The sequence below is a fragment of the Nitrosospira sp. NpAV genome (assembly GCF_000832065.1).
Taxonomy (GTDB): Bacteria; Pseudomonadota; Gammaproteobacteria; order Burkholderiales; family Nitrosomonadaceae; genus Nitrosospira.
The window spans coordinates 115,343-230,685 of sequence record NZ_JXQM01000001.1 but is presented as its reverse complement, the minus strand read 5'-3'; the positions used below and the strand labels follow the sequence as shown (position 1 = coordinate 230,685).

95 protein-coding genes, 1 tRNA gene, 1 other RNA gene, 2 pseudogenes and 1 riboswitch (2 of these 100 running past the window's edge) are annotated in these 115,343 nt (G+C 52.4%); of the genes and pseudogenes, 61 read left to right on the top strand and 38 right to left on the bottom strand.

Annotated features, from left to right (window positions below; translation table 11 throughout):
• The 5 genes from proC to SQ11_RS00940 form a co-directional block, all read right to left on the bottom strand.
• A protein-coding gene (gene proC, locus SQ11_RS00960) for a pyrroline-5-carboxylate reductase (RefSeq protein WP_041512250.1) crosses the window boundary here: on the bottom strand, positions 1 to 182 show its 5' portion. The gene continues 631 nt to the left of window position 1, outside the view; the window shows 182 of its 813 coding nt (coding positions 1–182); the start codon lies at positions 180 to 182; its stop codon lies beyond the left edge, outside the window.
• Between the two features lie 196 nt (positions 183 to 378).
• Positions 379 to 1,194 carry a bifunctional DNA-formamidopyrimidine glycosylase/DNA-(apurinic or apyrimidinic site) lyase gene (gene mutM, locus SQ11_RS00955; protein WP_041512249.1) on the bottom strand — a complete coding sequence of 272 codons (816 nt, stop codon included), beginning with the start codon at positions 1,192 to 1,194 and terminating at the stop codon, positions 379 to 381.
• 27 nt (positions 1,195 to 1,221) lie between these two features.
• Positions 1,222 to 2,577, bottom strand: a complete 1,356-nt coding sequence (locus SQ11_RS00950) for a GldG family protein (protein ID WP_052493903.1) — start codon at positions 2,575 to 2,577, stop codon at positions 1,222 to 1,224.
• Between the two features lie 18 nt (positions 2,578 to 2,595).
• Complete coding sequence (locus tag SQ11_RS00945) at positions 2,596 to 3,342, bottom strand: ABC transporter permease (RefSeq protein WP_041512247.1); 747 nt, start codon at positions 3,340 to 3,342, stop codon at positions 2,596 to 2,598.
• Complete coding sequence (locus SQ11_RS00940) at positions 3,339 to 4,100, bottom strand: ABC transporter ATP-binding protein (protein WP_041512246.1); 762 nt, start codon at positions 4,098 to 4,100, stop codon at positions 3,339 to 3,341. The genes SQ11_RS00945 and SQ11_RS00940 overlap by 4 nt, the downstream gene beginning before the upstream one ends.
• Before the next feature lie 714 nt (positions 4,101 to 4,814).
• On the opposite strand from SQ11_RS00940, the gene SQ11_RS00930 reads away from it, so the two are divergent.
• The 8 genes from SQ11_RS00930 to ychF all read left to right on the top strand — a co-directional run bounded on the left by SQ11_RS00930 (position 4,815) and on the right by ychF (position 12,095).
• Positions 4,815 to 6,536 carry a tetratricopeptide repeat protein gene (locus tag SQ11_RS00930; protein WP_052493902.1) on the top strand — a complete coding sequence of 574 codons (1,722 nt, stop codon included), beginning with the start codon at positions 4,815 to 4,817 and terminating at the stop codon, positions 6,534 to 6,536.
• Positions 6,537 to 6,542: 6 nt separating this feature from the next.
• Positions 6,543 to 7,253 (top strand): lipoprotein insertase outer membrane protein LolB, encoded by a 711-nt coding sequence (gene lolB / locus SQ11_RS00925; protein ID WP_052493901.1) that lies wholly within the window; start codon positions 6,543 to 6,545, stop codon positions 7,251 to 7,253.
• Positions 7,237 to 8,118: a 4-(cytidine 5'-diphospho)-2-C-methyl-D-erythritol kinase gene (gene ispE, locus SQ11_RS00920; RefSeq protein WP_232297844.1), complete on the top strand. Its 882-nt coding sequence runs from the start codon at positions 7,237 to 7,239 to the stop codon at positions 8,116 to 8,118. Before lolB ends, ispE begins: the two co-directional genes overlap by 17 nt.
• 5 nt (positions 8,119 to 8,123) lie before the next feature.
• Positions 8,124 to 8,198, top strand: a tRNA-Gln gene (locus SQ11_RS00915).
• A 100-nt stretch (positions 8,199 to 8,298) separates the two neighbouring features.
• A complete protein-coding gene (locus SQ11_RS00910; protein ID WP_041512244.1) occupies positions 8,299 to 9,249 on the top strand; it encodes a ribose-phosphate pyrophosphokinase in 951 nt (316 codons plus the stop codon).
• A gap of 57 nt (positions 9,250 to 9,306) precedes the next feature.
• Positions 9,307 to 9,993: a 50S ribosomal protein L25/general stress protein Ctc gene (locus SQ11_RS00905; RefSeq protein WP_041512243.1), complete on the top strand. Its 687-nt coding sequence runs from the start codon at positions 9,307 to 9,309 to the stop codon at positions 9,991 to 9,993.
• A 342-nt stretch (positions 9,994 to 10,335) separates the two neighbouring features.
• Entirely contained in the window at positions 10,336 to 10,932 is a 597-nt protein-coding gene (pth, locus tag SQ11_RS00900) for an aminoacyl-tRNA hydrolase (RefSeq protein ID WP_156972386.1), read from the top strand.
• 71 nt (positions 10,933 to 11,003) lie between these two features.
• Positions 11,004 to 12,095 (top strand): redox-regulated ATPase YchF, encoded by a 1,092-nt coding sequence (ychF, locus tag SQ11_RS00895; RefSeq protein ID WP_041512241.1) that lies wholly within the window; start codon positions 11,004 to 11,006, stop codon positions 12,093 to 12,095.
• A 15-nt stretch (positions 12,096 to 12,110) separates the two neighbouring features.
• On the opposite strand, the gene SQ11_RS00890 is transcribed toward ychF, so the two are convergent.
• The 6 genes from SQ11_RS00890 to SQ11_RS00865 all read right to left on the bottom strand — a co-directional run bounded on the left by SQ11_RS00890 (position 12,111) and on the right by SQ11_RS00865 (position 22,296).
• A complete protein-coding gene (locus SQ11_RS00890) occupies positions 12,111 to 12,665 on the bottom strand; it encodes an abortive infection family protein (protein WP_232297843.1) in 555 nt (184 codons plus the stop codon).
• 318 nt (positions 12,666 to 12,983) lie between these two features.
• Positions 12,984 to 15,725, bottom strand: coding sequence for a DEAD/DEAH box helicase family protein (locus SQ11_RS00885; RefSeq protein WP_041512240.1), 2,742 nt, complete (start codon positions 15,723 to 15,725; stop codon positions 12,984 to 12,986).
• On the bottom strand, positions 15,725 to 17,416 hold the full coding sequence (locus tag SQ11_RS00880) for a site-specific DNA-methyltransferase (RefSeq protein ID WP_041512239.1): 1,692 nt from the start codon (positions 17,414 to 17,416) through the stop codon (positions 15,725 to 15,727). Before SQ11_RS00880 ends, SQ11_RS00885 begins: the two co-directional genes overlap by 1 nt.
• An 8-nt stretch (positions 17,417 to 17,424) precedes the next feature.
• Entirely contained in the window at positions 17,425 to 19,185 is a 1,761-nt protein-coding gene (locus SQ11_RS00875) for an AIPR family protein (RefSeq protein WP_232297842.1), read from the bottom strand.
• Positions 19,170 to 22,034 (bottom strand): SNF2-related protein, encoded by a 2,865-nt coding sequence (locus SQ11_RS00870; RefSeq protein ID WP_198140762.1) that lies wholly within the window; start codon positions 22,032 to 22,034, stop codon positions 19,170 to 19,172. Before SQ11_RS00870 ends, SQ11_RS00875 begins: the two co-directional genes overlap by 16 nt.
• A gap of 61 nt (positions 22,035 to 22,095) precedes the next feature.
• Positions 22,096 to 22,296, bottom strand: a complete 201-nt coding sequence (locus tag SQ11_RS00865) for a helix-turn-helix domain-containing protein (protein WP_041512237.1) — start codon at positions 22,294 to 22,296, stop codon at positions 22,096 to 22,098.
• A gap of 494 nt (positions 22,297 to 22,790) precedes the next feature.
• Between SQ11_RS00865 and SQ11_RS00860 the strand changes: the two genes are divergently transcribed.
• The 13 genes from SQ11_RS00860 to SQ11_RS00800 all read left to right on the top strand — a co-directional run bounded on the left by SQ11_RS00860 (position 22,791) and on the right by SQ11_RS00800 (position 33,748).
• Positions 22,791 to 23,210, top strand: coding sequence for a hypothetical protein (locus SQ11_RS00860; protein WP_041512236.1), 420 nt, complete (start codon positions 22,791 to 22,793; stop codon positions 23,208 to 23,210).
• 168 nt (positions 23,211 to 23,378) lie between these two features.
• Positions 23,379 to 23,675, top strand: coding sequence for an FmdB family zinc ribbon protein (locus SQ11_RS00855; protein WP_041512235.1), 297 nt, complete (start codon positions 23,379 to 23,381; stop codon positions 23,673 to 23,675).
• 26 nt (positions 23,676 to 23,701) lie between these two features.
• The gene (locus tag SQ11_RS00850) at positions 23,702 to 24,388 is read left to right on the top strand and encodes a DUF502 domain-containing protein (protein ID WP_041512234.1); all 687 of its coding nucleotides are present in this window, start codon (positions 23,702 to 23,704) and stop codon (positions 24,386 to 24,388) included.
• A 32-nt stretch (positions 24,389 to 24,420) separates the two neighbouring features.
• Complete coding sequence (gene aspS, locus SQ11_RS00845) at positions 24,421 to 26,202, top strand: aspartate--tRNA ligase (RefSeq protein WP_041512233.1); 1,782 nt, start codon at positions 24,421 to 24,423, stop codon at positions 26,200 to 26,202.
• Positions 26,203 to 26,297: 95 nt separating this feature from the next.
• On the top strand, positions 26,298 to 26,747 hold the full coding sequence (gene nudB, locus SQ11_RS00840) for a dihydroneopterin triphosphate diphosphatase (RefSeq protein WP_041512232.1): 450 nt from the start codon (positions 26,298 to 26,300) through the stop codon (positions 26,745 to 26,747).
• A 106-nt stretch (positions 26,748 to 26,853) separates the two neighbouring features.
• Positions 26,854 to 27,951 (top strand): quinolinate synthase NadA, encoded by a 1,098-nt coding sequence (gene nadA / locus SQ11_RS00835; RefSeq protein ID WP_041512231.1) that lies wholly within the window; start codon positions 26,854 to 26,856, stop codon positions 27,949 to 27,951.
• A gap of 109 nt (positions 27,952 to 28,060) precedes the next feature.
• Entirely contained in the window at positions 28,061 to 28,813 is a 753-nt protein-coding gene (locus SQ11_RS00830) for an endonuclease/exonuclease/phosphatase family protein (RefSeq protein ID WP_041512230.1), read from the top strand.
• Positions 28,810 to 29,865 (top strand): L-threonylcarbamoyladenylate synthase, encoded by a 1,056-nt coding sequence (locus tag SQ11_RS00825; protein ID WP_052493900.1) that lies wholly within the window; start codon positions 28,810 to 28,812, stop codon positions 29,863 to 29,865. The genes SQ11_RS00830 and SQ11_RS00825 overlap by 4 nt, the downstream gene beginning before the upstream one ends.
• Entirely contained in the window at positions 29,855 to 30,652 is a 798-nt protein-coding gene (locus SQ11_RS00820) for an HAD family hydrolase (RefSeq protein ID WP_041512229.1), read from the top strand. The genes SQ11_RS00825 and SQ11_RS00820 overlap by 11 nt, the downstream gene beginning before the upstream one ends.
• A 104-nt stretch (positions 30,653 to 30,756) precedes the next feature.
• On the top strand, positions 30,757 to 31,200 hold the full coding sequence (locus tag SQ11_RS00815; RefSeq protein ID WP_041512228.1) for a phosphate-starvation-inducible protein PsiE: 444 nt from the start codon (positions 30,757 to 30,759) through the stop codon (positions 31,198 to 31,200).
• 17 nt (positions 31,201 to 31,217) lie between these two features.
• Positions 31,218 to 31,709, top strand: coding sequence for a 5-(carboxyamino)imidazole ribonucleotide mutase (gene purE / locus SQ11_RS00810; RefSeq protein ID WP_041512227.1), 492 nt, complete (start codon positions 31,218 to 31,220; stop codon positions 31,707 to 31,709).
• Entirely contained in the window at positions 31,706 to 32,851 is a 1,146-nt protein-coding gene (locus SQ11_RS00805; RefSeq protein ID WP_041512226.1) for a 5-(carboxyamino)imidazole ribonucleotide synthase, read from the top strand. The genes purE and SQ11_RS00805 overlap by 4 nt, the downstream gene beginning before the upstream one ends.
• Before the next feature lie 6 nt (positions 32,852 to 32,857).
• On the top strand, positions 32,858 to 33,748 hold the full coding sequence (locus SQ11_RS00800; RefSeq protein ID WP_041512225.1) for a phosphoribosylaminoimidazolesuccinocarboxamide synthase: 891 nt from the start codon (positions 32,858 to 32,860) through the stop codon (positions 33,746 to 33,748).
• 21 nt (positions 33,749 to 33,769) lie between these two features.
• Here SQ11_RS00800 and SQ11_RS00795 read toward each other — a convergent pair whose 3' ends face one another.
• Both SQ11_RS00795 and SQ11_RS00790 read right to left on the bottom strand, forming a co-directional pair.
• Complete coding sequence (locus tag SQ11_RS00795; RefSeq protein WP_041512224.1) at positions 33,770 to 34,570, bottom strand: sulfite exporter TauE/SafE family protein; 801 nt, start codon at positions 34,568 to 34,570, stop codon at positions 33,770 to 33,772.
• A 42-nt stretch (positions 34,571 to 34,612) separates the two neighbouring features.
• On the bottom strand, positions 34,613 to 35,068 hold the full coding sequence (locus SQ11_RS00790; protein ID WP_041512223.1) for an EVE domain-containing protein: 456 nt from the start codon (positions 35,066 to 35,068) through the stop codon (positions 34,613 to 34,615).
• Between the two features lie 191 nt (positions 35,069 to 35,259).
• On the opposite strand from SQ11_RS00790, the pseudogene SQ11_RS18180 reads away from it, so the two are divergent.
• From SQ11_RS18180 to SQ11_RS00770, 5 genes and pseudogenes are all read left to right on the top strand, one after another.
• A pseudogene (locus SQ11_RS18180) lies at positions 35,260 to 35,529 on the top strand (Arm DNA-binding domain-containing protein); the annotation flags it as partial.
• A gap of 24 nt (positions 35,530 to 35,553) precedes the next feature.
• Positions 35,554 to 35,772 (top strand): hypothetical protein, encoded by a 219-nt coding sequence (locus tag SQ11_RS17750; protein ID WP_232297841.1) that lies wholly within the window; start codon positions 35,554 to 35,556, stop codon positions 35,770 to 35,772.
• A gap of 191 nt (positions 35,773 to 35,963) precedes the next feature.
• Entirely contained in the window at positions 35,964 to 37,418 is a 1,455-nt protein-coding gene (locus SQ11_RS00780; protein WP_041512221.1) for a hypothetical protein, read from the top strand.
• Positions 37,419 to 37,512: 94 nt separating this feature from the next.
• Complete coding sequence (locus SQ11_RS00775; RefSeq protein ID WP_041512220.1) at positions 37,513 to 38,694, top strand: hypothetical protein; 1,182 nt, start codon at positions 37,513 to 37,515, stop codon at positions 38,692 to 38,694.
• A gap of 374 nt (positions 38,695 to 39,068) precedes the next feature.
• Positions 39,069 to 39,818, top strand: a pseudogene (locus tag SQ11_RS00770) (IS3 family transposase); the annotation flags it as partial.
• Positions 39,819 to 40,360: 542 nt separating this feature from the next.
• Here SQ11_RS00770 and SQ11_RS00765 read toward each other — a convergent pair.
• The 3 genes from SQ11_RS00765 to SQ11_RS00755 all read right to left on the bottom strand — a co-directional run bounded on the left by SQ11_RS00765 (position 40,361) and on the right by SQ11_RS00755 (position 42,767).
• Entirely contained in the window at positions 40,361 to 40,774 is a 414-nt protein-coding gene (locus SQ11_RS00765) for a hypothetical protein (RefSeq protein ID WP_041512219.1), read from the bottom strand.
• A complete protein-coding gene (locus SQ11_RS00760; protein ID WP_041512218.1) occupies positions 40,758 to 42,215 on the bottom strand; it encodes a hypothetical protein in 1,458 nt (485 codons plus the stop codon). The genes SQ11_RS00765 and SQ11_RS00760 overlap by 17 nt, the downstream gene beginning before the upstream one ends.
• Before the next feature lie 189 nt (positions 42,216 to 42,404).
• The gene (locus SQ11_RS00755; protein ID WP_041512217.1) at positions 42,405 to 42,767 is read right to left on the bottom strand and encodes a hypothetical protein; all 363 of its coding nucleotides are present in this window, start codon (positions 42,765 to 42,767) and stop codon (positions 42,405 to 42,407) included.
• A gap of 282 nt (positions 42,768 to 43,049) precedes the next feature.
• Between SQ11_RS00755 and SQ11_RS00750 the strand changes: the two genes are divergently transcribed.
• Positions 43,050 to 44,237, top strand: a complete 1,188-nt coding sequence (locus SQ11_RS00750) for a helix-turn-helix transcriptional regulator (protein WP_041512216.1) — start codon at positions 43,050 to 43,052, stop codon at positions 44,235 to 44,237.
• Between the two features lie 86 nt (positions 44,238 to 44,323).
• On the opposite strand, the gene SQ11_RS00745 is transcribed toward SQ11_RS00750, so the two are convergent.
• Positions 44,324 to 45,787 carry a catalase gene (locus tag SQ11_RS00745; protein WP_041512215.1) on the bottom strand — a complete coding sequence of 488 codons (1,464 nt, stop codon included), beginning with the start codon at positions 45,785 to 45,787 and terminating at the stop codon, positions 44,324 to 44,326.
• 300 nt (positions 45,788 to 46,087) lie between these two features.
• On the opposite strand from SQ11_RS00745, the gene SQ11_RS00740 reads away from it, so the two are divergent.
• Together SQ11_RS00740 and SQ11_RS00735 are read left to right on the top strand one after the other, a co-directional pair.
• Positions 46,088 to 47,302, top strand: coding sequence for a CapA family protein (locus SQ11_RS00740; RefSeq protein WP_084226671.1), 1,215 nt, complete (start codon positions 46,088 to 46,090; stop codon positions 47,300 to 47,302).
• 140 nt (positions 47,303 to 47,442) lie between these two features.
• Positions 47,443 to 47,733, top strand: coding sequence for a GIY-YIG nuclease family protein (locus SQ11_RS00735; protein ID WP_041512214.1), 291 nt, complete (start codon positions 47,443 to 47,445; stop codon positions 47,731 to 47,733).
• A 99-nt stretch (positions 47,734 to 47,832) separates the two neighbouring features.
• Here SQ11_RS00735 and SQ11_RS00730 read toward each other — a convergent pair whose 3' ends face one another.
• The 4 genes from SQ11_RS00730 to SQ11_RS00720 form a co-directional block, all read right to left on the bottom strand.
• The gene (locus tag SQ11_RS00730; protein ID WP_041512213.1) at positions 47,833 to 49,317 is read right to left on the bottom strand and encodes an amidohydrolase family protein; all 1,485 of its coding nucleotides are present in this window, start codon (positions 49,315 to 49,317) and stop codon (positions 47,833 to 47,835) included.
• 159 nt (positions 49,318 to 49,476) lie between these two features.
• Positions 49,477 to 49,657: non-coding RNA, 6S RNA (gene ssrS / locus SQ11_RS16610), on the bottom strand.
• A gap of 108 nt (positions 49,658 to 49,765) precedes the next feature.
• Positions 49,766 to 50,074 (bottom strand): cell division protein ZapA, encoded by a 309-nt coding sequence (locus SQ11_RS00725; protein ID WP_041512212.1) that lies wholly within the window; start codon positions 50,072 to 50,074, stop codon positions 49,766 to 49,768.
• Positions 50,071 to 50,355 (bottom strand): hypothetical protein, encoded by a 285-nt coding sequence (locus tag SQ11_RS00720; protein WP_306463956.1) that lies wholly within the window; start codon positions 50,353 to 50,355, stop codon positions 50,071 to 50,073. Before SQ11_RS00720 ends, SQ11_RS00725 begins: the two co-directional genes overlap by 4 nt.
• Before the next feature lie 52 nt (positions 50,356 to 50,407).
• A riboswitch (cobalamin riboswitch) is annotated at positions 50,408 to 50,647 on the top strand.
• A gap of 276 nt (positions 50,648 to 50,923) precedes the next feature.
• Between SQ11_RS00720 and SQ11_RS00715 the strand changes: the two genes are divergently transcribed.
• Both SQ11_RS00715 and msbA read left to right on the top strand, forming a co-directional pair.
• Positions 50,924 to 52,717, top strand: a complete 1,794-nt coding sequence (locus SQ11_RS00715) for a TonB-dependent receptor (protein ID WP_041512210.1) — start codon at positions 50,924 to 50,926, stop codon at positions 52,715 to 52,717.
• Between the two features lie 175 nt (positions 52,718 to 52,892).
• The gene (gene msbA, locus SQ11_RS00710) at positions 52,893 to 54,647 is read left to right on the top strand and encodes a lipid A export permease/ATP-binding protein MsbA (RefSeq protein WP_041512467.1); all 1,755 of its coding nucleotides are present in this window, start codon (positions 52,893 to 52,895) and stop codon (positions 54,645 to 54,647) included.
• Between the two features lie 9 nt (positions 54,648 to 54,656).
• Here msbA and SQ11_RS00705 read toward each other — a convergent pair whose 3' ends face one another.
• Positions 54,657 to 56,612 (bottom strand): nucleoside-diphosphate sugar epimerase/dehydratase, encoded by a 1,956-nt coding sequence (locus SQ11_RS00705; protein ID WP_052493898.1) that lies wholly within the window; start codon positions 56,610 to 56,612, stop codon positions 54,657 to 54,659.
• A gap of 4 nt (positions 56,613 to 56,616) precedes the next feature.
• Positions 56,617 to 57,606 (bottom strand): glycosyltransferase family 4 protein, encoded by a 990-nt coding sequence (locus SQ11_RS00700; protein WP_052493897.1) that lies wholly within the window; start codon positions 57,604 to 57,606, stop codon positions 56,617 to 56,619.
• A gap of 534 nt (positions 57,607 to 58,140) precedes the next feature.
• On the opposite strand from SQ11_RS00700, the gene SQ11_RS00695 reads away from it, so the two are divergent.
• From SQ11_RS00695 to SQ11_RS00675, 4 genes are all read left to right on the top strand, one after another.
• Complete coding sequence (locus tag SQ11_RS00695) at positions 58,141 to 59,397, top strand: dicarboxylate/amino acid:cation symporter (protein ID WP_041512209.1); 1,257 nt, start codon at positions 58,141 to 58,143, stop codon at positions 59,395 to 59,397.
• Between the two features lie 709 nt (positions 59,398 to 60,106).
• Positions 60,107 to 60,958: a PA4780 family RIO1-like protein kinase gene (locus tag SQ11_RS00685; RefSeq protein WP_041512207.1), complete on the top strand. Its 852-nt coding sequence runs from the start codon at positions 60,107 to 60,109 to the stop codon at positions 60,956 to 60,958.
• A gap of 161 nt (positions 60,959 to 61,119) precedes the next feature.
• Complete coding sequence (locus SQ11_RS00680) at positions 61,120 to 62,442, top strand: sialidase family protein (protein WP_232297840.1); 1,323 nt, start codon at positions 61,120 to 61,122, stop codon at positions 62,440 to 62,442.
• A gap of 310 nt (positions 62,443 to 62,752) precedes the next feature.
• Positions 62,753 to 65,365 (top strand): TonB-dependent receptor, encoded by a 2,613-nt coding sequence (locus tag SQ11_RS00675; RefSeq protein WP_041512206.1) that lies wholly within the window; start codon positions 62,753 to 62,755, stop codon positions 65,363 to 65,365.
• 98 nt (positions 65,366 to 65,463) lie between these two features.
• On the opposite strand, the gene serB is transcribed toward SQ11_RS00675, so the two are convergent.
• A complete protein-coding gene (gene serB / locus SQ11_RS00670; RefSeq protein WP_041512205.1) occupies positions 65,464 to 66,294 on the bottom strand; it encodes a phosphoserine phosphatase SerB in 831 nt (276 codons plus the stop codon).
• Positions 66,295 to 66,660: 366 nt separating this feature from the next.
• Here serB and purT point away from each other — a divergent pair, with 366 nt between their 5' ends.
• Entirely contained in the window at positions 66,661 to 67,896 is a 1,236-nt protein-coding gene (purT, locus tag SQ11_RS00665; protein WP_041512204.1) for a formate-dependent phosphoribosylglycinamide formyltransferase, read from the top strand.
• A 136-nt stretch (positions 67,897 to 68,032) separates the two neighbouring features.
• Positions 68,033 to 68,884: an SH3 domain-containing protein gene (locus SQ11_RS00660; RefSeq protein ID WP_232297839.1), complete on the top strand. Its 852-nt coding sequence runs from the start codon at positions 68,033 to 68,035 to the stop codon at positions 68,882 to 68,884.
• 52 nt (positions 68,885 to 68,936) lie between these two features.
• Here the strand turns inward: SQ11_RS00660 and SQ11_RS00655 are convergent, their stop codons facing one another.
• From SQ11_RS00655 to SQ11_RS00640, 4 genes are all read right to left on the bottom strand, one after another.
• On the bottom strand, positions 68,937 to 70,559 hold the full coding sequence (locus SQ11_RS00655) for a diguanylate cyclase (protein WP_041512462.1): 1,623 nt from the start codon (positions 70,557 to 70,559) through the stop codon (positions 68,937 to 68,939).
• Positions 70,560 to 70,790: 231 nt separating this feature from the next.
• The gene (mfd, locus tag SQ11_RS00650) at positions 70,791 to 74,252 is read right to left on the bottom strand and encodes a transcription-repair coupling factor (protein ID WP_041512203.1); all 3,462 of its coding nucleotides are present in this window, start codon (positions 74,250 to 74,252) and stop codon (positions 70,791 to 70,793) included.
• Between the two features lie 229 nt (positions 74,253 to 74,481).
• Entirely contained in the window at positions 74,482 to 76,281 is a 1,800-nt protein-coding gene (gene recJ / locus SQ11_RS00645; protein WP_041512202.1) for a single-stranded-DNA-specific exonuclease RecJ, read from the bottom strand.
• 116 nt (positions 76,282 to 76,397) lie between these two features.
• Positions 76,398 to 77,636 carry a DUF1207 domain-containing protein gene (locus SQ11_RS00640; RefSeq protein WP_041512201.1) on the bottom strand — a complete coding sequence of 413 codons (1,239 nt, stop codon included), beginning with the start codon at positions 77,634 to 77,636 and terminating at the stop codon, positions 76,398 to 76,400.
• Between the two features lie 324 nt (positions 77,637 to 77,960).
• Here SQ11_RS00640 and SQ11_RS00635 point away from each other — a divergent pair, with 324 nt between their 5' ends.
• Both SQ11_RS00635 and SQ11_RS16265 read left to right on the top strand, forming a co-directional pair.
• The gene (locus SQ11_RS00635) at positions 77,961 to 78,293 is read left to right on the top strand and encodes a multidrug efflux SMR transporter (RefSeq protein WP_041512461.1); all 333 of its coding nucleotides are present in this window, start codon (positions 77,961 to 77,963) and stop codon (positions 78,291 to 78,293) included.
• Between the two features lie 245 nt (positions 78,294 to 78,538).
• The gene (locus SQ11_RS16265; RefSeq protein WP_052493895.1) at positions 78,539 to 79,534 is read left to right on the top strand and encodes a PEP-CTERM sorting domain-containing protein; all 996 of its coding nucleotides are present in this window, start codon (positions 78,539 to 78,541) and stop codon (positions 79,532 to 79,534) included.
• Positions 79,535 to 79,581: 47 nt separating this feature from the next.
• Here the strand turns inward: SQ11_RS16265 and SQ11_RS00625 are convergent, their stop codons facing one another.
• Both SQ11_RS00625 and queF read right to left on the bottom strand, forming a co-directional pair.
• Positions 79,582 to 81,063 carry a transglycosylase SLT domain-containing protein gene (locus SQ11_RS00625; protein WP_232297838.1) on the bottom strand — a complete coding sequence of 494 codons (1,482 nt, stop codon included), beginning with the start codon at positions 81,061 to 81,063 and terminating at the stop codon, positions 79,582 to 79,584.
• A gap of 128 nt (positions 81,064 to 81,191) precedes the next feature.
• Entirely contained in the window at positions 81,192 to 81,611 is a 420-nt protein-coding gene (queF, locus tag SQ11_RS00620; RefSeq protein ID WP_041512199.1) for a preQ(1) synthase, read from the bottom strand.
• A 114-nt stretch (positions 81,612 to 81,725) separates the two neighbouring features.
• On the opposite strand from queF, the gene smc reads away from it, so the two are divergent.
• From smc to def, 7 genes are all read left to right on the top strand, one after another.
• Complete coding sequence (smc, locus tag SQ11_RS00615; RefSeq protein WP_041512198.1) at positions 81,726 to 85,268, top strand: chromosome segregation protein SMC; 3,543 nt, start codon at positions 81,726 to 81,728, stop codon at positions 85,266 to 85,268.
• A 14-nt stretch (positions 85,269 to 85,282) separates the two neighbouring features.
• Positions 85,283 to 86,539 (top strand): cell division protein ZipA C-terminal FtsZ-binding domain-containing protein, encoded by a 1,257-nt coding sequence (locus tag SQ11_RS00610; protein WP_306463955.1) that lies wholly within the window; start codon positions 85,283 to 85,285, stop codon positions 86,537 to 86,539.
• Positions 86,540 to 88,627, top strand: a complete 2,088-nt coding sequence (gene ligA / locus SQ11_RS00605) for an NAD-dependent DNA ligase LigA (protein WP_041512196.1) — start codon at positions 86,540 to 86,542, stop codon at positions 88,625 to 88,627.
• Positions 88,628 to 88,639: 12 nt separating this feature from the next.
• Positions 88,640 to 89,524, top strand: coding sequence for a UTP--glucose-1-phosphate uridylyltransferase GalU (gene galU, locus SQ11_RS00600; protein WP_041512195.1), 885 nt, complete (start codon positions 88,640 to 88,642; stop codon positions 89,522 to 89,524).
• A gap of 42 nt (positions 89,525 to 89,566) precedes the next feature.
• Entirely contained in the window at positions 89,567 to 90,112 is a 546-nt protein-coding gene (locus SQ11_RS00595; RefSeq protein ID WP_041512194.1) for a hypoxanthine-guanine phosphoribosyltransferase, read from the top strand.
• 146 nt (positions 90,113 to 90,258) lie between these two features.
• Positions 90,259 to 91,005, top strand: coding sequence for an S-methyl-5'-thioinosine phosphorylase (locus SQ11_RS00590; RefSeq protein ID WP_041512193.1), 747 nt, complete (start codon positions 90,259 to 90,261; stop codon positions 91,003 to 91,005).
• Entirely contained in the window at positions 90,995 to 91,528 is a 534-nt protein-coding gene (gene def, locus SQ11_RS00585; protein WP_041512192.1) for a peptide deformylase, read from the top strand. Before SQ11_RS00590 ends, def begins: the two co-directional genes overlap by 11 nt.
• Before the next feature lie 33 nt (positions 91,529 to 91,561).
• Here def and SQ11_RS00580 read toward each other — a convergent pair whose 3' ends face one another.
• The 5 genes from SQ11_RS00580 to SQ11_RS00560 all read right to left on the bottom strand — a co-directional run bounded on the left by SQ11_RS00580 (position 91,562) and on the right by SQ11_RS00560 (position 94,048).
• Positions 91,562 to 92,086 (bottom strand): shikimate kinase, encoded by a 525-nt coding sequence (locus tag SQ11_RS00580; RefSeq protein WP_052493934.1) that lies wholly within the window; start codon positions 92,084 to 92,086, stop codon positions 91,562 to 91,564.
• A 283-nt stretch (positions 92,087 to 92,369) separates the two neighbouring features.
• A complete protein-coding gene (locus SQ11_RS18175) occupies positions 92,370 to 92,654 on the bottom strand; it encodes an EF-hand domain-containing protein (RefSeq protein WP_041512191.1) in 285 nt (94 codons plus the stop codon).
• Positions 92,655 to 92,861: 207 nt separating this feature from the next.
• The gene (locus tag SQ11_RS00570) at positions 92,862 to 93,230 is read right to left on the bottom strand and encodes a hypothetical protein (RefSeq protein ID WP_041512190.1); all 369 of its coding nucleotides are present in this window, start codon (positions 93,228 to 93,230) and stop codon (positions 92,862 to 92,864) included.
• Entirely contained in the window at positions 93,227 to 93,595 is a 369-nt protein-coding gene (locus SQ11_RS00565) for a phage holin family protein (RefSeq protein ID WP_041512189.1), read from the bottom strand. The genes SQ11_RS00570 and SQ11_RS00565 overlap by 4 nt, the downstream gene beginning before the upstream one ends.
• Positions 93,596 to 93,634: 39 nt before the next feature.
• Positions 93,635 to 94,048 (bottom strand): DUF883 family protein, encoded by a 414-nt coding sequence (locus tag SQ11_RS00560; RefSeq protein WP_041512188.1) that lies wholly within the window; start codon positions 94,046 to 94,048, stop codon positions 93,635 to 93,637.
• 601 nt (positions 94,049 to 94,649) lie between these two features.
• Here SQ11_RS00560 and rpsB point away from each other — a divergent pair.
• The 13 genes from rpsB to SQ11_RS00495 all read left to right on the top strand — a co-directional run bounded on the left by rpsB (position 94,650) and on the right by SQ11_RS00495 (position 107,042).
• Positions 94,650 to 95,390: a 30S ribosomal protein S2 gene (gene rpsB / locus SQ11_RS00555; protein WP_041512187.1), complete on the top strand. Its 741-nt coding sequence runs from the start codon at positions 94,650 to 94,652 to the stop codon at positions 95,388 to 95,390.
• Between the two features lie 109 nt (positions 95,391 to 95,499).
• Positions 95,500 to 96,408: a translation elongation factor Ts gene (gene tsf, locus SQ11_RS00550; RefSeq protein WP_041512186.1), complete on the top strand. Its 909-nt coding sequence runs from the start codon at positions 95,500 to 95,502 to the stop codon at positions 96,406 to 96,408.
• A gap of 8 nt (positions 96,409 to 96,416) precedes the next feature.
• Positions 96,417 to 97,133 (top strand): UMP kinase, encoded by a 717-nt coding sequence (pyrH, locus tag SQ11_RS00545; protein WP_041512458.1) that lies wholly within the window; start codon positions 96,417 to 96,419, stop codon positions 97,131 to 97,133.
• Positions 97,134 to 97,188: 55 nt separating this feature from the next.
• Entirely contained in the window at positions 97,189 to 97,746 is a 558-nt protein-coding gene (frr, locus tag SQ11_RS00540; protein ID WP_041512185.1) for a ribosome recycling factor, read from the top strand.
• A gap of 78 nt (positions 97,747 to 97,824) precedes the next feature.
• The gene (gene uppS / locus SQ11_RS00535; protein ID WP_041512184.1) at positions 97,825 to 98,631 is read left to right on the top strand and encodes a polyprenyl diphosphate synthase; all 807 of its coding nucleotides are present in this window, start codon (positions 97,825 to 97,827) and stop codon (positions 98,629 to 98,631) included.
• Between the two features lie 35 nt (positions 98,632 to 98,666).
• The gene (locus tag SQ11_RS00530; protein ID WP_041512183.1) at positions 98,667 to 99,488 is read left to right on the top strand and encodes a phosphatidate cytidylyltransferase; all 822 of its coding nucleotides are present in this window, start codon (positions 98,667 to 98,669) and stop codon (positions 99,486 to 99,488) included.
• Entirely contained in the window at positions 99,485 to 100,672 is a 1,188-nt protein-coding gene (ispC, locus tag SQ11_RS00525) for a 1-deoxy-D-xylulose-5-phosphate reductoisomerase (RefSeq protein ID WP_041512182.1), read from the top strand. Before SQ11_RS00530 ends, ispC begins: the two co-directional genes overlap by 4 nt.
• Before the next feature lie 285 nt (positions 100,673 to 100,957).
• Complete coding sequence (gene rseP / locus SQ11_RS00520) at positions 100,958 to 102,325, top strand: RIP metalloprotease RseP (RefSeq protein WP_041512181.1); 1,368 nt, start codon at positions 100,958 to 100,960, stop codon at positions 102,323 to 102,325.
• Between the two features lie 16 nt (positions 102,326 to 102,341).
• Positions 102,342 to 104,624 carry an outer membrane protein assembly factor BamA gene (gene bamA / locus SQ11_RS00515; RefSeq protein ID WP_041512180.1) on the top strand — a complete coding sequence of 761 codons (2,283 nt, stop codon included), beginning with the start codon at positions 102,342 to 102,344 and terminating at the stop codon, positions 104,622 to 104,624.
• A gap of 25 nt (positions 104,625 to 104,649) precedes the next feature.
• Positions 104,650 to 105,183, top strand: a complete 534-nt coding sequence (locus SQ11_RS00510) for an OmpH family outer membrane protein (protein ID WP_041512179.1) — start codon at positions 104,650 to 104,652, stop codon at positions 105,181 to 105,183.
• A gap of 86 nt (positions 105,184 to 105,269) precedes the next feature.
• Positions 105,270 to 105,710: a 3-hydroxyacyl-ACP dehydratase FabZ gene (gene fabZ, locus SQ11_RS00505; protein WP_041512178.1), complete on the top strand. Its 441-nt coding sequence runs from the start codon at positions 105,270 to 105,272 to the stop codon at positions 105,708 to 105,710.
• A 76-nt stretch (positions 105,711 to 105,786) separates the two neighbouring features.
• Positions 105,787 to 106,389, top strand: coding sequence for a ribonuclease HII (gene rnhB, locus SQ11_RS00500; RefSeq protein WP_041512177.1), 603 nt, complete (start codon positions 105,787 to 105,789; stop codon positions 106,387 to 106,389).
• Between the two features lie 173 nt (positions 106,390 to 106,562).
• Positions 106,563 to 107,042: a peptidylprolyl isomerase gene (locus tag SQ11_RS00495; RefSeq protein WP_041512176.1), complete on the top strand. Its 480-nt coding sequence runs from the start codon at positions 106,563 to 106,565 to the stop codon at positions 107,040 to 107,042.
• A gap of 233 nt (positions 107,043 to 107,275) precedes the next feature.
• Here the strand turns inward: SQ11_RS00495 and mutS are convergent, their stop codons facing one another.
• The 3 genes from mutS to SQ11_RS00480 form a co-directional block, all read right to left on the bottom strand.
• A complete protein-coding gene (gene mutS / locus SQ11_RS00490) occupies positions 107,276 to 109,864 on the bottom strand; it encodes a DNA mismatch repair protein MutS (RefSeq protein ID WP_041512175.1) in 2,589 nt (862 codons plus the stop codon).
• A 123-nt stretch (positions 109,865 to 109,987) separates the two neighbouring features.
• Entirely contained in the window at positions 109,988 to 112,684 is a 2,697-nt protein-coding gene (locus SQ11_RS00485) for a glucosidase (protein ID WP_041512174.1), read from the bottom strand.
• A 72-nt stretch (positions 112,685 to 112,756) separates the two neighbouring features.
• Positions 112,757 to 113,572, bottom strand: a complete 816-nt coding sequence (locus tag SQ11_RS00480) for an inositol monophosphatase family protein (protein WP_041512173.1) — start codon at positions 113,570 to 113,572, stop codon at positions 112,757 to 112,759.
• A gap of 203 nt (positions 113,573 to 113,775) precedes the next feature.
• Here SQ11_RS00480 and SQ11_RS00475 point away from each other — a divergent pair, with 203 nt between their 5' ends.
• Together SQ11_RS00475 and iscR are read left to right on the top strand one after the other, a co-directional pair.
• Entirely contained in the window at positions 113,776 to 114,525 is a 750-nt protein-coding gene (locus SQ11_RS00475) for an RNA methyltransferase (protein ID WP_041512172.1), read from the top strand.
• 612 nt (positions 114,526 to 115,137) lie between these two features.
• On the top strand, positions 115,138 to 115,343 hold the start of the coding sequence (iscR, locus tag SQ11_RS00470) for a Fe-S cluster assembly transcriptional regulator IscR (RefSeq protein ID WP_041512171.1). The gene runs 265 nt beyond the window's last position; the window shows 206 of its 471 coding nt (coding positions 1–206); its start codon is at positions 115,138 to 115,140; its stop codon lies off the right edge, out of view.

Sequence of the window (115,343 nt, the reverse complement as noted above, 5' to 3'; positions counted from 1 at the left end):
CTATCGGATAAGCCTTCGGCGAGTTCCGTCACGGTTTCAACTTCAAATTCGTGCTTTATTTTTTCACGCCTTTCGGCATTGATTTCGACTACACATATTTGCCCAGGCGAATAACCCTGCTGCAATAGTCCGCCGATCAAGGCGAAAGACATATTGCCGCCGCCGATAAATGTAATATTCATGTCGCTCCTATGATCCTAAATCCGGTAGTAGTGACTCTTGCCCGAAGGTGAGAATCAAGAAGAAATATTGTTATTAATCATAACACTGATCTATAAACGAGCCGTTAACCACCAATGTTTAGGATGATTGTGAATCTCGTAAACGCGATAATATCGCGAATTGGAGTTTCGGCTTCGCTGTGCACCTGCTCCTTGCTTATTTTTGACAACGCGGACAATAAAAACTGGAACGCTGTCCCTGTCTGATTTGCATGATGATCGTATCGCACTTCCGGCACGGTTGCCCATTTCGTTGATATACCCAATATTGCTGCTGAAAATAGCCGGGATTGCCGTTGCTGTTGACGAAGTCGCGCAAACTGCTGCCGCCCGCTTCGATCGAGAGATTAAGCGTTTCCTTTATTGCCTGTGCTAATTTCTCGTACCTGCGCACGCCGATCTGCCCTGCGGGAGTCATGGGGCTTATACCCGCGCTAAAGAGCGCTTCGCTGGCGTAAATATTGCCGACGCCGACGACAATCCGGCTGTTCATCAATACTTCCTTGATACTGGCACTGCGGCCTCGGGTTTTCGCATAGAGTAAATTTCCATTGAATGTTGCGGTAAGCGGCTCAGGCCCAAGTCGAGCCAGCAATGCGTGATGGACAACATCGCCTGTTTCCCACAACACCGCACCAAAACGGCGCGGATCTCTGAAACGCAGAATCATGCCGGTATCCAGTATCAGATCGATATGATCGTGCTTCTGTGGCGGCGTGGCGGCCGACAGCAATCTCAGGCTACCCGACATGCCGAGATGCAGGATCAGCGTGCCGGTACCGCAGTCAAGCAGGAGGTATTTGCCTCGCCGCGTCACCGTATTGATTTTCAACCCGCAAATTTTGTGTCCGAGATCGTGAGGTACCGGCCAGCGCAGATTCGGATTTCGCAGCGTCGCACCGGTAAGACGATGCCCCTCGAGATGGGAGACGATGCCACGGCGGATAACTTCGACTTCGGGTAGTTCAGGCAATTAGAATACCTCTGCAAGGTTCGGGGTTCATCTCCTTCCGCGCCGCCACCATGTGATCAATCCGCTTGCCAGGAAAACCAGCGGCAAAACGATGAGAAAACCGCCAGCAATCATGAAAAGCGTTGATTCATTTAACACCAGGTTGCTGTCGAGTGTGGCCCGGGGTTGAATAGTAATGAGATTCTCGTCGCCGGTGAGCCAGTTGACGAGATTAATGCCAAAATCCAGATTGTTGCCGTTGCCAAGATACGTGTTCGCAAGAAAATTCCCGCTGCCGATAATGGCGATACGCTGTTCGCGGTCATGCACGATACGGTTCAGGGCGGCGGCGATGCTTACAGGACCGGATACGTCATACAGTTTGTCAAAGGCGATGCCGGAATCCAGCTTGCCTGTTTCCACCCATCCATGGTCAGCCGCCTCCACCAGTGAAACGCTATGCCAATTGTCATTTTCGTTGACGATTATCTGACGAGCAAAAGGAAACATCGTAATATAGTCGAAGTTGCGAGTGACTGGATGCTGCCCATAATTCGCGCCCAACGCGACAGTGATGGGCAATTTTAGCTGCTGAGCCTGAGGATCAACCACCACGCCTGGTGTGAGCGTCAAATCCAGTTTCTCGGCAAGCGGTTGCAGGCCATGCAAGGGTCCCTCATCTATTAGCCACAACAAATTGCCGCCGCGGCCGATATATGCAAGCAGCTTGTCCACTTCACCTTCCTGCAGGTCAACTTGTGGCGAGGCAATTACGAGTACGCCCGCGTTGGCCGGTACATCGGGAGCGGTAGAAAGATTGAGTGTCCCGGTTTTGAGCCCCTTCGTCATTAATTGTTTGCCGAATTCCCCCAGGTCATGGCTCGCAAACCCGTCCAGTTTGCGCTCGCCGTGTCCGCCAAGCATTATCACCGGTTTTTCCCTGGAACGCGCCAGCCGCATCAGCAGATTGGTGAGCGCCTGTTCGTTGACCGTGATGAGGCGTTCACTTTTGCCATTGAACGTTACCACCATTTCCCCGTTTTCCTGGACACCCGCGTCCTGCGTGAGCTTCGGCTGCGTTGCGGGGTCGATGAATGTAACGACAAGGTCAGGTTTGATACGCTGATAACGCGAGAGGAATTCACGGATGATTTTACGAATATCCCCCGATTGCGCGTCTTGAGCCGTGGCGTAGACAGTGACGCCAAGCGGGCCGTTGATTTTTTTTAATACCTCGACGCTTGCTTGGCTTAGGCTGTTGCGCCCATTTTGGCTGATATCCCACTGAATGCGGGTTTCACGCGCAAGGTAACCTAGCAACCCGGCCAACGATATCAGCAGCACCAAAAATACGCTGTTTTGCATCAACCAGTACAGTCGCCGTTGGTGAGTGACCATAGTCATTATCACATGACGCCACGGTTAACCACGCAGCCGTTCCTTATCCAGCCGGCGGATAGATAGCACCAGAAAGACTAGGACGAACAGCGAGAAGTACGCTAGATCAAAAGTATCGATCATGCCGCGATTGAAATTTTCATAATGTGCGAGCAGAGAGAGATCACGTGTGACACTATCCTTATCGTCCCCCGCCGCGATGTCCAGCACCCACAATATCAGCAGTGCGCCCAGGGCGCCGGCAGCCGCAATCGCCGGATGGGCGCTAAGGCAGGAGAAATAAAGTCCGAGAGAGGCGAAACAAGCGGCTATCAGGAACAAGCCGGCGACATTGCTCAGCAGCAAGCCGAAATCCAACGGGCCGCCTGCCAGTAGAGACATCGACAGCATTACGACCAGCATGATCATTATAGAAAAGAACACCATCAGGCCGAGGAATTTTCCCAGAACGATGTCGATCATCGAAATAGGTGCTGAAATAAGAAAGGTCATGGTGTGGTTGCGGCGCTCCTCGGCGATGAGGCGCGCGGTTAAAAGAGGGGTGATCATCAGCAGCACTATCGCGGCCATAGCGAATACCGGCGCAATAATCGTTTCCGTCGCGCCCGGTGGATTGGCGATTCTCACAAGTTGCGGCTGAATCTGCAGAAAAGTATCGAGATGCGCCAGGAAAATCCAGGCCAGCACGAGCTGCACCAATGCAAGTAATATCCAGGCTAGCGGTGAGCCAAACAGGATTTTTAACTCTTTCCGGGCAATAACCAGAATCATGGCGATGAAGAACTTTTGGGATTTTCCGTATCCATGGTGAATTGCATGAATGTTTCTTCCAGGCTGATTCCCTTCTGTTTCAGGTTGTTGAGGGAGTCACTCAATACCGTGCTTCCCTTATGCATGATCTGTACCCGATCGCATATGCTTTCGACTTCAGGCAGAAGGTGAGTCGAGAGAATGACGCTCCGCTCAGTACCCAGCTCACGGATAAGAGTACGAATTTCCCGTATCTGGTTAGGGTCGAGTCCGACTGTCGGTTCATCAAGTATGATCACACCCGGATCGTGGATAATGGCCTGGGCAATTCCCACACGCTGCTGATAGCCTTTTGACAGCGAACCAATCAGACGTTTACCTGCGTCATCCAGCCCGCAGCGGTGTATAACTCTATCCAGCGCAAACTGGATTTCTGCGTTGCTGAGGCGATGCAACCTGGCGGCGAATTGCAAGTATTCGTTTACTGTTAGCTCCCGGTAGAGTGGGGGTATCTCGGGTAGATAACCGATGCATGCCTTGGCATCGCGAGGTTTGTCCAGCAAATCTATTCCGCAGATCTCGACGCAACCGGCGCTCGGAGCAAGATTGCCGGTGAGCATGCGCATGATGGTGGTTTTACCCGCACCGTTGGGGCCGAGAAGTCCCAAAATTTCACCATGCTTAAGTTCCAGGTTGATTTCGCGCACGGCGACGCGATTGCCGAAATAGCGGGATAAGCTACGTGCGGAAATGGTGGGTGAAGCGATTTGTTCAGTCATCTGAATCCGCCGGCTTTGACTGGGCGGCGTGCGCCGAGGAGTATCACTATAAACCTAAATCCTGTAGTTAACCGTCCGTCCATTTCCAAAGCAGATTACCTGCAAAGCACCGCCGTATATGGTTGTGGTAAAATCACGTTCACCGCGGCTGCTCTCCTGTATGTTCATTTCCGATTTTGCCCGGCATGTGCCCACTCACTTGTCAGGTTAGCGCTTCACAGAACTCAAGCAACATATTCGAAAGTTCATTAATTGTTTTCCCGGTTGGTTCAATCTGAATCCGGTAATTGGACGGGATGAGGTGCGATTTTGGAGCGCAGGGCAAGGTCAACAACGCGGAATGGCTATTCCATTTCAAGGAATCGCTAGGCAGTCCCATGTCGCAAAAACTGTGCAATTCGCCCCGCCACAGCCCTCACCCGAGAATGTGAGAGTCAATAATACGGAAAAATACGAAATATTGTTATTAAATCATGCCACTGATCTATTAAGCGGGCGATCAGCCACCGGATTCAGCTCAATCGGTAAGTGGATTTGTTTGGAACTTTGAATTTATAAGGCTGCCTATAGAAGTTCGTCCAAGTCTCCTTGCTTGGCAACGTCCACTTGTGAGAAGTGTAAAATATACCTAATATGTGGGCTGTACTGAAGGTCAGCGCTGCCCCATATTTTCTTATTAGCCTTATTTTCGGACCTACCCTGTCTTGATTTTCCATGAATCTTAAAATTCCCGGCGCATTGCTGCTGCTGTTCTTCCTCGCTGCCTGTGCACAAATTCCAGGCAAGGCCCCTGTCAATGCACGCAAGCCAGCGGAGCAGGCTGATGCTGGACGGTCAAAATTACCCAGTCAGGACTTGACCCCCCCCATCCTGTTTGATTTTTTACTGGGTGAAACGGCCTTGCAGCGCGGTGACCAGGAAATCGCCACCCGTACTTATCTCAAACTGGCGAAAACCACCCGTGATCCACGCGTCGCCCAGCGAGCCACTGAAATTGCGCTTCATTCACGTCAAGCCGCGCCGGCGCTTGAGGCCGCAAGGATTTGGGTGGAACTTGATCCGAATTCGGTTCCCGCGCGTCAGACCACCGCGGCGCTGCTGGTGAGTGCGGACAGGCTGGACGAGGCGCGGCCGCATCTGGAGAAACTGCTGGCTTTGGAGGGAGGTAGTACCGATGAGGCTTTCATGCAGTTGAACAGTCTGCTGGTCCGCAACTCCAATAAAAATGCAACGTTCGAGCTGGTGAAACAGCTTGCCGAACCGTACCCTAAGCTACCGGAAGCGCATTTCGCGGTGTCTCAGGCCGCATGGTTTGCCAACCATTTCGATATTGCGCTGGCTGAGATGAAGCAGGCTTTGGCGCTCCGCCCGGATTGGGAGATGGCGGCCATTTATCAAGGGCGGATCCTGGCGCGAACTTCCAATGCCAGCGCCATGGAGTTTTACGACGACTATCTAAAGACTTATCCAAAAGCCAATGATACACGCATAACCTATGCCCGCCTGCTATTGGTGGAAAAAAATTATGTCAAGGCGCGTGAGCAATTCGAAAGATTGCTGGCTGAAAATCCGGGTAATGCCGACGTCGCCCTAGCGGTGGGTTTGCTATCCATGGAGTTGCGCGAGTTCGACATTGCCGAATCGAATTTCAAAAAAGCGCTGGAGCTGGACTACAGAGACCCGGGCATGGTGCGCTTTTATCTTGGTGGCATATATGAGAAAACTCAGCGTTTTGATGAGGCGATGGAGTGGTATCGCTCCGTAGCGGGTGGAAGTCAATATATTCCGGCACAGATAAGATATGCCGTTCTGCTGACCAAGAAGGGTAAAACGGATGAGGCTCTCAAATACTTGCGGCAACTGCCGGTCACGAATAATCAGCAGCGTGCCCAGCTGACGATCGCCGAAGCCCAATTGTTAAGAGAGACGGGCGCCTATCAGAAAGCATTTCAGTTGCTGAGCAACGGCTTGGAAAAACAACCCGACCATATCGACCTGCTCTATGATCGGGCTCTGGCAGCGGAGAAAATTGGTAAAACCGATATTATGGAGCAGGATTTACGCAAGCTCATTCAATTGAAGCCTGATCACGCTCACGCTTATAACGCGCTGGGTTACGGCCTCGCGGAGCACAGCAGCCGTTTGCCGGAAGCATTGGAACTTATTGAGAAAGCCATTACGCTTTCCCCTAATGACGCCTACATTATGGACAGTCTCGGCTGGGTGCACTACCGTATGGGCAACCTCAACCAGGGACTCAGTTATCTGAGGCAGGCCTTCGGAATGAATCCGGACCCGGAAATCGCCGCTCATCTGGGCGAAGTTCTTTGGGTGCAGGGAGTAAAGGACGAAGCAAAAGAAATCTGGCAATCCTCACTCAAAAATAATCCCGGTAACGAGACGTTGATCAATACCATGAAGAAATTCATGAAGTAATACCGAATGGATCATGCTGATGTAATGCCGGCACAATCCGGGATTCGGCTGTTTCCGCTTTTTAAAGGGCGGCATGATGTACCGTGGTGGAGTCTGGTTTTATGCGGGCTGTTTCTCCTTCCCGGATGCACCGCCCTTGTTCATAAGGGCACCCCTGTCAATACCATCGTCATTGAACCGGTGGCAGGCGCCGCGGAGGCAAAGCCGGCTGCTTTCCGGCTGATTGGCAGAGCCTCGGTAACGGGCGGTAAAGATAGTTTTTCTGGTGGCGTGCAATGGCATCACACCGATACAGGTGATGAAATCCTCCTCCTTTCCCCGCTGGGGCAGGCTGTGGCGCAAATACAGCGCAATCGTGAAGGCGTTTATCTGACGACTTCCGAGCAGGAAACTTTTTATGCCGATGATGTGGAAACCCTGACTGAACGGGTGTTGGGCTGGCGTTTGCCACTTATGGGTTTGCAATACTGGGTGCGAAGCGTGAATTCACCTGCAACGGTGTCCGAGGTGGATATGGATATCGACGGGACCGTTGTGGCGATTCGTCAGGACGGCTGGGAGATAAGTTATTTGGGCTATTTTCCGATGTTGGCAACACAAACCATGCAGACAAAAACCACGCAGACCCAACCAGCGCATCCGAAATTGTTGATGCTTAAACGCCCCGGCCTTCAAATAAAACTTGTCATAGATAACTGGAATGCGGGTAATCACTGAGGTCAGCGCCGATTCGATGACCAAGCTCATTTGCCTCGCCCCAGCCAAGCTCAATCTGTTCCTGCATGTGGTCGGGCGTAGAGAAGATGGCTATCATCTGTTGCAAACGGTTTTTCGCTTCGTCGATTTTTCGGACCGGTTCAATTTTGCTGTGCGGAAAGACGGCGTGATTAAACTGCATACGCCTACTCCCGGCGTGCCAGAGGATAAGGATCTGTGTGTGCGTGCCGCAAAACTCCTGCGGCGGGAAAGCGGTGTCTCTTTGGGTGTCGATATTTTTCTCGAAAAGCGTATTCCGATGGGAGGTGGATTGGGCGGCGGGAGCTCCGATGCGGCGACGACATTGCTGGCGCTCAACCGCTTATGGGGACTGGATTGGAAAAGGAGCCGGCTATTGACCCTTGGGCTTGAGCTGGGTGCGGATGTGCCTGTATTCATCTTCGGCGAAAATGCTTTTGCCGAAGGGGTGGGTGAAAAGCTTACATCCATCATGCTCCCGCCCGCGTGGTATCTCATCCTGATGCCACCGGTGCATGTCTCAACCCCGGAGGTTTTTGCCAGTAAAGAATTGACACGAAACACGATTCCAATCAAAATACCGCCCTTTTCGGTCGAGCTTGGGCATAACGATCTGGAGCCGGTGGTATGCCGGACATATCCCGAGGTAGCGCGCCATCTGGAGTGGCTCAGGCGGCTCGAAAACACCCGGAAGGTAGCGATGACAGGCTCCGGCGCTTGTGTGTTTGCCGAGTTTTCCACGGAGCGGGCCGCGGAAATCGCCTTGGCGCAGGTTCCAGCCGATATGACAAGTTTTATGGCGCAAGGATTGGATCGCCACCCGATGCATGATTTTGCGGAGCAGTAAATTTTTGGGGAGTCGCCAAGTGGTAAGGCACCGGATTTTGATTCCGGCATTCGTAGGTTCGATCCCTACCTCCCCAGCCACGTTTTGAAGTGCCAGATCAGTCATTCCGGATGTACGAGGAATGGCTTGTATTTCTTTATCCTTTAGTGCCGGTTAAGAATTTCACATAGTCAACTGCCCATGGCCTACGATAGCTTGATGGTTTTCACCGGCAATGCCAATCCCAAGCTGGCGCAGGATGTGGTGCGGCATCTCAATATCCACGTAGGACGCGCATCGGTGGGCCGTTTCAGCGACGGCGAAGTGATGGTGGAGATCCTCGAAAATGTCCGGGGGAAGGATGTGTTTGTTTTGCAATCCACCTGCATGCCCACCAACGATACGTTGATGGAATTGCTGGTATTGGTGGATGCGCTGAAACGGGCGTCGGCGGGGCGCATTACCGCGGCAATGCCCTATTTCGGCTACGCCCGTCAGGATAGGAGGCCGCGTTCGGTACGAGTGCCGATTACCGCTAAAGTGGTGGCGAACATGCTGACCACGGTCGGGATAGATCGGCTGCTGACCATGGATTTGCATTCGGACCAGATTCAGGGGTTTTTCGACATTCCTGTGGATAACATCTACAGCATGCCGATCCTGCTGGGAGATTTGTGGAAAAGCGATTATCAGAATCTGGTGGTGGTTTCGCCCGATGTAGGCGGCGTGGTGCGAGCGCGGCAGATGGCTAAACGCCTGGAATGCGATCTGGCGATCATAGACAAGCGCCGTCCGAAATTCAACGTTGCCAAGGTGATGAACATCATTGGCGAGGTGGATGGGCGCACCTGCGTTATCATGGATGACATGGTGGATACCGCCAACACGTTATGTGAGGCGGCCCGTGCCTTAAAAGAGGAAGGTGCCGAGAGCGTGCTGGCTTATTGTACTCACGCGGTCCTGTCCGGCAAGGCGGTGGAGCGGATTGAGAATTCCTCGCTTGACAAGCTGGTGGTCACCGATACCATTCCGCTGCGCGAGGATGCCAAAGCCTGTGATCGCATTCATCAGTTGAGCGTGGCGAGCCTGCTGGCGGAGACAATGTTGAGGATCAGTAACGAGGATTCGGTGAGTTCATTGTTCATGGAGTAAACGTTTATTAATCGGAGTCATCTGGTCGCGGATGCTCCCCATTCTGGAGAAAGCAAGATGCAAATCGAAATCAGCGCCAACAAGCGCACGTTACAGGGCAAAGGTGCGAGCCGCCGCCTGCGTGGTTCCGGCAAGGTGCCGGGCGTCATTTATGGCGGAGAGAGTCCGGCGCAAGCAATTGAGCTGGATCATAACGGTCTTTATCACAAACTCAAGCAGGAGGCCTTCCATGCTTCCATCCTATCCATGGAACTGGATGGAGAGAAAGAACAGGTGTTGTTGCGTGATATACAAATGCACCCGTTCAAGCTGCAGGTGTTGCACATCGACTTCCAGCGCGTAAACAAGAATAAGAAAATACACATGAAGGTGCCGTTGCACTTCATTAACGCGGAGATTGCGCCGGGGGTGAAATTATCTGGCGGTATCGTCAGTCATGTGCTCACCGAACTGGATGTTTCCTGCCTGCCGAAAAATTTGCCCGAATTCATCACGGTTGATCTGACCGACCTTGCCGCCGGAAATACCTTGCACCTGAGTGATCTGACGCTACCGGAAGGCGTGGAGATTCCCGCGCTTGCCAAAGGCGAGAATTTGCCGGTCGCGACTATCGTCATTCCGCGTGCCGTGGCTGCCGAGGAAGCGGCCGCCCAGGTGGCCGCAGCGGACATCCCGACGACCGTACAGAAGAAAGAAGGTGTTGCAAAAGAGGGTGAGAAGAAAGACGCTGGGAAGAAGAAATAGTAATTTGTAGTTTTTCATGCAGCCCGCTGGGTGGAACCTCTGAATAAGTCCTTCGTGGGCGCGACGGTAGCTTTGTGGGATGAGATGCGCGAAAGGCAACGACGCGAATGGCGATCCCCTTCGCTAGGAGCCTGACAAAGCAGATCGCCCGCAAAGCCGCTGTCCCTTCGGGTTGCGGCAAATCGGCATGCTCACAAGACGCAAGACGCCAGTCATAGCTTGGTCTACATTGCCAGGAGTGAAGCGCGGTGAGCGCCGATTTTGCCGCAACGCGCCCACGGAAGATTTATTCAGAGGTTCCCAAGTTCCGGCGGGCTTTTCTTTTTAGTATGTGACTTCCTTCTGTTACGTTCGATGAAACTCATCGTCGGTCTCGGCAATCCGGGCAGGGAATACGCCGCCACGCGTCATAATGCCGGGGCCTGGTGGATATTCCGCCTGGCGGATGAATTGCGCATTACGCTGAAAGCAGAGGCGAGATTTCATGGCTTGTGCGCGCGTACCGGTCAAGGCGATGCGGAGTTATGGCTGCTCAATCCGCAGACTTACATGAATGCCAGCGGGAAAGCCGTGGCGGCATTATGTCGCTATTATAAAATTCAGCCTGAACAGATACTCGTGGTTCATGACGAACTGGATTTGCCAGCGGGTGTTTCCAGACTGAAACTGGGCGGGGGGCTGGGCGGGCATAATGGCTTGAAGGATATTGCCGCGCACCTTGCCACCAAGGATTTCTGGCGCTTGCGTATCGGCATCGGCCATCCCGGCGACAGAAACGCCGTGGTAAATTATGTATTGCAGCCGCCGCGTAAGGAAGAAGCACCGCTGATAGACGAGGCGATCCACCGCAGCCTGGAAGTCTGGCCGCTTATCGCGCAAGGCAATTGCCAGGCGGCCATGCTGAAACTGCATACAAAAGTAATCAAGGATGAAATGTAGAGAAGTGTTACCTCTCATTTCTCTCTCTTGCCATTCGTGGCTCGAATTTACCACTAGGATTCAATAAATTTATGAGCCTGAAATGCGGTATCGTGGGCCTGCCCAATGTAGGAAAATCCACGCTGTTCAATGCGCTGACCCGGGCGGGCATCTCGGCGGAAAACTATCCCTTCTGCACCATCGAACCGAATATCGGCATCGTCGAAGTGCCCGATCAGCGCTTGTCCAAACTCAGCGCGATCGTCAACCCGCAAAAGGTGCAGCCTGCCATCGTCGAGTTTGTCGATATCGCCGGTCTTGTCGCGGGTGCATCCAAAGGCGAAGGGCTGGGCAACAAATTTCTCGCCACCATCCGTGAAACCGATGGCATCATCAACATGGTGCGCTGCTTCGTCAATGACAATGTCGTGCATGTCAACGGCAACGTGGACCCGGTCTCGGATATCGAAACCATACAGACCGAATTGGCCCTGGCCGATCTGGCGACGGTGGAAAAGGCGCTGCAACGTGAAACCAAGCTGGCCAAGTCCGGCAACAAGGATGCGATCAAGCTGGTGGCGCTGCTGGAAATGACACGGGCTCATCTCGATCAGGGCAACCCCGCCAGAAGCCTGGGATTGGACAAGGAGCAACAGCAATTACTGAAGCCGCTCTGCCTGCTGACCGGCAAACCCGCCATCTACGTCGCCAATGTGGACGAAATGGGGTTCACCGGAAACCCGCTGCTGGCGCGCGTACAGGAATACGCCGCCAAAGAGGGTGCGCCAGTGGTGGCGATCTGCGCAGCCCTGGAAGCGGAAATCGCGGAAATGCCGGATGAGGATAAACAAGTTTTTCTGGCTGATATGAATCTGGAAGAGCCGGGGCTGAATCGGCTGGTTCGCGCTGCCTACCAGCTACTCGGGTTGCAAACCTACTTCACCGCCGGTGTAAAGGAAGTGCGCGCCTGGACCATCTCCAAGGGCGATACTGCTCCGCAGGCCGCCGCGGTGATTCATACCGATTTCGAGAAAGGTTTCATCCGCGCGGAAGTCATCGCTTATGACGACTTCATCGCCTGCAAAGGCGAGCAGGGTGCGAAGGAGGCAGGCAAGATGCGACTGGAAGGCAAGGAGTACGTGGTCAAGGATGGGGATGTGATGCACTTTCGGTTTAACGTCTGAGTCGTCAAGGTGATTTCAGGAGATTTCACAAAGCTTCTGGCAGATGCCAAAGAACCCTGCGTCATAAGGGCAATGTATCAGTATCGTCTGCCCAGCTATGAGCCTTGATGGCGGCTTGTTGGCCTTGATCTTTGTTTCCAGCGACTTGATGAAGTGGATCGACGCGGCGACGTGGGTGAAGATCAGCAGGCTTTCGTCATAGTTCAATATCGGGTTGTCGTGCGCGAGGCTCTTGTTGTTGCGAACATCGTTGAACGCTTCCGACACCGAGATGCTGGATTTCAGGATGTGCTCGGTCATCACTGACTCAAGGTGAGCATCATCGCGCAGCGCTTTCACATATTCCCCGAAGACGCTATGCAGTGGCTTGCCTTGGTTGATCTCGATGCCGTGCGGCTCGCAGGTCACACGGATGAACTTGTTGACGAAGGTATTCAGGCGATCCAAGCCGCCTTCGAGCTGATCGCTGAGCAGGCGTTGTGCGATCTTGCGGCAGTCGTCAATCAGCAATGAATTGCTGTCGCCAAAGCACTGCTCGTCAGCTCCATACCCGATCAGGTCGTCAATCACTCGACCGACCATATGATTGCCGTCGGTTTCCCCAGAAGGTGCGCATCCGGTCAGCCTATGAGGTGCTGCGCACTTTGTAGCACTCTGCGTCGATCTTAACACGGTCCTCTTCGAAGAACTCCCCATAGGTGTGATCCAAGAAGTTCAGAGTGTAGTCGCTGCTCATACCAGCTTTCCGAGCTTGCGGCGTCCGCTTCCCGATAGATCGCTCATTACTCTTTCTCGTGCCCACTATGCCGCTCCCGGTTCAAAGTGGATTCACTCTAACTAAATGAATGCATTCGCCATGTTTCACAGCGAGTCGGCCGCACGTCTATTTCACTTCACCTCAAATCGCAAGTAATACGAGAGTCGCTTCGATTCTGCAATCTCATCGTGGGGCAGCAGCAGGTACTTCCATGGCTTTGTGCCCACCGTCGCGGCATGATCTGATGCGTACTTGCACCAGCGTGCTGCTGCAGCGGCCTTCGCCTGAACCTCTTGGGTATTGATGTCGGTGCGCGCCTTGGTTTCTACCATGAAAACCGTTGTGTCCGTTTCCGCAACGAAATCCGGTATGTACTCGGGCTGCTCAGTACCGAGCTTGTAAAAAATCTGGAACTGCCCTTTGGCTGGCTTAAACCACTTCGAAGTATCACGCTCCAGGATGATCGCGAATCGGCGTTCGGTATCCGAGTCGAATTTCTGTAGCGGATACAGGCACCGGGCAAAGCCACCGAACAGCATCTGCTTGATGCGGCTTATCTCGACGACCGTTTCCCGGAAGTGATGCGCCGTCTGGCCTGCCGTCGCGGTGTAGTTGCAGGGTTTCAATTCTGTGAAGCCACGGCTAACTTGCACCTCGTACTCAGTCGCTTCTTCCCAGAAATGTGCCATCATCTGCGCGCGAATCTCGCGTGCGATCAGGCGGCGATCTCGGTCTAGCACATTGACAGCCTCGTCTTCGGAGAGATAGCTCCGGAGGTGTTGCACCGTCTGCCCGGATAAGTCATACAGTAGATTGGCGTGCGTGAAGTAATCGATGTCGTCGAAGTCCACCAGCGCGTGGACGATATAGTCCTCTGGACGCTGTTCCTTCAGGCCCACTTCCGCCGCTAAGGTAAACTGCTCGTTAGTACGCAACATCTGCCCCACGATTTCCCGTTGGCCGGGTTGGAGGTGAAGTTGGCTCACGTCGATCTTGAACGGATGAAAGCCAGTTGTGACCTCGCCAGTCGGCACTACTGCGATGCGCGGAATGTCGATAGTTTGCTGAATCACTATCTCCGTGGTTTTTGTCACCACTGCCAACAGATCGAGTTCTGGAGCGCTCTTGTCAGCGCCTGCCAGCAAATTCCCTTGCATTGGCTTTAGACGCTCGGCTACCTCGGCCAGAATCTCTTTCTGCACTTCGGGCTTCAGCAACGCTGCGCTGGTCGGAACGAGATCGCGTTTGACCTCGTACTTACCGATCACATCTATCACGACGCGAGCGGCCTGCTTCTCTGCATCCGTTGTGAATACCGGGGCAGGCGGGGTCGCTGACGTTGTACCAGCGGCAGTGCCATTACCAGATGGGGCCAGCGCCACTACCGGCGCGTCCGCTAAACCAAGGTGCGTCATCGCTCCCGATCCCACCTGCACACTGACCTTCTTATCATCAGCGCTCGGCGCATCGAGAATGACTTGCTTCAAGCGAATCGGCGAATCGCCACGGTTGGCCTCGTCGATGATTTCTTGGAATTTGTCGTGCGCGACGATGTTCAAGCGATCTACTGACGCTACGCCTGTACGCTTGCCATAGGGCAGGCGCAAGCCGCGACCGATGGATTGTTCGATCAGTGTGCGCGCATTGGCTGCGCGCAGCGGCACGATGGTGTAGAGGTTAGTCACGTCCCAGCCCTCTTTGAGCATGTTGACGTGAATCACGATCTCGGTTGGCTCATCCACGCTTTCTACCGCGAGCAGGCGCGTGATCATTTCCTCCTCTTCCGCGCCGGTACGGCTGGAGTCGACCTGAATCACTTTGCCTTCATAGCGCCCTTCATAGAAAGCTGCAGATTCGATCAGTGTTTTAAGCTGTGCCGCATGCGTAGTATCGCGTGCAATAACCAACATGAACGGTTTGACTACTTTGACGCTGTTTTCGCGGGCGTAAGTCAGCAACTCGACTTTAGTCGTTTCGTGCAGGCGCACGCCGTCCTCCAGCTTGGTCTTCTCGACCTCTTCCGGCGTGTGCGCCTTAACGTCGAAGTTGCACTGGGTGACAACAGCAGGTTCTTTGACGAAACCATCCTCCATGGCGCGAGCCAGCGGATAGTCCATCACTACATTCTTGAACGGAACAGGTCCGCGTGTGGATTCCACAAAGGGCGTCGCGGTCACTTCAAGGCCGAGAAGTGGCTTGAGTTCGTTAATGGATCGCACGCCCGCGCTTGCTCTGTAGCGGTGCGACTCATCCATCAGCAGCACGAGGTCGGTCAGGTTGGCGAGGTGATCGAAATAGCTCTCACCCAGCACTTCCTTCATCCGCTTAATGCGTGGCTCTCTGCCCCCCCGCACTTCTGAATTGATCTTGGAGATGTTGAAGATGTTGATGCGTACATCATGGGCGAAGCCCATACCCTGATTTTCAACGGCGGCACCGGTCTGATCGTAGTTATCACCGGTAATGATCAAGGGAGACTGTTGTGCAAATTCGGCGATGCCCTTGAAGACATATTTCGGTGTATTGCGCGTGAAGTCATTGATCAGCTTGTTGTAAATCGTCAGGTTGGGTGCCAACACAAAGAAGTTGTTGATGCCGTGTGCCAGGTGCAAGTAAGCAATGAACGCACCCATCAGGCGCGTCTTGCCAACACCAGTAGCGAGCGAAAAACACACCGATGGGAATTCGCGCTCAAAGTCCTCTAGTGTGGTGAACTCGGTCTTCAGTACGGAAAGGATGGCCGAGACATCACGCTCGTGACATAGAAGATCAGGAGCGGCTTGGAGTGCGCGAATCAATTTCGAGAGAGATTCAGCTTGTGGCGGACGAAGAGACAAACGACCGGTAACGGCGTTCTGAACGCGTACATTCATTATTCGCCCTCTCTGAACAGGCCGCCTTGCTCAGGGACTACTTTCTTGTCTATCAATGTCTTAGCAGTACTAGAGGGGTTAGCAGCATATGGCATTTCCACCTGAGCCATTGGTAGGTTCGCCACGTTCAAACTGTAGTCGTCATGGCCCCATTCGCAGCGAGCCAACACCATTTTCGGAATCTTCTTAAGTGTCAGATTCGGCCAGCGCTCAGCCGCCTTGGCTGCGGTTACGCCGTGGAAAGCCGCGCAACACACGAGCAAACTCTGATCGCCGCCGACCTCATCGGAGAGCGACTGCAACTGATCGTGCGACAGGTTCTGCGTCGTGACATAAATGAAATCGAGTTCGCTGGAATGACCGTGTTGCCACCATCGCATTTCAGATGGCGCATAGGCGAACCCTTCGAGCTTGGCCAGAGCCTCCGCCAACTGTGCAGCGTTGTACTCAGGATTAATGACTGGGTTGCCCCAGCGGTCATTGACGATCAGGCTCGGCGCCAATTTGTAGTAGCGAAAACCGCCGCCGCCTTGCCAGTTTACGGCTTCGGTGACTCCTCCTCTGTCTTCACCGTCAACAACTCTTTTCATGCGTGGAATGACGTGGGTATGACAATGTTCACCAAGTTCGACCATGATCCAGCGTCGACCCATCTTGTGAGCGACTGCCCCAGTAGTGCCAGATCCTGCGAAAGAGTCGAGAATCAGATCGCCGGGCTTCGTGGCTATGTGAATGACTCGCCTCAGAAGACGCTCCGGCTTAGGCGTAGCGAACACATCTTCTTTTCCTGAGAGTGCGTACATTTCTTTCTTTGCCTCGTCCGTATGTCCGACTTCCTCATGCGGCCACCAAGTCCACGGAACAAAACCCTCAACTTCATCGAGAAAGCGAATCAAATTCGGTTGTCCGTTTCCGTCCTTTCCAAAGTAAATACGGCCTGCATCACGAAGTTTTTGGAATTCTGGTTCAATCGTCGACCAGCAACGCCCCTCGGGTGGATAGTGTTCTGCACCGCCTGGAGCAGTGATCTTGTACATTTGATTCGAGCGATACCCTTGCGCCGTCATCGGGATACCGCGCCAGCGACCACGAGGATGATTGTTAGGATTTTTGTATATCTTTGCCTGTTCTCCAGTAATCGGAACCCTATTGCGAATTGCTTTAAAACGCTCAGCATTCTTGGCATATAGAATGACGTAATCATGTGCATCGCCGATGGCTTCACGATTTTCACGTGAATATCGCTTCTGCCAGATATTGCTCGCGACAAAATTTCCTCGCCCAAATATCTCATCACATAATACCTTGAGGTAATGTGCCTCTTTGTCGTCAATCGTAATCCACAATGATCCATCCTCAGACAGCAAGCGCTGAATGATCTCCAGTCGATCCCGCATCAGCCCCAACCAGATTGAATGTTCTAGCCCATCGTCATAGTGGGTGAAGGCGCTACCCGTGTTATACGGAGGATCAATGAAGACACATTTCACCTTTCCGGAAAACTCCTGCTCCAGCGCTTTGAGTGCAAGCAGGTTGTCGCCAAAGATCAACCGGTTGTCAAAGATGTCATCTTCGGACACACGATGCTTTGCGTGATACGATTTCTCCGGGTCCTCAAGCAAGATGCGCGGCTCCAGCTTCGGCCGTTTCTCTTTGCCGATCCAAGTGAGTTCTAGTTTTTGTTTTGACATAAGTATTCCTAATTCTGCTGCGCGAGCGCCGCCATCAGGCGACCCTTCACTGCGCGACAATCTGCCCGGTTCTCGAACACGCTGCGCGCTTGTTTGTTCCATTGCATGGCCTGCACAACATCCACCATGCGTTGCGCTACCGTGTCGATCTCTCTTGAGAGGTCGCCACATTCATTCATCGTCAGCATTAACTCGACGCCGTTTTGCAGCTGTGTGCGGATGAACAGGACGTGCAGAAGTAGCCATCCACAATGCTTAAGGATTTCGCGCGCTGGCAGCGTTTCCGCAGGAAGATTTGCCGGGTCGGCCTCAGCACTTGCACGATCCCGAACTTTGGTCTGTACGATCCGGCCGATTTGCACAGAACGCCAAATCTGTCTTGCCGTGAGCGAGTCGGGGAATAGCCGGAAATAGGCATCACGTAAAGAATCACTTTCGCCGACGAGTCCAGCTCTTCCAAACAAACGCCTCTTATCGGTCTTGGCAGCCACGACAAACTCTTGCCAATCGCTCCCAGTCATCGTGCATGCCAGAATCGGTGCGGCATCCCTGATGCTGAAGCAAGTATTGGACGCTGGGGCATCGTCATCGCCGTGCTTGACCTGATACTCCACGCCTGCCATTTCCAGCGTTTGCCGCCAAACCGACTGTCGCTCGTCCAACGCGGCAAAATCTTCCAGATCGACAGCATTCTGCCGATTTCGTGATCTTGTCACCCTGTCGCCGAAATCATCGGGGGCATTTTCAAGGCAGACAAACGTAGCCAGGACTTCGGCAGGATGTGCGTCATAGTAGGCGGCCGGTTCTTGCGCGATGGCTCCAACGGTTTGTGCGCCGTTGATGATTGAAAGCCCTTTGAATTGAAACGTCCCGGATAATCGGTAAGGATCTATGGGGGCCTGCTCCCTGAACCTGTCGCAAAGGAAGGTCACGCCATTGTTGAAATAAAAAAAGTGATCAGCCTCTTGTTGCAGCGTCTCGCTTAGCCCCGCGTTGACGACGGTAGAGCCTTTGAAACGACGAATATTCCGCTCGACGAGATGATCCTTATACTCAGCCCATAATTCAGCCAGACGTTTGGCGTCGATACGCCCATACACTGCTTTGTAGGGAGCGACGGTATGGCCGAAATCGCGTAACACGATATTTTCCTCGATGTCCGGCGCGGATCGACCATCAATGTGCAGCTCGTGCAAAGTCACCAAACCGTAGCTATAACACTTCACGAAGTCGGGTCTCGCACCGTTGAAGGCTCGTTCTATTTCACTGAAGATGTGGCGTCGGTCGTCGGAGATAGCCGTGCCTGAATGAACGAGCACGACGCGCACGCGGGCTTCGTTACTCAATGCACTCATGAGTGCGGCTCCATGCGCTTGTAGCGCTGCGTTAAATCGCTCCCAACGTCCTTGCAGCAGATCGAACACGCCATCGCGGAATTTCGATACTTCACCTAGCTCTGGCTCGCCGACACCAGTATCTTTGTACTTTGATTGGACGAGCCATATTGTTTGGTCGGCAGCAATAAAAACCGAATCAATTCCTTGATCGAAACCGCCGTCAATGCTTGCTGCGATGGCTTCATCCAGGCTTGCACCTGCATCCTCATAGAGCACGAACGCTGCAATGGCCTTCGACAAAAAATTGCTGCGACGAGCTTCATCCGTTTGGCCGGTTCCAATAATGCGCTCTGCGAAAAATTCATCCAGTCGCGCGCATAACAAAGTCAGCTCCAGCGGGCGTATTGGGGCCGCCATCAGAGCAATTCCCATTCGACGGTAAACAGGGTCTTCTCCTCCACCTTTTGTTGCAATTGCTGCTCAAGCTGCGCAATCAAATCGTTGCGTTGCGACTCGACCTCGTCTTGCCGATCAAACAATTCGCGGCGGAGCTTGCTACGTTTACCTTCAAGTTCCCGTTGGCGCTTTTGCCAGTGGAGTTTTTCATCGAGTGTGGGCGAAACAGCAGCAGTGCGACGGACCTCTTTTATCTCTCGGTCCGTTTCCTTGATTTCTTGCTCCAAGCCCAATTTTAGGTCATCTGCCCAAGCGTCGAGCTTTTCGACTTCTTGCTCGAAATAGCCAAGGTTGCGCTGATTGATGCCGTGTAGAATTTCGACCTTGCGTGCCTCCAAGTCTGCCGATAGCGCCGCGTTTTCTATGGCAACAGAGCCTATCGGCTTCGCATGCGCAGGGAGGCGCAGCAACTTTGCCGGATCATCCTCTTCAAGTACGCTACCGTCGGCTGTGGTTGCGGACAGGATCAGGTGCTCCTCCCAGCGGTCCAGTGCTTCAACCTTGACGAGGTTCACGGTAAGCCAGCCAGTCCTTTGGCGGTATGGCAATAAGGTACTTACTTGTGTGCCGTGTGCCTCATAATCAAACACGAGGCGTGTTGAGGTTAGCTGACGATCTTTCGCCTGATTTAGTACCCATTCAGCGAGTGGGTGGCCGAGCCGGTACAGGTGAGCGTCACCGCTTCTCCGTGGAAGCTCATAGCGGCCCAACTCAATGCTAAGCACGTCGCTGGCGGGCAGTTGACTGAGCACAAATCCATGCTCGTCGAATGCCGCGCCGGTCCCAAGCTCGGAAAACGTCAGGTCTAGCAACATCCGCTCGAACCGGCTTCTTGCGGCAAGGCTGTCTTCCTTACGCACCCGCAGCTTGTTTTGTACTTCTTCGTCGAAGTTTTCGATCAATAGCTGCCGTGTTTTGACCATTGCCTCATTGATCTCGCCGGAGAGTTCAAGTTGCAGCTGTTCAAAACCTGTTTTGATGGCATCCGAGTCGCGGCAATTCTGATAAATCTCGGCAATTCGCCGCTCGAAATCGACGCCGGAACCAATCGCTCCCAGCACCTCGTCACTGGCTCCGAACACGCCTTCAAACAGCTTGAATTTCTGGTCAAGCAGGTCATACACCCGAGCGTCTGCCGCGTTGCTCCGATCAACGAAATTGACAACAACAACATCGAATTTCTGCCCATAGCGATGGCACCGACCGATTCGCTGTTCGATACGCTGCGGGTTCCACGGCAGGTCATAGTTGATGACTAGGGAGCAGAACTGAAGATTGATACCTTCGGCCCCGGCCTCGGTCGCGATCATGACCGTGCCGCGCTCTTTGAAATGCTCGACCAAGGCAGCGCGCGTATCGGCGGTTTTCGAGCCGCTAATTCTGTCAGTTCCCTCGTGTCGCTTCAACCAATCCTTGTAAATGGTTTGTGCGCGGGCATCGCTGTTCGTCCCATTGAACAGCACAATGCCTTTGCCATACGACGAGTCTGCTAGCAACGACAGCAGGTATTCCTGCGTGCGCTTTGACTCGGTAAAGATGATTGCTTTTTTTGGAGCCTGTAATCGCTCCAGTTCAGCAAATGCTTTGTCGAGCGCAGTTAGAAGTACACTTCCTTTTGCATCGTTGCGAATATTGGTTGCCAGATTCTTGAAGCGCCGTAGCTCCTCAATCTCCTGTGCAATCAGATCCCGATTCTGCGGCGCTAGTGCCGGGCCGTCGCTACCGTCACCGTCCCACTCATCTGCAGTTTCGTCGAGCGATTCGTAATCTTCGTCGAACTTTTCCGCCAGATCGGGAGCTGATGCTGCATCATCGAGCAAGCCTTGCAAGCGATTCGCCATGGTGTCCAACGCGCCTGCAATCGCATGCGAGGATGACGCCAGCAGTTTCCACAGCACGAGGGAAATCAGTTGCCGTTGACCATCCGGCAGCGCCTTGAGGTTTTGCCGCCGCAAATATTCAGCTACAAGATCGGATAGCTCGCGTTCATCGTTCGACGGTGTGAATTCCTGTACGATGGCTTTGCGAGCGGTATACGACACATAGGGCTGGACGTGTTGTCGCAAGGTGCGCTTACAGATCGGTGCAAGGCGAGTTTTCAAACTATTGAATCCTGCGCCCTTTGCCTGCCCGCCAAACTGCGTGCGGAAGCTATCGAGGTCGCCGAAAACACGGTCATCAATAATGCTGACCAAACCGTACAGCTCCAGTAACGAGTTCTGCAATGGTGTCGCAGTCAACAATACTTTGGAATGCACTTTCGACAGCGCATCTTTCAATGTGCGCGCGATAATGTTGCTCGTCTTATAGGCGTTGCGTAGCCGATGCGCTTCATCAAGCACGACGAGGTCCCAATCTATGGCCCTAACATCGTCGGCCTTGCTCTTCGCAAATTGATACGAGCAGATAATCGGCCCGGCAAGCTGTAGATTATGGCACTCACCGTTCCGGGCAGTGTTGTAGTTCTTGGCTTCCAGAATCGTGCACTGCAATCCGAACTTGTCTTGCAGTTCTTGATGCCACTGCTTACGCAAGTTGGCAGGGACAATGATCAGAATGCGACGACGGCGCTCCGCCCATCGCTGCGAGATGACCAGTCCAGCTTCGATGGTCTTTCCAAGACCAACTTCATCCGCGAGGATCACTCCCTTCGACAGCGGGTTCTTGCAGGCGAACAGCGCAGCCTCAACCTGATGCGGGTTGAGATCGACTTGCGAGTCCACCAACGTGGATGCGAGCGATTCCACGGTATCGCCTGCCGCGCGTCGAGTCAGCAGCCATGCGTAGTACTGACTCTGATGCGGTGTCAGAAGCTGCTGTGTCATCAGTGGCGGCCCTCTCTTTTTCCTTGTCCAGACGTGACTCGGTTGCTGACCTTGCTCACGTTTACTCTGCCTCTGGCTTCATCTTGTTGATGCTTTCGGCGATCCAGCTATCCAGCTCGGAGCGGCGAAAACGCCAAGTTCCTCCAAGCTTAAAGGCCGGAATTTCGCCCTTCTGGGCGAGACGGTAGGCCGTCCGCTTCCCGGTCTTGAGAAATGCAGCAACTTCGTCGAGCGTCAGGATTTCGTCCTCTGTACCAGTCATTGTCTCGTCTTCGGTGTTTGCCGAGATTGAATTTTAGTTGCCAAGTTTGGCCAATTTTACCATGCGTAGCGTAGCCAGCCAAAAATTGGCCGCGAAAGGGCACGCCGCTGCAAAGTCCTCATAGGACCTGGGTTGATGTTCGGGATGGACGCTTGGCCATCCGGCCGGTCGCAGCGGCGAGGTCAATCGGCCGAAAAACCACTGCCCGTATGAACGTGAGTGTTTCAGCGTGCTTTTGCCACATCCATCCTACAGTCGGTATTCACATATTCTTGACACATTGCGGCACATTTATTGCCACTTTGTCGCACATTCTGCCATAGTCTTCATCCACTGCCTGTCACCATTCTTTCGTATCCACCTCCTGTTAATCGACGATGTCGAGAAAGGTCTAGCCGATATAGAAGCTGGCCGTACGCGCAATGCTCGAACGGTCCTGGCCGGCTTGAAGCGCAACGCAAAACACGCCGCTCGCTCCCCCAAGCGCTGAACCCGTGGCTTCACCAAAAGCCACCGTCAAATTTACCGCTAACTTCGAGTTCAATCTTGCATCGATTGATGCATTCTGGTTGGATCAGGAAGCTTCGCACGCCTTCATGCAGTTACTTGAAGACCTGGAACAGACCATCATCGACAACTTGGAACGGCATCCCGGCATAGGGCGACGCTTTTTCGCCCGCTCACCTCAATCACTGGAAGTCCGTGACCGTGTCTCCAAGTTGCAACAGCGCCTGGGCAATATCGACGTACGCGAGTATCTTTCAGGCGACTATTTGATCCTCTATGGCGCGGAGGATGGCCCCGGAACCACGGGACAGCCAATTACGGTATACCTGCTAACGATCCGCCATTACCGCCAGCTTTCGTTTGATTTAGAAGGATTCTGGCAAGCCAATCGTGGGGAGCCGGTTTGATGCAAATTATAAATATCCCCATGCGCCTTGCTCCCATGCCTATATTTTGATACGCCATTGTGGCCATATTTTCCCTTGTAATCTCAATTGCAGCCCATATATCCGGTAAAACCAAGTGGTTGAGGTATAATCCTGTTTCTTTCAAATTCCGCTTTGCTGGAGGTTGTCATGCCGATTTATGAATATCGCTGTGGATCTTGTGGGTTTGAAAAAGAATATCTGCAAAAAGTGAATGATGCGCCGGTTGCGGCTTGCCCCGCGTGCGGCAGCAATGCTTACACGAAACTTATTTCCGCCGCGGGGTTTCAGTTGAAGGGCAGTGGCTGGTACGCGACCGATTTCAAGAATGGCGCGAAGCCGAAACCCAAGGCCGATGCAGAAACCGCTGCGGCTACAAAGAGCGAAACCGCCGGTACAACCGCACCAGCAGCCGATGCCTCGTGCCCGGCCTGCACCACTGACTGAATCCCCGGAGCGGGCATCTCCCAATAATGAAACGTTATTTCGTCACCGGACTCCTTATCTGGGTACCTCTCGGCATCACCGCCTGGGCGTTGAATTTTTTGATTGGCACCATGGACCAGTCGCTGCTGTTATTACCGGCCAAGCTTCATCCCGAGGCCCTGGTGGGGTTTCATATTCCCGGTGTCGGCACGGTGCTGACGCTGCTGGTGGTATTCATCACCGGCTTGCTGACGACCAACATCATCGGCCAGCGGTTGGTGTTGTTCTGGGAAGGCGTTTTATGGCGCATCCCGGTGGTGAAATCGATCTATTATGGCGTCAAGCAAGTCAGTGACACGTTGTTTTCTAGCCAGGGCGAAGCCTTCCGTAAAGCATTGCTGGTGCAATATCCGCGTGAGGGTTCATGGACTATCGCGTTCATGACCGGCTATCCCGGTGGTGATGTGGTTAATCATCTCTCGGGAGAGTATGTGAGCGTGTATGTGCCCACCACGCCCAATCCCACTTCCGGATTCTTTCTGATGATGCCGAAAAGCGACGTGATCGAGCTCGATATGAGCGTGGATGCGGCGCTCAAATATATTATTTCCATGGGTGTCGTAACGCCCGGCAACGGCAAAAAACATCCCGGCCAGTCACAAGCGGTATTGCTGCATGGCAATAATCCTGCCAGTTCCGCCAGCTCTACGGCTGCAGCAAACGACAAATCCTGATTTCCACTTTTCTCCGATTCTCCGACACATCCATGCGCACCAACTACTGCGGCTTTATTGATGCCAAATATTTGAACCAGATGGTCACTCTCTACGGCTGGGTGCATCGTCGCCGCGATCATGGCGGCGTTATTTTTATTGATATGCGTGACCGCGAGGGTCTGGTGCAAGTGGTGTGTGATCCGGACAATGTAGCGGCTTTCCAGAATGCGGAAAAGATCCGCAATGAGTACGTGCTGAAAATTACCGGCACGGTACGGCATCGTCCCGCTGGTACGGTGAATCCCAATCTCGTCAGCGGTGAAGTAGAAGTGCTGGTGCAGTCCATCGAGATCCTCAACGCCTCGCTGACGCCGCCGTTCCTGATGGATGACGAAAACCTGAGCGAGGCCGTGCGTCTGGAACACCGCTATCTCGATCTGCGGCGTCCGCAGATGCAGGCGAACTTGCGTTTGCGCTACAAGGTGGCAATGGCGGTCCGTATATTTCTCGACCAGCACGGCTTTATCGATGTCGAAACGCCGATGCTGACGAAATCGACACCGGAGGGCGCGCGCGATTATCTGGTGCCCTCGCGCGTCAACTTCGGACATTTCTTTGCGTTGCCGCAGTCACCGCAACTGTTCAAGCAATTACTGATGGTCGCGGGGTTCGATCGTTATTATCAGATCACCAAATGTTTTCGTGACGAGGATTTGCGCGCGGATCGCCAGCCTGAATTCACCCAGATTGATATCGAGACTTCTTTTTTGAATGAAACCCAAATCATGGCGTTGATGGAGGAGATGATTTGTGGTTTGTTCAAAAGCGTAATGAATATCGATCTTCCCACCCCTTTTCCGCGCCTGACACACGCCGAAGCCATGTCCCGGTATGGCTCCGATAAACCCGATTTGCGCGTGCCGCTGGTTCTGACCGAGCTTACCGACGTAATGAAGGATGTCGAATTCAAGGTCTTTCGCGAGGCGGCACACAAACCGGGCGGGCGTGTGGCGGCGCTGCGGGTTCCGGCCGGTGGGGAATTATCACGCAAGGAGATAGACGACTACACCAGTTTTGTGGCGATATATGGTGCAAAAGGGCTGGCTTATATTAAAGTCAATGCGCTGGAAAAAGGCCATGAAGGCTTGCAATCGCCGATACTGAAATTCCTGCCGGAGGCAGTGGTGAAAGTTATCCTGGAGCGCACAGGGGCAAAAGATGGCGATATCATATTCTTTGGTGCGGACAAGGCCCATGTGGTGAATGAGGCACTGGGCGCGCTGCGGGCCAAGGCCGGACATGATCGGGGACTTGCGGAACCCGGATGGCAGCCCTTGTGGGTAGTCGATTTTCCCATGTTTGAGCATGATGACGAAGAGAATCGCTGGAAAGCCTTGCACCACCCCTTTACTTCGCCTGCCGATGGTCACGAAGATTTGCTCGAAACCGATCCTGGAAAAGCCTTATCCAAGGCGTACGACATGGTGCTGAATGGATCGGAAATTGGTGGCGGCTCGGTGCGTATTCATCGCCAGGAAGTGCAGTCAAAAGTATTTCGCGCCTTGAATATCGGGGCCGAAGAGGCGCATGAGAAATTCGGTTTTCTGCTGGAGGCGCTGCAATATGGTGCGCCGCCTCATGGTGGCATCGCATTCGGCCTGGACCGGGTCGTTACCATGATGGCGGGTGAAGAATCGATCCGTGATGTGATAGCCTTTCCCAAGACCCAGCGCGCGCAATGTTTGCTGACTCATGCGCCCAGTGGGGTAGATGAAAAGCAATTGCGGGAACTGCATATCAAGTTGCGGCACGTGGAGGCGCTAAAAGGCTAGGAGCCAAGGATGACGGGTTAATGCTTACGCTATGGAACCCCGATAGTAAGCGTTATTCGCCGGCGCACTCTTGAATCTCTGCTTCCGGGGTGAAAATGTATAAAATCCCGATTTCCGTTCTGGTAGTGATCCATACACCCGATATGCAAGTCCTCCTGCTGGAGCGGGCTGATCATCCAGGGTATTGGCAGTCGGTGACGGGTAGTCAGAATCCGGGTGAAACGCTCGTGCAAACGGCAGTGCGGGAAGTGGCGGAAGAAACAGGACTGGATGCAGCCCGCTACCGCCTAACCGGTTGCAACATTCAGAACGAATATGAGATTTATGAGGAGTGGCGCTGGCGCTACGCGCCGGAGGTGACGCGCAATACCGAACATGTTTTCGCTCTGCTTTTGCCGGGACCCGTACCTGTCACAGTGGCTGCACGAGAGCATTTGAACTTTATGTGGCTGCCCTGGCGAGAAGCGGCGGAAAAGACTTTTTCTCCCAGTAACGCCGAGGCGATACGAAAGCTGGCTGCGGATAGATGTGGCGGGAGAGGCTAGGATGGCAGAAAGGGAAAACAGGAATCCGGTAGAACCGATAGCCGGTATGCCGGTCTTATAGGGTTCGATATATTTTCCGATGAGCAAGGAATAAATGGGAGTAGCCATGCAAGCAGAAGCCATAGCATTTGAACGTTATGACACTTTGCAGGACGATGACTGCGAGCAACGCATCATTGAAGCCAAGGCCGCGCTGGGAAAGCGGTCGGTCATACTCGCGCACCATTATCAGCGCGCGGATGTTTACAAGCATGCCGATCTCACCGGTGACTCCCTGAAGCTTTCACGCCTTGCCGCCGCAACGGATGCGGACTATCTGGTATTTTGCGGCGTGCATTTCATGGCTGAGGTAGCCGACATTCTGTCGAAGCCGGAGCAGATTGCCATCCTGCCCGACCTGGCGGCCGGTTGTTCAATGGCCGACATGGCCAATCTTTCCAAGGTGGAACGGGCATGGCGCGAGCTGGCGGAAGTGCTTGAGCCTGACGAGGCCATCACCCCGGTAACGTACATCAATTCCGCCGCCGACCTGAAAGCCTTCTGTGGCGAGCATGGCGGTATCGTTTGTACTTCCAGCAACGCCGTGAAGATTTTGCAGTGGTCTTTTTCGCGGCGCGAGAAGGTGCTATTTTTTCCGGACCAGCATCTGGGGCGCTGGAGTGGTCACAAGATGGGGATTCCACTGGAAGAAATGCCGGTATGGGATTTTGATGAGCCGATGGGCGGGTTGACTCCCGAACAAATCAAGAAAGCCAAGATTTTGTTATGGAAGGGACATTGCTCCGTACACCAGATGTTCCAGCCGCAGCACATACTGCGTTTCCGCAACCAATACCCGGATGGAAAGGTGATTTCGCACCCGGAATGCAGTTTTGAGGTATGCAAGAATTCCGATTACGTCGGTTCCACCGAGTACATCATTAATACCATCCGCGAAGCGGAAAAAGGAACTCGCTGGCTGGTCGGTACGGAGTTGAATCTGGTTGGCCGCATTGCCGAGGAGTTCAAACCCGAAGGAAAGATAGTGCAGTTCATGGCGCCGACGATATGCATGTGCTCCACCATGGCCCGCATTGATCCGCAGCATCTGGCCTGGACGCTGGAAAATCTGGTGGCGGGAAAGGTGGTGAATCAGATCAAAGTGCCTCTGGCCGAGGCGACACTTGCAAAGCTTGCATTGGAACGGATGCTGGAGGCCTCATAGAAATGACGACACCATTTCTCCATGGTTGACCGGAAGCAGATGTGTTGTCGCGCGATAAGAATATCAAATTTCCGCGAAATCTCCCGAGCTAAAGCTCGCTGTTCATCATATGCCCAATAAGCTGCATATCGCCACCTATAATATTCATAAAGGTTTTTCGCATTTCAAGCGGCATATGATGGTGCATCAGCTGCGCGATAACTTGCGTGCTCTTGATGCCGATATCATCTTTCTGCAGGAAGTGGTCGGCCTGCATACCGGGCATGCGGCCCGTTTCGAGAATTGGCCGCGCGGCCCGCAGCATGAGTTTCTGGCGGATTCGGTCTGGTCTGATTTTGCCTATGGAAAGAATGCGGTATACGATGAGGGGCACCACGGCAATGCGATTCTGAGCCGTTATCCTATTTTGCATTGGGACAACATGGATGTTTCCGCGCATCGTTTCGAAAGCCGTGGTTTGCTTCATTGCGAAATGGGTATTCCCGGCTGGCCGGAGAATCTGCACTGCATCTGCGTCCACCTGGGACTGTTCAAACGCGGGCAATCAAAACAATTGCAGGCATTGGAACAGCACATTGAGGAGGTGGTGCCTCAGCAGGCGCCACTCGTTATCGCCGGGGATTTCAACGATTGGCGTGAAATGGCAAGCCGCATTCTGGTTAAACGGCTGCACCTGGCCGAAGTATTCGAATTGATGGGCGGGAGAGCCGCGCGCAGCTTTCCCGCCGCTTTGCCGTTGTTCCGCCTCGATCGCATCTACGTGCGCGGTTTCCACGTCCAAAACGCGCAGGTGCACCAGGGCCGTCCCTGGTCCAAAATTTCCGATCACGCCGTCCTGTCGGCACATATGATCCGAAGATGATGCCTGATAACCATGACGAGATCATTGCCGCTGCCGCTCTGCTAAAAGCCGGCGGCATCGTGGCCTTTCCCACAGAAACGGTTTATGGACTTGGGGCGGATGTCTCTAATTCTTCCGCTGTGCGGCGGGTATTCGAAATCAAGAAACGGCCTGCGGACCATCCGCTGATCGTTCATTTTGCCGATGCATCCCGATTGCACCATTGGGCGCGGGAGATACCGGAGCAGGCCAGCCAACTGGCTGAGCACTTCTGGCCCGGACCTTTGACGTTGATACTGCCGCGCAGCCGCCACGTGCCTGAAAATGTAACAGGGGGCCAGGACACGGTTGGACTCCGGGTGCCGGATCACCCCATTGCGCTTGCCCTGTTGAACGCGTTGGGACCGGAAGGAGCCCTTGCCGCACCTTCAGCCAACCGGTTTGGACGGTTGAGCCCCACCACGGCAGTTCATGTGCGCGAGGAATTTGGCGATGCTGTAGACTTGGTGCTGGATGGCGGGGCGTGCAGGGTTGGCCTGGAAAGCACCATTGTTGGTTTTAACGATCACACCGCCATCATCCTGCGGCCGGGCGGTATTCCGCTGGAAGCACTGGCGGAGGTGTTGGGCGGCAAAGTTATCGTGCCCGAGAAGACGCATCGCGCTGGGCGCGTGCCGGGTTCCCTTGCTTCTCACTACGCCCCGGCAACGCCAATGGAGCTCTTGCCGACCGAGTCTTTGTGGCGGCGTGCGCTCGAATTGGAGGCGCGAGGATTGCGCACGGTAATCATGACGTGGTCGGATCAGAACCCTGAACGATCGGGCACGAGAAATTTGACCCATTTCCCCATGCCCTTGGAACCCAAAGTCTACGGCAGCCGGTTGTATGCAACCTTGCGCCAGCTTGATCGCGAGTGCTTCGACCGCTTGTTGATCGAGACGCCTCCCGATGGCCCTGCCTGGATGGCAATTATGGATCGTTTGCAGCGTGCGAGCCGCCTTCCGGACCCTGCGATTAAAGTTAATGATTACACCTCGCCACAAGAGGATAGGAATATTACAAATGTCATATAAAGATAGAGATAACCCCGTTCGCGCGGTATTGTTTGACGTTGACGGCACGCTGGCAGATACTGAGCGGGATGGCCATCGGCTCGCTTTCAACGCCGCCTTTAAGGAACTCGGTCTTGACTGGGAATGGGATGTCGAACTCTATGGAGAGTTGCTGGCCATCACCGGCGGCAAAGAGCGTATTCGCCATTACATGGAGAAATATGTGCCTGCCGAACTGAACAGAGCTGAGCTGGATAACTGGATCGCCGGCTTGCACAAGGCCAAGACGAGGCACTATGTGGCTCTGCTTGAACGCGGGGAGACGCCATTGCGCCCGGGTGTTGCCCGTTTGATACGCCAGCTGCGCGAAGCCAAAATAAAAATTGCCATTGCCACCACTACTACGCCGGAAAACGTAACTTCCTTATTAAAATCCACTCTGGGAGAAGATTCTCCCGGCTGGTTTGACGTCATCGGTGCGGGTGATATCGTTCCGGGAAAAAAACCCGAACCGGATATTTATCATTGGGTATTGGAACAGCTGGGTTTGCCGGCGGAGCAATGCATCGCAGTGGAAGACTCGGAGAACGGACTGAGAGCATCGCTTGCCGCAGGGCTCGACACCGTCGTTACCGTCAACGAGTACACTCGCCCGCAGGATTTCACGGGTGCAGCGGTCGTGTTGTCGGATCTGGGCGAGCCAACGCGGCCATTTATAGTATTCGAAGGAGATACTGGTGGCGGCGGATGGGTGGATATCGAACTGCTGGCAAGACTGAAAGCTCAGCGTGGAATATTCACGGACTAAATAAACTCAAACAATTCATCAGTTTCAGGCCGAAATTGGAATTGTCATATGGAAAAGGTAGTATTGTCATTTACTTATAACTGACAAATCTCCGCCAAGAAAATATGCTGCATCCCCGCACCGCTATCTATTCCCGCCGGACCCTGTACTTCTTTGAAAGCGCCGGGCTGGTCGTTATCGCGCTGGCCACGATATATGCGGGCTACCAGGAAACCATGTTGATGATCAACAATGGCAGGGTTACCTTGGCGGATTTGTTGCTGATGTTTCTCTATCTGGAAATCCTGACCATGGTGGGTTTATATTTCGAGTCAGGCAAGCTGCCGGTACGATTTCCTCTTTATATCGCAATGGTGGCCATGGCGCGCTATGTGATTGTGGATATCAAGGAGATGGACAACATCCGATTATTGGGCGTATCCGCCTCGATAGTGCTTATCGCGGTGGCGGTGCTGGTTATTCGCTATGGGCATGTGCGTTATCCCTACCTTGAGGATCTGGAGGACTTGGCGGATGCTACCCCCAAAAAAAACAATCTGCGCGACTGATACCTGAAAGGCACTTAATGGAAAAACCCCTGGTTGGCGTCATCATGGGCAGCAATAGCGACTGGGAAGTGATGAAGCATGCGGCAAGTATATTAAAGGACTTTAATGTGCCTTATGAAGCCGAGGTGGTTTCCGCCCATCGCACACCGGACCGCATGTTCGAGTATGCAGAAACCGCGGCCGAGCGCGGGCTGAAATGCATTATTGCCGGCGCGGGCGGCGCGGCGCATCTTCCTGGTATGGTTGCCGCCAAAACTATTCTGCCGGTGTTGGGTGTGCCCATTCCATCCAAACAGCTTCTGGGAATGGATTCGCTTCTTTCCATCGTGCAAATGCCCAGAGGCATCCCCGTTGCCACCTTCGCTATAGGCGAGCCGGGCGCATTTAACGCGGGCCTGTTCGCGGCGGCACTGTTAGCGGTGGAAGACACGGGGCTCGCCACGCTGCTTGCGGACTTTCGCAAAACCCAGGCAGCGCGGGTTGCGGCCATGACCTTGCCCAAGTTATGAGCATCATGCCGGGCGCGATGCTGGGGCTCCTGGGTGGCGGCCAGCTCGGGCGTATGTTCATCATGGCGGCGCACAGCATGGGTTACCGCGTCACGGTATTGGATCCCGCCAAGGACAGCCCGTCGAGCAGCATCGCTGACCGGCATTTGCGTGCCGATTACCTCGACGCCGATACCTTGTATAAATTGGGATCGACCTGCGCGGGTGTCACCACGGAATTCGAAAACGTGCCGGCCGAATCCATCAGGACCCTGGCTGAACACGGTGTGGTAAGCCCCGCCGCAAGCAGCATCGCTGTCGCCCAGAATCGCATTCTGGAAAAGAAATTTATTGTGACCAATGGTTTTGAGGCCGCCCCGTATGCGGTGATTCAGAATTCGCACAATTCGAATGAAGCGTTGCCGCAAACGCACCCGGAATTGTTTCCCGGGCTACTCAAAGTAAGCCGCTTCGGTTATGACGGCAAGGGTCAAATACGGGTCAATAACGCGACGGAGCTTGACGCCGCATTTACCAGATTCGGCCGCGAACCATGTGTACTGGAACAATTGCTGCCATTGGAGAGCGAAGTGTCGGTAATCGTGGCACGCGGATTCGATGGCGAGGTGGTTACGTTTCCCGCATCCGAGAATCAGCATCGCAATGGCATCCTGGACGTCAGTATTGTTCCCGCCAGAATATCCCCGGAAATTATTCAGCGCGCGCGCGAGATTGCAGTCGACATAGCGGAGAAGCTTGATCATCGCGGCGTACTGTGCGTCGAGTTTTTTGTATTCGCCGATGGCTCGTGTCATAAATTGCTGGTCAATGAAATCGCGCCGCGCCCCCATAACAGCGGCCACTACACCATCGATGCTTGTGTCACTTCCCAATTCGAGCAACAGCTGCGAATCCTTTGCGGCATACCGCTTGGGAGTACCGCCATGCACGGTGCGGCGGTGATGGTAAATCTATTGGGCGATCTATGGCAACGAGGCGAGCCGAAATGGGAAAAAGTGCTGCGGCATCCCTCCGTCAAGCTCCACTTATACGGTAAGCTTGCCGCCCTGCCTGGGCGAAAAATGGGACACTATACCGTGCTTGCCGATACCACCGAAGCCGCGTTGCAGCTTGCGCTGGAAATCAAGCAGGCGCTGGTGTAGATCATCATGGCTGGCCAACCCGCACTGTTTGAAACCAGCATACAAAGCCTGCCTCTCCTGCATCGGGGCAAGGTACGCGACATTTATGCGGTGGGTGATGACAAGTTATTGATTGTCCAGACCGATCGGCTTTCAGCGTTCGACGTCATTTTGCCCACGCCGGTACCGGGCAAGGGCAGATTGCTCACGGCATTATCCAGTTTCTGGTTTGAGAAACTCGGTCACATTATTCCCAATCATTTGACCGGGATCGCCCCCGAATCGGTGGTAACAGAGATGGAACGCGAACAAGTAGCCGGTCGTGCATTTGTGGTCAAGCGGTTGAAATCGCTGCCGATAGAAGCCATCGTGCGCGGGTACGTCGTGGGTTCTGGATGGAAGGATTATCAGCGCACCGGCGCAATCTGCGGCATTGCGCTTCCCTCCCGCTTGCAGGAAGCTGCCAAGCTGCCGGGTGGGGCGATTTTCACCCCATCCACCAAGGCAGCGGCGGGTGCGCATGACGAAAATATTCCTTTTTCCGAAGTGGAGAAGCTATTGGGCCGGAACTTGGCGGTACAGGTGCGCGATAAGGCCATCGCCCTTTACACCGAAGCGGCGGATTATGCGATAACAAAAGGCATTATTATCGCGGATACCAAGTTTGAGTTCGGCCAGGATGACGCGGGCAGGCTTTATCTCATAGACGAGGCGCTGACTCCCGATTCATCCCGTTTCTGGCCGGCCGATCAGTATGCACCGGGAAAAAATCCGCCCAGTTATGACAAGCAATTTGTGCGCGACTGGCTGGAAACTCAGGACTGGAACAAAAAAGCGCCCGCTCCTGCACTGCCTCCGGATATTCTTGCCAGGACTACGGAGAAATATCAGGAAGCGCTTCGTCGGCTGAACGGTTAAACCCGCGGACTGCGTACAAACTTACTCAAACAACCCGATCAGCATCTTTGTTCCCAACAGATAAAGCAGCCCTACAAAAATCTTCTTAAGCGTGGCGGTTTGCACGATGTGAGTCGTTTTCGCACCCAACGGCGCGGTGAGCGTACTGGCCAAGACTATCCACCCCAATGCCGGCAAATAAACATATCCCAGGCTGTATTCGGGCAACGGCTGGGATTGCGCCATGCCATTGGCAATGTAGCCGATGGCTCCCGCCACCGCGATAGGAAAGCCCACGGCAGCGGCGGTACCAATGGCATGCTGCAACCTGACGTTGCAGTACGAAAGAAATGGTACCGTCAACAATCCCCCGCCGATTGCAACAAAGCTGGATACCGCGCCGATAATGCTCCCGGTCCCGAACATGCCCAGTCTGCCGGGAAGCGTGCGGCTGGGCTTGGGAGTCATTCTCAGCAGCATCTGGGTGGCAGCGTAATATATGAATACAACAAAAATAACACTCAGAAGCTGGCTGGAAAGCGTGCTGACCAGCGTTGCCCCCGCCACTGTGCCGACGATGATTCCTGGTGTAATAGTTCTTACGACTTGCCAGTTCACCGCGCCGTGAGCATGATGAGTGCGCAGGCTGGAAACGGAAGTGAATATGATCGCCGCCATGGTAGTGCCGAGGGCCAGGTGCAGGATGCGGTCAGGAGGAAAATGCTGGGCACTGAAAATGAACGTGAGCACCGGCACCATGATTAACCCGCCGCCGATACCCAGCAATCCGGCGAAGAAACCGACAACCGTGCCCAACAGCAAATATGCCGGCCACCACTCCACGTCAAATTTTGCTGTACGGTTTCAGTAGCTGGGAGCGGGTCATTACAAAATTCCCATAATGAATTTCCATTCTGCCGGATCTACCGGCGTAATGGACAGGCGGCTGCCTTTTTGCAGGATGCGCAGGCTGGCCAGCTCCGGGTAACCTCGTAACTCCTTGATGCCAACCAGGCGGGTCTTCTTGACAAACTGCACATCCACATTGAACCAGCGTGGATTCTCCGGCGTCGCTTTCGGATCGAAATATTTGCTGCCGGAATCGAATTGAGTGGCGTCTGGATACGCGCGCTTGCTGACCTCGGCAATCCCCACGATTCCAGGTTGCTCGCAGCTCGAATGATAGAAGAAAACCTGATCGCCGACACGCATCTGGTCGCGCATGAAGTTGCGTGCCTGATAATTGCGCACCCCATACCATGCGACAGTTTGCTTGGGCATCGATGCAAGGTCGTCGATGCTTACATCGGAAGGCTCCGATTTCATTAGCCAGTAACGCATAGTAGATTCACTCAGTTCCTATAATATTTTTAACTAATTGTCTAATCGAAAGATGTTTATACACATGGCCTTGATTGTTCCATACACACGTCCTATAAAATCCGGATCGTAATCCCACCCAGATTCCCATCCAAATATCTATGGCTAACCCGTCTCAGGAACAAATATGGGGAAACTTGCAGCAGTGACATGTGAGACAGCCAAACCAGATCCAGAGCGCGAGCGCCTGCTGGGATGGCGATGGCTTGTCTCTTCGAGTACGACCACACGGCACAAAAACATGGACAATAGAATATGAGTTTCAGGGAAGTCGCACAAAATATACTATTGGCGGTTATTCATGGGGCGGCGCACCTGGGGAAAGCATATCAGAATGGCTGCGGCACGGCCAACTATCTCTAACCCAAGCCCATTCGATCGCTGGAACGTGGAGGTCCGCGAGAAGGGCTGGGCGCGACCCCGCGGCTGAATGGGCAGCCCTGCTATTGAAAGAGATCGATCTAGCGGCGGCAAAGCTCGCGGTGGCGGAAGCCGAGGCTGCGTCGCCAACCGTGAAGGAAGCTGCGGTATGGTTTATGGCGAAGATCATGGAGGGGAAGAAAAGCGCAGCTGCGGTTCGCTACCGCCTCGACCGGCTAATAACACTTATCGGCGATAAGAAAATAAGCCACGTAACGCGGCAAGATATTATCGCGGGGGGTTAATGCTGGTGTACTTCATGTCACAAGCGGTTGGATCTATAGCTATTCAAGGGAAGAATTGCTTCAGCACCGTCTTAATATCGGCATGAATAAGCTCCACAGGTGTTGGCCAGGATTTGATTATTTCCCAAGATCAACTATAAAGAACTAATCTCAGTGAAAAAAAACTCACAAAAAATTTCAGGGGAATAAATATGAAAAAAGTTATTTTGGCATCTATATTGTTGCTGGTTATGAGTGCTTGCTCCACACCGATATTGAGGACAACGAAATTTCCGAATTCAATCTTTACGCCACCCTCAGATTCAGTGTCCTACCCAAAATCATCTACCGCTCCCGCCCGAATTGGTGTCCCATATTATTTACCCCAGGCTCTCATTCCTATAACCATCACTCTAGCTACAAACAAACCACCTGCAGATACTCCCGAAACCAAAAACTCAAAAATAATTAAAGATAAAAAAACGCCAGAGCTCGCAGATGCCGAAACCCCGGCTGTAAAGCCGGGCACACCCATGAGTCCGACCCCTGTTTCCCAAAAAATTGGCCAGTACGAAGTAACAATTGGAGCACCATTGCTAATTCCCGATACCAGTCGGCCACCCTTTTTTCTGGAATACAACCCGGAGAGTGCTACGGAGGATGACATAAAAATTGGAGTTGGAGCTAATCAATTGCTACAAACTATAGAAGCTACATCAATAGATAAGTCAGGAGAAGCAATCATAAAACTTGCCGAAATCGGAATTCGGTTGGCAGAAATAATGGCTCTTGATGGCTCTCAATGCCCAGAACTTGAGCCTGTAAAAATATTTACTTACCTCGACCCCTCGTCGGTCAAAAATGAAGCATCCCCGTTTTCCATCGACGACTTAAACGATTTGCTGACACTTAACCGTGTGCCCATGAAATTTTCGGTAACTCCTGTCTCTGTAACCGTGCCGAAGAGAGCAGGTGTCTTACAAAGAAAAATAGATGATCTGAAGAAATGGAAAGCCGAGTCAGAAAAGAATTTAAAGAACGCAAAAAACAACGAAGAAAGATCGACATATAATAAGTATCGAGATACGGCAAACGTTGCAATAGGCACGATGGAAAAAGAACTGAAGGAGCAACAAAATAAAGCAACGGATGCTGAAACAAGCAATTCAGCGACTAATGAGTTAGAAGAAGTTAGCAAAGACCGAACCACAGGCCTACTCTTTCGAACTTCGGTGCCCTATGTGTTAGAACTGTCCTTTGGGCCAGAAATAAATATGAGCGTACAAGACCATCCTTGGTGTGTGGACCCTCAAACGCATCAAATGATGGTGATGGCTCCAAACAAAGGAAGAGTTTACGCAGTGGACGTCAACCGTGGAGCATTAATTACTAAGAAGACTAATCTGACAATCGTCGATGGAATGCTGACTAAAATTGATGTAACCAAGCCCAGCTCTCTGATCGGAGTGATCAACATTCCGTTGGATATACTGAAATTAGTACTTAGCGTACCCGGCGAACTTTTAACGCTTCGTGTCAAACGAATTCGGGATGAACGTGATATGACTCAGGCCCAGGCTGAACAACTAACCTATGAACTTCAAAAATATAATAATAATAAACTTCTCCAAGATACTGTAAAACCAGCGGCTATACCGGTAAAGTAATCTCAAGCTATTCAATTCTCACTTTCAACAGTTATAGAAGCATCTTGAATATGCGGAGATATTCGTTGTAGGCCAGTATCGATGAGGAAAAAAAATGAAATTCAGTCATTTTTCTCGCGCCGTTGTGTTACTTAGCAGTGTGTCATTGCTTTTTGCATGCTCAACTCCCTTCAAAAATCCTGCGTTCGAGTCCCGCCCGTCAGGAGAGACCAAATTCCATGGAATCTCGCAACTAGTGGCCGTAGCACCAAATCATACCTTGGACGTGCTTATGGTACACGGCATGTGCACTCATAGTGCGGAATGGGCCAAGGATAGTATCAAGCAGCTCAATTTGATCTTGGGTGGAGAGCCCGATCCGCAGGTTGAAACAACCCAAGTTGATGGTACTCAAGTAACCCTTTACCAATCGAATCTTTCCGTAGATGGGGGAAATGTCCGGACCAGTGCTCTGGTTTGGTCGCCCGTCGTAGCGCCGCTAAAGCATCAGCTTTGCGCCGACCAGACAAAGAAGTCCAAAACCTGCACCGATAGTGGTTTTTCAAAACCCGCATATCCGTATGAAAGAGCCACCTTCAATCGAAAACTCAAGGACAGATTGTTGAACGACTGCCTTGCGGACGCTATTATTTATCAGGGTAAGTCTCGAGATGCCATCGTTCAACAGGTACAGAAGGCTATTCTAACTGCGGTATCTTCGTTAAATAGAGAATCAGCCTCTGCCTACGACTTTAATATCGCCGCCACAGAGTCAACACCGTTGGTATTTATTACCGAGAGTCTAGGTAGTAAAATAACCTTTGACGCCATTTACAAACTGATCCATAGCGAAGAGAAAAATGCAAAGGCAGCTGGATTGCGTACCTTTGACAGGACAGCCTTAGTGTTCATGGGTGCCAACCAGATGCCCATCCTTGCGTTGGCCGATCAGTCGCTTGATGGCACTTCATTTTTTCTTACTAACAGCGCAAATTATCCGACCGATCCATTAGCAGCATTGATTGCCATTAAGAAGATGCGTCCCTCGCTTACGGCTCCTTCAATACCCAAAGTTATCGCGTTTTCGGACCCAAATGACTTATTCTCATACATTTTAGTTCCCTCAAAGGAGGTTGCAACTTATGACGTGGTAGACGTCGTCGTATCGAACAAGAATACCTACTTCGGTTTTTTTGAACCTCCTGAGACGGCTCATACTACCTATCTAGCTAATCCGTCAGTCATGCGACTGATTGCCTGTGGGACAGAAAAGATTAGGTGTGGCTCTAGATACTAATCCGAGCAACTGGTCGTGCGCCCTCTCGAAATGATGCCCTACTGTAACTGATGTTCTTCTTAGGGTTAGCTATAAAGTGCAGGAGCACCCTGGGTTGTAACGATGCGGTCTCACGAATCTGGCGGGCGTCATAGCGCCCAGTGAACTGTGCTGTTGCGTTGAATTGTGTAATGCTTTCGACTTGCTTTGAGGAAGAGAATGCGCGGTTGAAGCGCGTGGGGGCTGATCTGACGCTGGACAAGCACATCCTACAGGACGTCATCCGAAAAAAAGTCTGACGCCGACACGCCGCCGGGAAATTGTTCGATGGATCATCGATATGTGCAAGGTGAGCGTTGAACGGACGTGTCGGCTAGGCAAATTTCTCTCGCGGCAGTTGGTACCGCAAGAGTACGGCCAAGGATCAGTCAGGATTGCGCATGCGCATTCGCGACATTGCCATGAGCCGTCCACGATTTGGTTACGAGCGCATTCACGTTTTGCTTCGGCGCGAAGGTTGGCATGTCAATCTCAAACGTGTCCACAGGCTATATTGCCTGGAAGGTCTTCAAGTGCGCATGCGGGTACGCCGAAAGAAGCATATGAGCCTACACCGTGGGCCGGCACCGGTGCCTACAGCGCCAGGACAGCGTTGGAGCATGGATTTTGTGCACGATCAGTTGGTCAATGGGCAAGCGTTTCGGGTTCTGACGGTCGTCGATAACTGGAGTCGTGAGAGCCCGGTATTAGAGGTGGGATTTCGGTTAACCGGCAGCAGCGTGGTTGAGGCACTCGGCCGAGTAGGCAAGACGGTTCGCCTGCCAGCATCCATCACGGTGGACCATGGCACCGAATTTACTTCCCGGGCACTGGACTTCTGGGCTTGGGAGAACAAGGTGCAGCTTGACTTCACGCGCCCTGGGAAGCCTACGGACAACGGGCTTTGCGGGTCATTCAATGGTCGTCTACGTGACGAATGTTTGAATACGCACGAATTCGAATCCCTGGAACAGGCAAAGCGTATCATTGAAGCTTGGCGACGCGACTATAATGATCATAGGCCCCACGGTTCGCTTGGAAAACTGACCCCAAGCGAATACGTTAAATCCAACCAGGTCAGATTGCCAGAAGTGGCCAGATTCTAGTTTTGAATCCCATCGGAATTGAGGGGACGTCAGCAGGGAAGAATTCTACTTCTGAACTGTCTACTTGACGGGGAAACTTATGCACCAATATCCCCTAGCATAATCTTGCAGACATCTCTTTGCACGCAGTGACAGGGAATCCGCGACTGTATCGGGTTACGAACTTTCTGTATGCACGTTTAGAGCTTGTGTCGTTCTAGCGTCTTTTAGATCGTTGCGCTCGATAACAAGAATCATGCAAACGCGCCGATCCGTTCTGAATCATCTGTGCCTCCAGTTTTCTTTTTATGCGATCAGCATAATTTATTCATGTTCAGAAAAAATCTCTTGGTTATGAGAAGTTTTGGGTCGGCAGCTTTTCTTTGCAGACCACAAAATTCAGGCCCTTGTATAACTCCACCACTTTCCGAGGGTAAGCCTGAAATACCGCATTTCAGGCTTACCACTCCCCTAATGACGAGCTTCTTTCACAGTTGAACCAACAGAGCCGTTCCCCCATCTCATTGTCCGCCGTCAGTTTAATTAAAATGATGTCTAGTTCTTTAGTTGACGCAATTCTCTTCGTATTTCGTCTCTCTGTTCATCAGATGTTCCGGTTGGTCTGACTTTACAACTCTCATCCACTCGGATGCATGATGCATGCACGACATAAATGTTTGACGGTCTAATAACATGTGCCTCGATTCAAAAGCGCACATCATCCACGGGTAATTTCGATCAAACCACTCTATGGCAAATATTGAGCCACTGATTTCTGCAGCGAAGGAGGAAAGGGGACTAATTGCAACGTTTTTACTTGCCGCCCGCTCAGCCATATATCGATTAACCACTTCGCCAACTTGTTCGCTGGGATAGCTTTTCTCTGCAATAGCAGGGCATAGGGGAACTCGAATTGTTGCACAAGCCGAGACGGCACTCGCCAAAATAATTGCTGAAATTCTACTGGTCTTGTTCATCAATGACCGCCTGCCCAAGTGATTTCGCCATATCTTTCTTTACTTCATCCACAAAAACTGTGTTCTTTTTTAAAGCATATCCAACGAATCGGAGCGTACCCTCCCCATCGGAAATAGTTAATTTAGTTCCACTCTGATCAACTTTATGCTCTTCCTCATGTGAGCTATAACTGGCCTTTCCGCCGAAACCAATGCCGAATGCGTTAAAGCCCCCTCCAGCTGAAGCGCTAAATTTCTTGACGAAGTCATATTTCCAAGCCTGCGAGGATTCGAATTCGACCGCAAAACCTCGTACAATGATTAACTGCGTCGGATAGTAAAGAAGTGTACCCTTAGCTCCAAAGAATTCTTCGAAATCACGGATATTTTCCAAGACTCGTTTGTGTGTAAATAAAGTGGGTTTGAACCATGCGGGATACTGAATTCCCACCGAGAACGCGGCTTTGGAACCAATAGAAATTTTCAACCCTTTCTTAAAATCTTCGGAAATTTCTTTGTGTTCCGATGCGCTTGCGCTCGCACTTATGAAACCATAACTAACGTTCCCGGAACCACCCCAATCGGTAGTTATCGATTTAGAAGCCTGTGTAGCCTTATTAAAACTACCAGTAAAAGCGCCGGCCGGATTCGTTTTAATGGTTTCAAGCGTCATGTTCCACGTAAGCACGCGTCGATCATCGAACAGTGCTGTAGAGCCAAGTGGTAATAATGCTAAGTACGTAAGATTGAATTGCTCACCATTTGGATACTCATAATCCGGAAATATGGGATACCGCAGACGCATTGAAGGATTGTCAAAGTTAAATTCGGCATCCACGACCTCTCTGTCGGCCGGTTCCGGGTATTGGCGATCCAGAATGGTTTTCTTGTCAAATGTGACTGTTTGCTGCTCACGCATCTTTTCTTCGATGTCGCGCAGATGCCCGTATACGTTGCTCCATTGAACGTAAGCGCTCATATCGCCTATTTCATATCCCATGGCCTCCGCATAATCTTTCCAATCTGCTCGGTCTTGTATGGCGAACTCCCTCATTTGCCTGCGGATCATTTCGAGTGTTTTATCTAAGTCCGCCAATAACAACTGCTCTTCCGGTGTGAGGACCTTCTTCACCACATATTGTCTAAGAAGATGCAAGAAATTTCCGTAAACCTGCGACAGATCGGCAACGGCTGTTTGAACTGTTCCCATTACAGGACTTGGTGAGATCGCTCTATCTGAGCGCCGCAGCATGTTGTAGTACGAAAACCACTTGTAGCCTCCATCTGGAACTCCTTTTGATGAAATATCTAACGTATCCGCGGCTACCTTAAGCTGCAGATATTCTTCTTTCTGCAGTGTGCCGACATGGAGTTTTAGTACGTCGTAGTAATTGTCTAAGGTCAGTTGCGTAGCATCGCCGAAAGTTATGTCTTTTACAGGGCTGTCAACTAATGGGTACATGATCTCTTCTCCTTTTGATTGTTGTTAAAAATTAGCTTCCAAACGAGAACAAACCCATCTGTCCCCGACACATGTTTTATTTATAGACGCAGGTCTGACCTGCCCTTTCATTAGCTTCATGATGGGGTAGGGTCACTACTGAGGAAGAAATACGATTGGCATATTAACCTCTAGTAGCTGAAGAAATAATCAATATTCCGATTCGATGGCTGATGCCAACATCAGTTGTGACGTGCCCCCGATACGTCCGGAATCTTCGTCCCGATAGATTGCTATCGAAATTCCATGGCACATGGGAGCTAACCCCTCTATACATGTACCGGGTTGACCAAAAATGACGCTGGCTATCTGAGTGCCATGCTCTGTTGCCTTACCACCAACTCGTCGGCCAAACTCAAACGGATCGCTTAGCTGGATGGCTGCTGCTTCAAGACAAGGATGTGTAACATCCACCGGCCCATCAAGGAGAGCAACTCTAATTCGAGGGTCACCTTTAGGAAGTGCTGCAAGAATTTCGCTTCCGTCGCTAATGATCGATTCAATACTTTCCATAATTCTTATTGATAGCACCCTTTAATAGGCCAGTAACAGGGTTTTTCTAAGTCTTCAAAGAGTAAGTGCTTGTCTTTAAGTATTATTGATAGCCAACTTCTGATGCCATTCTAAACATGCGACACATCAATGTCGTCACCCGTTCGGGTGACGCGCTTCAGAATAATTTGCTTAAAATATTTTTCAAATAATGTGCTACAAATATCTAACGAGGTGAGCGTTAATTAACTTGCTTCCATAAGAATCGGAATCCAACTGACACGTTTTAGAGGGAGCCAAGTCGTGTCTTCCATCGTCCAAACAGAACTCAACGATTTGAGCGGACTGGTTGATCGCGTATATCAAGCGGCGCTTAACCCATCGGCTTGGAGTGATACTTTACCGGCCATGGCAGAGTGGCTGGAAGCGCCCATGGCAATGTTGTTCACGCCGACGATGCTGCCTCAAGACGGGGGCTTCTATTTCAACTACGGTATTCCGGAAGCTGCAATGGAGTTGTGGCGAACTCGCTATCAACCTCTAGATATATGGACCACGGCTGCAATACAAAGTAATCGCTTTCAGGAAGGCCTGATATTCACCGGTGAAGATATTGTGTCAACCGAGGAATTGGCGAAATCAACCTGGTATCAGGAATTTCTATCCAAGATCGGAATTGGGCAGGTACTTGTTAATACAGTTTATGGTTTCGATTCCCAGGTGCATCGCCCCACGGTGATATCCTATTTTCGTAATCTGAATGACACCGGCTTTAGCGTTCAGGACAGGTGGAAATCTTCGCTCTTGTTGCCGCACGTTTCGCGTGCCATGGGCGTCGCGTCGCGGCTGCGCAATGCGGAATATCAGCTGGCAAATACGCTGACGGCACTGGATCGGTTAAACCACGGCATTTTGCTGATGGGTGAAAACGAAGAAGTGGTATTCAGCAATCAGGCAGCATTGCGCATACTCAGCCTGGAGGACGGCTTACGCTTACAGGTCCAAAATCATCAACATTGCCGGACACATCTTGTGGCTAAATTGACGCGCAATCAGGAATTAATGGACGAAGCCATACGCGAAGCCGTGAAGCCAAGTATTTTGTCCGCTCAACATTTCTCAAAAACGGTGGTTATATCGCGGCCCTCGGGAAAGCCGGTATTTACGCTCAATTTTTCATCCTTGCCCGTCCAACATGGTTTTGCGGTTGGCGTGCACAGCAATCCAAAGGCTATTGCGTTTATTACGGATGGTGCTGCACCAGTTGAAATTAACCATACCCTGCTGACAAATGCGTATGGCTTAACTAAGGCAGAGATTTCTGTCGCGGAATTGATAATGGACGGAAAGAGTCTAGAGGAAAGTAGCGTCAAATGCGGCTTGAGCATCAATACGCTCAAAACCCACCTTAACCGCATATATGGAAAAACGAATACGGCAAACCGCGCGATGCTAGTTAAATTGTTAGTGACATTAAGCCAGAATGCATAAGAAATACGAGGGTGTTTGCACAGTTCGCCACAGTTAACTAGCATCTGCATCATGATTGGTGCACGCAACGGAATATGCCGTTTTCCTTATCCTTTCCAAGATACCTCATTAAGCGGAATTCCCAGCGCATTGGCCACTCCCCGGCCATAGGCCGGGTCGGCTTTCAGGCAGTTCCCTATATGGCGAATCTGGATTTCCCGAGGCGCACCACCGATCGAACGTGCGGTATTCTCAAACAACACTTGTTGCTGTGCCGGAGACATCAGACGGAACAGGTTGCCGGGCTGGGAGTAGTAATCCTCGTCCACGCGATGATTCCAATGGTCGGCGGCACCCTCGAGGCTCAACGGCGGTTCGGAGAAATCCGGTTGTTGCTGCCACTCGCCGTAGCTGTTCGGTTCATAGCCAAGCGTGCCCCCATAGTTGCCGTCTACGCGCATCGCGCCATCGCGGTGATAGCTGTGAAACGGGCAGCGCGCCGCATTGACCGGAATGAGGTGATGGTTGACGCCAAGCCGGTAGCGCTGGGCATCGCCATATGAAAAAAGGCGGCCTTGCAGCATCTTGTCGGGCGAGAAACCGATGCCCGGCACGACATTGGCTGGATTGAACGCGGACTGTTCCACTTCGGCAAAGAAGTTTTCCGGATTGCGGTTCAATTCCATCACGCCCACTTCAATCGGCGGATAATCTTTGTGCGGCCAGATCTTGGTCAGGTCAAAGGGGTGATACGGGCAGGTTGCCGCCTCTTTTTCCGGCATGATCTGAACAAACAGCGTCCATTTGGGAAAGTCGCCTTTTTCGATGCTTTCATACAGATCACGTTGGTGGCTTTCGCGGTCCTTCCCGATGATGGCGGCGGCTTCCGCGTCGGTAAGATTGCGTATTCCCTGCTGCGTCTTGAAGTGGAACTTGACCCAGTGACGTTCGTTGGCGGCATTGATGAAGCTGAATGTGTGGCTGCCAAAGCCGTGCATGTGCCGGTAGCTGGCGGGGATGCCGCGGTCGCTCATGACGATGGTGACCTGATGCAGCGCTTCCGGCAGGGATGTCCAGAAATCCCAGTTGTTGCGCGGGCTGCGCAGGTTGGTGCGCGGGTCGCGTTTGACCGCATGATTCAAGTCCGGAAACTTGAGCGGATCGCGCAGAAAAAATACCGGTGTGTTGTTGCCCACCAAATCCCAGTTGCCTTCCTCGGTGTAGAACTTCAGTGCGAACCCGCGAATATCGCGCTCGGCATCGGCCGCACCGCGCTCTCCCGCTACCGTCGTGAAGCGGGCGAACAACTCGGTTTTCTTGCCTACCTGAGAAAAAATCTTTGCCCGTGTGTAGCGGGTAATATCGTGCGTCACGGTAAACGTGCCATAGGCGCCTGAACCCTTGGCGTGCATGCGCCGCTCAGGAATGACTTCGCGGTCGAAGTGGGCAAGCTTTTCCAGAAACCATACATCCTGGAGAAGTGCCGGGCCGCGTGCCCCCGCGGTCATGACATTCTGATTATCAGCAACCGGTGCGCCTGCGTTGGTGGTTAATTTCTTGTCATTGCTCATAGGTATCTCCTTCGTTGGGAATCGGCTCGCTTTTAATGATGAGTGTACTGGACAGGTTCCTCATAGTCACGTGACCGGTATCCAACCCTTAAATACTGGATACGTGCGCTACCGGAGATTAACCAGGGGGCGGTACCAGATCTGCCCGGATATCAAACCTGCTTTGGTTTATCGTCTAATATAAAGATCACAGTCATGCGATGGTTGATTATTGTCATGAGGACACCCAAAAGGGCTCCAGCTGGCCGACGATTGGAGCGTCGCGAATTTCTTCTTTCTACGCTTGCTGCAGGATTCGCCATGATGGTTCGCCCGATCGAAGCGCAGACGATTACGGCCCACGACATGACCGCCCGCACCGGTGAAACCGGGATCGAGGCGAAGGATCGCGAGTGTGATGCTTCGGACATTATGCTATTTCTGTGTGGCGACGTCATGACAGGCAGGGGGATTGACCAGATCCTGCCCCATCCTGGCAACCCTGTTCTTTATGAACGGTACATGAAAAGCGCGACCGGCTATGTGGGGCTTGCCGAAGAAGTGAACGGCCCAATTCCAAAGCCGGTGGATTTTTCCTATATCTGGGGTGATGCCCTTGCCGAGTGGAAACGAAGAAAGCCCGACGTGCGCGTCATTAATCTCGAAACCGCGGTCACCCGCAGCGATGAGGTGGAGAACAAGGCGGTCAATTACCGTATGCATCCGGACAATATTGCCTGCATTATCGCGGCAGGTATCGATTGCTGCGTGCTTGCAAACAATCACGTTCTGGATTGGGGGTATTCTGGCCTTGCCGAGACGCTGAAAACCTTGAGAATGGCTGATATCAAAATGGCGGGGGCAGGTGTAAATATTCAGGAGGCGCAAGCTCCCGCGGTGTCGGCCGTGCGTGGGAAAGGAAGGGTGCTTGTATTCTCATTCGGTTCTGAAACCAGCGGCATACCTTGGAGCTGGGCTGCTTCGGTGGAAAGACCGGGAGTCAATTTGTTACGTGACTTTTCTTCCAAAATGGTGCGGGGCATTCACGATAACATCAGATCCGTGAAGCTCCCTGGCGATATTGTGATTGCTTCGATTCACTGGGGCAACAACTGGGGTTATGAGGTTCCGCATGAGCAACGGGAATTTGCTTACCAATTGATTGATGAAGCCAGTGTGGATGTCGTTCATGGCCATTCGTCCCACCACGTAAAGGGAGTGGAGGTTTATAAGGGAAAACTTATCCTTTATGGCTGCGGCGATTTCTTGAATGACTATGAGGGGATTTCAGGACATGAGGCATACCGGGGGGATCTGTCTCTGATGTATTTTGCAGGGATGGAGCTCTCGAGCGGCGACCTGATCAGTTTGCACATGATGCCCATGCAGATGAAGAAGTTCAGGCTAAATCGCGCATCTGCGAATGATACCGCCTGGCTGAGGGATATCCTCAACAGGGAAGGCCAAAAATTTGGAACTTCGGTAGAACTTGGCGCCGATAATTCTTTGATGCTGCGATGGGCATCACCAGGTTAATGCAAATTGAATAAGCTCCATGTGGCTGCGCCGATGATTGGGAGCATTTATTTCGTCATTCCCGCGAAAGCGGGAATCTACGATTTATGGAGCTACTGGATTCCCGCTTTCGCGGGAATGACGACTAGGGGGATACTTGAGTGGAACGTAACCCCGCCGTCTGTATCCTTGCAAGCAAGCGTAACGGCACACTTTACATCGGTGTGACCAGTGACTTGGTGAAGCGGGTATGGGAGCACAAGCAGAACCTGGGGGAAGGCTTTACCCGCAAATATGGCGTGCATATGCTGGTTTACTTCGAAATGCACCATGAAATGACCGAAGCGATCTGGCGCGAGAAACAACTCAAGAAATGGAACCGGCCGTGGAAGATTGAATTGATCGAGAAGACCAATCCTGGCTGGAGGGATTTATGGCAGGAGATTGTTTAGCGCGCTGGATTCCCGCATTCGCGGGAATGACGGTGAAGGGTAAAGAGGGGACTACGACTGATATTCCATGGGGGATTTGTTCTGAGATTCTTTAATGGATCAAGGTTGCCCGGCTCCCGGTAATCTAAGAAACTCGCGCCGCGTTTTCGGTCCGTAGGTGAGAAAGTGCGGCTCGGGATGCTCAAGGTAGGCAAGCCGCTCGCGCGCGATTCGGTCGCGCTGGGTATACCGTCTCACTTCCTCCGGGCTGATCGAGTATACCCGCGCTGCGTTGAGTCCAAAGATTTTTGCCCGCAGCTGTGGAGTCATTTCAGGATAACCATGCCTGGCTCGCAGTTCAGGGGCAATCTGGAAAGCCCGGAACGCCTGGATCTGGTCCTGGGGGGAGCCGTACCATATGGAGTCCGTGCCCCAGAGGACATTGTTTTCGCCGCAGTACTTCAGGAGCTTGCCCAGCGCGTGTGCCGCAGCCTCCGGGTCGCGCATCAGGTAACGCCAAGTGCTGCCGAGCTCGGCGTAAACATTACTGTTGGGCGCGACGCCGTTCTCGACGAGTGAACGAATCAGCGTATCGATGCCATCATCCGCGCCTCTGCCCTCGAAGGCGCGCTCGGGAACGCTGGTGACAAAACCCGAGTGGTAGATCAGGAAAGCTACGTCGGGAAAGCGTTTGGCGACAACGCCGATGTCGCCGCATTGGCTATGTTCGTAGGATTGCTGGCCAAAGGGTAGTCCCTTGTGGATACAGATGACTTTAACGTCGAGTTTGCGTGCCTTTTCGATGAACTGGGTGCCAATGTCATCCGACAGGAAATAGCCTTTGCCGCCGGGACCGAATTGGGTATAGGTTTTCCATGCGGACACGCCCCAGCGCTCTTTCAATTCATCCATTGCGTCGAGATCCCCCGTCTGGTTGGGATTGACGCGTCCATGGAGCAGCAATCGATGCATACCCTCCATCCGGTCGACGATCTTGCGTACTGCATCCGCTGTCTGAATGGTGAGCGGTTCGGCATCGGGCTTCGAGGGGACGAAGGAAAGTACCATCATGTCGGTATCGGAATCCAGGAATACATCCTTGATGAATTCCTCGGGCCCGAGGCAACGCAGGTAGCTGCGTGAGCCGGGCTCTGCCGCGAGTGCACAGCCCGCCTTGGGCATCTGGCTTAATGGATTGCTGCCGGAGGGAAGTTTCCGCAGCCACGCACCGTTTGGGTCCACGAAGTGGCCTTGCACGTCGAAGATAAATTCTTCCTTGCCACCGCCGATGGACGCTTGCGCGAGCGAGGGCTCAAAAGCAGCTTCGGCCGGTAGATCGAAAAAGCCGCCCAACTTGCCAGCGGCGGCGTTTGCCGCATTGAAAGCAAGAAGCGTGGAGGCTGCGCCGCACGCGGAGATGAGAAAATTTCTTCGTGAAATAGCCAAGTGCTTTGCATTGGAAGTCGCAGCTTCGTGGGCGAGGCGGTTTGCGGCGTTATTTGCGGGTGATAATGGCACTGGTTCGAATTCTCCGTTCGACGTTGTGTCGAGTTTGATGGGGAGGCGAGTGCCATTGGGATCAATGCGTGAATTGGACGGGTTCATATAGCCAGATCCTCTTCTATATGGGACAGAGCACGAAAGAATTTCTCTTCGCTTCATGACAAAGTCATGAGTTTCTCCGCATGGAGTCGGCCGCATGTTACCAGCGAGTCAGATCGAAGACAAAAAAAGCGGCATGGCCGCTTTTTTTGTCTTCCGAATAAAGTCCCCGCAGATGCCGTCAGTCCATTTATCTTGAACCTTAAGGTCCAAGGTGGTCACTAGCCGGATGCATCAGGCGCTTCCCTGTGGGATGCGCACAACAGCATCACTTTGGTTCGTAACCGATTCTTAAAAAAGTTGGTTCAAAGAATATAGGTCTAAACAAACACCGCAGGGAACAACTCTTACCGCTCCCGCCGTCAGGCAGAATAATCACCGATTGCATTCCGCCTTGAGCGCAAACTGGAAACCCGGCCGGGCTGACTTGAAGAAACCTCGTAAACATGGATTAAAACAACTTATCCTGCTCCGGCATTACGGCATCAAGCGCCACCTGCATGTGAACGATTCTACGCTTAAATTCTTCCATGTCAAAGCCCCCTTTTTTTCTTGTGGTGAGCAATTCATGAGCGATATTAAGTGCCGCCATGATGGCGACGCGCTCGGAACCTACCACCTTTCCGCCATCTCTGATTTCGCGCATTTTTTTATCAAGATAAGCAACCGCTTGCAGCAACTCGTCGCGTTCCTCGTCAGGGCAGGTGACGCGAAATTCGCGCCCCATAATCGTGACGTCCATGGTAGTGGCGGCTTTCATTTTTCGTTTTCAGGAAGTTGCGTCAGAAGGATTTCCAGACGGCCGGCTGCGGTGTTTATTTTTTCCGCCAGATGTTTATTTTCGCTGGCGGCACTCGCCAGTTGCTGGCGCAACTGAATATTCTCAGATCGCAGCTGCTGGCACAACCGCACGAATTGATTAATTTTCTCTTCCAGAGAGTTTAGTTCGGATTCCATCGGCTCACTATAGTTCGGTAATCCTTGCTGAGTCAACTGGTAAGGACATTGTTCAAATGTTATTTCGGGGTTTGCCGATTCCATATGAGGAGATCAGCTATTTGATGATTCAATCAAAACGGTCCGATTCTGGTAGAATTCCCGCCACGTTTAAGGTGCTTGGCCGCTATGCGGTCGAGTTAAACGGGAATCAGGTGACATGCCTGAGCTGCCCCCGCAACGGTAAGCAAGTGCGGGCGTATCAATCAAGGAACCTCTGAATATGTTCTTGTATGTTCAGAAGCTGCCTGACGCCACTGTGAATTCTCCAGTTCATGGGAAGGCGATACGTCAAATCTTGCGAGCCCGGATACCGGCCTCAAACACATACGGTATAGGGAACTATCGCGTGGGGCGATATCCTGATCGATTCTTTTCGTTCAAGACATCTGCGCGGTAATTCTCCGTTTATCAAACAGTGGACGGGGTGTCTGCTAAACACCAAATTCATGTTTTTTACGGCTGCTTTTTGTGGTCCGTACATACCTGATAAGTCTATGCGTCGATAAATGCAAGCGTGCCGGTACGTATAGGCACCCTTGGGCGATGCCCGATATCGGAACGCATCCCGATCTGAAGTGAAGGGCGTATTCAATAGCGTCAGGAGTAATGAATGAAATCAGGCCGCATGCTCATGCTAGGGTTGATAGTGAATCAGGCCGGATTGGCGCTGGCAAACGATGTACCTAAAACTGTTCTGCCGGAACTCACCATCTATGGCGGCAACCGGATTCCTATGACTCGAGAACTCACCAATTTGCGGATCAACACGGTGAAATTGAAGGTTGAGGATAACGACTGGAAGACGGTATTGCAGGAACAGGTTCAAATCAATGAGCTCGGTCCAGGCGGTCCGGTGTCCCTGTTTATGCGTGGTTCCAACTCGAACCAGGCACTATTTATGATTGACGGGATCAAGATGTATTCAGCCACTAACGGAGCGCCAAACTTTGCCGCCATCGCACCAGGCTTATTATCATCTGTTGATGTGATTCAGGGAGGGGCATCCGCCGCATTTGGGTCCAATGCGGTAGGCGGGGTAATTAGAGGAAATATCGACATACCGAAAGGGATCATGTTTTCAGCCGGGGGCGGGTCGAGATTTTCGGAGAGAGCTGCCAGTAGCCTCGGGATACGGGGAGATTCCTATTACGCAGGAGTACGCGTGGTACAAGATATTATCCGCCAGGGGTCCGCAACGAACAGCAGTAATCCTTTTGCTTTTAATCCGGATAACGACCCCCGGAAGCGCTTAGGAATCGTGGCCAAGGCCGGCGGTTGGATAACACCGGATTTCCAGGTAGAAGCAACTGCCTTGGGTTCCGAGGTCAAGACTTCATTTGACGCTTCGCCGGTCACCACCGATATGAACAACCAATCGATCGCCCTGGCCAATGTCAGAGGGATCTATTCGCTTCCCCGTGATTTCAGCGTGATGGCCACATATGGTGGATCCGTCGACAGATCAACGGTGCGAGGTGCTTTCCCTGCCGTATTCAATAGCCATTCCCTGCAGGCATCGGTGCAGCTGGAAAAGAAACTTAAAATTGGCCGGATCTTTACCGGAATGGATCATGAGATTCAGGGTGTAGACAGCACAACGAAATTTACTTCCACCAGCAGGAGCAATGTAGCGGGATTTCTGGGAACGCAGTTGGATACCGGCCAGCATGTAGTGGAAGGCATGTTTCGCCACGACGAGAATAGCCAATTCGGGGACTACAACACTTATTCACTTTCCCTATCGCGGAAATTGGGCGATTCCTGGCGGGTGGGAGCGCTGACTTCATCGTCGTTCAAGGCGCCGACTTTCAATGATCTCTATTTCCCCACCCTATTCGGATTCGGCGGCAATCCTAATCTCAAGCCTGAACGCGGCCGGATGCACGAGGCGTTTGTGTCATATGACGGAGGAGGGGCAAGCTATCGGTTTGGCTATTTTATGAATACCATCAAAGATGCCATAGTGATTAACAGCATGTTCTCGCAAGTGGAGAATATCTCCCAGGCCCGCATCGATGGATTTGAAGTGAGTGGAACCCAACCTCTTGATAAAAACTGGACGATACGCACCAATATGACCTTCCAGGATCCGCGCAACCAGCAGCTCAATACGATTCTTCCACGCAGGTCCAGAATGTTCGGCACCGTGGCGATGAGATATGCGGCGGGAAATTTCATGGTGGAAGGCATAGCGAGAGGCGAGGGTGCGAGATATGACGACAATGAGAATCTCCACAAATTGCCGGCAATGATCATTGTAGGCTTTAGCGCATCCTACAAGCTTCAGCAAGGCCCAACCCTGCGCGTTCAGATTGATAATCTTCTCGATAAAAAATACCAGCCGGCAGTCGGGTTTAACGGAATTCCGCGAACAGTCTGGGCAAGTATATCCCATACATTCTGATAGTTACGGTTACCGTAACGTGATCCGAAGTCTCGATTGAAGGGATCGCATAGCCGCGAGGTCGTCTTGCCCGAATTGCCACATCAGAACTCCACGCATTGCCTAGTCACGCTCACGCTGCTAAAGTCCGTTGGTTCCCGCTTTTATCTTTTCATTCACGCAAGATCCCCAAGCCATGAACAGCCGCCAGTTGTACTCGCGCCTGATGAAATATATTGCGCCCTACTGGGAGGTGTTCGTGTTCTCTCTGATGGGTATGATCGCGATGGCGGCAACCGCGCCGGTGATAGCCGCACTGACGGTGCCGCTGCTGGATGGCGCTTTTGTCAATAAAGACGTGGAATCAATGCAGCTGGTTCTGCTGGCGATCATTGTGTTGTTCACGGCGCGTGGTGTGGCGGGCTATATCAGCACTTATGCGATCAACTGGGTAAGCAGCAAATTGGTCGTGGATTTACGGGCGGAGATGTTCGATAAATTATTGATCCTGCCTGATTGTTATTATGCCGGCCAGCCCGGTAGCAGTCTCGTTGCCAAGCTCACGTCCGATATAACTCAGCTCACTCGTGCCGTCATCGACGTAATAACGGTGATGGTGCGAGATACATTGACTGTTATCGGACTATTGGCGTGGATGCTCTATCTCAACTGGAAACTGTCGGTACTGGCTTTATTGATGGTATCCGTGGTCCTGCTGATCATACGTTCCGTCGGCAAGCGCTTGCAAAGTGTGGAAAGGGAAGTGCAGCAAACAGCGGATAGCATCACTCAGGTATTAAAGGAATCCATTGAAAACCATAGGGTAGTCAGGCTTTACGGAGGTCGGCGCTACGAAACCCATCGTATGGGAGAGGAGGCACGCCGGGTGCGCGACTTTACCATGAAGCAGATTGCCATAGCGGCTTTAAGCGTTCCGCTGGTGCAACTTGCAATCTCGGTTGCACTGATGGTCATATTATATCTTGGGACGCAGGAAGCCTTTGCCAACGAAACCACGGCGGGCGGTTTTGTATCCATCGTCGTAGCCATGTTGATGCTGAGCGTGCCGTTGAAGCGGATTGCCGGTGTAAAAAGGTCCCGACAGCAGGAGGTTACCGCTGCGGAGAGTATATTCTCGCTATTGGATCAGCCGGCTGAGCCGGATGCGAGAGCGGACACAGGCACAATTACCATTGATCGTGCGCACGGGGAACTGCGATTCGAGCAGGCCAGCTTTTGCCGTGGCTCTGTAAGTTCCGGAACAAGTACCGGCACAGGCGAGATACTGGATATCACGCTGACCATACAACCGGGAGAGACGGTGGCGCTGGTGGGTCTCTCCGAGCGCGATAAGACTACCCTCGTTAATCTGGTTCCACGTTTCATTCGTCCCACGTCAGGGAGAGTTCTGCTTGATGGCCATGATTTGGCAAGTCTTACGCTAGCCAGTTTGCGCGCCAATATCGCGCTGGTTTCCGAAGGCGCAACACTATTCAACGATACGGTGGCGGCCAACATTGCTTATGGTGCCATGGGCCGTGAAACAGAATCCAGGATTACCGCCGCGGCGCAAGCCGCTCACGCGATGGAATTCATTCGTGAAATGCCGCAGGGATTGCAAACGATGGTAGGGGAGCGGGGCGTAAAACTTTCCGACGGACAACAGCTGCGTGTCGCCATTGCCCGGGCATTGTTGAGAGATTCGCCTGTCCTGATTATGGACGAGACGCTTCAGATGCTGGACTTTGAAACCAGCCACCATGTGCAGGCGGCATTGGAAGCCCTGATGCAAGGACGAACCACGCTCGTCATAGCGCATCGTTTATCCACCGTGGAGAGAGCGGACCGTATCGTAGTGCTGCAGAGAGGACGCATCGCAGAAATCGGCAGCCACCGGGAATTGCTTGCAAAAGAAGGTACTTATGCCAGGCTTGCCCGAACTTTTGTTTGAATCATTTATTTATTGATCGCTGAGGGGTTCGATGCCTTGTTTGTATTCCGGTACCCATCTCGTCAACCCCTCTTTGGCTTCCTCATCGCTAAGCACTGGATGCTCGTTCAGCCATGCCACGAGATCCGTCAACCATTGTGCGTCCACCTGGCGGGCCTGCGCGATGCGCAGTTTGGAATGGGGCGTAGGCAAAGTGTTTTCATCGTCCGCCAATAATTCTTCGTAGAGTTTTTCCCCAGGACGCAGTCCATTGTAGACGATCTTGATATCTCCCTCGGTCAAGCCTGATAGACGAATCATATCTTTTGCCAGGTCGGCAATCTTGACGGGTTCACCCATATCCAGCACGAAAATCTCGCCACCGCCTTCTTTTCCTCCCATTAAGCCGGCTTGCAGCACCAGCTGTGCCGCTTCAGGTATGGACATGAAGTAGCGCGTAACCTCGGAATGGGTGACGGTAATCGGCCCCCCTTTTGCAATCTGTTCGCGGAATTTTGGAATCACACTGCCTGTGCTGCCCAGCACGTTGCCAAAACGTACCATGACAAAACATGTTTCCTTCATCTTATCATCCGGATTGTTTTCTTCGGTCAGCCAAACCGATTGCTGCAGCGCCTGACAAACCATCTCCGCCAGCCGCTTGCTGGCACCCATGACGTTTGTCGGATTGACGGCTTTATCGGTCGAAATCAGTACGAATTTTTCCACCTCATACTTGATTGCCGTCTGTGCCAGGACGTAAGTTCCCCATACGTTATTCAGGACAGCCTGCCAGGCATTTTCCTGCTCCATCAGCGGAACATGCTTGTAGGCAGCTGCATGAAACACAACGGCGGGCTGAAATTGCGAAAACACTTGAGACAGCCGGGCTTGATCCTTGATGTCGCCTATCAGAAATACCATTGGCATTTCCGGGAAACCGACTCGGAGTTCCTGTTCGACGTTGTAAAGCGCGAACTCGTTCAACTCAAACAGCACCAGGCGTCGCGGCTCGAACTTCGCGATCTGCCGGCATAGCTCCGATCCGATGGAACCGCCCGCTCCGGTGATCAGTACCGTTCTTTCCATCAGCAGGCCATGCAGTCTGTCATTATCCAATACCACCGGATCTCGCCCCAGCAGATCATCCAGCTCGACGTTGCGGATTTGCGACACTGTGATTTTGCCGCTGATCAAATCGTCATAAGAAGGCACGATCAAGGCCTTCACTCCAGCGGCTGAACACATTTCCAGTGCATGTCGGCGGTCGCGGTGAAGGCGATCAGGATGACGGCGGTCGAGTTGAGACCGGTGGGTTTTCCGACGATCGGAAGCGATGGGAGTCATGGCAATGATGGCATGAGCCACACCCAATTTTTCCGCTATGGCAGGAAGCTCATTGATCCGACCCAGTACCTTGAAACCGTGCAGCATCATTCCGCGTTTTGCGGGATCGTCATCCAGCAATCCCACTACTCGCCATTGCACGCTGCGGGCGAGCTCTTTTACCAGACCGATTGCACCATCACCCGCCCCCAATACCAGGACGAGATTCCCCTCGATTGCTTTTAATCCATAGAGCCGATGCTCCTTCCATAAGCGGTAGGCCAGGCGGCTGCCTCCCATGATAAACAGAAGCAGGATGGGGGCCAGCAGCAATACGGTGCGTGGTGTGCCGGCCAGTATCTGCAGCATGAATAGCACCAGTGGCACTGTCGCCGCCGCCGTCAATACCGCAAGCAGAATACGTCGCAAATCCGGCAAGCTTGCGTAGTGCCAGAGTCCGCGATACAGGCCAAACCAGAGGAATGCCGCCGCATGGATCGGGATGATCCAAGGCAGGATTTCCTTTAACGATTCCAGGTATAGAGAGGGTATTTCAAAATTGAAGCGGAACGAATAAGCGAGTCCCCATGCGACGACCGTCGCGGCGATGTCGTGAACGAAAGCGATTACGGTGCGTATGTTGAGTTTGGGTAAGGGCATTCCGTCAATCGCCGGGAAGGCGCTCCAAATACCGCTCGGACACAATCATCATACTCAAATAAATTCCGCCCCAAACCATGCCGACTCCAAGCTGAACGGCAATATCCTGGTGCATTGCCCACATTGCGCTAACTCCCGTGGCCAACATCAGAATATAACCGAGCAGGGCCGTATTGCGGTGGCCAAAGCCGCCACGCACCATACGCTGGTAATAGTGAACGCGATGCGCCTGCCAGAATCTTTCGCCGCCCAGGCAACGCCTTAAGAGCGTAACAGAAGCATCGGCAATAAATGGCGAAAAAACCAGTACCGGCAGCCACAGTGGCCATGAGCCATTTATCCAGCCCATTATCCCCAGTGATGCGGCCAGGAATCCCAGTGGAATCGCGCCCGCGTCTCCCATGAAAATGCGTGCGGGATGAAAATTAAATATCAAGAACGCCGCGGCAGCTGCGGCAATACAGAAGTTTATGACGGCAAATGATTCGTCTCCGCCCGACCATGCGGTCAAGCCATAGCAGGTGAAACCAATGAGTGTCATCCCGCCCGCCAATCCATCCGAGCCGTCCATGAAATTATAAAGATTGATCATCCAGACGATCGAAAGGGTGATTATTGTAACCATCATCCACCCATGTGTTTCGAATAGCAATGCGACCGAGAACCAGATAGCCACCGCACCATGCATCAGCAGTCGTCCCAGCACAGGCAGCCCGAAGATGTCATCGGCAAAAGAGATCAGCACCAGGAGAGCAACGCCCAGCGATACGGAAATCGGCAGAGCCGCGGGGGTAGTGGCCCATGAAACCCCTATGCCCAGCATCATGCCGACCCCGCCGGTGCGGCGAATGGCCCTGGTATGCAGGGAGCGGGGATTGGGGTGATCGAGTACCTTGAGGACGTTGCTCCTTATCAGCCACCAAATAAGGATCAGCGTTACTATAAACGCTATTGACGGTGGGATCGCAAGTGAAAAGGAAAGGGCGTCAATCATACTGAATTATCCGGTTAAGCGCCCAGTTTTGGGGTACAGGGCAGGGCGTTGCGAACAACTCAGCCATGCGCCGCAAAAACCGGGCAATCCGTCCCGCAGCGGGCGCATTTAAAAGGTGAGAATAAAATGGCAAAAAAATTCTCTACGAATCATAGTCCTAGATTGATAGATGAGCAATCAGCGACTGGCTTCAGGATTATAACTGCCCAAAACATTGTGCGGCGATTTCTGCAAGACCAATGTTAACAGCTGTATTTGTCTGCGACTGGCGGATTACTGTGGGCGGCAAGAAGCGAACTTGCTCTCCTTTACAAAAGGAACTGCGAATTTTTCTTCGTTAATTTGATTCTCTGTCAGGCCTCTATCACCCGTTTTTTTGGTCAAGAAATCTGGTATCGTTGTCCCGCGGCTTATATAAGTTCGAGGTTTTCGAGCATGTCGTATCCCTATGCGTTTCTTTATTCGATCCCGCTGAGATAGGTAGCCTTTCAAGTCGTTCGCCCGAAAATTGTATTTTATAAACAGAATCAGCTGGTGAAAAAGACATCGCTTAACACGCAGATTCTATTGGGTGTGCTAGCTGGCATATTGCTGGGCATGGGATTTTCCGGGCTTGGACAAGAATCAGCCATTGCACAAAATGGACTTTATATCGCCGGGCTGATCGGGACGCTGTTTATTGACTTGTTGAAAATGGTGCTGATACCGCTGGTATTCACCTCCATTGCTGTCGGAGTTGCCAATTTGCGTGCGCACCGCCAGATACACAAGGTATGGAAAGCAACACTGGGCTTCTTTATATTTTCCATGGCGCTTGCGGTTATACTGGGGCTGACCGCCGCCAATCTATTCCGGCCTGGCGAAGGACTGCAGCTTGCGATGTTTCAGGATGCCATGCGGGGTTTTGAGGCCAAGCAGATGTCTCTGCCTGAGTTCTTTGCCCATTTTCTACATTCATTATTTCAGAATCCCATAACAGCGTTAGCTCAGGGTGACGTGCTGGCTGTAGTGGTTTTTGCACTCTTGCTGGGAATAGCCCTGGTGGTGGGCGGCGAACGCTACGCCAATATTATCGTGTTATTACGGGAATTCCTGGAACTAATATTGATGCTAGTGGGCTGGATTATGCGGCTGGCGCCATTAGGCATCATGGCGCTGCTGCTACAGCTGGTCGCGACTCAGGATACTGCCTTGCTTGCGACGCTGATAAAATTTATCGTGGTGGTGGTGGGGTCCACGCTGCTGCATGGCGTGGTGGTGCTGCCGCTGATACTTTATCTGGTAACCGGCATGGCGCCGCTCAAGTTCTGGCGCGGTGCGCGCGAAGCGCTGGTAACGGCTTTTGCCACCAGTTCCAGTTCGGCCACCTTGCCTGTCACTTTGCGTTGTGTGGAACAGCATTTGCATGTCAAACGCGATATTGCCGGCTTCGTCGTACCGCTCGGCGCCACGCTTAACATGGATGGGACCGCGTTATATGAGGCCGCCGCAGCGCTGTTCGTCGCCAATCTGGTAGGTATCGAACTCAATCTCATGCAGCAGATGATCGTGTTTTTCACCGCCATGCTCGGCGCAATGGGTGCGCCAGGTATTCCCAGCGCAGGCATGGTAACCATGGTGCTGGTGCTGCAGTCGGTCGGGCTGCCTGCGGAGGCCATCGCTATTCTACTTCCAATCGACCGCTTGCTGGATGCGTTCCGCACGGCGGTCAATGTCGAAGGAGATATGGTGGGCAGTCTGGTGGTGCAAAAGTGGGTGAGGGGTGAACATGATGATGGTATCGGCATTTAGAGATGACGCCCACAAAAGAATGAATTGCACCCTTGTATTTCATCGTGGACAGATAGCATCACTTAATCTGAATCCGGCAGTTGTAGCGAACTCGCCTAAGAGGTACGGGTCAAGTAAGGCAACAAATCGTTGCGGGTCATGGCGCTGAACTAAAAGCGGTTAACTCCCGGACGTGGGGCGAGATTGATTCCACATTCAGATGCTTGCTAGTCATCCATCACTTTTGGAAATCCCTTCCCTCGCACACCGTTCCAGAAGCTGTCGTAACGAAAACGTTTCCATGCGGAGGCAAAGCAGTGTGACATATTGCCGCGCGGCAATATGTCACATTCCCAAGCTGATTTTCCCTATCTACAATTCAATCCAATGCCCTGGGTTTAACAACAGCGAGTGAGCAGGGAGACGTGTTCACCAAACTGAAAGAAAGCACATGATTAGTGCTATCGGAAGCATTTCGCTTGGATCGCAAAGTGTTGGCTAAGAAGCATGTCTTCACCAGTTTAAAAATACGGGAACTTCAAAAAAAGATAACCGGTGGGATAGATCGGTTCCTGATGTCTGGAATCGCAGTAAGCCAGCAAGGTACAGGCGGTCGTGAAGTGGAGATCCGGTGGTATTCGGATATGCCGGCACAGTATAGGAAAATTCCTTTTAATTTTGCCAAGGAGATGAGCAGCTTGCAGCAAGTACTGCACGCTCGAAGACGCCTATGAAAATCCCGAAAAGAATTGAACCGCTTGTCGAGGAAGGTCTCGTCGATGAAGTCATTTGCCAGCTCATGAGTGGCAAGGAAGCCATGGTGTATGTGGTCCGTTGCGGAGAGGCGATTCGTTGCGCGAAAGTATACAAGGAAGCCAATGTACGCAGTTTTCATCAGAGTATCGATTACACCGAAGGCCGGAGAGTGAAGAGCCGCCGCCGCGCCCGTGCCATCGAGAAGGGTACTCGCTATGGGCGCAGAGCGCAGGAAAATGCGTGGCGAAGCGTGGAATTGGATTCCTTGTGTCGTCTTGCCGCCGCCGGCGTGCGTGTGCCGCGGCCTTATAATTTTTTTGAGGGTGTACTGCTGATGGAACTGGTGACGGGAGCGAATGGCAATGCCGCTCCCCGCCTCAATGACCTGGTGCTAACGGCAGAACAGGCATGCGAGTATCACCTCACCCTCATCAAGCAGGTGGTTCGCATGCTTTGCGTCGGTATCGTCCATGGTGATTTATCTGAGTACAATGTACTCGCCAGCGGCGACGGACTTGTCATTATTGATCTGCCTCAGGCCGTTGACGCGGTAGCCAACAGTAATGCCCAAAGCATGCTGATACGCGACATCGACAATCTGACCGCCTACTTTGGCCGCTTTGCTCCCGAATTGCTCGCCACTGACTACGGGCGGGAAATATGGCCGCTCTACCAGAGCGGCAAGCTGCACCCGGACATCACCCTGACAGGACGGATTGAACACAGCAAAAAGCCCGTTAATATAGCCGGCGTCATGCGGGTGGTTAACATTGTGCTTAAGAAAGAAGCGGCTTGGCAACGGCATAAACTGGAAATTAGAGAATAGGATATTTCATTATCGTCTATTCACAAAGCTCAGGAAAATGGATAACCGCGTCAACGGAGCCCAGATATAACCATGCATAGCCGAATGCGACAATTTGTCGCATTCTCATGCTTCCCAAAATGGATTATCCTCACAGCCCGGTATAGTTATGAGAGGAAGTTATGCGGCGGCAACAGATCTATCATATTGCAGCCCTGCTCTTGCTGAGCACTTCAGCTGCCATACACGCAAGTCACCCGGATCCGGCCTCGGAAGATCAAGCGCATGCGAAGCCCCGGCCTCCCAAGACAACGTTGGGAGTGGGTGTAACGTTGGATGAGGGTGGCCGGTTATGGTTGGCGAAAGTGGAGGATCAGCGGCTGCTGGTTTCCCGTTCGGACGATAAGGGGAAAAGTTTCTCCAATCCCGTTGTTGTTACACCTGAGCCGGAAAATATATCGGCTGACGGAGAAAATCGCCCCAAGATCGCCATTGCCCGCGATGGCACCGTGCTTTTGACTTGGATACAGTCCCTACCGCAGAAATATTCAGGCAATGTCCGCTTTGCGCGTTCGACGGATTCAGGCCGGACTTTTTCGAAACCCGTGACCCTGAATGATGACGGCCGCATTACCAGCCATCGTTTTGATTCGCTGGCCATTGATGGCGCGGGCAGAGTCGTGGTGGCATGGCTTGATGCGCGGGATCGGGATGCGGCAAGGGAACAAGGCGGGGAGTTTTCCGGGGTGTCGGTTTATACCGCGCAGTCCAATGATAATGGTGCCAGCTTTGGCGCGAATCGAAGATTCCAAACGCATACCTGCGAGTGCTGCCGGATTGCACTCACCTGGACGCAGGAAGGTCCGGTGGCGTTTTGGCGGAATATTTTTGGTGTCAACACACGTGATTTTGCTATTGCAAACCTGGATAAAGGCGGGAAGCGGCGCGCCACGGATGATGAATGGCAAATTGATGCCTGTCCTCATAATGGGGGAGGCATTGCAACTGATCGTCAGGGCCAGTTGCATCTGGTCTGGTTTACCAATGGCGCGACCCGCCAAGGGCTATTTTACAAACGTCTCGGTGGCGATTGGGAGTCGCAGCCGCTGGCCATCGGCGATCCCGCAGCCCAGGCAAATCATGCATCGGTGGCCGCTGAGGGCAAAACGGTTCTCCTCACATGGCGTGAATTCGACGGACGTTCCTATTCTGCGCAGATGATGTATTCGAATGATAGTGGCATGTCCTGGAGTGAACCGCAGCGTTTGATGGATTCCGCTGGGGCGACGGATTATCCTATACCGCTGATCGACGGAAAGAGGGTGCTGTTGGTGTGGAATACAGCAATGGAAGGCTTACGTGTTCTGCCATTTGAGCGCCTTACCGCCAGAGAACCTTTGAAGTCTTCTGTGGAGCGCGTCACCGACAACCCCAGAGTGGTCATGGCGCACCCCACGGATAGGGATCCCGTAGCTTGGTCTACGACGTCAGGGAGCGTGCGGTAAGCCCCATTGGTGGTAACCTCAGCAAGAGGGGTACAGTGCTTTGCCAGCGCCTCCTGATAAATGGAAACGATCATTCGTTACTGCTCTTATCATTAAAGTATCCCATCCCGCGAAGCCGCAGATGCGGCCTTATGGGACGCCCCGGATGTGATTGCTCGTAAGTTTCCTGGGTATGGCCTAATCCGATTGACATAAATCGTCCCATTGGCCGGAAAAACTGAAATTTTGATGAAGTAGTATTTAAAATGCGTAATAAAAACCGCGACCATAAGCTGGTTATTATAAGAAAACAGGCGAGGAAAAAATCAACATGAAATCTATCTTTATCGCCTTGGTGAGCGTATTTTGCGTCTCTTCCGCTTGGGCCGAAGATTCGGAGCAACTAAAAAACACTCCGTCGCAAAACTCCGTGAAGGGTTCCCGTGAAAGCAGACCATCCGCTGATATATTTCAGTCGACTGGCGGCATCAGCGGACTAAGCGCGCAACCGAATAAAACGATCCCGCCGGCACAAACCTCGAATCAGGTCGCACAGACTGCGGTACCGCTTGCGGGTGCCGTAGAAAAAGAAGTGCCAAATGAAGCACCTGACAAGGACGAAGGGAAAAATAAGGGCAAGGATAAAGTCAACGAAAAAAGCAAGGATGAGCCGGTATCCGACAAGCAAAAGGAAACCGTATTCAAGGAGATGGTAGTGACGGGAGAGGTCGAGCGCGATTCGCATTACACTTCGCCGTCCACTCGCGTCACACGAACCCAGATCGAGCGTCAGAATGCGCAAACGACGGAAGAAGTGCTCAAGTATCAGCCCAGTTTGCAGATAAGACAGCGGTATGTCGGCGATCCCAACGGCGTGCTCGGTATCCGCGGTGCGGATATGTTCTCGACGGCGCGCAATATGGTCTATGCCGATGGTTTGCCGATACACAACTTTTTACAGGCCTCCTTTAATGGTGCGCCACGCTGGTCCATGGTGGGTCCCAATGAAATTGACGCCGTGGATATCGTGTATGGCCCTTTCTCAGCGGAATACAGCGGTAACTCCATCGGTGGCGTAGTAAACATACGAACGCGCATGCCGCGCAAACAGGAATTCTATGTCGAGACCAGCCTCTTCATTCAACCCTACAAGCTTTATGGGCCCGATAAAGGAACGTTTATAGGCGACCGGCAATATGTGTCTTATGGCAACCGGTTTCAAGACAAATTATCGGTATTTCTGGCTTACAATCGATTGGAAGCCCAGAGTCACCCGCAATCCTATTTTATCGACAATACGGGCCTTGGAACTCCCACCAGCGGGCAAACCGTTGTCACCGGCGGTATTCGTACGCCCGACACGCGCGGCACGCCAAGTATCATCTATGGCGATACGGGTCCGGAGAAAGTGAACACTCACTTGTTCAAGGGCAAATTGGGCTATGACATTACTTCCGAGCTCCAGGCGATTTTTACGGTAGCCTATGAGGATCGCACTCGCAACCAGAATCATCCGCGGAATTATTTGCTGGACACGTCCGGGCAAGCATTCTTTGGTGGATCTCAGCCGCCGAATCTGCCTAATGCCGCGTTTAACGGTTCCTCTTTTGATGTGCTAAACAGAGGGTTTGGCTTCAGCTCGGATAAACGCGAAACGTTGAATCTGGGCCTGCAGCTGCGGGGTGCGCTTACCGAAAATTGGCATATCGATACAACCATCAGCAATTTTGACGTTCTCAAGGATACCCGCGCTACGGCGTTCTTCAATCCGAGCGATCCCAACGGGAATGCCACCGGCCAGATTCAGGATTTCAAGAAATTCAGCTGGCTGAATTACGATCTCAAGCTGAGTACTCCCGCAGTGCTTGGCAATCAGAAATGGTCATTTCTGACGGGATATCATTTTGATCAATATAATTTAAGCTTCCGGCAGTACTCGTTGACGGACTACGCGACACTTACGCGCGGCCCCTTGCAGGCTAACAGAAACAACGATGGGCAAACCTCGACCCACGCGATGTTCGCCCAATCCGCCTATCGTTTTTTGCCGGATTGGGATGTTACAGTGGGGGCGCGGCAGGAATGGTGGGGAGCCAGCAAAGGCGTTGTCGGAAGCACGGCGGTACCCGATCGCACCGAATCCGCGCTTTCACCTAAGGTTTCTCTGGGTTATGAGCCAGGACCATGGAAACTCCGTTATTCATTTGGAAGAGCGCATCGGTTTCCAGTGATCGCGGAGCTTTATCAGTCACTGAGTAGCCCGACCCAGATTATCACCGCGAATGCGTTGCTCAGACCGGAGAACGGTGTGCACCACAATTTCATGATCGAGTATACGCTGCCCAGGGGTTATGCCCGCGTGAACGTTTTCCGGGATGACATCAAGGATGCCATCCAGCAGGTGCTAACGGCCTCAGGCATACAGACACAAGCCTCATTCCAGAATATCGATCAGACCAGTACCACCGGGGTTGAGCTGATTTTTGACCAACGTCGAATTATGGGTTCGAAATTTGATTTCATGTTCAACGGCACATGGATGAACGCGAAGGTGGATAAGGGGCCCCTTATCAGTTTTACGGAAACAACCGGGACGCAAGCGAATTTTGATCTTACTGGCAAGCAACGCATCCGTTTACCCCATTGGCGGGCAAACTTCTTTACTACCTACAATGCCACCGAAGCCTGGGATATCTCATTCTCGGGCCGCTATACCAGTGATTCGTTTAATGATCTCGATAACAGGGATCATATAAATAACGTGTTTGGTGCCCAGAGCGATTTCTTCTTCATGGACTTCAAAACCAGCTACCGGTTCAAGTTGCAGAATGGTTTGAAAAGCCGGGTTTCGTTTGGTATAACTAATCTGAATAACGATAAGGCGTTTGTTTTTCATCCTTATCCGCAGCGTACCTATCTTGTTGAGGCCGCGTTTAGTTATTAGAGAGCCTTCTGAACAAATTTACGTTGACCCCCGACTAACCCGGATGCCCTATTCGGAGCTCGATATGTTGCCCCTTGCCGGGGCCGAAGCGGCGAAGATCAGCCAAACAAGTTAACTACTCCATCAAGGCCGACATGATTGATTGAGTAGGTGGCTTTTTCCTGCACGATGGGCTTGGCATGATAGGCGATACTGACGCCAGCCTCTTCGAGCATCTTAAGATCATTCGCGCCATCACCGATGGCGATCACTTGTTCCCGCTTCAATCCAAGTTCCTCACGCACGCGTTTTAGTATATCGGCCTTTCCCTGGGCTCCAATAATTTCACCCAGTACCTTGCCGGTAAGTTTACCCTCCAGGATTTCAAGCGTATTGGCGGCCGCGTAATCAAACCCCAACTTCTTTCTTATTCTATCGGTAAAGAATGTGAATCCCCCCGAAATGACCATTGTTCTGAGGCCTACTGATTGCATCCGTTGCAGCATCTTTTCCGCACCGGGACTTAATCGCACGCGCTCATCATAAACCTGTTGCAGCGCATTTTGGTCCAGTCCTTGCAGTAATGCAGTACGTAGTCTCAAGCTCTCAGCAAAGACGATCTCGCCGCGCATGGTTCTCAGCGTAATGTCGGATACTTGTGGCTTTACACCGTGCATATCGGCGATTTCATCAATGGATTCGATCGCAAGCAGCGTGGAGTCCATATCCATGGCAACCAGGCCAAAATCTCCAAGGGGCATCGAGTTCTCGACAAAAGCGAAGTCCAGTTCGGCATCGGCACAATATTCGGCGATGTGCTCCCGCTGGCTCGCATTTTTCAGCCGGAACGCCTCACTGGTGATGCGTTCGATCTGGCTAGCGCCAGCAAGCTTTGCCAATTCCCTTAAATCATGGTTAGCTACCTCAAGGCCCTGGATAATGAGATTCATGGATGTCAATGACCGTTAAGAAGTTTCTTGTACGAAGGATTATGTTAAGCGCCCCGCTCAACAGAGGGCATGTCTTGTTATTATCATAAGGAAATCTCACTAGCAATTGGAAGTGGATCGCCTGCATAGCAACTTTCCGGGGAAACGCGGAGGCGGCGTGAATGCCGATATTTTAACAGTCCGCATTTTGCCAGCAATCGCGACTCACTTCCATACCTGGTCTCCGAAAAACTGAAGATGATATGCGTATCATCCGTTCAGCATAGTTGCCGACACTCTTAAGAAAGTTCCGTGCCGCGGATTGTTATGGGAACATATGATTATGCATCACCTCTTTCAAAACGAAATGTATAAACAGGTAAAACCATGACTAAACCGCTCATTATCGGAACCCCGCTCAGTCCCGCCGCCACGAAAGTAATGTTGTTAGGCAGCGGTGAGCTCGGCAAGGAAGTCATTATCGCCCTGCAACGCCTGGGCATAGAAACCATCGCCGTCGATCGCTATGCCAACGCACCCGGCCATCAGGTGGCGCACCGCGCGCATGTAGTCAATATGGCGGATGGCGCTGCGCTGCGTAAACTGATAGAACAGGAGCAGCCCCACCTCATTGTGCCGGAAATCGAAGCGATCGATACCGCCATGCTGGTGGAGATCGAACGGATGGGTGTGGCGCGCGTCATTCCCACGGCGCGCGCCGCGCAGCTTACCATGCATCGCGAGGGAATCCGCCGTCTTGCGGCTGAAACGCTGGGCTTGCCGACGTCATCATATGCCTTTGCCAGTGGCCTGAAAGAATTGCGCGCGGCAATTGCAGATGGCATCGGCTACCCTTGTATAGTAAAGCCGGTGATGTCGTCCTCTGGCAAGGGTCAATCGAAAATCAATGGAGCCGGCGAAGTGGAGGCCGCATGGAATGATGCTGGAAGCGGCAGCAGAGTGGATCAGGGACGGGTCATTGTCGAGGGTTTCATCGATTTTGATTACGAAATAACACAGCTTACCGTGCGTGCAGTAAGTGCGAATGGTGACGTGGAAACACATTTTTGCGAACCCATCGGCCATATTCAGATTCATGGCGACTACGTGGAAAGCTGGCAACCGCAGGTAATGCCGCCTCTAGCGTTGCGACGTGCGCGTGACATTGCCGAGAAGATCACCGGTAACCTCGGGGGCCTGGGTATTTTTGGCGTGGAGCTATTTGTTAAAGGTGACCATGTCTGGTTCAGCGAGGTCAGTCCGCGTCCACACGATACCGGCATGGTGACGATGTGCAGTCAGCTTCAGAACCAATTCGAGCTGCATGCCCGCGCTATACTCGGCCTCCCAGTGAATACCGATTTGCGCGTACCCGGCGCGAGTGCCGTGATTTATGGGCAGATGAACCAGGAAGCTATTGCGTTTAGTGGCGTGGACGATGCGTTGCGTGTACCGCAAAGCGACTTGCGACTATTCGGTAAGCCGGAAGCGTTCCTCAATCGCCGCATGGGCGTGGCGCTGGCGAATGGTGTCGATACTGCCGAGGCAAGATTCCGCGCAAAACTTGCAGCCAGCCGGGTGGTGCCCGTAAAAATACCGCTTAAAAGTGGGGCGCTAAGGTAAAGCCCAGGGGTATTACGCCGTTATTATAGGTAGCCCATCAGAATAATGATGCGTATAACATAAAGCTGAACTGTGAAATGAGAACTGCGCGATAATACATCGTGTATTTTAGGTGTTGGAACCAGGAGATAAGGAAGTGAAAGGATTTTCGATAGAGATGGATAAGCTGTATACGCTGCCACAGGTTTCAGCAAGACCGGTGTCATGCTGGATAGCTCTGGTTTTGCTGGGCTTGAACATAACGGGATGCAGCTTTCCCAAATCGCAGCCTCCTGAACTGCCGGTCATTTCCCCAGAGCCCAGCATGAAGGAACAGCAGGAAATCGAACGTCTGCAAAAACTGCTGGTGGAAAAGGAGGTGGAAAAAGAGGCACAGCAACAGGAAATCGAACGTCTGCAAAAGATGCTGGCGGAAAAAGAGGCGCAGATCCGCATTCAGCAGGTCCGGCAGCAGGATCAGGCCAAGACTTTGCAGGAGACAAGCAATCAGGCTGTCCACACCCAGGTCAAGTTGCGGCGGTTGGCCACGCGCCCCGCCGCTGCCTCGACCATCGCGGAGGCTGAGGTTGCCATGGAAAACTTGAAGTCATCCCAATTTACAGAGTCCGAACAGGTGATGCAAAGCCAGGCGCAGCGTTTCCTGAGCGCCGCTGCTGCGTCCTATGCGGAACACAATCATGTCGCGGCCATGGAGTACGCCGCGTATGCTCGTGGATTTATCGATATGATAAAGAATAATCGTACTTTCAAGGTGCCAGATCCGCGCCGGGTGACAACGCCGTTCGACGTGCCCATCCCGTTGCGTGCCGCGACCAACAGCAATCTGCGTCAGAAGCCGATGCTGGGCGCAGCGGTACTTAGTATCATAAAGAAAGATTCCCCCATGACGGCGGAGTCATATCAAGGTGACTGGCTGAGAATTCAGACGGCCGAGGGGCAGTCAGGATGGGTGCTGAACACTTTGGTGGAGGCCCAAGTGGGCAAATAGTATTGCCCGCCACGACGAATACTCAAAATGCTTCGATTTCCTAAGCCCGGGGCTAGGAAACGCAGAATGCTCGATTGCGGCCGGCGTGCTTGGCTTCGTAGAGTGCGCTATCGGCGCGAGCGAATACTGCTGTCGGTGTTATGTCGGCTGACTGGCACTGCACTACACCGATGCTCACCGTTACTGCGATGATTGAATCATTGGCCCTGTAACGCATATTTTCTACCTGAGAGCGGATGCGTTCCGCTGTATTCAATGCCTGGTCCGCTGAAGTTTCCACTAGAATAATAATGAATTCATCGCCGCCATAGCGTGCTGCATAGTCGATACTGCGGATCGACTGGACGAGTATTCTGGCTACCGCTGCCAGGATCTCATCGCCAGTGATATGGCCATACGTGTCGTTGAGCGTTTTAAAGTAGTCGATATCCATCATTAACAACGTAAATTCTCGCTGGGTGCGGTTGAAACGCGCAAGCTCATCGCTGAGGATCGCATCAAGTTTGCTGCGGTTGTATAGACCGGTAAGACTATCCGTTATCGAGAGTGTTTCCAGCACCTGATTCTGCTGCTGCATGGCTTGATTGGCGGCCATGATTTCGGCGTGACTGTGGCGCAACTTGTCCGCCATTTGGTTGAATACCTGTGTGAGATGACCCAGTTCGTCGTTTCGTGTCGCTGCCAGCCGCACCTCAAGATCGCCGCTGGCAATCCTGTCCGCTGCGCCGATCAGCCGTTGCAACGGTCCGACAATCGAACGGCCCATCTGAAAGGCTACTGCTGCCACCACTATAACCAGCGCGCCCACGAGCGCCAGAAACATATCGCGCAGATCCACCCAGGCGCCATAGACCTCGGCACGATCCCGTTCCGCTACGATAGTGACCGGCAGATTTGCGGATACATCGGCGAGTCCGATAACCTCTGGATGTGTCATTCCCCGGAAAACCAAGGATATGCCGGGTTGCTCCTCAAGGCGTCGCAGGACCGACACATCCAGTTGTTTCAGTTTTTTCGAATCAGTCTGGCTGCCGACAAGAATCCTTCCATCCCGATCCAGCAGGAGTACTTCTCCCGGTGGGGATTTTGCGGTGTCTTTTAAGTGGGGTTGCAACATACGCAGGTCAAGCACGGCTACCAATGCACCCATTAATAGGTTGTCATATGATAATACCGGAACCGCAATGCTGAGTGTTGCAGTGGCATATTGCTCATCCCAATGAGGCGGGACGATCACGAGGCCCTCCGTGAGCGAGTGGGGCGGCCAGTCGTTTGGAAGCGTTATGGCTGCGGCTGCTGCCGTTGCCGCACTGCTGGCCACAATCTGCCCGCCTGCATCCACTACCGTCAACTCCAGTAACGTATCGAGCTTTGTCTGGATTGAACGCAGATAGTGCGCCAGCGCCTGCGGATTTTTAGTGGCCGCGTTTGCGCGGATATTCGCTTGCGGACGCGCAATCGCTGATAATCCATCGATGACTGCACTCGAAGTGGATGTTACGCGCACTTCATGGGCGCGTTTATCAATCCAGAGTTCTATTTCGCGGCTGGCATCACTGGTCAGCGTACGAAGCTCACGGGTAACATTGTCGCTGATCTGTACCTCGTTCTGCCGGAACGATAGTAATCCCAGTCCCAATGACGGAATGAGCGTGGCTATGATGGCGAAAACCATTATTTTGCTTTTTATACTTTTTAACCACACCATGTAAATAAATGTTTCTAAAAATGTCAAAATGGGCGGGGATGTCATGCCCGAATGCAGGAGGATTTTCCTTGAAAGCGCTCGAGCACTTGAAATTCTTCAATAAAAACAACATTTATAGCAACTTTCAATGAAATTTGCGCTGGTATTGCATACCAGGATACGATGCAACTCGTAAGCATGATTCATTTTACTGGATTTTCATTTGCTTAACTCAGCGATCAAATTCCTTATCCGTTTTACTCGTTCGGTCACCTCTGCAATTTTGGCCTTTATTTTTAACCGATCCGGACCCGAAAGCTCGTATTCGCGGCTGCGTTGAATGAGTGCAATGATTCTGGCGACATCTACCGGTGGATGGGGGATAAATTGCACCTGGATGTAGTCAACGCCGGCTTCTACCCGGCTGATTCCCAATGGCTTGGCGGCAATACGCAGGTGATGGCAGTCCAATAATGCTCTGACAGGATCGGGCATCAAGCCGAAGCGGTCTATCAATTCACCTTGCATGTCATCCAGCTGTTCATCATTTGAGCAATTGGCCAACCGTTTATACAGTACCAGGCGCTCATGCACGTCGCTACAGTAGTCGTCCGGCAACAAGGCCGGCACATGCAGATTAATTTCGGTCGCGACGCCTAGGGGATGCTGGATATCGGGCTCTTTGCCCTCTTTCAACGATCGAATGGCGGCATCCAGCATGGTGGTGTAGAGATTGAAGCCAATTTCCTGCATTTCGCCGCTTTGGGATTCGCCCAGTACTTCGCCCGCACCGCGGATTTCCAGATCATGCATGGCGAGGTAAAACCCAGCTCCCAGTTCTTCCATAGTTTGAATGGCTTCAAGGCGCTTTCTCGCTTGTGCGCCAAGCGCCTCTTCTTCTGGTACTAAAAGATAGGCATAGGCTTGGTGGTGCGAGCGGCCTACCCGTCCGCGCAACTGATGCAATTGGGCAAGGCCGAATCTGTCCGCGCGATTGATGATGATGGTATTGGCAGTGGGAATGTCAATGCCGGTCTCGATGATGGTGGTGCAAAGCAGCAGATTGAAGCGCTGTTGATAGAAATCCTTCATCACATGCTCCAGCTCGCGTTCGCGCATCTGTCCGTGGGCGATCTGTATACGTGCTTCCGGCAACAATCGGGCAAGCTTGTCATGCATCGGCTGAATAGTGCCTATTTCATTGTGCAGAAAATATATCTGGCCGCCACGTTTTAATTCTCGTAGACACGCTTCACGGATGACGCCCTCGGAAAGCCGGTTGACAAAGGTTTTGATTGCAAGCCGCCGCTGGGGTGCGGTGGCGATCACGGAAAAGTCGCGCAACCCCTCCAGTGACATTGCAAGCGTACGGGGGATGGGCGTCGCGGTAAGTGTCAGTACATCGACCTCAGCACGTAGATTTTTCAGCTGTTCCTTCTGGCGCACCCCAAAACGATGTTCCTCGTCTATGATGACCAGCCCCAGGTTTTTAAATTTCACTCCTTTCTGAATCAGTTTATGGGTGCCGATAACAATGTCCATTTGTCCGCTGGCCAGTCCCGTCAATGCTTGTGCCTGCTCCTTAACCGAACGGAAGCGTGACAGCTCGGCAATTTTTATTGGCCACTCGTCTGCAATCAGACTGAAGCGATCGGAGAAATTCTGAAAGTGCTGCTCGGCCAGCAGCGTGGTAGGTACCAGTACCGCTACTTGCTTGCCATCGGCAACGGCGACGAAGGCAGCGCGCAACGCCACTTCCGTTTTACCAAAACCTACGTCGCCACAGATCAACCGGTCCATCGGTTTACCCGAAGTCAGGTCCTCGATCACCGACTCGATCGCGGCCGCTTGATCCGGTGTTTCCTCGAAGCCGAAGCCTTCGACAAAAGCTTCATAATCATGTTGCCTGAAAGCAAATGCATGACCCAGGCGAGCGGCACGTTGAGCATACAGATTGAGCAGTTCCGCGGCGGTATCCCGCACCTGCTGCATCGCTTTGCGCTTGGCTTTGTCCCATTGACCGCTGCCGAGTTTATGCAGCGGTGCGGCTTCCGGCGCCGCCCCACTGTACCGCCCGATAAGATGCAGTTGCGAAACCGGTACGTAAAGTTTGTCTCCGCCCTCGTATTCGAGCGACAAAAACTCTGTTACGCCTTCTCCAGCATCCATGCTTACCAGGCCAAGGTACCGGCCGATGCCATGCTGTTCATGTACCACCGGATCACCGGGCTTGATTTCGGAAAGATCGCGCAGCATTGCATCACCCACCGCGGTAGCTTTGCGCGAATCGCGTTCACGGCGGCCATGCAGATGCCTTGCATAGAGTTCGTTTTCGGTGATGAAGGCCATGCCTTCAGCGGAGAGTATGAAACCGCTATGCAATGGCGCAACGCTAAGCATGAAAGGCTGGGTACTCGCCAGGAATTGCGCATAACTGTCGCAAATATCCGGAGATAACCCATATTGCTTCAAGTGGTCCAGCATCAGCTCTCGTCTACCAAGGCTTTCCGCCAGCAGCAATGTTCGTCCAGAAGATGATTTGAAGCTGGCGGTGAATTCCGGAATGAACCTGGCAAGTTGCTCGGCAGGATTACCAGCACGGCGGTCGATCTGCAGGGGTGGCAGCGAACGGGTCAAATTTTGGACATCGGGATTCACGCTTCGTGCTTCGGATGGGATTTCAACACGAGGATAAGGCTTTAGCGCACCAAAAAAAGCCTCTGTTGGGACAAACAATTCTGCCGGCGGCAGTAGCGGCCGGTCATGGTCGCCACGTAACAATTGATAGCGCGATTGCGTGTCGCGCCAGAAGTTCTCGACTGCGGGGTAGATATCATGGTGGAGACATAGCGGCATCGTTTGTGGCAAGTAGTCGAACAATGTCGCGGTATGGGCGAAAAACAGCGGCAAGTAATATTCGATGCCCGGAGGCGCGACACCTTTGCTTATATCCTTGTAAATTCGGCTTCTTGACGGATCACCCTCGAATTTTTCGCGGAAATTGCTTCGAAAACAAGTGCGACCTTCTTCGTCAAAAGGGAATTCACGCGCGGGTAATAATCGTATTTCGCTGACGGGATAGACGCTTCTCTGCGTATCCACGTCGAATGTGCGGATGGACTCGATTTCGTTATCCAGCAAATCAATGCGGTAAGGAAGCGGACTGCCCGTCGGGAACAGATCAATCAGGCCGCCGCGCAAACTGTATTCCCCTGGTGATAGCACTTGAGTGACATGTGTATAACCCGCCAGAGTCATCTGACCGCGTAGCGCGCTTAGATTGAGCGTTTCTCCCCGCTTAAGAAAGAAGGTGTGCGCAGCGAGATATTCTAGCGGAGGCATGCGATATAGCGCGGTAGTGACGGGTACAATCAATATATCGCAAGCGCCACTCATGATCTGATAAAGCGTGGCTAACCGTTCGGAAACCAAGTCATGGTGGGGTGAGAAGGTATCATACGGCAGTGTTTCCCAATCCGGCAGCAGATGAGTTCTCAGTGCGGGTGAAAAAAAAGGCATTTCTTCCAGCAATCTTTGCGCGGCAAGTGCGCTCGCCGTAATAATCGCTATCGGTTTTGCCTGCTGCGCCAGTTGTGCGAGCGCGAGTGCATCACAGGAGCCGTCAAAATGAGGATAGCGAATGATTGATCTGGGCGCAGGTAGCGGCAGCTTAAGGGGCATTTGCGGGTATTATGGTCTATTGTCTATGGGCAGCGAATGATAAACGCCCTCGGTCCACATTGAAAAGAAATTTATGTATCAGTTATCAGCACCCGGCATTCGGTACAGCTGGTTGACTATTGCAGAAAAAGTAGCGCTACCGTTCGTCCGGTTCAACAGGCTGATCAGGGGACGAGGGATAGATGGCAAAATGAGCATGCAAAGGTTCCTGCCTTTTCGAAACCGATAATCAGGCGCCAGTGCTCAAATCGGTTGGAAACCAGTGGTCCAGAATGAATTGAAGAGTGCAGTTGCCATTGAACTCATTCACTTCCAGCCGGTACACCGCATCGATTGTTTCCGGAAGTGGAATAGTATGGAAAAACAGCATGGCATCATAAAGACGGCCTAATTTGTTCGAGCTATGTTCTCCGGGCTGTGTTTCCTGCCGCCTCAGTTTTAATTTGAGATGTTTCTCCCCGATGACTCGCTGAGTTTCCACTCGAAAGCGGGCATTGAACGCAGGCTGGGGGAAACCCTGCCCCCATACCTGTTCCGTAAGATGCAACGCCAATTCCGGATTCAATTCGGATTCATCCAGACTCCCATCGGTTTCGATAACAAGCGCGAGACCCGCCGGGGTAAGCAATGTTTGCGTGATTTGCTCGAAAGCATCACGAAATTTTTCGAAATCAATGGCACGGAGGGTCAGTCCCGCAGCTGCCGCATGGCCTCCAAATTTGAGCAGCAGGCCCGGGTGACGCTTGGAAACCAGATCCAATGCATCCCGCAGATGGAAGCCGGGAATAGATCTCCCCGAACCTTTTATTTCTCCATCGCCACCTGATGCGAATGCGATGACGGGACGATGAAATCTGTCCTTTATGCGCGATGCGAGTATGCCGATCACGCCCTGGTGCCAGCCGGGATCGAATAGGCTCAAGCTATAGGTATTCAGGGAGTTGTCAGTGGTATCTTGCCCCGCATTTTGCCTATGATGCGTGGAAAAGGCGGTTTCCAGCATAGCCAGAGCGCTGTCCTGCATATCCGCTTCGATTTCCCTGCGCTGACGGTTGAGCGCGTCGAGTTGCGCAGCCAGCTGCAAGGCGCGAGATTCGTCATCGGTGATAAGGCATTCAATCCCCAGCGCCATATCGTCGAGCCGGCCGGCGGCATTCAATCTCGGCCCAAGCATAAAACCCAACTCGTAAGCGGAAGCCCGACGGTAATCACGCCGCGCGACTTGCAACAGGGCGTTGACACCCGCGCAGCCACGTCCTTTGCGGATGCGTTGCAAGCCTTGCCGCACCAGGATGCGATTGTTGTCATCAAGTTTCACGACATCGGCTACGGTGCCCAATGCGACCAGGTCAAGCAGGCTGGCCAGATTGGGTTCTTTTCGGGGAGGCGCGAATATTCCTCTGGCGCGCAATACCGCCCGCAGCGCCAGCATCAGGTAAAACATCACGCCCACTCCGGCAAGATGCTTACTGGGAAAATCACAACCGCGCTGATTGGGGTTTACAATAACGGCGGCATCCGGCAGTTCATCCCCGGGCAGGTGATGGTCAGTTACAAATACTTGCATACCGAGACGATTGGCTTCCGCTACGCCTTCCACGCTGGCAATGCCATTATCCACTGTGATGAGGATATCCGGACGGTTCATGGCGGCCGCGGCGAGCCGCACGATTTCCGGCGTGAGACCATAACCATATTCGAAGCGATTGGGAACGAGATAATCCACTATCGCGCCAAATTTTCTTAGGGCACGTATGCCAACAGCACAAGCGGTGGCGCCGTCCGAATCATAATCGGCAACGATGAGGAGGCGCTTACGCGTAAGAATTGCGTCGGCCAGGCACGTCGCCATGATGGAAACGTTCTTCAGATGTTCAAATGGAACCAGCCGCGACAGTTCGACGTCAAGTTGATTCGGCGCTTCGACGCCACGCGCGGCATAGACGCGAGCCAGCACCGGGTGTAAGCCATATCGGACCAACGCCTCGAAGGCATGCGACGGATATTCGCGAATGATGATATTGGGCATGCGCGGGTTATCGGAATCCTTAAATTTCCAGTATAACGCCTACCGCTTTATTCGCGCTTCCTTCTAGTTGCCCTGTAATGAAACTACCCGTTATCCATTCACTGTATAAGTCGGACTCAAAAGTGGTAGTGTGCTCCGATACCGATATATTCGACCCTTTCCTTATAAAACTGGCCGGTTGGAGAATTGCCGTGAAAATATTCCATGAGAAATTGGAGCTTGCGGCCGAAGGCCTGAAAATTATCGAATTGGACCCCGGCCCTGGCGGATACATCGGTATTCCAATTGTTTTGTTCCCAGTTTTTCAAGTCTACCGCCAGGATCGGTCGCATTGAGGCAAATTCTATGCGCCAGGGACTTCTGAACTCCACGCCATAGTGTATTAACCAGGGCTTGATTGTCGATGGTTGCTTGTGAAAAATACCACCCCCACCCCCATAAACCCGTACTCCATACGGAAGCTCGTAAGAAAGCTTGAGATCAGCTCCCTCGTAGCTGAGATTTATGCGCTCCAAGGTGGTTCGCAGCAGGAACTCGTCACCAAGATGTGAGCTTTGATGGAAAATTCGGCCAAAGGCGGAAAATTGACGTGCGCGAACGCTTGCGTAAACCGATGCAATAAAATCTGTATTGATGAGATCGGATGAGCGAGCATCCAGATTGAAGTCACTGAAGACGCCAGCCTGAAGCCCCGTCTCCCATTGCACAATGGATTTCCCCAGATTTGCCCGATAAAACGGTATCGTCTCACCAAAACTGACAGCCCCATTGTTATTTCCATCGATATTATCCCCGATATAATTGCGATAGGCGGCCGAGAAGTGAGCCCACCGAGGATCAGCCAGTAACGGTTTAAACAAATGGCCGGTGGGTAGAAAGCCTGTCGCAAAAACTGTTTCCGGTGGACTTTCGGGGGCGCTTCGGGTACCAGGTGCCGCAGGAGCGGCTATAACCTGCTGATTGATGTTTTCCGGCCTTCGGTCCGCCGGCTGCATGATTTGAGGATTTGCTATAGCCTGCTCACTGGTGCTTTCCAGCGCTATTACACCGGTGACGCCGGGGATTTCCGATAATATCTGTAAAATTCGTGTTCGGTCTTCCGGCGTTAAATCGCCTACCGGTACCGTAATAACGCCGTTTCGTACAATCAGGGAGGAGAGATCAAGCTTGAAATCACGTTTGAGAGCCCCCGCAGCATAACCCGCAATATAAGAATCATCGGGTATTGCAGCGCTGACAGCGGATGGATGAAATAAAATGGCTGCAAGGATGGGTAAAAACCCTGAAGCAACTGCCATCTTTTGACCGTACAGTCTGAATAACCAGGAGAGCGTGGATATTTTTTTTCTTGGCATTCTTCACCTCTGTTTAAATGATCTGAACAACGGTTTTGTTTAGTTCAAGCGCATCGGCAACCAAAAAATATTAATGAGAAAATGGAGTTATGTCGGTACGCTTCCACACAAAGTATTGTTTCCAATAATTGAAATTACCGGTACCTGCTGAGAGAAGCGGCGGGCCTGCTTGCGAATTTCTGCTAAATCACAGAAACTGATGACATCAATTTAAGGTGATCTCTTATCATCTTCCATCGCAAGTCTCTGTTTTGATTGAGGGGTGAAGAAGGTGATATTGGGTTTGTGTATTTTGGCCGGCACTTATCTGTCAGGAGCTCAGCACTGAAGCAGTGGCTTTTACTTTCTCTCGCGATTATCAGCGAGGTTGTGGCGACCTCCGCCTTGAAGGCGAGTAACGGATTTACACAGTTGTGGCCCTCGCTTTTAGTGGTGGCAGGTTACGCTATCGCCTTTTTTTTCCTGTCGTTGACCTTGCGCACTATTCCGGTGGGAGTGGCGTACGCCATCTGGTCCGGTGCCGGCATCGTACTCATCACGCTCATTGCCTGGTTGGTTTTTGGACAATCACTTGATATGCCCGCTGTCATTGGACTGGTGCTTATCATTGCCGGTGTGGTTGTTTTGCAAGTATTTTCAAAGTCGGCTGTACATTAGCTGCCGGACTTGAGGGACACTCCCGAAAAAAACGTCCCGATCCATGCTGCTCGGGCCAGTGGAACCCATCGGCTTCAACATCCCTTAAGCCTGTCTCCATCCCATCACTTGCCTGGATTCCCCAAGCCCAACTGGCTGTGAGGTGTACCAACGTCCAATTGTACCTGTAGCCAAAGTTGCTACGATGCAAACATGCTCAACGCTGAGTTTCAGCGTAATAGCCCTAGCATCGGGAGCTTCATATCATGAACACATCAAAAATTTTGTTGCAGTCGGCGGCATTGCTGATTGTTGTATTTTCCGGGAGCGTCCACGCTATCCCGATATTGCAAGTCTATGCGGCGGGCGCCACGGATGAGGGTACTTATTCCGTGCAGTATAACCATGGCAGCATGAGCCGTCCGGAAGCTGATAGCGTATTATTTCCTGTGCATCCCTCTGCATGGAATGAAAATACTGGCGGTAATAGCCTGTTAGGTGAATTTAGCGGACTCAAGTTGCTTTATAGCCTCTACTCAGCCTTTGCGGCGCCGCTGCTGAGTTCGCCCGCCGCCGGCTTTACAATCTTCGACCTTCCCCTGGGGGAGATCACCGCGAATGATGAAGGTATCGGATCGAGCGAGGATGAAAATACAATTATTGGCTTTCTCGCCACTCTGGGTCTCGACGCGGCGGATTGGGGGAAAACCGAGAGGAGCCCGGAGGCTCCTGGCCAGCAGGCCCCATCGGATCAGGCTCCCAACAACACCGTGACTCCGCGCCGCGCGAGGACTGAATGCTCCCAACGACATTATGGGCAGCCGCAAAAGTCCGGTTTGCGGGAAGATGATCTTTGTTTCGGTGGAGGAGGGCCATCCGGCGCTGGTAGCAGAGGGGGCCGAGGTTTGCTCACTGCCAGGAGCGGTGATGCTGGCGGCGGGTCAGGTGGAGGCGCCCCAGGTAGTAACGGTTCGGGTAGTAATGGCCCCGGTAGTAATGGCCCGGGTGGTAACGGTCCGGGTAGTAATGGCCCGGGTGGTGGAACTGGACCTGGCGGCGGTGGTCCTGGTGATGTCGATCCTCCCACCACCATTCCCGGTGGTCCTGGTGATGTCGATCCTCCCACCACCATTCCCGGCGAAGTGGGCACTATTCCGGAACCGGCGACATTAGTGCTTCTCGGCCTCGGTTTCGCGAGCATGTACATCGTGCGTGGCCGCAAAACGGCGTCTGCGTCGAGAAACCAACCCTATCGAAATTAATCAGGGGAATGTCCGACAGGCTGCCAGGGAACTTCCAAATAAAAATATCACATGCTTTTCTTCGCCGGGAGTGCGCGTTTGTCCGGGGAGGGGAGGGGTGTTTTCTCAAATGGGGAGTGCTTGAGTATAAGTTTCTGCCCGACCCGCAGCCGTTCGTTACCATTGTTCCATGACTTTATTTGTGCGACGGTGACACCGTAACGCAGGGCGATGCTGGATAGCGCGTCACCCTTCTTGACGGCATAGATGAAGTCGCGTTGAAAGATTCTCGGCGCAACGGGCTTGTCGTTCATAATGGAAATATCCGCACCATCAGCATATTTGCTAAGCGGTACCAGCAACGTTTGTCCCGGCATAATTCCGCCACGTCCGTGAATGTCATTGACGAGTTTCAATTGCTGTAAGCTGATGCCGTACCGTGCCGAAATTTTTTCTGCGGTTTCCCCCTTTTTTGCCTGGTAGGCTTGCCACGATACCAGGGGCTTGTCGTGATTCCTCAGATTTTCGGTAAAAGTATCTACTTTATCGACCGGGAGCAACAGGATGCGTGATCCATTGACATTTATGACAGGCCGGTTGTGGGCGGGATTGAGCGCGTTAAACTCATCCACGGAAATATCCGCCAGTTTTGCCGCCAGTTTTACATCCATATGGCGAGTCGTCGCGACTTCTTCAAAATAAGGCTGATTAGGTACGGACTCAAGCTCGATACCAAAGATTGCTGGATTGGAGATAATATTTTTTATGGCAATCAGTCGCGGAACATAGCTCTGGGTTTCTGGCGGCAGGTTGATATTGCGAAAATCCTCTGGCAGCCCATTATCGCGGTTTTTCATGAGTGAACGCCCCACCGCACCCTCGCCCCAGTTGTATGAAGCAAGCGCAAGCTCCCAGTCGCCGAACATGCTATAGAGGTTCTGTAAATAATCCAGCGCAGCGCGGGTGGCCGCGACAATGTCCCGCCTGTCATCATGCCACCAGTTCTGTTTCAAACCGTAGTCCTTGCCGGTGGATGGAATAAATTGCCAAATGCCGGAGGCATGGCTACGAGAATAAGCCTTGGGGTTGAAAGCGCTTTCAATAATAGGCAGCAACGCGATCTCGGCGGGCATGCGGCGGCGCTCTACCTCTTCAACGATATGAAACAGATAGCGTTTGCTGCGTTCAACAATGCGCTTTACATATTCGGGGCGGTTGACATAGAAATCCTCCCCATTGCGCACCTCATCGCTATCCATTTCAGCCATGGCGAAGCCGCTACGTATACGCTCCCATAAATCGGCTGGAGGCGCCGGTATCGCGGCGGTGGAATCATCCGTTTTATCCGCTTCTTCAGAGGGTGTATCAATGTTGCTTTCCGCGACGGGAACATCTTCGGATTTTTCGTGAGCTTCCGCCGGGATAGATTGAGAAGTTGGCCGGCCAGCGGGTTCTGCTGCGTAGGTGGTAAGATTTGCGGTTGTCAGCGCCAGGCTGATAATCAGGAACACTATGGATTGTTGTATTCGCGGGCTTTCGACTAGTGGCATGACCATTCTGTAAGATTTGTAATTTTGAATGTGGTGTAGGTGGATTTTAAAATCAGCAGGGCTGAGATAAGCTCCCGATAATGCAACGGCAAATAAACACGGAATCTCCGTCGGTACTGCGTGGCAAATTATCCACGTGTAGTAGACTGATCCTCAAATTTACCTAGCTCTACCAACGGTAAAGGCTTCCATCCCGATTTGCGGTGTTCCACGATAATATTGGTGAAAATGCCGCCGCGTACGAAAAATTTGGCAGTGAGGCGAAGGTATCTTGGCTTCAAGACGGCGGCCAGGTCATCGACAATGCGATTCGTGACAGCCTCATGGAAAGCGCCTTCATTTCGGTAAGACCAGATGTAAAGTTTAAGGCTCTTAAGCTCGATGCACTTTTTATCGGGGATATAGTCGAGGATCAGGGTGGCGAAATCCGGTTGCCCTGTCTTTGGACAGAGGCAGGTAAACTCCGGAATTTCCATATGAATATGGTAATCTCGCGCCGGTGTGGGATTGGGGAAGATTTCCAGTTCTTTTGTGGGACGACTGGGCATTCTCTTATCTCGGTCAAATCGGTTAGAATGGTCTGCTCCCAAGTGGATCTTTCACGAATGACGTTAAGATTTTACATTAGGGCTGCACAATTATAACTGTTTGCGAACGATAAATTGCGTCTCTCTCATATCAAACTCGCAGGTTTCAAGTCCTTTGTCGATCCCACAGAAATTCCCGTTCCCGGTGATCTAGTCGGGGTTGTGGGCCCAAATGGGTGCGGCAAATCCAATGTAATCGACGCGGTCCGCTGGGTTCTGGGCGAATCGCGGGCATCCGCGTTACGCGGCGAATCCATGCAAGACGTTATTTTCAACGGTTCCGCCAATCGTAAGCCGGTGGGACGCGCAAGCGTCGAGCTGATGTTTGACAATAATCTCGGTAAGGCGGCGGGGCAGTGGTCGAGCTATGCGGAGATCTGCATCAAGCGGGTGCTGCAGCGGGAGGGCGAGTCGACCTACCATATCAATAATATTCATGTGCGCCGCCGTGACGTTGCCGATATTTTTCTTGGCACCGGCATAGGCGGGCGTGGCTACGCCATCATCGAGCAGGGCATGATCTCTCGCATCATTGAGGCAAAGCCGGAGGAGTTGCGCATATTTCTTGAGGAGGCGGCCGGGATATCAAAATACCGCGAGCGCCGCCGCGAGACGGAGCTGCGTCTGGCAGATACGCGCGAAAACCTTTTGCGGATGAGCGATATTTGCCAGGAACTGCAGAAGCAATTGCTGCATCTGGAAGAGCAGGCCAGGATTGCCTCTCAGTTCAAAGATATGACGGCTCGGCTGCATGCTGCGCAGAACCTTTTGTGGCGAGCACGCAAACAGGAAGCTGCCATGCAGCGTGCCGCCGCGGAAAAAGAGTCCCAGTCTTTGCAAACAGCTCTCGAATTCGAAACGGCGAACCTGCGCGCAGCGGAAAAGCGCTTGGAAGACAAGCGTGCCCAACATTATGCCATCGGTGACAGCCTGCATGAAGCTCAGGGCGAGCTTTACGCCGCCAACGCGGAAGTCGCGCGTATCGAACAGCAGGTACGGCACTTGCGCGAGAATCATCAGCGTATGGAACAGCAGATCACTATGGTTAGAGGTCAGCTTGCACACCATGAAAAACAGGTGGAGGAGACGGGTGACGGCCTGCACCACTGGTATGGGGAGCTTGCACGCGCATGCCAGGAGCGCGATACCGGCAAGCAGAAAGCCGAGGCAGAAAATGATAAATTGCCGCAAGCGGATTCAGCTTTTCGTTCGTGCCAGCAAAAATTGGCTGAAACACAGCGCAACCTGCTCATGGTTGAGCAGGCTGGCCAATTAGAAGAAAGTCATCGTGCTCATGCCGAGAAAAGCTTCCAGCAGCTTGAGGCCCGCCGCACAAAACTAATGATGGAGCGAGATGGCTTGCTCGAGCCGGATGTCGCAGAGTTATCCCATTTACACAGGGAGACGGAAGGCACTGCAATCGGCCTGAAACAGAAACAGGAAGTGCTTGCGCAAACTGAAGATCTGTTGCTAGCTGCGAACGAAGACCAACGTGAATTGGCGCAGAAAGCGCAAATGCTGGAGCAGCAGATTACCCAGGCGGAAGCCCGGTTCAACGCCCTGCAACGCTTGCAGCATCGGCTCGAAGGCAGCCAGGGATTAAATGCGTGGCTTGTCAAACACCGGCTGGATGCGGTGCCGCGTTTATGGCAAAGCATCCAGATCGAGAAAGGGTGGGAAGATGCGCTCGAAGCAGTGCTGCGAGAGCGTCTTAACAGCGCACAGTTGGAGCAATTGGAAGCTGTGCAAGACTGGGTAGATGATTCGCCTCCCGGAAAATGGGCATTGTTTGAGTCTGCGGGATCGCCGGTACGGCGCGAGTCTATGAATGCCATGACAGAAAACAAGGAAGGTTGGACACCGCTGCATGGGTATCTCTCTTGTGAAAATGCGGGGATAAGGTCCGTGCTGGACGAATGGCTGAGCGGAATATTTGTGATCGAGGGAATACCGGAGGGCCTTTTACAACGAACGAAACTCTCCTCCGACGAAATGCTGGTCACGCGTGAAGGTCATATTTTCACGCCCCACAGCCTTACTTATTATGCGCCGGATTCGCAATTGCATGGGGTATTGGCGCGGCAACGGGAGATGACGCAGATTAAAATCGAGGCGGATACGCTGAAAGTCAGCCTCTCTGCTGAGGAATCCACCCTGGAGTCAGCGAAAGAAAATTGCCGGGAACTGGAATCCTCAGTATCGCGTCTGCGTCATGACGCTGGAGAACTGCAGCACCAGTACCATCAGGCACAAATGCAGGCATTGAAACTCACTCAGTTAGCCGAGCGGGCTAACCAGCGCCGGAGCCAGATTGATGGCGAGCTAACGGAAATCGACCATCAGGCGGTTGCGGAAACTGTCCGAATGCAGGATGCCGAAACAAAGCTGGCAGAATACCGGATCCAGATTGGAGTTTTGCAGGAACAGGTGCAAGAGGAAAAACTGGCGGGTGAAGCAGCGGAACAGTTTCTCCGCACCCAGCGTCAACTTGCCCAGAATGCGGTGAAGGAAATGCAGGAAGCAGCATTTCATGAAAAAACTTGCCAGAATAAAATCAATGAGATGGAGAATTCTATCCAACTCATCAACGAAAATATCATAGAACTTAGAGCCAATCTGGAAAAATTACAAAATGATCAGGGCAATTTCGATGAAACCTCGCTGAACGATCGTCTCCAGGAGTGGTTGTCATTGCGGGAACGACGGGAACATAAGCTGGCGGCGGTAAGAAATGCCTTGGAAAGCGCGGCCAATGATCTGCGCGGAATAGAGCAAGAGCGCATGACTTTCGAACAAAAATTGCATCCGCTGCGGGAATCCATTAACAGTGCGCGCCTCAAGGAACAGGAAGCAAGACTTACTGAGAATCAGTTTGGCGCCCAATTAAAGGAGGCGGGAGCGGACGAGGAGGAATTGATGCAAATTCTCGGGAAAACGAGGCCCTCCTCCTTGCAAAGTGATATTAATCGTCTCAATATCGAGATAACCGCCCTGGGTGCGGTTAATCTGGGGGCATTGGAGGAATTGCAGTCCGCCCAGGCACGTAAAACATATCTCGATTCGCAATCTCAGGATCTAAAAGAAGCGGTGGAGACTCTGGAAAATGCAATTCGACGGATAGACCGTGAGACCCGCGAGCGTCTGTTGGAGACTGTCGACAAGGTTAATGGTCATCTGAATGAGTTGTTTCCCACCATGTTCGGCGGCGGGCAAGCGAAGCTGGTATTAAAGGGAGAGGAGATTCTTGATTCTGGCATACAGATCTTTGCACACCCCCCGGGTAAGAAAAACAGCTCTATCCATTTGCTGTCCGGGGGTGAAAAAGCCCTTACCGCGCTGGCGCTCGTGTTCTCGCTGTTCCAGTTGAATCCGGCTCCATTCTGCTTGCTGGACGAAGTGGATGCGCCACTCGACGACAGCAATACCGAACGTTTCTGCAATCTGGTAAAGAGAATGTCGCGTCATACCCAGTTTGTGTTCATCAGCCACAATAAAATCACGATGGAGATGGCGCAACAATTGATAGGTGTCACCATGCAGGAACAGGGCGTCTCACGCGTAGTTGCGGTAGAAATCGAAGAAGCCGTCAGACTGAGTGATACAGCCATGGCGACCTGACTGGCATGGCGGATATGAGCGAATTGCAGATCAGCCTGATCGCCATTGGTTTCGTGGTGGTACTCGGGGTGGTTTTCTTTAACTGGATGCAGCAGCGGCGCTATCGGCGCGGCGCGGAAGAGGCGTTTTCACAAAAACATGAAGATGTGTTGCTAAAAGCCAAAACGGATGCTTTAACTACTGAAGATGAACGGGTTGAACCGCAACTCGGTAAGGAGATACTACGGGAATTGCGGGGGGAGCCAGGCGCGGAATCTGAATCGACGGAAGTTATGGAGCCGGATCTGACTGTCGCCCCCGCAACGGCCGCACCGGATGATTCGCCTACATCAGACAGTTCAACCGCATCAGCCAGTTCAACCGCATCAGCCAGTTCAACCGCATCAGCCAGTTCAACCGCATCAACCCGTTTGGCCGCATCTTATGAACAGGGGCCCGTCAGTCATGGCAGCGTCGTGGATACGGTCGATTATATCGCTGATATTCGTGCCGGAACATCTGTCGCAGATGCAGAGCTGGCGGAGGTATTGCAGCGGAAATTCGATTTCAGCAAACCGGTGCGATGGCTGGGACAAAGAAGTCTAGGCGCGTCTTGGGAAGAAATTACAATAGAAACAATTGGCAAGGGTGGTTATATTAACTTGAAGGGCTGTCTGCAGCTGGCCGATCGTGCCGGTCCCGTAAGTGAGGTAAGCTTATCCGAGTTCCATGACATGGTGCAGAACTTCGCAACGCGTGTGAACGCGGTGGCGGAGTGTCCCGATGTCCGCCAAGCGTACGCGCACGCATTGTCGCTCGATCAGTTCTGCGCGGACGTGGATGTCATGATAGGTATCAATATTGTCAGCAGGGATAATAGTGTATTTACCGGCGCCAAGATCCAGGTCTTAGCCGAGGCATCAGGTTTTAAGCTGGGAACCAATGGGGCTTTCAGCTATCGCGATGAAAACAATTCTGTATTGTTTTCCCTCAATAACCATGAGTCCTCTCCATTTCTTCCCGACAGCATGCGTATGGTCACCACTCATGGCATTACTTTTCTACTCGACGTGCCCCGGGTGGCAAACGGCGAGAAAATTTTCGGTGAAATGATGCATCTTGCCGGGATTTTTTCCGACACCCTCGGGGGCATCATGGTTGATGATAATCATCAACCCCTCAGCGATAGTGGTATCGGCAAAATCAAACAACAGTTGAGCGCCATTCAATCCATGATGCTGGCACGTAACATTCCGGCCGGCAGCGAGATTGCGTTGAGACTGTTTGCGTGAATGAACGTCCCGGATCACATCTCGCACCAAGCACAGAATCTGCGCCATACCATCGAACTGCATAACTACAATTATTATGCACTGGACACCCCCACCATTCCGGATGCCGAATACGATAAGCTATTCCGGGAGTTGCAGGAACTTGAGCAACGCTATCCCCAACTCGTTACACCGGATTCTCCCACGCGGCGCATAGGTGCCGCACCGCTCAAGGCATTTTCGCAAATTGTTCATCGCACACCGATGCTTTCCCTCGGCAATGCGTTTGAGACAGCCGAGGTGGACGCCTTCGACCGGCGCGTGCGTCAGACCCTCGGGGTGGACAACGTGGAATACATGGTGGAGCCAAAATTTGATGGGCTTGCGGTTAGCCTTCGGTACGAAGAGGGGGTATTTACGACCGGCGCGACCCGTGGCGATGGATACATAGGCGAAGATGTCACCTTGAATTTACGTACCGTCAAATCCATTCCCTTGCACCTGCATGCCGGGTTGGGCAACGAATCACCACCCGCCCTGCTCGAAGTGAGAGGCGAGGTGCTGATGCTCAAAGCTGATTTCGAGAGACTTAACCGTCAACAGCGTGAAAAAAATGAAAAGGAGTTCATAAATCCCCGCAATGCCGCAGCCGGGGCGTTGCGGCAGCTTGATCCCGGCATTACCGCTACTCGACGGCTTACGTTTTTTGCGTACGGCATTGGTGCGGATATCGATGGAAATGTGCCTCACGATAAACAAAGCCGCATATTGGATTATCTTGCATCGCTACACTTTCCGGTTGCCCGTGAGCGCAGCGTGGTGAAAGGTGTGACGGCATTGCTGGACCATCACCGTGAGATAGAAGGCATGCGTGAATGCCTGCCTTACGATATAGATGGCACCGTATATAAGGTGAATGATTTGGCTCAGCAGGTAAAACTCGGGTTTGTTTCCCGGGCCCCCCGATTTGCCGTGGCACATAAATTCCCCGCCCAGGAAGCGGTAACCGAAGTGCTGGGAATCGATGTGCAGGTAGGTAGAACCGGTACCTTGACTCCAGTTGCACGACTGAAACCGGTATTTGTGGGGGGGGTTACTGTAACTAATGCAACACTGCATAATGAGGATGAAATCCGGCGCAAGGATGTGATGATCGGAGATAGCGTCATTGTACGGCGGGCGGGTGATGTGATTCCCGAAGTGGTTGCCGTACAGAGGGAAAAACGATCAATGCACGTCAAGTCTTTCGTCATGCCCGATCACTGTCCGGTTTGCGGGGCGAGAGCGGTACGTTTGCCTGGGGAAGCAGTGACACGCTGTACCGGTGGACTATTTTGTCCGGCGCAGCGGAAACAGGCAATTCTGCATTATGCGTCACGCCGCGCCATGAATATTGATGGTCTGGGAGACAAGCTGGTCGAGCAACTGGTGGATAACGCCATTATCAGAACCCCAGCGGATCTTTACAGACTGGGCCTGGCTGCGCTGGCCGCCCTGGAGCGCATGGCGAAAAAATCCGCAGGTAACATCATAAATGCTATCGAGAAAAGCAAGCATACTACGCTGGCCAGATTCATTTATTCTTTGGGTATCCGAAATGTCGGTGAAACTACCGCCAAAGACCTTGCCCGGTATTTTGGGAATCTCGATCGATTGATGACAGCGGATACGGAAGTCTTGCAGCAAGTACCGGATATCGGCCCGGTGGTGGCTGAGAGCATTGTTGATTTTTTTGCCGAGCGACACAATCTCGAAGTCATCGAGCAATTACGTGCGGGCGGGGTACGGTGGGAAGAAGGCTCAGGCACACAGCTGGCGGAGGCGGACTCCGGTGTCGGCCTTGGTCAGCTCAGAGGCAAAACTTTTGTATTGACGGGCACTCTGCCTAATCTCTCCCGAGAAGATGCCAAGGAAAAGATCGAAGCATTGGGAGGTAAAGTCACAGGCAGCGTTTCGAAAAGAACTGATTATGTTGTGGCCGGCAGCGACCCTGGCAGTAAATACGACAAGGCGGTCGAGCTGAGGATAGCCATCCTCGATGAGAGAGGGCTGTTACAATTGGTGCAGGATTCACAGATTGATGGACGTTCAAATTCCGAAAACCCTTAGTCGAGTAAGCTTATGCCAAAAATAACCAAGGCCGTTTTTCCCGTAGCGGGTATGGGTACCCGTTTTCTCCCAGCAACCAAGGCCAGTCCCAAGGAAATGATGCCTGTGGTGGACAAACCGCTGATTCAGTACGCCGTAGAAGAAGCCATTGCGGCGGGTATTACAGAGATGATTTTCATTACGGGGCGTAACAAGCGCGCAATCGAAGATCATTTCGATAAGGCTTATGAAATGGAAACAGAGCTGGAAGCTCGGGGTAGACACGAGACGTTGAAAATATTGCGAAGCATTCTGCCGAAGAATGTTTCCTGTATCTATATCCGGCAGTCGGAGGCCCTGGGGCTGGGCCATGCAGTATTGTGCGCGCGTCCAGCGGTGGGCAACGAGCCGTTTGCCGTACTGCTGGCGGATGACTTGCTGGTTGGCGATGAGCCGATCACGCAGCAGATGACCGGGGTATATGAACAGAATGGCTGTTCTATACTGGCCGTGCAGAATGTTGCACCGGCAGAAACAGTGAATTACGGTATCGTGAAATGCGGGCCGGGAATGAATAGACTTCACCCCATTACAGGAATGGTGGAGAAGCCTGAGCCTGAAAAAGCGCCCTCGACTCTGGGCGTGGTGGGTCGTTACATTCTCACGCCAAAAATTTTTACCCATCTGGAAAAAGTCGAACCAGGTGCCGGTGGAGAAATTCAGTTGACAGACGGTATCGCTTCGCTGTTGCAGGAAGAGCGTGCGCTTGCCTATGAATTCTCGGGGATCCGCTACGATTGTGGAACCAAGATCGGCTATCTTAAGGCAACTATTGCGCTGGCACTGGCGCATCCTGAAGTAGGGAAGGAGTTTGGGGATTATCTTGACTCGCACGATTGCCGCGCTCCCCTGGTTTGATATTAGGCGTCCTTTTCAGGTTTTGCTAGGTATTGCATATTGATGCTATCTTCCGACGAGGCAGAGAAGATCCTCGGCAGAGCAGAGCAGATATATTCCGCTGCCGCCGTATCACAGACTGTCAAACGTATGGCGGCAGATATCACTATGGAGCTGGCGGGCAAATATCCATTGGTGTTGAGTGTGATGGGGGGTGCGGTGGTGTTTACCGGACAACTATTGCCGCTATTGGAATTTCCGCTTAATTTCGATTATCTGCACGTCAGCCGCTATGACAACGAAATCCAGGGTGGCGAAATCAATTGGAAGGTTCCGCCTCATGAAAACGTGCGAGACAGGGTAGTATTGGTGCTGGATGACGTTCTTGACGAAGGGATTACGCTTGCGGCAATCCGCGACTGGATCATGGGTCATGATGCGGCAGCGTTTTACAGCGCGGTTTTTGCCGAAAAAGATCTCGATAGACCCAAGCCAATCAGTGCAGATTTCGTTGGTGTCATATTGCCGAATCGTTACGCGTTCGGTTTTGGAATGGACATACATGGCGCGTGGCGGAATTTGCCCGCGATATATGCGTTGAAAGAATGAACCCGGATCCGGCAGTTGACTGCTCATTTAGTCGATCAGTATTATGATTAACGAAATATCCTATTATTTGACGCTCATCTCTTGGGCGTGTCCACTACGCTTAATAAGCGTATTTCCAAAATCTTGCACTGTTGGTTCCTGAAAGTATGCTCGCAATAATAGGTGGCACCGGCATGACCCAGCTCGCCTGCCTTGAGATATCACATCGGCAGATTATGAGAACTCCCTATGGCGAGCCGTCCGGTCCTCTGACTTTTGGCAAAATAAACGATCATGAAGTGGTGTTCCTTGCGCGTCACGGCTACGGACACACCATTCCGCCCCATGCGGTGAATTACCGCGCCAATCTTTGGGCACTGCAATCATTAAACCTTTCGCGAGTGGTATCCGTCGCGTCGGTGGGCGGGATTCGTGCCGATTTCAAGCCTGGTATGATTGTCATCCCCGATCAGATTATTGATTACACCCATAGCCGCAAGTATACTTATTACGACGGCACGGACAGGCCGGTTACCCATATTGACTTTACCGAACCTTATTGCCCGATAACGCGAAAACGCCTGCTGGAAGCGGCAAAACGGGCAAACGAGAAAATAATAGACGGTGGTGTCTATGGCGCCACCCAAGGGCCACGTTTGGAAACCGCTTCGGAAATTAATCGGCTGGAGCGAGACGGTGTGGATATGGTGGGTATGACCGGCATGCCGGAAGCAGCATTGGCAAAAGAATTAGGTCTCTGCTACGCGACTATCGCAGTCGTGGCAAATCATGCTGCAGGTCGTGAAACAAGTGCTCATGCCATCCGTCTGGAGGATGCTCATGCTGTTCTAGAAAAAGCGATGGTGGGTGTCAGGAATATTCTCGAATGGGTGGTGGAGCTCGATGTCGATTAGACCGGTGCTGAAAATGGGTGATCCCCGTTTGTTGGAAGTAGCCAGAAAAGTGGAGAAACTCGGCACATCCGAGCTCGATGACCTGATTCAGGATATGCATGACACGATGGAAGCGCTGAATGGCGCGGGGCTGGCTGCACCGCAGATTGGAGTTGGCCTTCAAGTCGTGATATTCGGTATGAAGCGCAATCCAAGGTATCCCGATGCGGAAGAAGTGCCTTATACGGTGCTGGTGAATCCCGAAGTAGCACCCCTCACGCGAGAAATGGAACAGGACTGGGAGGGCTGCTTGAGCGTTCCCGGTATGCGTGGCATGGTGCCGCGCTTTACCAAGCTTCGCTATCAAGGCCTGGATCAATATGGCAGGCCTATCGACCGCGAGGTGGAGGGGTTCCACGCTCGTGTTGTGCAGCATGAGTGCGATCACTTGCAGGGTATCCTTTATCCCATGCGAGTCACGGATTTTCGGACATTCGGTTTTACCGACGTTTTGTTTCCGGGTCAGGCACCCATGGACGAGTAACAAGCAGATCGCGAAAATCCTTGCCGGGAATGGTCAGCCGGTCTGGCTAATCTGTTTTTCATCCACTATCAAATCGGAACAGGCGAGCTGCTGCGCTAATAATTGGGCCAGGTGACGGGCACTTCGTTTCCCGCTTTCGACGATGATATGTGCTGTTTCCCGGTAAAGCGGATCACGTTGGGCATAAAGTTCAGCCAGTTTCCTGCGAGGATCCGAAGTTTGAAGCAATGGCCGGTTCTTGTCCTGCCGGGTACGCCGCCATAAGTCGTCAACGGTCGCCCTTAGATAAATTACCGTACCACTGCGTTTTAACATCTCACGATTTTCGATACTGAGCACCGCCCCACCTCCCGTGGCAAGCACGATATTTTCGCTTTTCAGCAGCTCTGTCAACATCTCGGTTTCACGCTTGCGAAAACCAGTTTCGCCTTCAATTTCAAAAATTACAGGAATGTTGACTCCGGTGCGTTTCTGGATCTCGCGATCCGAATCAAAAAAAGTTTTGTCTAGAAAGTGAGCCAGTAATTTGCCGATAGTGGTTTTCCCTGCGCCCATCATGCCCACCAGGAAAATGTTACCGCTCGTTTCATTTGCGCCACCGTTCTCGGTTTTTTCTGACGCCAGTCTTGCATTAGTGGAATCCATACATGCAATTGTAGCGGAAATACCATAGCGCGCACATACAGACAAAGGCACGATCGAGCTTGAGAATCCAGGCGCTGTAAGCAGCGCTGGTATGCGGGATAAGAGCACAATTGGCCGATTATGACTTGCTACGGAAGCAAGACCGGATTTTGGGGGCTGGCAACGCGGGCGAGGTTACATGCAGGAAAGGTTTTCGTCAATCCGCCCGGATGAGGGGCGCTTTGCTGAACTCCTCCTTGCTCAGCCTCCCATCCCGATCAACGTCCAAACTCTTGAAAACCTGAGCCGGCATTTTTTGCTTCTCGGCTTCTTGCGCGCTTATGTAGCCATCATTATCCGTGTCATATAATTCCCAAGGAGGGTTTATACCTTTCTCGCTTGATTCTGCAGGTGTTTGAGCATGAACCAACGACGAGATGCCGACAATTAGTATTGCCGATAAGGGTCCCGTTTTCTTTCGTAATGCCGGAAAGTGATTCACTGTGTCTCCTGAATAACCATCGGTGAGGATGCGGATAAAGATCCCTCAATTCATTAAAAGGTAGATTATTACTAAAACAGACGCAGGTACGCCTAGAATCCAGGCGAGAAAATATTTACCCATAATAGTTCTCCTGAGAAAAAGCTTGAGAGAAAACTTATTGGATCTTGCATCTTCATAGCATATTTATCCCCGATAATCGCCCCGTCATGGAAAGCGCGTGCGTGAGCGCTGGTTATGCGAGCGTAACAAATGCACCACTGAGGGCAACACTTGCCGTATCATCAATGTTTTGGCCTTGCCACCCAGTAGTCCCGCCGTAACGGCGGCGCCGGTTCTTGTTGCCCTGCGCAGGGATCCACGGGGCATTATCGCCAGCACCGCCACCAATCCCAAGGCAGCGGAATAGGGGTGGCGCGTTAGAAACTTGAACGTATGGCTGCGCGGGAATACATGCAAGGCATCGGCAGGAACATCCTCTTCTTCCATGTGGCTGAACCTGGACCGATAGGCGTCCCGGCTGGCGTGCATCCGATCCAATAGCGCTTTTTTTTCATCTTCAAGGGAAGCGCTCATACTACATCCTTCATCAATTTGACATCCTGCCGCAATTCGTCACGCAGGGTATCAAAAGTGGAAGCAGGGCTTGTCTTACCTTGGCTTCCCATATAAGCCGCGAAGGCGATCAAGGTATAACAAGCCGCTACGCCCCATGCGGCGGCCACCCGATAAGGGGTATCCCAGCAAGTAACGATGATGGCAAGACCCAGGAAAATCAAGCTCAAGATAGCGAAAAGCATTACCACCACAAAACTGATTATCCGTTTTTTTAAACTCTGCTCCTGAATCTCCACGGATATTCTTACCAACTCAAGATAATCGTCGATGCGTTCCAGCGCAATGACGGCCAAGTGCCTGGCTTTTTTGATGGTTTCAAACATGGCGATTTGTCTCGACTAATATGCCAGCGCCAGAATCAACTAACGACGGGTAATCAACAGGCCAAGCAGAAAGCCGGCCAGCGCCGCATAACCGACCGATTGCATGGGATGCTCTTTTACGTAGTCCTTGGAATACTCGACGCCATGATCGAACTGTTCACGGGCATCATTCGCCATCTCGGTGGCGGCCTCTCGGGTAGAATCAATTTTTGCCAGCAGCTTTTCCTTGGCTTCTTCCACCTCGGCTTCCGATAAACTGGAGATACGGGAGATCAGATCACCCAGATCGGCCCGGAGATTGGCCAATTCCTCGCTGGCGACGGCACCAGCCCGCTTGCCAGCCGATTTGGCGGCGTCACCCACCTTGTATGCCGCAGTACTAGCGCGGTGCGTCATATGTTTCAACTCAGCCTGTGCTTCATCTGTTTTAGTCCGGGAAGTATTGGTTGCCATGGTTGACTCCTTTTTTTAGTGGAAAGTATGCGGTGCTTTCAGCACGAATGAAATACCAGTTTCCCGCAATTAGCAATACGGGTATGTACGTTGACACACATAATAAAATCGATTTGTGCTTCATCCCAGATATCCAATCAGGCGGCTCTGCGGACCTACCCGAGAGCTGGCGGTCAGTTTGGGGCTGTTTTTGCCGCTTGCCGGGGATCCATGGATCAAGCTATGGACTTCTTCCAATCGGCAAACTGTCTCGCACTCGCTTCGCCATCCTCTCGTGGCCTGGGGGATTATCTGGGCTTGTTCGATTATCTCATCTGTAGTTCGTTACTATACACTTTAGGGCCGGTGTAATCGATAAACCGAATGGGTTGGTAGAGGAAAGACAGTTTCGAATTCCAAGGAGCATCTTCTGTTCCACGTAGGTTCAAATTGAGCGAACCTGCGCAACAATGCTATAATACTGCGCTAATCTGGCTTTACTGCTGATCCTGTTGTGAAAATCAGCTTAAAATCGGATTAAATTCACATATCCGCCTATTCCAAGGGTGCTCTCCGGTAGAGCGACGATGGCGGATAGAGGCTCAACCCAAAGGAGAAACTCATGTCAGTAACGATGCGGCAAATGCTGGAAGCGGGCGTTCATTTTGGACATCAGACCCGTTTCTGGAATCCCAGGATGGCTCAGTATATCTTTGGCCATCGTAACAAAATACACATCATTAATCTGGAAAAAACCCTGGCGATGTACCAGGATGCGATGAAGTACGTGCGTCAATTATCCGCTAACAAGGGCACGATCCTTTTCGTTGGCACCAAGCGTCAGGCGCGCGATATCGTGCGAGAGGAAGCGATCCGCTGCGGAGCCCCCTATGTCGATCAGCGCTGGCTCGGCGGGATGCTGACCAATTTCAAGACAATAAAGCAATCCGTCAAGCGCCTGCACGACATGGAAGCAATGATGGAGGATGGCACGCTGGACAAGCTTTCCAAAAAAGAGGCGCTGGATATTCAGCGTGAACTGGAAAAACTCAATCGCAGCCTGGGTGGTATCAAGGATATGAAGGGAATTCCCGATGCCATGTTCGTGATTGACGTGGGCTATCAGAAAGGTGCAATCACGGAAGCCAAAAAACTCGGTATCCCCATTGTTGGCGTAGTTGATACCAACCACAGCCCTGAAGGGCTGGATTACGTAATTCCCGGTAACGATGATTCCAGCCAGGCCATACGCTTGTATGCACGAGGGGTGGCCGATGCGATTCTGGAGGGGCGTAACCAGATTGTTCAGGAAATCATCACAAACGAATCTGTGGAGATGGATGAGACGATCGCCGCGGAGTAGCATCAGCTTGGGCTGCAACTTTCGCACAGGCTGTCGGCAGCACTGATTTTATAATAGCTGCCGGCGAATGTAAGGCAGCGGTTTTACTAATTTTGTATCTGGAGTGAGTATGGCGGACATTACCGCACAAATGGTAAAGGAATTGCGCGACATGACCGGCCTGGGCATGATGGAGTGCAAAAAGGCACTGACTGAAACCAGTGGTGACATAAAGGCAGCGGAAGATCTGTTGCGGATCAAGAGTGGCGCCAAGGCAAGCAAGGCAGCCGGACGCGTCGCTGCGGAAGGAATGGTGGCGGCGTATATTGCACCCGATGGCAAGCTTGGCGCGTTGGTCGAAGTCAATTGCGAAACCGATTTCGTTGCGAGGAACGAGGATTTCATTCAATTTTCCCGCAGTGTGGCGCAGCTGGTAGCGACAGATAGCATTGCAGATACCGTGGCGTTGGCAGCCGCTGTATTGCCGGGTGGCGAAAATGTGGATGAGTTCCGAAAAGCGCTGGTGATGAAATTGGGTGAAAACATCAGTGTACGCCGTTTCGTGCGCTATATTGCAGAAGGGCATCTTGCTTCATATTTGCATGGCGCGAAAATGGGCGTCATGATCGATTACACCGGCGGTGACGATACACTGGGCAAGGATCTGGCCATGCATATCGCGGCCAGCAAGCCGATTTGCATTTCGCGTGAGCAGGTTTCACCGGAGCTGCTGGCGCGTGAACGGCAGATTTATACCGCGCAAGCGGCGGAGAGCGGCAAACCCGCCGACATCGTCGCAAAGATGGTGGATGGACGTATTGCTAAATATCTTGCTGAAGTGACATTGCTTGGTCAACCTTTCGTCAAGGATGTGGATCAGACAGTGGAAAGATTGCTTGCAGCGAAATCAGCCAAGGTTAATGCTTTTACCTTGTTCATCGTGGGGGAGGGCATCGAAAAGAAATCTGGCGATTTCGCTGCCGAGGTGATGGCTCAGGTGAGCCAAATGAAGGAAGGCCAGGCCTCACAGCCAAATTAAAGATGTTCATGACGAGTACTGTCTATAAGCGTATTCTGCTGAAGCTTTCCGGTGAGGCCCTGATGGGTGAGGACAGCTATGGCATCAACCGCGATGTCATAGAGCGAATTGTCGCCGAAATTGCAGATGTGAGCCGACTGGGTGTTCAGATCGCAGTAGTTATTGGCGGTGGCAACATTTTCCGTGGCATGACATCCTCGGGCGAAGGGATGGATCGTGCCATTGCGGATTACATGGGTATGTTAGCCACAGTCATGAATGGCCTGGCACTGCAGGATGCCATGCGGCGTGCCGGCTTGGTAAGCCGGGTGCAGTCTGCGTTGCGTATTGATCAGGTGGTGGAACCCTACATTCGCGGTAAAGCAATGCGCTATCTGGAAACAGGGAAGGTGGTAATCTTCGTTGCGGGTACCGGTAATCCTTTCTTTACCACTGATACCGCCGCTGCGCTACGTGGAATGGAAATGAATGTGGATATTGTGCTCAAGGGCACCAAGGTGGATGGTGTATATACCAGCGATCCCAAAACAGACCCCAATGCCATACGCTACCACAATCTGTCGTTTGATGAAGCTATCGCTCAGAACCTGAAAGTGATGGACGCCACCGCCTTGACTCTTTGCCGCGATCAGAAGTTGCCGCTAAATGTATTCAGTATCTTCAAGGCGGGGGCGCTGAAACGGGTAGTGATGGGCGAAGACGAGGGAACGCTGGTGCAGATTTAAATTCAAGATTGAATACAAAGAAAGTATTTTGTCCTTACCGTAATTGTCAAATACCATGATCGCCGATATCAAGAAATCTACTGAACAGAAAATGCAGAAAAGCCTTGAAGCATTGAAACTGGATCTTGGCAAAGTGCGAACTGGTCGGGCTCATACCGGTCTGCTCGATCACATTACCGTCGATTACTATGGAACTCCCACGCTCATTGGCCAGGTAGCCGGCGTCAATTTGGCGGACGCTCGTACAATCACCGTCGCACCTTGGGAAAAGAAGATGCTGAGCGCGATTGAAAAGGCGATCCGGAATTCAGATCTGGGGTTGAATCCTGTCACCGTCGGTGAAATAATCCGTGTTCCCATGCCGCCACTTACCGAGGAACGCCGCCGTGACCTCACCAAGGTAGTCAAGCATGAGGCTGAAACCGCGAGAGTAGCGATGCGCAATATTCGGCGTGATGCAAATGCCCATCTGAAAGACCTGCTCAAGGAAAAGAAGATCGCAGAAGATGACGAGCGCCGCGGGCAGGATGAAATTCAGAAACTTACCGACCGCCACATTGCGGAGATAGACAAGCTGCTGCAGGTCAAAGAAACAGAGTTAATGGCAATCTGAGACATCAGGTATTACCATAACGCAGGGTAGGCAGGCCATCCGCAAACTGAGCACCCCTTAACTCATTGTGTTCCTTCCATGCCTCTTACCACCAGCTCAACGCGAGAAATACCTGAAACCGGGATGATTCCCCGACATATTGCCATCATTATGGATGGTAACGGACGTTGGGCGAAAAAGCGTTTTATGCCTCGGGTGGCGGGGCACAAGCGTGGAGTCGAGACGGTGCGGACCGCAATCAAGGCTTGCGTCGATCGCGGGGTGGAATACCTCACTTTGTTCGCCTTCAGCAGTGAGAATTGGCGCCGGCCGGCGGAGGAAGTCACGTTCCTCATGCAACTCTTCATTTCTGTACTGGAACAAGAGGTCGTCAAATTGCATGAGAACGGCATTCGCTTTAAAGTGATTGGCGACCTTTCAAAATTCGAACCAAAAATAGTCGAGTTTATTTGCAATGGAGAAGCGCTGACCGCCAGCAACACACGCTTTACCCTAACCATTGCGGCCAATTACGGCGGGCGCTGGGATGTCATGCAAGCTGTTCGCAAGATGCTGCAGCAACACCCGGAATTAGCGACTTGTTTCGACGAAAAAGATTTAATGCAATATTTTGCGTTGAACTATGCCCCGGAACCTGATTTATTTATTCGTACCGGCGGTGAAAAACGCATTAGCAATTTTATGCTATGGCAGCTTGCCTATACCGAGTTGTATTTCACCGATACCCTGTGGCCGGATTTTGATGCGCAGGCACTGAATTTGGCCATTCAATCCTATCAGCAACGCGAGCGCCGTTTTGGACGCACCAGCGAGCAACTTCAAATGGCCTCATCCACCAAAGAGCTACAAGAGATTGCCGCCGAGAGAGTGGTGAAGTTTCAGTAACTTGTTGCTCGGCCTGTTTTTGTCCAGCCCTCTCCATGCTTAAGACCCGGATTTTAACCGCCGTCATCATGCTGCTTCTGTTTCTGGCCGCATTGTTCTCCCTATCAGCAATTTTCTGGATGATATTGTTGCTCGCCCTGACTGTGGCTGGCGCATGGGAATGGAGTAAGCTCGCAAGATTCTCCCTCATTTATTCCATCACTTATCTGCTGCTTACCGCCCTATTGGGGGGAGAGTTGTTATTTACCTTGGGCGAAGCGGTTTTGGCCGATCCCTATTCCCCATTATTTCTCTGGCTTTACGTCGCTTCGTCGGTATTCTGGGCGCTGGGCGCTACCGGTTTACTCAGATTGAATCGGCCCATCAGGAATCCAGTTTTATTGACACTGATAGGCTGGATATTACTATTGCCTACTTGTCTTGCCCTGTTCCAGCTGCGAGCCATCGACCCGTTGCTCCTGCTGGGTTTCATGGCTACGGTCTGGATTTCTGATACGGCGGCGTACTTCACGGGGCGTGCATGGGGAAAACATAAGCTTGCTCCCGGCATCAGCCCCGGGAAGACTTGGGAAGGCGTGGCGGGAGCGCTGGTGGCGGTCGCCTTTTATGCTGTGGCGTGGAGTTATATCGCCGGAGAGAAAGCTCCTTCCATATTACTTGTTCCGTTGCTGCTGGTACTTGTCGTGATGGGTATTATCGGGGACTTGTTCGAGTCATTGATGAAACGCCATGCCGGAGTTAAGGATAGCGGCAATATTTTGCCGGGCCACGGTGGTATACTTGATCGCATCGATGCGCTAACGTCAACCCTGCCGATCGCTGCTTTGTCACTCTTATTTTTACAGTCCGAACTATGATAGCCATTCGTCATCTCACAATCCTTGGCTCCACCGGTACCATAGGCGTGAATACGCTGGACGTGGTGGCACGCCATCCCGGCCGGTTTCGCATTGTTGCGCTTACCGCTAATAACAATGTAAAAAAAATGCTGGAACAATGTCGTTATTTTCAGCCACGTTATGCAGTGATGCTGGATGCGGACAGCGCCGAACGGCTGCGGTCGGAAATTCGTGCGGCCGAACTTGCCACCGAAGTGCTCTCCGGTGTCGAATCGCTGGAAAAGGTAGCTTCCCTGCCCGATGTGGATACGGTGATGGCGGCGATTGTCGGTGCTGCCGGCATCCGCCCCACATTTGCCGCCGCTGGCGCGGGTAAGCACGTACTGCTTGCCAACAAGGAAACCATGGTGATGGCCGGTCGGATCTTCATGGATGTCGTTAAACAGAATCACGCCACACTCCTACCGATAGACAGCGAACATAATGCCATCTTCCAGTCGCTGCCGCAGAGTTTCTCCGGAGACCTGAAGGCGGCCGGCGTGCGCCGAATTCTATTGACCGCCTCTGGCGGACCATTCAGGCGATTGTCGCTAAGCGCGCTGGATCATGTAACGCCGGGGCAGGCCTGTGCTCATCCCAATTGGGTGATGGGGCAGAAGATTTCGGTTGACTCCGCCACCATGATGAACAAGGGTCTGGAAGTCATTGAAGCGCACTGGTTGTTTGATGCGGTGCCCGAGCAGATACAGGTGGTTATCCATCCGCAAAGCATTATTCATTCTATGGTGGAATACGTGGATGGTTCGGTACTCGCACAGCTTGGCAATCCCGATATGCGCACTCCGATTGCCCATGCCTTGGGTTTTCCTGAGAGAATTGAGACCGGCGTGACGCCTCTGGACATGTTCAAAGTGGCGCGGCTGGATTTTGAGGCTCCCGACTTTAAACGCTTCCCCTGTTTGGGACTTGCATATCAGGCGTTGGCTGCTGGGGGCAGCGCACCGGCGATCCTCAATGCCGCCAACGAAGTGGCAGTAGAATCATTTCTCAAGTGCCGGATGCCATTTACCGCCATTCCAGTCATGATTGAACATGTTATGGAAGCCGTTAGCCGCAAGGACATCACAACGCTTAGTGATGTGTTGACAGCTGATGGTATGGCGCGTGAAGCCGCGCATGAATGGTTGGCGTGTCTGGTATAAGGTACTTGGCTTATTGGCTGCCGGAATGGGCCAGATGGCCGTTTCACGCGCCGGCGTGCCGCCGGCGAAGCCGACCGGGGCGAGAAGCGGGTCATCGTGCCTCTGGTAAATGGGCAGCAAATCCATCATTAACAAATCTACGCGTCCTTTTTCGTTCTCCGCTTGTCACCCGCTTGATCTTTCCCTCCGTTTTGCGGTTTCGATCTCGTTTTTATGAGACGACAATGCGGATTGTTCCTTTAATGAAATCTCTTTTGCCCCGCGATCCTGTCGTGGTGCGCTGATATGACTTTTTTTTCCACAATTATCGCTTTTATCATTGCCCTGGGATTGCTGATCGTATTTCACGAATTCGGCCATTACCTGGTGGCGCGCTGGTGCGGAGTGAAGGTGCTGCGTTTTTCCATCGGTTTTGGCCAGCCATTATTGAAGAAGCGCTGGGGAAGCGATCAAACCGAATGGGTGGTGGCTGCCTTTCCCCTCGGCGGTTACGTTAAGATGCTTGACGAGCGTGAAGGCGAGGTTGCGCCCGGGGATTTGCCGCGATCATTCAACCGCAAGCCGGTAGGATACCGCTTTGCAATCGTCGCGGCAGGGCCGATAGCGAATTTCTTATTGGCGATCCTGTTGTACTGGCTGCTATTCATGCTGGGTGTCAGCGGCATGAAGCCCATGTTGGGACCGGTCGCTCCTGCGACCCCCGCCGCGTTTGCAGCTTTCGAGACGGGAGAGACAATAGTAAAAATCGGAACCGAACCCATCGCTACCTGGCAGGATGCGCGCTGGGTGCTGCTATCGCATGCGGTGGAAAGATCGCCTTCCGTAACCGTCGAGACACTTGGCCGCAGTGGGGAGATAGTCTCGCGGCAGTTGGACCTGAGCGGTATGCAAGCTGGCGATCTGGATGGAGATTTTTTGCGAAAGATTGGTTTGAGCAGCTATCAACCAGCAATAAAGCCCATTATCGCGAAGGTAACTTCGGACAGTGCAGGCAACCGCGCCGGTTTGCTGCCAGGTGACGAGATCCTGGCGGTGAACGGGAATAAGACCCCACTCTGGGAAGACGTGGTGCAAAGGATACGAGTCAGCCCCGGAATACCGCTCGACCTGGAAATTCAACGTGGCGATACAACTATCGATATAAAGGTCATTCCCGACACGGTTACTGAAAACGGCGAAAAAATCGGCAGGATCGGTATTGGACCGCAAATCGATCAGGATGAACTGGAAAAACTGCTGATAAAAGTAAGCTATCCAGCCGGATCAGCCATCGTCAAGGCTGTCGATAAAACCTGGGAAATGTCGGTGTTTACGCTCCAGATGCTTTGGAAAATGGTGGCTGGAGAAGTATCGTGGAAGAACGTGAGCGGACCTATCACCATCGCCGACTATGCGGGTAAGTCGGCGCAAATGGGACTTGCATCTTACCTCGGATTTCTTGCGCTTATCAGTATCAGTCTAGGGGTATTGAATTTGTTACCTATTCCGGTACTGGATGGGGGTCATTTAATGTATTATGTCGTCGAAATCGTCAAGGGCAGTCCGCTTTCTGTCAGAGTCACGGAGATTGGTCAGCAGGTCGGAATGGCGCTGTTATTCACCCTGATGGCTTTTGCCATATATAACGATGTCAGCCGGCTCATCTCCAGTTAAAGCATGAATGTCAAGTATGAAAGTCAAATATCTCGTGGCGCTTGTTTCTGTTCTTTGCGCTCCGGTTTCATGGGCTCTTGAGCCATTCGTAGTTAAGGACATACGGGTGGAAGGGATACAACGCACTGAAGCGGGCACAGTGTTCAGTTATTTACCGGTTAAGGTGGGCGATACACTGGATGATGAAAAAGCCGCGACGGCCATCAAGACACTCTATGCGACCGGTTTCTTCAAAGATGTTCGACTAGAGTCCGACAATGGGGTTTTGCTTGTCGTGGTGGAAGAACGGCCGGCCATTGCACAGATCACCATTTCCGGGGCCAAGGAGTTCGAGAAGGATAAGCTGAAGGAAGGCCTGAAACAGGCAGGCCTGGCAGAATCGCGCATCTTTGATCGTTCCATGCTGGAGAAGGCCGAGCAGGAACTGAAGCAACAATACCTCAGCCGAGGGAAATATGCTGTAAAGATCACCACCACGACAACTCCGCTGGACCGCAACCGGGTGGGCATCGACTTTCAGGTGGATGAGGGAAAAACCGCCAAGATCCGCAAAATCAATATCGTCGGCAATAAAAATTTCGAGGAAAAGGAACTGCTGAGTGCGATAGTACTGCGAACGCCGGGCTTGCTGACGTGGTTTACCAAGGAAGATCAATATTCGAAACAGAAGTTGGCTGCCGATTTGGAGTCGTTGCGCTCATTTTATCTTAATCGCGGCTATCTGGAATTCAGTATTGAATCGACTCAAGTATCCATTACCGCCGACATGCAGGATATTTACATTACGATAAATATCGTCGAGGGCGACAAATACACGGTGTCCGAGATCAAGCTTGCCGGTGAAATGCTGTTGCCGGAGCCCGAATTGCGCAAGCTTGTAAAATTGGCCCCAGGTGACGTGTTTGCACGGGAGAAACTGACCGAATCCGTCAAGCTTATTACCGACCGGCTTGGAGACGATGGTTACGCGTTTGCAAATGTCAACGCCTCGCCGCAGCTGGATAAGGAAAAACACCAGGTAGCGTTCACCTTTTTTATTGATCCGGGCCGGCGGGTTTACGTAAGACGGATTACCATCACGGGCAACAACCGTACCAGGGATGAAGTGATTCGACGGGAAATGCGGCAATTTGAGGGAGGATGGTATTCAACCTCCAAAATCAACCAATCCAAGCTGCGTGTGGACAGGTTGAATTATTTTAATGCTGTTAACCTGGAAACGCCGGCCGTTGCTAACGCCACCGATCAGATCGATGTAAACGTCGAAGTCAAGGAAAAGGCGACAGGCGCCGTCATGTTTGGAGCGGGCTATTCCAACATGGAAGGACTGATACTGAGCGGTTCCGTTGCCCAGGACAACATATTCGGAACCGGAAAATTTGTCAATCTCATGGTCAATACGGGCAGTGTGAACAAGACCTACTCGCTCTCGTACACGGACCCCTATTTCACGCGCAATGGGGTAACCGGCGGCTTTGATATTTACAAGCGTGTGCTCAATACACGCTCCCTCTCCTCGGTAAGCACTTTTAATACCGATACCACGGGTGCCGGGTTGCGTCTGGGCATTCCACTGAACGAGAATGACAGTATCATGGCCGGCCTTGGCCTGGAAAATACGAAAATCGACCTGGGTCCGAACAGTCCGCAACGTAACATCGATTTTGTGGAAAAATTCGGAAGCAGTACCATCAACATACCGTTGACGCTGAGCTGGCGGCGTGATGGTCGCGATAGCGCCATCTGGACCACCTCGGGTACCACCCAGCGGGTGTTCGCGGAAACGGGTTTGCCAGGCGGCGACCTGACTTATTACAAATTGGATTATCAACTCAGGTGGTATTATCCACTCACAAATATTTTCACACTCATGCTGAACGGGGAGCTCGGCTATGGTGACGGCTACAATGGAAAAGAGCTGCCTTTTTTCAAGAATTTCTTTGCCGGCGGCAATACCTCGGTGCGTGGCTACAACATCAGCTCGTTAGGTCCTCGTGATGCCAATAATAGAACGCTGGGGGGCAATAGACGCGCGGTGGGCAGCGTTGAAATTCTGTTTCCGATGCCTGGCATGCGGAACGACAGATCAGTGCGCTTGAGCGCGTTTGTGGACGGTGGTACCGTATGGGGTCCCGACGGAGTGAGACCGGAGCTCGAAGGATTGCGTTATTCCACGGGAATCGCTGTTACCTGGATTTCTCCGATGGGGCCGCTTAAAGTCAGCATCGCCCAACCGATAAATAACCAGCCCGGGGATAACTTACAGCGATTCCAGTTTCAATTTGGACAGCAGTTCTAATCAAACGGATAATCGGGAGATAAGATTGAAACATAAGGTTCAATGGCAATGGCGGCGAACTGTCATGGCAGCATGCGTAATTATTGCCTCTGCCAGCGGATTCTTTGACGTCCATGCGAATGATATCAAGATTGGTGTGGTCGATACCGAGAGAATACTCGCGGAATCGGCGCCGGCGGTCAGGGCGTTGAAGAAGATAGAAAAGGAATTCCTGCCGCGCGATCAAGAAATCAAGAAGATGGCATCGCAGGCGAAGGTGCTTCAGGAGGTTCTGGAGACAGAAGGTAAGACCATGCCGGAGGCGGATCGGCGTAACAAAGAGCGTGATCTCGCCATACTCAATCGGGAACATCAGCGCGCCCAACGGCAGATGCGCGAAGACCTGAGTCTGCGTCAGAATGATGAAGTCGCCATCCTGCAACTGAGCGCCAGTAAAGCTATTCAGGTTATCGCGGAAACAGAGAAGTATGACCTGATATTGCCCCTGCGTGACCTGGTTTACCGTAGTCAGCGCATGGACATTACCGAGAAGGTTATCAAGGCGCTGGCGGATAAATAGAGTATTGACTGGAGGTTGCGTCGTTGTATCTCGGCCCGATCTTGATAACACACACTTCACCCTGACCACTAACCGGATTTAGGATTATGGATATACATGAAATTCTGCAATATTTGCCCCATCGCTATCCTTTTCTTCTGGTGGATCGCGTTCTATCCTGTGAACCTGGGAAAAACATCGCCGCGCTCAAGAACGTAACGATTAACGAACCTTTCTTCGGCGGTCATTTTCCTCATCACCCGGTTATGCCGGGCGTGTTAATTATTGAAGCGCTGGCGCAAGCTGCTGCGCTTCTAACGCTCAAGACCATGAATGTGAAAGTCGACGAGAATTCGATATATTATTTTGTCGGCATAGACAGGGCTCGTTTCAAGCAGCCGGTCCAGGCGGGTGACCAGTTGATACTCAAGGCAACCATAGAGCGGCAGCGGATCGGCATCTGGAAGTATTCCACCCAGGCGGAAGTGGATGGCCGCATTGTCACCGAGGCCGAGTTGATGTGTACCGTGCGAAGCAAGCAGCCATAGCGGGTTGCATGGGGTCGCAGTTTTGATACTGACGGTTACCTTCATCCTCGTTGACTGAGAATTGGAGGCTGTTAGAATGGTGGAAGGGATTAACTGGGTTTGCGGCGTCGATGAGGCTGGCAGAGGGCCGCTAGCGGGTCCGGTGTTTGCCGCTTGCGTGGTGCTTGGTCCAGATCATGGCATAGAAGGGTTGGCGGATTCAAAAACACTCAGCGAGGCTCAACGTAACAGGCTGACCATTGCCATTAAAGCCTATTCGGTGGCTTGGGCTATTGGTTCCGCATCTGTTAAAGAGATTGATAGGTTAAATATTCTGCAGGCAAGTCTGCTTGCCATGAAACGTGCAGTGGAAAGCCTGTCAATTATTCCTGGCAGAGTACTGGTGGATGGGAACCATAGCCCTCGTTTGAGGTGGCCCGTTACCACTATTGTTGGGGGCGATAGTCTGATACCGGAAATTTCCGCCGCGTCGATCCTTGCCAAAACGGCGCGCGACGCTGAAATGGTGGCATTGCACCAGCGCTTTCCGCACTATGGTTTTGATCGCCATAAAGGATATTCCACCACTGAACATATTGCGGCCTTGCGGGTCCATGGAGCATCAGTGATACATCGTCGTCATTTTGCGCCAGTCAGGGAATTGATAATAAATGGTAAAGCTCAAGTGGCAAAAATTTAGTCCCCTGTTCGAGAAGGAACCTTATTTCATTTCGTATTACTAATATAATATTTACTGCTGCCAGCATGCTTGAAGCGTAGAGCGATGGATGAGTCAGTGGTATTTTAAGCGCGGGTGCAAGAAGCGATTATGCGCACCGATTTGTAGTAACTTACCTCACAGACCTGAATAATATGCGTATTGAAAAAGACACGGTGGTATCCCTCACTTATGAGCTTCTTGATTCGGCCGGCGAGATCATGGAAAGTACCGCCTCGCCGATCAGCTATTTGCACGGTGGTTATGACGGTATTTTTCCCATGGTGGAAGAGGAATTGCAGAGCAAGGAGGCGGGTTACAGTTGCTCCGTTTTTATGGAACCGGAAAATACCTTCGGTGAATACGATAGCCAATTGGTGCGAGTGGAGCCACGTGATGCGTTTCCCGACAATGTCGTGGTGGGAATGCAGTTTGAAGGCGGCGAGGAAGGTTCCGACGACGTTTTGATATTTACCGTAACGGATATTGCCGATGACAAGGTCGTCGTGGACGGTAATCATCCACTGGCTGGCAAGGCCCTGCGCTTCGACTGTACGGTTACCGCGGTGCGTCCCGCCACTGCGGAAGAGCTATCCCATGGCCACGTCCATGGAGCCCATGGTCATGAACATTGAACCTAAATCCGATAGTTGATTGCTCATTATATAAATCGGTATCAGGATTAATAACAATATCTCGTGTTTGTCGGACTCTCACTTCCCATGTGACGCCATCTGCGGACGATGTACAGTTTTTGCGGCACATGCCTGTTGTTTACAACGCCTTGGAATGGAATGACTAAAAACCGCATATTCCAACCGTCCAATCATCTAATTGAGGTTGAATTTCAATTCCGTAAGGCTATTGACTATTCTTTCTCCGTTGCCTTTTTCAGTGCGTAGAGTTTCTCCAGTGCTTGCCTTGGACTTAACTCGTCCGGTTGAATTGCGCTCAATAGTGTAAGCGCGGGGTGTTCCAACAAGGTTGCCTCTGCGATGGTGGCTGCTCCCGAGAATAAATCGCCCTGCAATTGCTTGTCCACCGTTTCCTGCTCAAGCTTTACCAGATACTTTCTGGCTGTTTTGATGACAGGCTCCGGCACGCCGGCCAGCGCCGCCACCTGCAACCCATAGCTTTGACTCGCAGGTCCCTCATTGACGGCATGCAGAAATACAATATGATGTTTGTGCTCTACCGCGTCCAGATGCACGTTGACGGCTTGTGCGAACTCCTCCGCAAGTCGCGTCAGTTCAAAATAATGCGTCGCGAATAACGTATAGCTGCGGTTCTTTTCCAATAGATACCGGGCAATCGCCAGAGCCAGCGCGAGGCCATCGAAGGTCGACGTACCTCTTCCGACTTCATCCATCAGTACCAGGCTTTGCGGGCTGGCATTGTGCAGAATATTGGCGGCTTCCGTCATTTCCATCATGAACGTCGAGCGACCGCCGGCAAGGTCATCGGACGCGCCGATGCGGGTAAAAATCTGATCCAGCGGACCCATGCGGGCACTATTGGCGGGAACAAAACTGCCGCAATGGGCGAGCAATGCGATCAGTGCGACCTGTCTCATGTAAGTGGATTTGCCACCCATATTGGGGCCAGTGATGACGAGCATTTGACGCCTGGAGTAGCCGCCAGCACCGAGCCGGACATCATTGGCGATGAAGTTCTCTACCTGGTTTTCCACTACCGGATGACGGCCTGCCTCAATTTCGATCACGGCATCACGGGTAAAAACCGGCGAAACATAATCAAGTGCGAGCGCCCGCTCGGCGAAGGCAGCGAGCACGTCAAGTTCCGCAACACTCCGGGCAACCTGTTGTAGATGACCGATATACGGTCCAAGCATATCCAGCAATGCATGGTATAAAAGCTTCTCCCGTTCCAGCGCCCGATCCTCAGCGGACAGTGCCTTGTCCTCGAAAGCTTTAAGCTCCGGCGTGATATAGCGCTCGGCATTTTTCAGCGTCTGCCTTCTGCGGTAGTCATCGGGGATCTTCTCGCTATGGGCATGCGTCACTTCAATATAAAAGCCATGCACCCGGTTATACTCCACTTTGAGATTCGAGATGCCGGTACGTATTTTTTCCCGTGCTTCCAGTTGCAGCAGAAACTCCCCACAATTATTTTGTATGGAGCGCAATTCATCCAGCTCGGCATCATAGCCATCGGCGATTACGCCACCCCCACGCAGTACAACCCCGGGTTCTTCGCGCAACGATCTTTGCAGAAGGCCGACAAGCGCTGCATCCGGCAACATCATTTTCGTCAGTTGGGCGATATGCGCCCCGGTAGCGTCCGCAATCTCGGCAACAGCCGTGGTGATCCGGGGCAATTGCTTCAAGCTATCGCGCAGCCCTGACAAATCCCGTGGGCGTGCGGACGCCAGAGCAATACGTCCGGTGATACGCTCGATGTCGGCTACATGCCGGAGGCATTCGCGTACCTGAAAGTGCGGCCCCAGGCCCCCCGTGCCGATTAAAAAGGATACGCCATCAAGCCTGCTTTGGATTACCGTGTGATCACGCAACGGATGATGCAGCCATTGCCGCAACAAACGGCTGCCCATGTTGGTCGAGCACGTATCGAGCAGTGACAGCAATGTGGGCGACGTATCGCCAAGCATGGTTTCGGAGATTTCCAGATTGCGACGGGTGGTGGCATCCATGCGCACATAGCCGCTATCCCGTTCCACCTGTAGCGCTTTGATATGGACGATACCCGCTCCCTGGGTGAGGCGAGCGTATTCCAGCAGCGCACCCGCCGCACCCAAGGATGCATGCAGCCCATCGCAGCCGAAACCGGAAAGGTCACGGGTTTCAAATTGCGTAGAGAGGATGCGGACGGCGGCATCGAAATCGAACTGCCATGGGGGCAGACGCTTGAGGGGCAGCTTTTTAAGGCTGCCCGTACCCGTGTCATTGAGTCCAGCAAGCGTATCTAAGGACTCCGGCAAGAGAATTTCCGCGGGTTTCAGGCGTTCCAGTTCACTCGCCAGATTATCGGCTGAAGTCTCCATCACGCGGAATTGCCCTGCGGCCAGATTGAGCCATGCCAATCCCAGTGTGGATTCATGCACACATAAGGCCAGCAGCACGCAGTCACGTTTTTCTTCCAACAGCGCCGCGTCGGTTAGCGTCCCCGGTGTGATAATCCGCGTGACTTGGCGTTCCACGGGACCCTTGGCAGTGGCGGGGTCACCGATCTGTTCGCAGATCGCGACCGATTCACCGAGCCTGATGAGTTTCGCCAGATATTGTTCGGCCGAATGATAAGGCACGCCCGCCATCTTGATGGGTTCCCCCGCCGAGGTACCTCGGCGGGTCAGGGTGATGTCGAGCAGTTTCGCGGCTTTCTCCGCATCATCAAAGAACAGTTCGTAGAAATCTCCCATGCGATAAAACATCAGCATGCCGGGATGCTGCGCCTTGATGCGGAGATATTGCTGCATCATGGGGGTATGATTTTTATCCAATGGGCTTCTCTTCCGACTGGCTCGTTTTTGGTCCGATGACGGTTTTTTGCGCTATTCCCGCCATAATCCCACCTCGGGGATCAGTGTGAATGCTGGAAGGCACTATGAACCCGGAGGAGTGGTCGCTCGATGCCTCCAGAACTTCGGGATATTCTGATGATAGCGGCGCGTTACCAGATTTGCCGCCAGCCCGCTCCAGCTTTGATGGGCGGCTCCCAGGCCCTGGCCGGTTTCACCATGGAAATATTCGTGGAATAGCAGCAGGTCGCGCCAGTGGGGGTCCGTCTGATGCGGGCTATCCATGGGAAAGGCCGGAATCAGATCGGATTCGTCGCGGCGGAAAATGTCCACGAGCCGCTCCGCCAGCATCGTGGCGGCATATTTGAGGGTAATTTCGTAGCCGTTCAGACAGGGTGCCGGGAAAGTAAAGGCATCACCCAGAAAGCGATGCAGTTTCTCGAGGGCTTGAATCAGCAAATAATTGGTCGGCATCCATACCGGTCCTCGCCAATTGGAATTGCCACCAAACATGGGTGAGTCGGATTCGCCCGGCACATACCGGATGAAGGTATTGCCAATACCAGGGATATGCTCCGGATTCTGATATGTGGCATGGCGCTTGGAGACCCCGCGCACTCCATGCGGAGAAAAGAATTCCTTTTCATCAAAAATACGCGGCAGCATTTTTACGAGCATCGAGGCGGTTACCAACGACAGCAAATGCTCTCCGCGTTCATTGGTGTGCACCGGGCAGGCACATATGGTGCTTCCATCGAACATTCCTCCCTTGTGTTTCCAGAGCAATGCCTTGAAGCGCGTGCGGTGCTCGAGCAATCGCGCATCCACCACCTCGCAGGCAAATAGCGGGATGATACCCACCCAGGAAAAGACATCGATACGATTTACCGTGCCATCCGGGCTGATCATGAGATCCTTGAAGAAGCCATCCGCCTCATCCCAAAGGGATACGCAGGCGCCGGTATGACCGGCAATAGCATAGCCTATTGCCAGAAACTGGCTATAACACTGGATGGCAATATTTTCATAAGCCGGGTCTTCAACCGCAATTTCCAGTGCGATGACGGTTAGTTGCAGGGAAAACATCGCCATCCAGCCGGTGGCGTCGGCCTGCTTCAGGGTATATCCGGAAGGCAACGGTTTGGATCGGTCATATACCGAGATATTGTCCAGTCCCAGAAATCCTCCTTCGAACACATTTGTGCCAGTGGCATCCTTGCGGTTAATCCACCAGGTATGATTCAGCAACAGCTTATGCAAGACACGCTTGAGGAAAGTGATGTCACCCTTGCCACGTTGCACCCGCTCCGCGCGGAAGACCTTGAGAGCGGCCATGGCATGTACCGGGGGATTCACGTCACCGAACGACCACTCATAAGCAGGGATCTGCCCGTTGGGGTGCAGATAGGTTTCGAGCAGCAATAGCTCAACCTGGTCCTTGGCGAAGTCCACATCAATGAGCGCCAGGACGGCACAATGGAATGCCAGATCCCAGGCGGCAAACCAGGGATACTCCCATGCGTCCGGCATTGATATCACATGGCTTGCGTTGAGATGGCGCCAACTGTGATTGCGTCCGTATTTTCTTGACGAGGGGGGGGATACGCCATCGCCCTTCAGCCAAGCGGTTACGTCATAATGAAAAAATTGCTTATTCCATATCGTGCCCGCCAATGCCTGGCGAAGGATGCGGTGATCCTGGAGACTGGCCTCGGGTAGTAGTCCTTTAAAAAAAGCATCAGCTTCCGAGCGGCGCAGTTCAAAAATATCCTCGTGATGAATGAAGGGCTGGGAGCGGCGGACGCGCGACAATACCAGGTCGATCGTGCCGGCCTGACCCGGCGCAACCCTGAATTGGTGCACGGCGCCGAACTTGGTGCCGTGCTGTTGCGGATTCACAGCCGCGTGTTCACCGTCGACCAGATAGCGATGGAATGCGTCTTTGACATAAGGCCCAGCGTTGGCTGCGCCCCACAAGCGCGAGTGATTGGTCTCATTTTCGGTATAAAGGACATCGGCCCGCTGCCGCCCGTAGAGGTGATATGTTCCCAGCATCGAGTGCTCCGCCATGACTGCCCAAGCCGCGTCAGCGGGAGCGGGCATGGCGCATAACGCCGGTTTCGGGACGCCGTTCTTCGACCATGCCCAGTCATTGCGAAACCATAGTTGCGGCAACAACCATAATATGGCTTCGTCTTCTCCCCGATTGCTGGCACGGATACGAATATGCAATTCCTCGGGCGACGCCTTGGCGTAGAATATTTCCACGTCCCAGTAGCGCCTGTCGGCGAAAGCACCGCTATCCATCAGATCGAATGACGGATCCTGGCGCGTACGGCGTGCATTTTCTTCAACCAATCGTGTATAGGGAAATGCGGACTGCGGATATTTGTAGAGATAGTGGAGCCAGGAATGCGAAGGAGTGGCGTCAACATAGAAGTAGCATTCCTTCACATCCTCGCCACGATTACCCTGTTTGCCGGTGAGACCGAAAGCGCGCTCCTTCAGGATGGAGTCCCTGCCGTTCCATAGCGCCAGGCTGAAACAGAGCCGTTGTGCCTCGTCGGCGATACCCCCCAGGCCATCTTCGCTCCAGCGATAGGCGCGCGAACGGGATTGGTCGTGATCAAAATATTCCCAGGCGTCACCATCCGGACTGTAGTCTTCGCGAACGGTTCCCCAGGAGCGTTCGGACAGATAAGGTCCCCACAAACGCCAGTTCTCGCCGCCAGTTCGTTGATTTTCGAGCCGCTGCCGTTCCGCATCCGCTTGGTTAGACAATGGCGTTACTCCTCTTTTTCTGCGTTGCGTCGCAGCAGGCTGCGAGTGAACTCGCGACTTCCGGATTCAGGATCATTGATCGTTATCTATCTCCCCCTTTAACTCGTTCGTCAAATGAGGTGCAATGACTTGCAGCAGTTGCGCAAAAATCTTCGGATTGCCTGCAAGCAAGTTGCCGCTGTGCATATAGGTGGCGTTGCCTTCCAGGTCGCCTAATAATCCGCCGGCTTCTGTAATGAGCAGGCAACCGGCGGCGATGTCCCATGGGGATAATCCTAGTTCCCAGAATCCATCGTAGCGTCCCGCAGCCAGGTAGGCGAGGTCCAATGCGGCGGACCCGGGACGGCGGATGCCGGCAACCCTGGGCATGATACCCCTGAATATGGCCATGTAGGCATCCACGTGCGAAAACTCCCGAAACGGGAAGCCGGTGCCGATTAGGCAGTCACCGAGATGAGTGCGCTTGCTCACGCGCAAACGATGATCGTTGAGATAAGCGCCTTGCCCGCGGCTGGCCGTGAATAATTCATTGCCGGAAGGATTGTATACGACCGCCTGGACTGGTATGTTCCTGTGCATTAATGCGATGGAAACCGAATAGTGCGGAAAGCCATGAAGAAAATTGGTGGTGCCGTCGAGCGGATCGATGATCCACTGGTATTCCGACTCGCCTTGAGCGCCGCTTTCTTCTGCTAAAATTGAATGATTGGGATAAGCATCCAGCAGCACCTTTATAATGGCTTCTTCCGCTGCACCATCGACTTCGCTGACAAAATCATTATGCGCTTTGCGCGAAACATGCAGCAGATCGAGATTCTGCGCGGCCCGGTTAATAATACCGCCTGCGCGGCGTGCGGCTTTAACCGCGGTGGTGAGCATAGGGTGCATGTTTTGGATTCAGAATTGAGTAGAACGCAATTTTAACCCAGATCCTCCCAGAGGACGCGAGATGATAGCGAGACAGTTTTGTCGGTTGCAGAAAGTCCCTAGCCTGGTTTATGGATACCCGGCAAGCGGCGAGGGTGGCCGCAACCCGGCCGCACATTGAGGTAGGCTCACAGAGCCGCCTAATAGGATTATCCGGGTTCAATATGAATCTCCCCTCTCCGCTGGATAAAATCCGCATCGTACTCAGTCATACCAGCCATCCCGGCAATATCGGCGCAACCGCCCGGGCAATGAAAACAATGGGTTTGAGGTCGCTCTATCTGGTAAATCCCAGATCGTTTCCCGATAAGGAAGCGGAAACGCGTTCTGCCGGCGCATGGGATATTCTGAACCAGGCCAAAATTTGCGCGAGTCTTGACGAATCCTTGAGCGGTACCGGCCTGGCGGCGGCGGTTACCGCACGCACGCGCGATCTTTCGCACGAAGTTTTTGATGCACGGCAGGGAGCATTGGAGTTGCTCAATCATGCGCGCCAGTATCCGGTTGCGGTGGTTTTTGGTACCGAAATGTCCGGCCTTACCACTCTAGAGGTAAGCAAATGCCAGATGATGATCCATATTCCGGCCGATCCGGACTATTCTTCCCTCAATCTCGCCAGTGCCGTCCAGGTAATAGCATACGAATTACGCATGGCGATGCCGGAATTAAGTTCTCTTTCGCCTGCGGCAAGCAACCTGGCGGAGTTCGATGAAGTTGAACTGCTTTATCTTCATCTTGAGCGGGCGGCTATTAGCTGTGGGTTTCTGGATCCCCGGGAACCGAAACGATTCATGCAACGGATGCGACGGTTATTCGCCCGCGCGCGGTTGGAAAAAGAAGAGATAAATATATTGCGGGGAATTCTGAGCGCTCTCGAGAAGCGGATGCAGTCGCAGCCGGGGATCTCCGAATAAATATCCCGGCGGTTCCCATCAATTCATACACGCGGCTCCCTTTTCAGGGGCTTGAGTGCATGCCTTCAAAGTTCGAGTCAGAAGATTTCCATGGATAAGCTGGGCTCCTGGTTACCCAAACAAAATAGTTGACTGCGTTAAAGGGACTTTATATACTTGACAAACATTGTCGGGTATTATCCCGGATGTTTAATAAATTGATTGCGCTTCCTCGCTGGTCTTTTTATTTCTATAGCAGTTTGTTCAGTCGGGTGTACGGATACTTGCGTCACTTTTCACAAAGTCTGCAAAACAGAATCCTGCGCAATCGTCGCGCGAATTTATGGAACATTCGGGGTCCGAAGAATGACGGTTCAAGGGCTTACGCACAAGATATTATTCTAAATCCGGCAGCCGACCGCTTATTTGTCAGTATGTGATTTTGATTTTTTAAGGAATTATTGTGTCATTTGATTCTCATTTTTTGAGTGGGTCCGCGACGAAGCGAGTGGAACAGCCATTCCGCGTCGTTGCTCCTTGCGCTCGAAAACCGCGCCTTACCCCCGTCCAACCACCGGATATTTAATGATTATTCCATGTTGACTCTGTATCAATTCTCATAAGGAGCAGAAAATGCGATTGACGACCAAGGGACGCTTTGCCGTAACAGCAATGATTGATCTCGCCTTGCACGGCAGCCAAGGGCCTGTGACGTTGGCAGGAATCAGCGAACGTCAGAAGATTTCGCTGTCTTACCTGGAGCAATTATTCGGGAAACTGCGTCGCAACAAATTGGTGGGCAGCGTGCGTGGGCCCGGGGGCGGTTACTGCCTGGCGAA

Excerpts from the sequence above, each read along its gene's own strand:
- SQ11_RS00705 (WP_052493898.1), bottom strand. The coding sequence starts at position 56,612 with ATGCCCTTACCCAAACTCAACATACGCACCGTAATCGCTTTCGTTCAC.
- SQ11_RS00700 (WP_052493897.1), bottom strand. The coding sequence starts at position 57,606 with ATGATTGACGCCCTTTCCTTTTCACTTGCGATCCCACCGTCAATAGCG.
- uppS (WP_041512184.1), top strand. The coding sequence starts at position 97,825 with ATGCCTCTTACCACCAGCTCAACGCGAGAAATACCTGAAACCGGGATG.
- rnhB (WP_041512177.1), top strand. The coding sequence starts at position 105,787 with ATGGTGGAAGGGATTAACTGGGTTTGCGGCGTCGATGAGGCTGGCAGA.
- SQ11_RS00850 (WP_041512234.1), top strand. The coding sequence starts at position 23,702 with ATGAAACGTTATTTCGTCACCGGACTCCTTATCTGGGTACCTCTCGGC.
- purE (WP_041512227.1), top strand. The coding sequence starts at position 31,218 with ATGGAAAAACCCCTGGTTGGCGTCATCATGGGCAGCAATAGCGACTGG.
- SQ11_RS00685 (WP_041512207.1), top strand. The coding sequence starts at position 60,107 with ATGAAAATCCCGAAAAGAATTGAACCGCTTGTCGAGGAAGGTCTCGTC.
- SQ11_RS00625 (WP_232297838.1), bottom strand. The coding sequence starts at position 81,063 with ATGCCACTAGTCGAAAGCCCGCGAATACAACAATCCATAGTGTTCCTG.
- SQ11_RS00870 (WP_198140762.1), bottom strand. The coding sequence starts at position 22,034 with ATGACACAGCAGCTTCTGACACCGCATCAGAGTCAGTACTACGCATGG.
- SQ11_RS00910 (WP_041512244.1), top strand. The coding sequence starts at position 8,299 with ATGGCCTACGATAGCTTGATGGTTTTCACCGGCAATGCCAATCCCAAG.
- SQ11_RS00475 (WP_041512172.1), top strand. The coding sequence starts at position 113,776 with ATGAATCTCCCCTCTCCGCTGGATAAAATCCGCATCGTACTCAGTCAT.
- SQ11_RS00805 (WP_041512226.1), top strand. The coding sequence starts at position 31,706 with ATGAGCATCATGCCGGGCGCGATGCTGGGGCTCCTGGGTGGCGGCCAG.
- SQ11_RS00855 (WP_041512235.1), top strand. The coding sequence starts at position 23,379 with ATGCCGATTTATGAATATCGCTGTGGATCTTGTGGGTTTGAAAAAGAA.
- SQ11_RS00865 (WP_041512237.1), bottom strand. The coding sequence starts at position 22,296 with ATGACTGGTACAGAGGACGAAATCCTGACGCTCGACGAAGTTGCTGCA.
- SQ11_RS00655 (WP_041512462.1), bottom strand. The coding sequence starts at position 70,559 with ATGGTTTTCGCCATCATAGCCACGCTCATTCCGTCATTGGGACTGGGA.
- queF (WP_041512199.1), bottom strand. The coding sequence starts at position 81,611 with ATGCCCAGTCGTCCCACAAAAGAACTGGAAATCTTCCCCAATCCCACA.
- ispC (WP_041512182.1), top strand. The coding sequence starts at position 99,485 with ATGATAGCCATTCGTCATCTCACAATCCTTGGCTCCACCGGTACCATA.
- SQ11_RS00480 (WP_041512173.1), bottom strand. The coding sequence starts at position 113,572 with ATGCACCCTATGCTCACCACCGCGGTTAAAGCCGCACGCCGCGCAGGC.
- SQ11_RS16265 (WP_052493895.1), top strand. The coding sequence starts at position 78,539 with ATGAACACATCAAAAATTTTGTTGCAGTCGGCGGCATTGCTGATTGTT.
- SQ11_RS00880 (WP_041512239.1), bottom strand. The coding sequence starts at position 17,416 with ATGTCAAAACAAAAACTAGAACTCACTTGGATCGGCAAAGAGAAACGG.
- SQ11_RS00820 (WP_041512229.1), top strand. The coding sequence starts at position 29,855 with ATGTCATATAAAGATAGAGATAACCCCGTTCGCGCGGTATTGTTTGAC.
- SQ11_RS00495 (WP_041512176.1), top strand. The coding sequence starts at position 106,563 with ATGCGTATTGAAAAAGACACGGTGGTATCCCTCACTTATGAGCTTCTT.
- SQ11_RS00595 (WP_041512194.1), top strand. The coding sequence starts at position 89,567 with ATGCTATCTTCCGACGAGGCAGAGAAGATCCTCGGCAGAGCAGAGCAG.
- SQ11_RS00875 (WP_232297842.1), bottom strand. The coding sequence starts at position 19,185 with ATGGGAATTGCTCTGATGGCGGCCCCAATACGCCCGCTGGAGCTGACT.
- SQ11_RS00580 (WP_052493934.1), bottom strand. The coding sequence starts at position 92,086 with ATGATGGGCGCAGGGAAAACCACTATCGGCAAATTACTGGCTCACTTT.
- mfd (WP_041512203.1), bottom strand. The coding sequence starts at position 74,252 with ATGCCCCTTAAGCTGCCGCTACCTGCGCCCAGATCAATCATTCGCTAT.
- SQ11_RS00560 (WP_041512188.1), bottom strand. The coding sequence starts at position 94,048 with ATGGCAACCAATACTTCCCGGACTAAAACAGATGAAGCACAGGCTGAG.
- SQ11_RS00825 (WP_052493900.1), top strand. The coding sequence starts at position 28,810 with ATGATGCCTGATAACCATGACGAGATCATTGCCGCTGCCGCTCTGCTA.
- SQ11_RS00940 (WP_041512246.1), bottom strand. The coding sequence starts at position 4,100 with ATGACTGAACAAATCGCTTCACCCACCATTTCCGCACGTAGCTTATCC.
- fabZ (WP_041512178.1), top strand. The coding sequence starts at position 105,270 with ATGGATATACATGAAATTCTGCAATATTTGCCCCATCGCTATCCTTTT.
- SQ11_RS00740 (WP_084226671.1), top strand. The coding sequence starts at position 46,088 with ATGATGGTTCGCCCGATCGAAGCGCAGACGATTACGGCCCACGACATG.
- SQ11_RS00930 (WP_052493902.1), top strand. The coding sequence starts at position 4,815 with ATGAATCTTAAAATTCCCGGCGCATTGCTGCTGCTGTTCTTCCTCGCT.
- purT (WP_041512204.1), top strand. The coding sequence starts at position 66,661 with ATGACTAAACCGCTCATTATCGGAACCCCGCTCAGTCCCGCCGCCACG.
- SQ11_RS00745 (WP_041512215.1), bottom strand. The coding sequence starts at position 45,787 with ATGAGCAATGACAAGAAATTAACCACCAACGCAGGCGCACCGGTTGCT.
- SQ11_RS00945 (WP_041512247.1), bottom strand. The coding sequence starts at position 3,342 with ATGATTCTGGTTATTGCCCGGAAAGAGTTAAAAATCCTGTTTGGCTCA.
- SQ11_RS00680 (WP_232297840.1), top strand. The coding sequence starts at position 61,120 with ATGCGGCGGCAACAGATCTATCATATTGCAGCCCTGCTCTTGCTGAGC.
- SQ11_RS00640 (WP_041512201.1), bottom strand. The coding sequence starts at position 77,636 with ATGCCAAGAAAAAAAATATCCACGCTCTCCTGGTTATTCAGACTGTAC.
- SQ11_RS00725 (WP_041512212.1), bottom strand. The coding sequence starts at position 50,074 with ATGAAAGCCGCCACTACCATGGACGTCACGATTATGGGGCGCGAATTT.
- SQ11_RS00570 (WP_041512190.1), bottom strand. The coding sequence starts at position 93,230 with ATGAGCGCTTCCCTTGAAGATGAAAAAAAAGCGCTATTGGATCGGATG.
- SQ11_RS00790 (WP_041512223.1), bottom strand. The coding sequence starts at position 35,068 with ATGCGTTACTGGCTAATGAAATCGGAGCCTTCCGATGTAAGCATCGAC.
- tsf (WP_041512186.1), top strand. The coding sequence starts at position 95,500 with ATGGCGGACATTACCGCACAAATGGTAAAGGAATTGCGCGACATGACC.
- SQ11_RS00590 (WP_041512193.1), top strand. The coding sequence starts at position 90,259 with ATGCTCGCAATAATAGGTGGCACCGGCATGACCCAGCTCGCCTGCCTT.
- aspS (WP_041512233.1), top strand. The coding sequence starts at position 24,421 with ATGCGCACCAACTACTGCGGCTTTATTGATGCCAAATATTTGAACCAG.
- SQ11_RS00905 (WP_041512243.1), top strand. The coding sequence starts at position 9,307 with ATGCAAATCGAAATCAGCGCCAACAAGCGCACGTTACAGGGCAAAGGT.
- lolB (WP_052493901.1), top strand. The coding sequence starts at position 6,543 with ATGGATCATGCTGATGTAATGCCGGCACAATCCGGGATTCGGCTGTTT.
- SQ11_RS00780 (WP_041512221.1), top strand. The coding sequence starts at position 35,964 with ATGAAAAAAGTTATTTTGGCATCTATATTGTTGCTGGTTATGAGTGCT.
- galU (WP_041512195.1), top strand. The coding sequence starts at position 88,640 with ATGCCAAAAATAACCAAGGCCGTTTTTCCCGTAGCGGGTATGGGTACC.
- SQ11_RS00530 (WP_041512183.1), top strand. The coding sequence starts at position 98,667 with ATGCTTAAGACCCGGATTTTAACCGCCGTCATCATGCTGCTTCTGTTT.
- SQ11_RS00950 (WP_052493903.1), bottom strand. The coding sequence starts at position 2,577 with ATGACTATGGTCACTCACCAACGGCGACTGTACTGGTTGATGCAAAAC.
- SQ11_RS00730 (WP_041512213.1), bottom strand. The coding sequence starts at position 49,317 with ATGAACCCGTCCAATTCACGCATTGATCCCAATGGCACTCGCCTCCCC.
- SQ11_RS00715 (WP_041512210.1), top strand. The coding sequence starts at position 50,924 with ATGAAATCAGGCCGCATGCTCATGCTAGGGTTGATAGTGAATCAGGCC.
- SQ11_RS00610 (WP_306463955.1), top strand. The coding sequence starts at position 85,283 with ATGAGCGAATTGCAGATCAGCCTGATCGCCATTGGTTTCGTGGTGGTA.
- msbA (WP_041512467.1), top strand. The coding sequence starts at position 52,893 with ATGAACAGCCGCCAGTTGTACTCGCGCCTGATGAAATATATTGCGCCC.
- SQ11_RS00830 (WP_041512230.1), top strand. The coding sequence starts at position 28,061 with ATGCCCAATAAGCTGCATATCGCCACCTATAATATTCATAAAGGTTTT.
- ychF (WP_041512241.1), top strand. The coding sequence starts at position 11,004 with ATGAGCCTGAAATGCGGTATCGTGGGCCTGCCCAATGTAGGAAAATCC.
- SQ11_RS00800 (WP_041512225.1), top strand. The coding sequence starts at position 32,858 with ATGGCTGGCCAACCCGCACTGTTTGAAACCAGCATACAAAGCCTGCCT.
- def (WP_041512192.1), top strand. The coding sequence starts at position 90,995 with ATGTCGATTAGACCGGTGCTGAAAATGGGTGATCCCCGTTTGTTGGAA.
- SQ11_RS00765 (WP_041512219.1), bottom strand. The coding sequence starts at position 40,774 with ATGAACAAGACCAGTAGAATTTCAGCAATTATTTTGGCGAGTGCCGTC.
- SQ11_RS00755 (WP_041512217.1), bottom strand. The coding sequence starts at position 42,767 with ATGGAAAGTATTGAATCGATCATTAGCGACGGAAGCGAAATTCTTGCA.
- SQ11_RS00720 (WP_306463956.1), bottom strand. The coding sequence starts at position 50,355 with ATGGAATCGGCAAACCCCGAAATAACATTTGAACAATGTCCTTACCAG.
- pyrH (WP_041512458.1), top strand. The coding sequence starts at position 96,417 with ATGACGAGTACTGTCTATAAGCGTATTCTGCTGAAGCTTTCCGGTGAG.
- serB (WP_041512205.1), bottom strand. The coding sequence starts at position 66,294 with ATGAATCTCATTATCCAGGGCCTTGAGGTAGCTAACCATGATTTAAGG.
- frr (WP_041512185.1), top strand. The coding sequence starts at position 97,189 with ATGATCGCCGATATCAAGAAATCTACTGAACAGAAAATGCAGAAAAGC.
- SQ11_RS00675 (WP_041512206.1), top strand. The coding sequence starts at position 62,753 with ATGAAATCTATCTTTATCGCCTTGGTGAGCGTATTTTGCGTCTCTTCC.
- nadA (WP_041512231.1), top strand. The coding sequence starts at position 26,854 with ATGCAAGCAGAAGCCATAGCATTTGAACGTTATGACACTTTGCAGGAC.
- rseP (WP_041512181.1), top strand. The coding sequence starts at position 100,958 with ATGACTTTTTTTTCCACAATTATCGCTTTTATCATTGCCCTGGGATTG.
- ispE (WP_232297844.1), top strand. The coding sequence starts at position 7,237 with ATGCGGGTAATCACTGAGGTCAGCGCCGATTCGATGACCAAGCTCATT.
- SQ11_RS00760 (WP_041512218.1), bottom strand. The coding sequence starts at position 42,215 with ATGTACCCATTAGTTGACAGCCCTGTAAAAGACATAACTTTCGGCGAT.
- mutS (WP_041512175.1), bottom strand. The coding sequence starts at position 109,864 with ATGATGCAGCAATATCTCCGCATCAAGGCGCAGCATCCCGGCATGCTG.
- SQ11_RS00885 (WP_041512240.1), bottom strand. The coding sequence starts at position 15,725 with ATGAATGTACGCGTTCAGAACGCCGTTACCGGTCGTTTGTCTCTTCGT.
- SQ11_RS00815 (WP_041512228.1), top strand. The coding sequence starts at position 30,757 with ATGCTGCATCCCCGCACCGCTATCTATTCCCGCCGGACCCTGTACTTC.
- SQ11_RS00775 (WP_041512220.1), top strand. The coding sequence starts at position 37,513 with ATGAAATTCAGTCATTTTTCTCGCGCCGTTGTGTTACTTAGCAGTGTG.
- bamA (WP_041512180.1), top strand. The coding sequence starts at position 102,342 with ATGAAAGTCAAATATCTCGTGGCGCTTGTTTCTGTTCTTTGCGCTCCG.
- recJ (WP_041512202.1), bottom strand. The coding sequence starts at position 76,281 with ATGCCCAATATCATCATTCGCGAATATCCGTCGCATGCCTTCGAGGCG.
- SQ11_RS00565 (WP_041512189.1), bottom strand. The coding sequence starts at position 93,595 with ATGTTTGAAACCATCAAAAAAGCCAGGCACTTGGCCGTCATTGCGCTG.
- ligA (WP_041512196.1), top strand. The coding sequence starts at position 86,540 with ATGAACGTCCCGGATCACATCTCGCACCAAGCACAGAATCTGCGCCAT.
- rpsB (WP_041512187.1), top strand. The coding sequence starts at position 94,650 with ATGTCAGTAACGATGCGGCAAATGCTGGAAGCGGGCGTTCATTTTGGA.
- nudB (WP_041512232.1), top strand. The coding sequence starts at position 26,298 with ATGTATAAAATCCCGATTTCCGTTCTGGTAGTGATCCATACACCCGAT.